Source organism: Bacillus sp. ISL-35, from assembly GCF_018613355.1.
Classification (GTDB): Bacteria; Bacillota; Bacilli; order Bacillales; family Cytobacillaceae; genus Mesobacillus.
The window spans coordinates 57,672-173,014 of record NZ_JAGGQK010000014.1; the positions used below are offsets into that span (position 1 = coordinate 57,672).

Genomic DNA, 115,343 nt, shown 5'->3' on the forward strand with positions numbered 1-115,343 from the left:
CTGTGAAACGATTCTAGCCCAATACAATTATAGCAAAACGAGGCATTTATTTACATTTAAAAAATGTCGGTCTGGTTAAATTATTTTTCAATATATAAAACAAAAAAGCACGCATCACGCGTGCTTTCCAAGTGTCTATTCTATCCCCTGCAATTCATGGGATGAACCATTGTTTTTCAATAATACTTTTAAACCAGATCCGATATCAGATGCTAGAACAAAATTCCTGTCTACAAATACACCCCATACATCTGACCTCTCAGGGACATAATGCCCTGCTTGTTTAGGATTTGCCGGATCCGTGATGTCGACCGCATATACTCCCCCGGCGTAGTGTGACAGGTACAAAGTGTTCCCCTGTACTTTAGGGTCATGGACTGTGTTGGCAAAAGTAACGCCATTTTCGATATTATCTACTAAATCAGTCTTAAACTCACTAAGCAATTTAGGGTTGGTTTTATCTTTGATATCAAAAATCCTTGTATAACCATAAGATTGTTCATAGCCTTCTTTAACTGGACTATAAACTTCCCTTGTCTCAATCAATACATTGCCGCCTTTTGCCAGTGTAGCTGAATGGGCCGATCCTTGCTGGTTCGAAGCGAAATCTGTCCTTCCCAGATATTCCGGATGTTCAGGATTGCTGATGTCAAAAATCACCGTTCCCAAATCCCACATTGATACATATGCATACTTACCGGTTTCATCTATCATTGTGCTGTGGTTGAAAACAGGACGGGTTTTCCCATCAGGAGAATTCCAGTGGTAGCCATTAAAATCCTCATGAATTTCTTCCATTGTCCTAGGGTCGAATTCCCATAGCTTCTCAGGATTCGACGGGTCGCTTACATCGACAATCTGGAAATCCTTCTCCTCCCCATGGCTGTAATAGTCAGCATACGGATTAGCCGCAAGTACAATCGCACGGTTGCCCTGCATTGTCAGATACAGCTCATGCGTTCCGTTTGTTTTTTTGGTCACTTCATAGAATCCTAGCTTCTGAGGGCTTTCTGGATTTGTCACATCATATAGTAAAAATCCACCCTTTGAGTCAGGATTATTTCTATTAAGTTGCTGGACACTTACAACTGCAAGATCCCCTTTAAAAGATGGGGTGTTCACACTCTTGACGATTACCTTTTCCTGCCATGTACCAGGGATGTCATTATTCGCGAATACGGACACTTCTTTTGGGTTGGCGGGATCTTTGAGATCAAATACACGTACGCCGCCATTTCCGCCATTTTTGGTATGGGTGCCGAGATAAGCATATCCTTTGTGAGCAAATACATCTGCAAAACTATTCTGCTTTCCATCTGCCCTGACCGTATTCATTTCAGGAGCAGCGGCTTCATGCAAGAATTTGAGGTTTTTATTTCCCTCCATGACAGGGACCGATACTTCGCTATAGCCTGTCCTTTCTCCTTTTTCAATATTTACATCACCAAGTTCGTCATGGGCAAGGACATTGAATGGAACAGAAGAAACAGTTAAAACTCCAGCAAGAATCAGGCTAGGGAACAATCGTTTTTTCACTATTAAAAACCTCCTCTTATGTATTGAATAACAATATAGCAAAGGTAGAAACTCACCAGCAAACGAAAAACTGTATATTTTGTAAATTCAGTTAATAGTTCCTAATTTTACAAAAAATTCCTAAGACGATGGTAATTGTTACGAATATCGAAGTAGGTAAATTTCCACAACTATTAAATTCTTCGTTTCCATTACTTCCTGCCCACAAAACTCTAGAACAAAAGCAAAGATTTTAGTATGATTAATGAATGTGATTATGAATGAATGAACTGAAAATAGATAAAGCGAGGATTTAAACAATGAGTTTATTGAATGTAGAAAATTTGAGCCATACATTTGGGGATCGCACGCTTTTTAAAGATGTGTCATTCCGTCTGCTAGCTGAGGACCATGTCGGCCTGGTTGGCGCAAACGGTGTCGGGAAGTCCACCCTCATGAACATCATCACCGGACAACTGATCCACGATTCGGGAAAAGTAGAATGGACACCGGGTGTTGAGTACGGTTATTTGGACCAGCATACAGTTTTATCTCCAGGAAAAACAATCCGCGATGTGTTACGTGATGCCTTCCTTCCTCTTTTTAAAAAGGAAGAAGAGCTGAACGAAGTTACCGGCAAAATGGCAGATGCCACTCCAGAGGAACTGGAACAGCTGCTCGAGGAAATGGCGGAAATCCAGGATGCTCTAGATGCTGGAGGTTTTTACTCACTTGATATCGAAGTGGAAGAAGCGGCGAGAGGTCTTGGCCTTGACGCAATAGGCATCGACCGGGATGTATCTGCATTGAGCGGCGGACAGCGCACGAAGGTCTTACTTGCCAAACTATTGCTTGAAAAGCCCAAGGTGCTTCTGCTGGATGAGCCGACGAACTATCTTGACGTTGAGCATATTCAGTGGTTGACCAGGTACCTGAAAGAGTATCCTTACGCTTTCATTTTGATTTCGCATGATACAGAGTTCATGAACCAGGTATCCAACGTCATTTTCCAGCTGGAGTTTTCAAAACTGACACGATACACTGCGACGTATGAAAAATTCCTGGAATTAGCTGAGATTAACAAGAACCAGCATCTAAACGCATATGAAAAACAACAGGAATTCATCAAGAAACAAGAAGATTTCATCGCAAAAAACAAAGCTCGTTATTCGACAACCGGCCGTGCGAAGAGCCGCCAAAAACAACTTGATCGCATGGAAAGGATCGACAGACCAGAGACTGCTTTAAAACCGACTTTTGAGTTCAAAGAATCACGCGCTAGCAGCCGCTATGTATTCGAAGGCACAGATTTCGAAATCGGCTACACGCATCCGCTGCTTCCGAAACTGTCCGTTACAATCGAGCGCGGTGAAAAGATTGCCCTTGTTGGTATGAATGGAGTCGGGAAATCAACTTTACTGAAAACCATGCTTGGAAAGATTCCTCCATTGAGCGGCAAAATCGAGCGAGGCGATTTCCTCTTCCCTTCATACTTTGAACAGGAAGTTAAAGCAGGTAGCATTACTCCAATTGAAGATTTGTGGAGTGAATTCCCTGGTATGGACCAGCATCAGGTAAGGGCTGCACTGGCCAGGAGCGGTCTAAAGAACGAACATATTTCACGCCCCCTCAATCAGCTGAGCGGCGGCGAGCAGGCAAAGGTACGCCTGACCAAGCTGCTTATGAACGAAAGTAACTGGCTGTTATTCGACGAGCCGACAAACCACCTGGATATCACAGCAAAAGAAGAATTAAAACGCGCACTAAAAGCATATAAAGGAACAATCGTCCTGGTCAGCCACGAACCTGATTTCTACGAAGATTGGGTTACAAAAGTTTGGAACGTGGAAGAATGGGCAGCAAATGCTAATAACTAATCAAAGAATAAACCTGCTGGTACATGAACCAGCAGGTTTATTGTGTATTATCAACTCTGTATTTGATCCATCCTTCTACTTCGGCTGAAAAATTCAAACCTAGAAGGAATTCAGACAAAATCTCAACGGAAAGAGGTAGAATTGTCTAAACTATTCCCTACTTCGGACAAAAAACTTTTTGAAAGCTACCGATATGTCCGAACTTGTACCATCTTCAGACAAAAGCTCATCAGATAGCAGCTGAAATGTCTGAACTTGCACCTACTTCAGACAAAACCTCAACAGATAATCCTTGAAATGTCTGAACCTCCACCTACTTCGGACAAAATCCCATCGGAAAGCCACTGAAATGTCCGAACTTGCACCTACTTCAGACAAAACCTCAACAAATAACCCTTGAAATGTCTGAACCTCCACCTACTTCGGACAAAATCCCATAAGAAAGGGACTGAAATGACCGAACTTGCACCTACTTCAGACAAAACCTCAACAAATAACCCTTGAAATGTCTGAACCTCCCCCTACTTCGGACAAAATCTCCTCGGAAAGGGACTGAAATGTCCGAACTTGAACCTACTTCAGACAAAATGCCATTTAAAACCCAATCAAATGTCCGAACCATAGCAGCCTTCTGACAAAAACTATCTAAATAGAAGCAGGATTGTCCATACCCTCACACTCCACAGATAAAAACCAAATAGGAACAAATTACCGACTCAGCTCTGGCCAAGTATATCCCACCTTCCAGGAAAAAAGTTGACGAAATGTATTGAGTTATTGACTGGTTATTGATAAATTTTATAAAGGTTATAAAAAATATTTATATAGGTGATGAGAAAATGAAAAAACTAATGATCGTGGCAGCCCTGCTGCTGATAACTGCTCTTTCTGGCTGTTCAGGAGATAACAGCGACGAAGCGAAGAAGGAAACAATCAAAATCGGCGCGATTCCCGATCAAAACGCCGCGGATTTGAACAGGAGCATGGAAGACTTCGCAAAAGATTTGGGCAAAAAAACCGGAATGAATGTTGAGTACGTCCCTTCGGTGGATTATTCAGCTTTGGTAACTGCTTTTCAACGCGGAGAAATTCAGCTTGCATGGTTTGGCGGATTGACGGGTGTCCAGGCGAGAAATTTAGTTCCAGAGGCTGAAGCATTTGCACAAAGGCCGATTGATGAAAAATTCAAATCAGTTTTTATTGCCCAAAAAGATAGTGCGATTGATAGTCTTGAAGATTTAAAAGGTAAATCTTTTACATTTGGCAGCGAAAGTTCAACTTCGGGACACCTGATGCCGCGTTACTTCATGATGGAAGCAGGCATTGACGCTGATCAAGACCTTGATGGGAAACCTAATTACTCAGGATCCCACGATAAAACTTATAAGCTAGTTGAATCAGGAGCCTATGAGACAGGAGCATTGAATATTTCTGTATGGGAAGCTGCTGTTAAAGAAGGCAAGGTCGATGAATCAAAGGTGAAAGTTTTCTACACAACACCTGAGTACTTTGACTACAACTGGACTATCAACATCGCCGATGAAGAATCAAAAAAGAAAGTTAAAGATGCAATTCTATCAATGACTAAAGAAGACAATGAAATTATGGAATTACTGCAAACCGATCGATTCATTGAAACAAATAATGAAAATTATAAAGCAATCGAAGAGGTCGCCAAGCAACTAAAGATCATCAAGTAGGTGGACTTCATGAGCGAATTCATTGATGTAAAAAATATAGAAAAAGTTTACGAGCGGAAGATAGCCTTATCTTCCCTTTCTTTGTCGGTAAAAAAGGGTGAATTAATCGCTTTGATCGGGCCAAGTGGTGCAGGAAAGACGACTTTGCTGAATCTGCTTGCCGCTACTTTAACACCCGATCAAGGGGAAATTCTGATTGATGGCCAATCGTTGGCAGAAATGAACGACCAGAAGAAACGGGCCAAAAAGATCGGAATCATTCGCCAGCAGTTTGATCTTATAGGGGAATTGCCAGTGATTCATAATGTGCTTGCAGGAAAATTGTCAGAATGGGGCATTATGAAATCTCTCCTATCCATGTTGATTCCTCAGGATAAGGATGATGCAATACGGGCTCTTACACGAGTAGGTCTGAGAGAAAAACTATATGAACGAACTTCCGCGCTTTCAGGTGGGGAGCAGCAGCGTGTTGCCCTTGCCCGGCTGCTTGTCCAGAGTCCTGAAATCGTACTGGCGGATGAACCTGTTGCATCACTTGACCCTGCTCGTGCTGAAGACATCCTGGCACTCCTTGTCAAAATTGCATCTGAGGAAAATCAGACATTGATTGCCAGTCTGCATTCCGTTGATTACGCAAAAAAGTACTTCGATCGATTGATCGCTTTACAAGATGGGCAGATTTTCTTCGACCTGCCTGCCTCATCAGTCACAGACGCCCAAATGGCCAGCTTGTACAAACTGAAGGAGCATGAGTAACATGGAGAGAAGCTGGTGGAATTTCGAACTTCATAAAAGAAAGATTCTAAGCCTTCTCCTCTTGCTGGCCTTTCTTTGGAGTCTGACATCCATACATTGGAGCCAGGACTTATTTCATGGCGGAGGACTGAAAACCGCCAAACAAATTGCAACAGCATTTTTCAGTCCAGATTTATCAAAGGATATCCTGCAGCTAGCCCTGGAGTCCAACTGGACCACGCTAAGCTATGCAGTGGCGGGGATGAGTCTCGCCCTGATTATCGCTTTTTTCTGGGGAATCCTTGCTTCTGGAGTCCTGGTCTCTAATTTAAAAAACAAGCGCCATGTAAAAGCATTCTTTAGAGGTCAGCTTGGTTTCATGAGAGCAATCCACGAGCTTGTGTGGGCATGGCTATTCGTTGCCTCAATCGGACTGTCCCCCTTCGCCGCCATTTTCGCACTGGCCATTCCCTACGGGGGAATTCTTGGCAGGATCTTTGCAGACATGCTTGAAGACGTACCAACTGGACCAATCAAGGCATTGGAAGCTGCTGGCGCAGGAAAATTGCAGACAATAATGTACGGCTACCTTCCAATGGTCAGATCAAGTATTGTCAGCTATGCCATGTACCGCTTTGAATGCGCGGTTCGCTCATCAGCCATCATGAGTTTTGTTGGCATCGGCGGGCTCGGCTACCAAATACAACTAAGCCTCGATGATTTACAGTATAATGAAGTCTGGACCTTTGTGTTTTTCCTGATCCTTCTTGTCATCCTCATCGATGTCTGGAGCAATCTCTTAAGGAAAAACCTGAATTCAGCAAACAGAGTGAAAAATCAGCTGAAGATCTCTTTCTTTTCAATGATACTTCTCACCTTTGGATCCTGGCTATCCATTTTCACGATAGAAAATGCAAGCCTGACGATGTTATTCACAAAAGAAAATCTCCATTACTCCAGTCAGTTCTTTAAAGGGCTAATTGGGATTGGTGAAGATCACCCTGCTTTTCTGAGCATCGATAGCTGGGCCACTGCTTTTTCCCTTACATGGGAGACATTGGTGATGAGTATATTGGCCACCGGATTTGCCACCATTGCCGCCATATTAACAATGATTCCTGCAGCCAGGAATGTGGCAGACGGGTCGCTTACACTGTCAAAAAAATGGCATGGATGGCTGTCATTCGGTATTGTGCGGGCTGGCTATATTTTCACAAGGGCTGTGCCGGAACTTGTTTGGGCCATGATTATCATTTTTATTTTCAAGCCTGGAATTTTGCCTGGCGCGATAGCACTTGCCCTTCATAATTACGGAATTCTAGGCAAGCTTTTGGCTGAGGTCGTAGAGGATTTAGATTCCCGCCCAGTAAGGAATCTGGCGGCCTGCGGGGCAAGCAGGGTTCAAATTTTATTATATGGTGTCCTGCCGGCTGCGCTCCCCCGCTTCCTGACGTATATACTATATCGCTGGGAAGTTATCATGCGGACCACTATCGTTGTTGGCTTCGTTGGAGCAGGCGGACTTGGCCAGCAATTCAAGCTAAGCATGAGCTTCTTCCATTATACTGATATCACACTATTACTGTTCTTCTATCTTGTTCTTGTCTTCGCTGCAGATTATATTTCGGAAAAAGCAAGATTCTTCATCAAATAAACCCGGCCTCTTACAGGCCGGGTTTATTCTTTCAGATCTAGAATCACCTTATAGAAGATCCATCTTGTCCAGTCCATTTTCAAGGAAGTATTTTTCATAACGCGCCTTCAGCTGGAACAGTCGATTGATTTTTTCTTCAATTGTTGCATTGAAATTGACTTCGCGTTTCAAATCGATGGTTGCCAGTTTATGCGTAAGCTGGTCCCAAAAAACATCTTCCTCATATTCATCGATAATCGCTTCGACTGTTTCTTTAAGGCTATCAGAAAGATAGTAATACTCCTCTTCGTTATCAAAGTAAATTTCTTCACCCGCTTCAAAATCCCTGGCCAGGGAAAAAATATACTGTTCAAGATCCTCTGCTTTTTCTGCCAGTTCATGGTTTGCTTCAGTCAGTCCAAGCGGCCAATTCCCAAGCTGCAGCAGCTTGACAAGCGTCAAAAATTGATCTTTTGAAAGGTCAATTCCCATTAAACCCTCCCCTTTCATATGCTTGTTTCATATATATGACGAAAGTGCAGCCGATTTTCCAAAAATCCTTGATAACTTCGACTTTTTCATTACCTACCCATGACTCCCAGACGAATAAAATAAAAACGGCAGGCCCATTATCAATGGCCTGCCAGAATCTATGTTAGTTGCTAATGTTAATCGCTTCTCCTATTAACTGAATGTCTTTATAGATCTCGTTTTTCAGTTCACTGTCTTCACAAATTGCATATTCATCGAACAACCGGCCTAATTCCTTGATAAACAAAAGATGTTCTTCTACTGCAACCATACAGAGACCCCTTTACACACAAGATGACCATTGGCAAATGCTGTAATTCCATTTTCCTTAGACCCAAATATTTACCCGTAAAATAAACGATCAAACTACCAATTTTTAAAAATATATGCAGCAGCTGTCCACAATATGACAACCATTGTTTAACCAATAGACCTTTAAGGGAAGTAAATAGGAGATATACAATCCAGGGGGTAATGAAATGTGGGTTCAACGTCCTTTTTTTAAGTATGCGACAGGTATCATCCTGATTCTGCTTATCATCTTTCTTTTTGGTAAAATTGATTACTTCGTTTCGCCTATGCAAAATTTTATAATCGCTATTTTCTTTCCGGTCCTGATTTCAGGCCTGCTATATTATATACTGCGCAAGCCTGTCCAATGGATCAGCCGCTATCTCCCTAAAATCGTCAGTATTTTAATCGTGTTCGCCCTTGTAGCAGGATTATTTACAGGCTTGTCTTATTTTGCAGGCTCCCTTTTGGGAGAAGAGATTAGCAGCCTGACAGAAAATTTTCCTGAAAAAATCGATGAAGTTACAGAAGAATCCCAAAAAGTCATCAATGACAATCAAATGGGAATAAAGGCAGATGAAATCAAGCAGAAGGCTTTGAATTATTTAAGCAAGCTTTCACAAAATCTTGGGGAAAATATCATGACATTGTTCTCCGTGATTACAAGTATTGCAACTGTTCTGGTCGTAGTTCCTTTTCTGGCTTTCTTCTTCCTGAAGGATGATGAAAAATTAAGACCATATATTCTAAAGCATATACCCAGTGAACATGTACAGGAAGGAAACAAAATTTTAACGGATATTGATAAAACCTTGTTCACCTATGTAACAGGACAATTTATCATAGCACTGGTTGACGGAATTTTAATGTATTTAGGATATTTATTTATCGGCTTGGACTACGCTCTCTTGCTTGCGATTTTGGCAATGTTTTTAACTATCGTTCCATTTTTAGGCCCTCTTCTAGGAATCATTCCGGCACTGTTCATTGCATTGACGAACAGTCCATTTATGGCACTGAAGGTACTCATTGTACTGGTGGTCGTGCAGCAGCTGGAAGGTAATCTTGTCACTCCGCAGGTGATGGGGAAAAAGCTAAGCATCCATCCAATTACCGTCATCCTGATTTTGATTGCAGCCGGCTCATTGTATGGCTTCATTGGAATCCTGATCGCCATACCACTTTATTCTGTGGTTAAAATCGTAATCAAGGATGTTTGGAAGTTTTATAAGCTTCGAGATAAAAAGATTTAATTTGAAAAAGACAGCCAGATTCCTTTGGCTGTCTTTTCTGTTATTGAAATTGTAATCTTTATCTGTTTCGTGTGCCTTGAAGCTAAAATGTTTTCTTAATTATCCTTAATTTGAATTCTGCCCGCCATCCTGGAGTCCATTAAGAATCAGCGGTCGAACGGAAGATGCTGTAAGCAGTCCACTGTGGCTAACACCGCTGATTTCCACATTATTTGCTCCATCAATAATCGAACTCGTATACGGGTTAATGACCGTATCGGCACTGCTGAATATCGATGTATATTGGATAACTGAGGTAGAATCATTTCCATTTGGTGTTTCATCAACACTGTTTAAATCATTCAGGAAAGCACTACCTGGCACCATTTCCCTTGCTCCCTCTGTCCATAAGCCAAAATAAGAAGAATTGGTTCCATGATGAGGTGAACCTAAAGTTATGACATCATCAACTTTCTGGGCACCATCAAGGTACTTCACATAATAGCGAGTGCTTAATCCACCCATACTATGGGCGACTATGTCTACTTTCGATGCTTTTGTCTGCCGAAGGACATTTTTAATAAACGATTGCAATTCATACGCGTTCTTTACATTGCTTCCCGTTGTATCCGAATATTGGATAGCAAACAGATAATTTGCTGGCCATCCCTGGCTGACCAGCCATTGTCTCATGTCATCATAACTCGAAGATGAACCAGTGAAGCCATGGACAAATACAACAGGGTCTTTGTCAGAAGCCACCGGAACTCTCTTGGCTGCACCGGCGGGTGAAACAAGAACAAAAAGAAGGACAATCGAAACAGATAAACTTATAAATCCCCTGATCATTATTAATATCAATCCTCCAAATTATATAATCTATAAATCTTATGGCATTGATTTCGTAAAATTCCATAATAAAAAATATGAATTCACCAAGATTAAATTTGAAACCGTATAAAAAGGGATTTATTTGGGCAGTCTATTCCCAATTTGATATAAGGGAGGATTTGCCAATGAAACGCATCAACTTGTCAATGTTAACACTTTTTGTGCCGGCCATTTTGTTTGCTGGATGCGATACTTATACTGATGAAGGAGCAGGAAATCCTCAGGCTTACGGCGGAAATGGTCCGCGAATTCAAAATGTTAATGAGGAATATCGCTCTGCTTCTTATAATCAGACATACAGGATGAAGGTCGAGGATGACTTAGAGGATCAAGTAGTAAAGCTCCCAGATGTGCAGAGTGCTGCCGTTATTTCTGTCCAGAGACAAGCCTATGTTGCCGTTGTGCTGGAGGATGGCAATACAGATTCTGTTCCAGACGACGTGTACGATGAGATCACCAGCCAAATTAAAGCCGCCGATGGAAGTATTTCGGAAGTGTATGTATCATCAAATGCAGATTTTGTTGTGGAAATGACAGACTATCGGGAGCAGCTGCAGAGCGGAAGACCCATCCCGGGGCTTGCTGAAGATTTTAATGGGACGATAGAAAGAACTTTTCCTGCCAATCGTTAAATTAAGATGGAATGAAAGGGCATCGGGGTATATCCGGTGCCCTTAACAACTCTTAAACAGGCAGACTGGTTTCCCCGCCGTCCGCCCCTTTCGATAATTCTTCATCAATCATTTTATCAAGCCGGATAATACTTTGTTTTGCCCGGTCTTGATCTATTTTTCGGTAATGATGTTTACCGCCTTCTTCTTCGTCTTTTTCATCTGCCCATTTCACGACTTTTTGAAGCGGCGTCCGGACAATGTCATTCGAAGGCAAAAAAGAATCTGTATGGAAAAGGATGGCAAGTGAAGTGGCTTTCGCCTGTACGGGGTTTTCTCCCAGTCTGATCAGGAGCTTGTGTGCTCTTTCTGCTCCCTTTATCGGATGGATATCGTTCTTCCGGTATAACTCGTAGTCCCACTTTCCGTTCCTGTACCAGGTGAAATGGCCGATATCGTGGAGGAACCCAGCTTTGGCAGCCATATCTACATCCACTTTATGCTCTTTGGCAAGCTGGAACGCATGATAGGCAACTGCAATTGCATGCGCCATTCCAGAACGCTTCAAATACTTTTGGGCAATATGGTGTTCATATATATCCAAAAGAGTGACATCTCTCATAGGCTGACCTCCTTCTATAGTGATTTGCTTATTTTTATGAATGTTAACAGAAGTGAAGGAAAAATGCACATTTAAAACCTTCCCTATCTTACTAACGTCAAAAAAGGCCGGCAAAGGGGTCCCTTTGCCGGCAGCTGTCGTTAATTCCAGTCCTTCAACCTCTTTCTTATACTCTCTTTCACCCTTACTAAAAAGGTTTTCTCTCCTTTAGCGCCCTTTTGTTTGTTCCATTCATTAAAACTCGCGACAATGATAAGGATCGAACCAGCAATCAGGAGGTAACCCCACCACGGAAGGTTTCCCCAGAAAGGCCTTGTTTGCAGGAACACGTTTAAGAGCAAAACCCCTGCTCCTACAAAGAAATAGGCTTTGACCCTCAGCCACATACCCGCAAGCATGGAAACAAGCGATAAAGAACCAATGATCAACGCATCATAGACCGTGTTGCTAGCCAGCCCATCCTGAATGAGCAGCAGAGAGACAAGCACGAGAATTGCCCATTGAATATAGCTCGTAATCTTTGCATGCCGCTGTCTGAACATCAAGCGCATGAAGATGGCCAGCACTATGAATGGCAGTACGTACGCTTCCCTTTCTAATAAAGCTGGAATTTCCATTTGCTCAATGGCTGTATAATAAGGAACCAGCAAATAAGCTCCTGCCAAAAAACGGATCCACACAGAATCCACACCGTTGATCCTGTTTCTCTGAAGCCATAAACCTCCTGAAACAAGCAGCCCATGGACAATCAGTGCCCAGTACGTTTCAGTGTGAAGTGGTGCGATGGAGCAGATGAACAGGAAACCAACGATTGAAAAGGCATCAAGACTTTTTAGCCCGTAAGCACCGCCACTCTCCCAAAAATCTTTATACAGCCATGTTCCCAGTAAAACAGTCGAGACGCCGTATGCAGCCAGAATGGCAATCTCGAAAAAGACATGAAGATTTGACAGGAACATTATCTGGATTGTTCCGTAAAAAATCATCAGCAACGGTGCAATGGCAACCAAATCCCACTTAAATCGGTGGAGCAGGAATAGTACCATCACCGCATAACCAACCGTTATACTATATAAAAGCCATGTATATGGATAAGCGACGAGAAAGCTTGAGATTCCCAAAAGCGAAAACGGAATCAGATAAAACTGTGCTCTTTTTTTATAATCCCTGGATGAAAAGAACCAGAAGACTGTGATCAACATACTGACGGCCAGAAAAGCATATTGACTCGATTCTGCTGTCGCAAAATTACTTATGCCAGTCCAGGTTGCCAAAAATAATGTAGTGAACGCGCCATACAGGAAGGATTTGATCATCCATTCTTTTTTTGCGAACATTACGCTGGCGGCATATACAGCTGTTGCGACCAGATAGCTCCAGACTGCATTCTCAGAAAAGAATATAAAGTTAAATGCCATGAGAGGAATTAAATAAATATTCCCAACCCAGGCAAAACCCTCTGCCAACAGCTTTTCCTTAACCCGCAGTAGCGCTGCCATGCCCAGCAGCAGACAGCCTCCTGATGGCATTAAAAGTGACTTTGCTATGTCAGTGAAGAATATGATCTCTTCACTAATTGAATTTACAGTGATCAGATACCAGACAAGGATAATAACTCCCGGCAAAAACGCTAATATTCTTTCCCTGACTGCAAAGTAAAGCAGCAGTGACATGAAGATGCCGCCAAACCAGATGAGTGACTCTCCATATATGCTGTCAATAGGTGAGACGAACGTAAGGAACAGGCTGACAGCATAAAAACCATGAGCAGTGAAGAAGGAACTTTTGGCAAGAACGGAATCTTTTATTTTCTTAAATGCCATGTGGGCAGCTAAAAGCAAGATTCCTGCTATCGCAAAGTTTCCTGCCATGCCAAAAAAATCGTCATACATGCTTGTTTGTGTCCTGATTTCCTCTCCAAATGAGGCAACAGCCAAGCCAAGGGAGACAGGGACAGCCCACTGCGCCAAGATAGGGATAAGCGCTCTAGAATCAATTTTCCGCATGATATAGAATACAAAGCTCGTGAGCATGAACATAAGGCCTAGTTCCCACCATACAAACATCGAAAAAGTAATAAGGACCATAAAAAGCATGATCAACAACCCAACATCCCGCGAGCTTGTTTTAATCACCTGAAGCTGCTTAAGTTGAAGCAGCCAGCCAGAGGTCATAAAAAGGACCAGTCCGATAAAGTATAACGGCAGGGTCAGATTCTCGAACCCTAGCCAGTTTTGCAACTGCAACACCATTTCAAACAATGCGGAAGCTAGAAATAACGGACTTAAATATTCAAAGATTATATTTCTATTTGTATTTGCAAGATAAATGAAATTCGCTGCAATCAGCAGGTAAGCTGTAAATAAAACCAGGGACGGATTTTCCGAGTGCAGCATCAGTCCTTCAGCTGTAATGAAGACGAACGCAAGTCCTGACACAACTGCACTTGTTATTTGGAAAGCCTTTTTCAAAGCGAATTGGTCCCCGAACAATCTCGGCACGAACAGAAAAACAAATCCAAGAAGCGCATAGCCGATCGCACTTACTTCTGTAATATGCCAATTTTCTAAGATTTGATAGACACCATAAACTAACATAGTACTGAACACAAAATGGTATTGCTTTTGGCCAATCACAAAAATCATCGATAGATAAACAATGGAAGTTAAAATCAAACTGAATCCATTGAAAAAATGATTCTCATAGAAAAAGAGCATCAACAATGTCGATAAAACTAAGTTTGCCTGTGAATAAATGGCAAGTTCCTTTGTGAAAAGCGGCAGCCTGCCTTTCTTTTTGAGCTGATGATACCCCGTGATCAACAATGCATTGAAAATCACCAGACCAAGATAAAATCCATCTGATTCAAGGCCTGTTGCCCTCAGCACGTAAGCAGCGGCAATCGAAGATGAAATAAGTGTAAACCAGACAAATAATCTTGATGATAGTCTCCTTGCAAGCATAAAATAAATCGGAATCAAAATTGAACTGCTGATCGTCCCTAAAATGAATCGTCCATCACCATAAAATGATAAATAAGGGCCTAGCAATTCAAACCATCCCAGCGACAAAGTGAAAATTGGCAAAAACAGACTTCCAAGTACCACAAACGCGAATGCGGTTTTTTCAATTTTTAGCACAGTGTAGCTTATATAGGCAAGACCATAAAATAACCCGGAGACAAGGGCGATCGATCCAGCTTTCATCCAGGGGGTCATTGTGTCCCAATTGCTTGTCGCCACGAACAGGCCGCCGATTAACAGCATAATTACCCCTATATTCAATGACCAGGAAATATTCCGTTCCCGAATTTCTTCTGCTGTTTTCTTCGGCTTGATTTTCACCGGAACGGATTTCGGCTTCGTTTCCATTTCAATTTCAGTTGAAAGATGAACATCACTTGGGTGTTTGATCTGCTGTTTTGATTTTACCGTTTTGATACTATGATGATCCGGGTTTCTACCTGTTACCTTCTCTTTCTCTTGTTGTTCCCTGGCAAGCAAATCAAGAAAATATTCATTATGGGCTTCAGCGATAGTGTCATATTCCTGTGCAGAAACATAACCTAGCTCTTTTAAATGGTAGAGCTCATCACGGAAGATTCTCCGCCTTTCCTCTTTAGGAGTAAGTTCCATTTTCATCCCCCTGTTCCTGTATAATCCTATTATTATCATTTAGTGTAATTTTACACAATTTATAAAATAATTCAATATTTAATCAGTGATTTCCATTCATCATTTTTCGACAAACACTGTTCCTTTCATAACGAAATCCCTTTATAATAGCTAAGTGGCATAGGTAATAATATAAAACCACAAAAAATAATAAGAGATATAGAGGTTATAAAATGGCTGATTTTTTATGGGTAATTTATCTGGGGTTCCTCGGGACAACAGCAATCTGGTTTTTAATTAAAGGCAAATACAAGAACAATATCACTAGATTTGATTTTGTTGTTTCGATCATAACCTGGCTTGGTCTATTCGGATATGTGACAGAAACGGAAATGCTGGTACCTTTGGTGTGGAAAATGGTTTTTATCTTCGGACTGCTCTGGGATGCAGTATTTACGATTTTCTTTGCTGAACGTTTTGCCGGTGATTTCGGCTTAGATGAGGATGAGGAACCAATGCCGCTGGCAGCGAAATTAAGTGGCTTAATTACAGTTGCACCATTATATTATGGAATTTTCCAATACGCATTTTAAAACGGTTTAGGCCGTTTTTTTATTGACTTAGAAACGTTATACTGAAATAACAATAGCGTTTTCTAATATAACAATTTCAAATTTTTGTGGTTTTTAAGCGTTCTGCAACAATAAATAAAGATAAAATTATCACCAGGTACTAGTAGTGTTCATTAGTGTATGCCTCACGCGGACACTCACTGTATCTTCCATTTAACGCATTTGGGCAAAAAAAAAGATAAAACCAAATGGTTCCATCCTTTAACGGCTGCACAAAGCAGATATTGCTTCTGCCATACATCAATTCATCCCGCTTGCACATTAAAAAGACCAGCAGTTCCAATCACTGCTGGTCCATGAATTATAAAGGCAGTAAGGCCACTGTTTCTTTACCCTTGAGCTGCTCCACCATCTTAATCCATTTTTCTGGCTTCTTTTCCAGTACAGAATAATAAGTCGTCAAGAAGTCTGTGATTAACGCTGCCGGTAATTCATTGGTTTCCTCGTCACCAGGCATGAAGCATAAATCCAGCCCTTCTACAGCTTCTCCGTCGTTTTCCCATGAAGGATGGACATAATCTATATCCAATCGCTTATATCCCAGGTGTGAAAGAACTTCGCGCCTAACAAATGGATCCATTGTTTTTACGCCGCCAAACTCGTGGTCTGTTTTACGATAAGGATCATAAATTTCAGCAAACATCCCGAATAATTCTACACCCTGCTCAGCTGCAAGGCTTTGCAGATCACTCATTCTTTTATTGGCAAGGAAGCGCCCAATGCTAAGGCCCGGTTTGCCGACAATCGTGAAGTCTGTCATTGCGATGTTCCAGTCTGGGTAATAACGGTATTCAGTCACACCAACGACTTCATCTTCATCGACGGCAACAAAAACACGGATTCCCGGATCTTCAAGCGGTTCTTTCCATAGTTCAAATTCCAAAACTTCCTCAGGAGGGAATACCTCTTTCATTAAGCTATGGAGTTTGGCAAAAAGGGGATCTTCAATGCTGCTAACACGGATATACTCCATCTAATCTGCTCCTTCTCGAGTTAGATTTTTTCTGCTTTTTCCCAGTCTGGATATAAATCTGTTCGACGGTCACGCCAAGTTGTCACAGAACCTCGCTCCCGGACTTCGTACAAAAGTTCGAGGTCCAGGTCAGCAGTAATAATCATATCATCGTTCAGTTCCCCTTCTGCCTGAAGGCCTTTAGGAGGGAACGGGATATCATTTGGTGTGATGACTGCCGCCTGACCAAAGTTCGCACGCATAAAATCAACTGTTGGCAATGCACCGACTGTGCCGGTTAAAACTACATAAACCTGATTTTCGATTGCCCGTGCATGGCTAGTATAACGAACACGATGGAAACCATGGCGGTCATCCGTGCAGGATGGAACAAATATAACATCAGCGCCTTTTGCTTTAGCCATTCTCACAATTTCCGGGAACTCAATATCATAGCAAGTCAAAAGAGCGATTCGTCCCTTTTCTGTATCAAATACCCTGAAATCCTCTCCCGCACTCATATTCCATTCATTTACTTCAGTTGGCGTAATATGGAGCTTAGCCTGTTCAACGATCCTGCCATCGGGATAAAACATATGTGCGACATTATACAATTTTCCTTCTCTTGCGATGACATGTGTCCCGCCGATGATATGCATGCCTGTTTCTAAAGCAAAATTCTGGAACAGGTCTAAATATTGTTCAGTAAAACCAGGGAGTTCATTGATGGTCAGCCTTGTACCCTGCTCACTGCCGATTGATAACAATTGAGTAGTGAAGAACTCAGGAAACAATACAAACTCAGAACCATATTCCTGTGCTGTTTTAACATAATGCTCACATTGCTGAGCGAACTCTTCAAACGACCTGATCGTGTGAAGATGGTATTGGACTGCAGAAACTCTCATTTTCACCCATCATTCCCCCTGTATCATAAAGAAATAGCTTCTTGAATTCAAAACTTCGGAAATACGAAAATCATTATAGTACATTTTATTTTCTTTGGATATATTTTTTGATTAAAAAATCAACCAGATTTAAACCTTTTTACAATATGAAAATCGAACACTAAATAATGGTTCCATCTTTTTACAAATTAGAATATAATCTAATTAGATATACTTCTAATTATAAAGAGGGATAATATGTTTTATACTCTAAAAACAGAAAATTGGTATCGAAAGCTATTCCTTGCCGGGATTATAAATGGTATTGGAGACCGCTTCAGTCAGGTGGCCCTGCTGACATTAATTCTCCAGATGACAGGGTCAGGTCTCGCTGTCGGGATAACGATGGCCCTCAGAATGATTCCTTTTTTGCTTTTCAGTCCAATCAGCAGCAGCCTCTCAAGAAAAATGGGCCGAAAAAACGTGATGGTCATAACAGATATCGCAAGAGCATTTATTGCTTTATCTTTTCTGGCAATCAACAGTGCGGATGATATGTGGATTGTGTATGCCGCATCCTTCTTCCTCGCTTCCGGTGAGGCCATCTATTCACCAATCAGGAAATCTAGTATTCCTGTCCTCGTATCTGCTAAAAACTTAAAGGAAGTGAATGCATGGGAACAGGTGTTAATAGGCTTAGTATTGGTAATCGGGGCCTTTAGTGGCGGGATTGTTTCATATTTCCTCGGGGCAAAAGCTGCTTTTCTTATCAACATTGCATCCTTTCTAGGCGCCGGCTGGATTATATCGACATTGCCTAAAACAGGGCACCAGACAAGGCCCCGGTTTATTAAGACAGAAAAACAGGAAAGTTACCATGACCTGTTACCGGTTATTGCCACTTCTTCTTTCCTGATCATGCTTATGCTGTTTGAAATGATCATACCGCTGATTAACGGCATAAAAAACGTATTGTTAAGCGTATATGCCGTAGAAACATTCGGCATGCAAGATTTAGGAGTCGGCATTTTGTATAGTATTCTTGGATTAGGACTGATTATCAGTCCAATGTTAACCAGATTAATAAAAAACCGTTATCTGCTTGTTTCTTTCCTGTGTATCATTGGTGAAGGATTATTTCTTTCTGCTATAAGCCAGAGCAAACTTTTCTGGATGGCAGCTATCCTTTTTGGAATCACAGCTATATTCAGCGGAATTGGTAACACACTCGTTGATACGGTAGCAATGGAAACCATACCTCCAAAGTGGCACGGAATGTATTTTGGTTTAACGTCAATGATGTCGAACACATTCATAGGGATCTCAATGCTTCTTACTGGAACAGCGTTAGAATGGTACAGCCCTCGATGGGTTGGGTTATTTGGCGGAATGCTGTATATATTAGCCGGAGCGATCTTCATTTTTTGGGCTCTTAAGTACAGCTTGCATGAGGAGAAAGCAAAATTGCTTCAAAAGGTTACTTGATGAAGAACTGCAGACATGAAAAAAGAACGAGAGCGAATCCTCGTTCTTTTTTAACTGTAGAGAATCTTAGGGTTAAAACCAAGCGTGTTATATTATCCTTACAAATCCGCTTGCACTTGATAATTCACGGGCAGTCAAAAACAATAACTATCCCATATCAAACTGCTAGCAACTTATATCATTATAATATCGAAAGCTATCAATCTGTGGTTTTTACTGTCGGAATGCCTGATATATAGCTATTAATCAGCTTCCCAACTTGTCGGATCATCGATTTTCCTGTCTCATTATCCTCCAGGCCATCGATCAAGACAGCGGCGTATGCTCTTCTGTCTCCATAAGTGATAACAGCACAATCGTGCTCAATACCATACAATTCTCCAGTCTTGTTTCCAATGCTTAATAATGATTGATTCATATAAGCAGGCAGTTTTTCCTTAAACTGCTGCTGAAGGAGCAAAGCATTGAATCGATGACTGGATGGTTTTGTTAACCATTGGCCTTCAGCAGCTTCTTTTAGGCAAAGAACGATATCAGCAGAAGTGGTGAGATTATCGTTACCGTCTCGAATAGATTTGAAATCCAGCATTCTCCGCTTCAAAACGGTTTTTTTCATCCCGATTGTTGAGATTGTCGAATTGATTCGTTCCATCCCAAGCAGGTCGATAACCAAATTAGTTGCCGAATTATCAGAAACGATGATCATAAGGGTCAACAGGTCATGAACGGATATTTGCTTCGTATTCATTGCTTGCAGGACCCCTGTGTCACCCACTTTGTCTTCTTCCCTGACACTTATCAGCCTGTCTGGCTGCAGGATTCCAACCTCCAGCTGCCTCAAAGCCTCAAACAAGATAGGCAGTTTAATCAAGCTCGCTGACTGGAAAACTTCGTTGCTGTTAAACTCTATGATTCTGTCTTCAATTTCTAAAAACAAACTCGCCCGGCCTTTCCACCTGGCGAGTTCTTTTGCTAATTGATCCTCTAATTTTTCAATGTGCATCATACCAAAACCCTTATCTGATATTTACTAGCATTTCCTTATTCCCATCGTTAGTTACATCCTCATTATATAGATGACAAGCTACAAAATGGTCCTTATCGATTTCCTGCCATACCGGTTTTTTCTCGGCGCAGACTTCCATTGCGTGTTTGCATCTTGTCCTGAAAACACATCCGCTTGGCGGATCCATTGGACTAGGCAGTTCTCCCTCAAGAATGATGCGTTCTCTTTGGTCTTCTACATCAGGGTCGGGAATTGGGATGGCCGATAATAATGCCTGGGTATATGGGTGAAGCGGTTTATTATACAGCTGGCTGCTCGCGGTCAGCTCGACGATGTGGCCAAGATACATGACACCAATCCTGTTGCTTATTTGCTTAACCATAGAAAGGTCATGGGCGATGAATAAATATGTCAACCCTTTTTCCTCTTGGAGCCGTTTCAGAAGGTTCACTACTTGCGCCTGTACAGATACATCCAGGGCTGAAATCGGCTCATCCGCAATGATGAAATCCGGGTCAAGCGCAAGTGCTCTTGCTATTCCTATCCTTTGACGCTGACCACCGCTGAACTCATGGGGATAACGATTGGCATGATCCCGATTCAGGCCAACATCCTCGAGCAGTTGAAAGATGCGTTCAAGACGTTCCTTCTTATTTGGAAATAATCCATGGACTTCCATTGGTTCAGCTATGATTTCTTTGACTGTGGATCTCGGGTTTAAAGATGCGTACGGATCCTGAAAAATCATTTGCATCTGCTTGTGAAATTGGAATTTCTCTTTTTCAGATAATGTATGGACATTCTTGCCATTGAAAATGACTTCTCCATCTGTACGGTCATAAAGGCCAATCATGGTCCTTCCGGCAGTGGATTTGCCACAACCGGATTCTCCAACAAGCCCGAATGTCTCACCTTTATAAATATCAAAGGATATACCGTCTACAGCTTTCAATACTTCATTTTTACTCATACTGAAATGCTTTTTCAAATCTCTGACACTTAATAGAACTTCATTTTTCATCATTATGCCTCCGTATTCATCCAGTAGCGTCTAGCTGCACAGAGTTCTTTTTCATAGATTGTTCCTTTGAGCGCAATAATTTCGATTTTTTTGCCGGTATTAGGAGAATGCAGAAGCTTTCCATCACCGTAATAAATGCCTACATGATGAATTTGTCCTTTCCCTTCTTCATATGCGAAGAAAAGCAAATCACCTGGCAGGATATCCTGAATTTCGATGTTCAACCCGGCTGCTGCCTGTTCATGCGCATCCCTCGGAATAATGTAGCCATTGGCCCGGCATATACTGTAGGTGAATCCAGAACAATCATACCCATAGCTGCTCATGCCTCCCCACAGATAAGGCAGCCCAAGGAATTGTTCGCCAGCTGCAACGATCGCATCACCATTCCTTTGAGGAATTTCTTTTTCAGATGGATGGATTTCTACATCCTCTGTACGTAAAATTCCAATTCCAGTTGGCGTCTTGACTCGGATGCGGTCGACGACATCCTCAACGACATGCAGCATTGTCTGATAGCTTAATTCCATCAACTTTTCATTTTGCTCTGAGTAAAGCAATGCTTTCTTGGATGTTACCACAGCGACTTGCCCCTTCTTTGTATACCAATCAGACTGTTGAATCAGCTGAGCTTTTGGGATCCAGCCCGGATAACCTCTTTTGTCTTTACCTGACGGCTGGTCCGGGATTAAGACATGAGCCCAATCATCCTTTTCATCAATGATCAGAACCTCCTGGCCGAATAAAACCTGTGATTGAACGAGGTTGTCATCACATAATTGCAGTCTCGGTTCATAGGTTAGCTTTTCCAGCCACTCTTCAATTTTAACAGTTCCTGATACTGCCTCTTCATCGATTTCCCTTGAAGAATCATATGAAGTCCATAGAGTTGCTACCGGGACATTGACGAGCCAAAAATTATTGCTTTCCATTCATCATTCCTCCTTCTAAAAGGACTTGTTCAATCCCGAGACCTGTTCGTTCCGGAAGTGCTATCTTTCTGCCATTATACTTTATGCCGCCAGAAATCGATTCTTTTGCAAGCATTAACGGTGCATCAAAATCAAAACGGGTGATGTTTTTCTTGCTGGCGGCAAAATGGGCAGCAGCCGTGATACCAAGCTTGGTTTCAATCATACTGCCTACCATGCATTCGATGCCGGCCGTTTCAGCCATCTGGTTGATGATTTGAGCCTGATAAATTCCGCCTGATTTCATTAACTTTATGTTAATCAGGTCTGCACTTCTCCTTCTGATCACTTCAAATGCCTGTTTTGGAGAAAATACACTTTCGTCGGCCATGATCAATGTATCAACCGAATCGGTGACCTGTTTCAGGCCGTCGAGGTCCTCCGCTTTTACGGGTTGTTCTACAAGTTCGATGTCCAGACCTGCATCCTCCATGCTTCGAATCGCCCTGACTGCATCCTTTGGTTTCCACCCCTGGTTCGCATCCAGACGGATTTTGATCTCTTTGCCGACCCTGTTGCGGATTTCCTTGATCCTCGCCATGTCTGTAGATATCTCGCCAATACCTACCTTAACCTTAAGGACATTGAATCCATTCCTCACGTATTCTACTGCATCCTCACCCATCTCTGCGGGACTATTCACGCTGACAGTAAAATCCGTTTCAATTTCATTCCTGAAGCCGCCAAGAAATTGATAGAGTGGAAGACCGCTATGTTGAGATATACAATCGTACAATGCCATATCTACAGCTGCCTTCGCGCTCGTGTTATTGACAAGAATCGTTTTTAATCCCTGGAAGATAGCTTCATAGCCAAGAAGATTTTGATTTAATAAGAAAGGGCGGATTACATCATTGATTCCTGCTTCAATGCCAGCAAGACTGTCTCCAGTAATAACCAGAGTCGGAGGTGCCTCACCCCAGCCAACAATCCCATTATCACAGGTGATTTTAACAAAAATCGCTTCAGCTACCGTAACTGTGCGGAGAGCCGTTTTGAAAGGCTTGTTCAGAGGGACCGCTGTCCGGAATGTCTCAATCTTTTCAATAATCATTTCCTTGTCTCCTTCGGTACTAGTTAATGCCACTCTCGACGAATAACCTTTTTTCTACAGTATCCATTCTCGCAATCGTTCCGAATGGAACTCCAATATGCGGAGAACAATGCCCCATTTTAAACCCCTTTAGTGAAGGCCTGCCCGCGAGCTTAACATAGTGTTCGATGACTTCCTCCAGGGATAACGACAGCTCCCTTTCCGGAACACAATTATTGAAGTCACCTAAAACGATTCCGGAGGCCTCCTGCAGTTTCCCTGCCATATACAACTGATTAAGCATGCGATCTACAGCCCGTGGTTCTTCATTAATGTCTTCAATCAACAGAATCTTGCCCTTTGTATCAATTTCAAATGGCGTTCCCATCGAACTTGAAAGGAGTGACAGATTACCGCCGACCAATGGGCCTTCAGCAGAACCTTTTACTAATTCTTCTATTTTCGAAAGATCCTGATCATATTGCAAGTCTGTCGGCTGGAATAGTTGTCGGAATGTCTCTTTGGAAAGTGGATGGGCGCCTTCTTTTCCGATATCGGAGGCAAGCATCGGACCATGGAATGTGACGATGCCGGTCTGCTGCCGTATGGCTGTGTGTAAAAAAGTGATATCACTGTACCCCCAGAATATCTTTGGATTTTTTTCAATTAGTTTATAGTCTATAGATGATGCGATTCGAGCCGTGCCATATCCGCCTCCTGCACAGATAATCGCTTTAACCTCGTCATCAAGGAACATTTCATGCAAATCTTTCAACCTCGCTTGATCATCCCCAGCAAGATAACCATATTCTTCATACAATGATTTACCTAATTTATAGTTCAGACCAAGTTCTTCAAGAAAGTCCAGGCCACGCTTCAAGTTTTCCTTATTAGGCGGGCTTGCTGGCGCAATGACTGCAACAGTATCACCTTTATTTAAGCGATCATGCTTAATTGCCATGTCAATCAACTCCCTTTTATCATCGGATTATTTTGGATTTGTTCATATGATATATGTAAAGCAGTATGGTTCTGGGAGAACAAAGATTCATATGTTATAGAATGTTATAGAATATTATTTAATAAGTATGTACTAGTAAAAAAAGAGGTGTTCCAAGACGAACACCCCTTTCTTAGAATCGTTACTTCTTATCGGCCCACTTCAATTCCAAATATCCTACTGGGTGGCGCACAACACCTGTTACAGCTTCGTTTTGAAGATATACCTGATTGTAGAAGTGAACGGTGAAGAATGGTGCTTCTTCAAAAAGAATCTTTTCAGCTTCGTACATTAATTCAAAACGTTTCGTTTCGTCAGATTCGTTCTTCGCTTTTTGAATCAATTCATCATACTTCGGATTTCCCCAGCCCGTACGGTTCATGGAGTGTCCAGTCTGGAAGTTTTCCAGGAAGTTGATTGGATCTGCATAATCTGCTAGGAAAGAACTGCGTGAAAGCTGGTGCTTCAGTGCTTTTTGTTCTTCTGCGAAAACATTCCATTCCATGTTCGCTAGCTTGACTTCCACTCCCAGATTTTCCTTGAACATTTGCTGCAATGCCTCAGCAATCTTTTTATGAGTATCGTCTGTGCTATAAGTCAGGGTAACGTCTGGAAGTTCAGAATAACCTTCTTCTTCCATTCCCTTTTCTAGCAATGCTTTAGCTTCTTCAACGTTTGTTTTGTTGAAATCTCCGTTTACTTCACGGAAATCCTTGCCTGATGGATCCTGGAATCCCGGAGATACAAATCCATAAGCAGCTTTTTCTTTGTTCTTTGTTACAAAGTCAACGATCTTTTGCTGGTCAACAGCAAGAGCAAACGCTTTACGGATGTTAACGTTTTGGAATGGTTCCTTCGTAACGTTGAAGCGGTAGAAGTAATCTCCTGCCTGGTCTTCAACCTGGACCTTTCCTTCTTTAAAAAGCTTTTCGCTCAGTTCAGCAGGTACGTCTGAAACGTCAAGGTCCCCTGCCTGATACATTTGATATTCTGTATTTGTGTCATCAACAATCGCCCATTCAACGCGGTCAAGTTTAACGTTTTCCGCATCCCAGTACTGGTCGTTCTTTTCCATGACGAATTTTGTATCATGTTCCCAGCTTGCCAGATTGAAAGGACCATTGCCTACAAATGATTCCGCTTCGGCGAACCATTTTGGATTTTCCTTCGCAACTTTTTCATTGACCGGGAAGAAAGCCGGATTAGCAATTACACTAAGAAAGTATGCCTGTGGGCTTGTCAAAGTAACTTCGAACGTCTTATCGTCAACAGCCTTTACTTTGACATTTTCAGCAGAACCCTTGCCACTGTTAAAATCCTCTCCGCCTTCGATAAAATAGCCCAGGAATGCTGCAGATGATCCAGTGGCAGGGTCAAGCAGACGTTTCCAGGCAAACACGAAATCATTTGCTGTTACATCATCACCATTAGACCATTTTGCATCTTTACGGATATGGAATGTGTACGTTTTACCATCTTCAGATACATCCCACTTTTCTGCAGTCGCAGCTTCAGGCTGATGGTCTTTGCCAAGTCTTGTCAGGCCTTCCATCAGGTTGTTCAAAGAATTCCATGATGCAGAGTCAAAACCGATTGGCGGATCAAAAGATGTTGGCTCCTGGCCGTTATTAAGATAAAGTACCTTTTCGATGCCTTTTTCCCCACTGTCTTTTTCATCTGTCTCTTTGCCTGCTTCATCACTGGCGGTACATGCCGCCATCGTGAACACTAGCAATGCTGCCATTAACATCGTTAAAATCTTCTTCACTCTGTTTCCCCCTTAAGTAGATCAGTTTTTTATATCAAAAGGCAATAGCCTGTTTGACCATTATTTGTTTGCGAGCAGCTTTTGTGCCCGCTCATCCTGAAGCCAGCAATCTACTCCGTGGCTATCCGAAAGGCTGGTCTGATCCGGATATACCCTATCACATACCGCCATCGCATATGGGCATCTTGCTGTGAACGGACATCCCACTGGCGGAGAAAACAAATCTGGCGGCGTACCACCAATAGGAATCAATTCCTCTCCTTCTACATCCAAACGCGGCACAGAGTTCAATAATCCTTTTGTATACGGGTGCTGTGGATTATAGAAGATTTCTCTTCTGGTACCTGTTTCGACGATCTTGCCGGCATACATGACGGCAATCCGGTCAGCCACTTGGGCAACTACGCCAAGATCATGCGTAATCAGAATGATCGATACACCTGTCTTCTTCTGAATATCCCTGAACAATTCCAGAATTTGTGCCTGGATGGTCACATCAAGTGCTGTTGTCGGCTCATCTGCAATTAAAACCTCCGGCTGGCATACTAGCGCCATCGCAATAACGATCCTTTGCCTCATGCCTCCACTGAACTGGTGAGGATATTGTTTCATCCGGACATGCGGACTGGGGATCCCGACAAGCGACAGCATATCAACCGCTACTGTTTTCGACTGCTCTTTAGTCAGCTTCATATGCTGCAGGATTCCTTCAGTAAGCTGGTCACCGATCGTCAAAGTTGGATTCAGTGCCGTCATCGGATCCTGAAAAATCATTGAAATATCCGAACCGCGTATTTTTCGCATTTCTGGATCTTTCAATTTTGTCAAGTCTTTCCCTTTATAAAGAATCGACCCACCGTCAAACTTCCCTGGCGGTTCTGGGATCAGTCTCATGATGCTTTGTGAAGTTACACTTTTACCGCATCCAGATTCTCCAACGATCGCCAGGGTTTCCCCCTTATGTAAATCAAAAGTGACACCGCGGACAGCTTTTACCTCGCCGCCATATGTCTTGAATGAAACATGAAGGTCATTTACTTCAAGTACTTTTTCCATGGTGCTTACCTCCTTAGCTTCGGATCAAGTGCATCCTGAAGCCCATCGCCTAACACATTAAATGAGAACATCGTCAAAGAGATGAAGAATGCCGGAAAAAACAGCCTCCACCAATCACCCGATAATATGACCGGCAATGCATCACTGGCCATTGAACCCCAGCTCGCAAGCGGTGCTTGGATTCCGAGACCAAGGAAGCTAAGGAATGCTTCAGCAAAGATTGCTGATGGAACGGAAAGAGTGATTTGGACGATGATCGGTCCCATCGTATTGGGAAGAAGATTTTTGCGGATGATCCGCGCTGCTTTTGTACCGAATGTCTTAGAAGCCAAAACATATTCATAATTCTTGATTTGCAATACCTGTCCGCGGACAATCCTTGCCATTCCTATCCATCCTGTTATCGTCAACGCAAAGATAATCGTTGCAAGGCTTGGTCCCATTACGACGCTGATTAGAATGACAACAAGCAAATACGGCAGTCCATAAAGGACCTCAATGACCCTCATCATGTAATGATCTGTCCTGCCGCCCTTATAGCCAGCGATACCGCCATAGATGACACCAATGAGAAAATCGATCAAGGCCGCTGCAATCCCAACGAACAAGGATATCCGTGCTCCGTACCACGTACGCGTGAATACATCGCGCCCCAGTTCATCGGTCCCAAACCAATGTTCACTCGATGGCGGGAGGTTCTGGTTGATTAAATCCTGATGGTCGACTGTATGTGGTGAAATGAGCGGCCCGAAAATAGCCATGAAGGTCAAACCTGATAAAAAAAACAATCCCATCATTGCCAGTTTGTTTTTCAGGAGGCGTCTCCAGGCATCCTGCCAATACGACAGGCTGGGCCTGACAACGGCTTCTGCTTCTGAGTCACTTTTTTCTATAGGAACAAACCAGTCATCGGGAATCGACGAATTTGACTGATGTTCCTGATGTTTTCGCAGAGCCATCATTTCCCCTCCTTTTTATGAAGTTTGATTCTTGGATCCAGGACTCCGTACGCCAGGTCAACCAGGAACAGCATCACGATCAGCACTGTGCTGTAAAAAATCGTTGTTCCCATAATGACAGGATAGTCACGCTGGTTGATGCTCTCGACAAAGTACTTGCCCATTCCCGGAATCGCAAAGATTTTTTCGATAACGAAGGTTCCTGTCAAAATGCTCGCCGCCAGTGATCCAAGAATCGTCACTACCGGAAGCAAAGCATTTTTTAACGCATGCTTGAAGACAATTTTTACAGGTGAAAGCCCTTTTGCTTTCGCTGTCCTGATATAATCCTGGGTCAAAACCTCCAGCATGCTCGCTCTCGTCAAACGGGCGATGATCGCCATGGGTCCGGTCGCAAGTGCCAATGTAGGCAGAATCATATGCTTCGGGCTGGTCCAGGTGGCGACGGGCAAGATCTGCCAGGTCACGGCAAGCTGCTGGATCAAAAGCGTCGCCATGACAAAGTTAGGAACGGAAATCCCGACCACTGCAATGGTCATTGCAAGATAATCGATAATGCCGTTATGCCGCAGGGCGGCGATGATTCCCAACAGAATACCTGAGAAGATAGCCACAATGAGCGTGACCATTCCCAGTTCAAACGAAACCGGGAACCCTCTGCCCAGCATTTCATTTACGGTTTGAGAAGATTTTTTAATAGATGGTCCAAAATTGAAAGTAACAACCGATTTTAAATACAAGAAATATTGGACATAAAGCGGTTCATCCAAATGATAAAAACTCTCGAGGTTTTTTTGTACTGCCTCGCTTGTCGCCCGCTCCTCGTTAAAAGGCGAACCAGGTATGGAGTGCATTAAGAAAAAGGTCAATGTAATGATGACTAATAAAGTCAACGCCATAGAGCCCAGCCGTTTGATTATGTATTGCAGCATTAACTCACTTCCTTATCATGTCTTCATGTCAGCAAATATCTTTGACGGTTTTAATAAAAGCTCGACCATCAGGCATAGAGAAAATACTGCTTACGAAAAACTTGTTCTCATGGCTAATTCTGTCATCACAAGCATCGCTTGATAGGCTTCTAGAATATCCTTAGCCTGGAAACGGACAATGGTCGTTCCCTCTTCTAATTCTGTTCCCGGCATCAGATTTGCCCACTCTGCCTGCCCAAAGTTAGCGAATTCGATTCGCAAAACCGGATTTTCCGGAGGAGTAAGCGGTTTCACTTTTTCGATGTTTTGAATAGCCTGGGCTGTCTTCTCAGCAAGAAGTTCCCCAGCTTTGACAGGTGTCAATGTTTTTGCCGCAGATCTCGAAATCGATTCCTTTACAACGGCAGTGGTGATATTGGGAATCAATGCTTCTGCTTCCCTTGCTGCTCCATCATCGCCAGCCACCATGATCACTGGAACCCCAAAATAACCTGCTACGTATGCATTGAATCCGAGTTCCCCGATTTGAACATCGTTAATCCACATATGGCGGACACCGAATATCATGGAATGTGACATTACGCCGCTCATTGAAGCTCTAGCGTGATAACCGACAAACACGGCCCCTTTAAAACTTTCATCCAATCCCTGAACCATTGAAAACGGTTTTACATCACCAGTGATCAACTGGGTTTCAGGATGAAGGTCTTCAATCAAAAGGTTATTCATTTTGGAATGACTATCATTGACGATGACTTCCTCGCAACCGCTTTCAAAAGCCTTTGTGATCACATGATTCGCTTCCTGAGTCATGATTTTTCGGCTGCGTTCGTAATTGTGTTTTGATGAATCCACATGGGTATGGTCAACCAATCCGGTGATCCCTTCCATGTCCACTGATAGGTACAATTTCATTTTCAACCAACTTTCTATAAATAAATAATTATCTTAAAATTATAAATAATAAATCTACCAACCGCAACCTTTTCTCCTATAAATTTCTGTATTTACAAAGAAATAGTAGTTTTGTCACTTAGAGTAAATATGCGTAAAAAACTATCTTAATAATAATAATTTCGGGGCTTCCGGTTAGTGAATAGGGATAAAAACTGAATAATGAATTAGTATTTTATAAAGCTTTGGGTTCCGAAACAGTTTTTTCAAAATAATGGTATGAAGAAGTAAGAAAAAGGAGCGCCAGAAATTGGCACTCCTACCCTCTCATATTTTCTTGTTCCATCAGTTCAAGGAAATGAGTCAGCACCCGTGCTGTCAAGCCCCAGATCACCTTGCCATTTGCTCGATAAAAATATTCATCCATTGACCTGGTCTGCCAATTGTAATTCTCTCCCCCGATAATTAAGTCAAACGGAAAGCCATCCTCAGGTTCCACCTGGAAATTGATCTTATAAGTAGCTGGCTGATTCTTTTTGAAAAAAGCCAGTGGAACAGTGAAGACCTCTCCTACCTCCGCTTCATTCGGCTTGATTGCTCCCGGGTTTTTTATCGTTCCAACAAACGGGTAGATGATGGTACCAAAAGCCGACACCATAAAATCCAATGGAATCATATTGGTGATTTCGCTCTCTTTAATGCCCAGTTCCTCTGAAGTTTCCCTTGCAGCAGCCTTTTTAGGGTCCTCACCCTTTTCGATCCTGCCGCCGGGAAAGCAAATCTCACCAGGCTGCCTTCTAAGTGTAAGTGCCCGTACTTCAAAGAGGATATGAACCTCATTATTGACCTCCACTAACGGCAGCAGCACGGCGAATTTCATAAATTGTTCATGTCCCAATATTGAGGGTGTACGCCCCAATAAAGCTTCTGATATTTGTTGAATTTTCATTATTGGACATCCACTCTCCCCCGAATAAGTATGTGTCTTCATTGTATTATGAAAAACCATTGAAAATAAAGGAAACGGCTCTTGTTATTTAACAGAGAAGAAGCCTCTTTAAATTATGTATATGAGATCTGTGGGTTTGAAAACCTCCATTGGTGATCTGAACCTTCATATGTCGGAAAAACAGGTCACTAATAAACACAATTGGAGACACGAATCTCTATATAATGGAAAAACAAGACAGCAATAAGCTCCATTGGTGACCTGAATCCCCATATAATGGATAAATGAGGCTCCAATAAGCTTCATTGGGTACCCATATCTCCACATACTGGAAAAACAAGTCACCAATAAGCTCCATTGGTGACCTAAATCCCCATATAATGGATAAATGAGGCTCCAATAAGCTTCATGGGGTACCCATATCTCCACATACTGGAAAAACAAGACACCGCTATGCTCCATTGGTGACCTGAATCCCCATATAATGGATAAATGAGGCTCCAATAAGCTTCATTGGGTACCCATATCTCCACATACTGGAAAAACAAGTCACCAATAAGCTCCATTGGTGACCTAAATCCCCATATAATGGATAAATGAGGCTCCAATAAGCTTCATTGGGTACCGAAATCTCCATATTCTCAAAAAAGAGGTAATCAATAAGCTCTATTGGTGTTATGAATCTCCTCTTACTTGGAAAAACGAGACTCCAAAACCCCTCATTGGCTGCCTAAATTCCCCCATACTAGAAAAAACGGGCACCAATAATCCAACTCACTCATATACCCATGCAAATTAAAAGACAGCGACAATTTGCCGCTGTCTTTAAGTCGATGATCAACCTGTTGATCGTCCTTTGATTGCTTTGTATGCAATCAATATGATACCAATAACGAGGAGGATGTGTATGATTCCGCCGGCTACCTTGAAAATCAGCCCCAGTACCCAGAGCACTAGCAATATTCCCGCTATTGTCCATAACATTGGCAAACAACTCCTTCCCTGCTGTTGTCTTGGTTAAAGTTTACCCTCCTGATAATTTACTTAAACAAGCTGCTCTCTAACTTGAGACATGACAAATATTTGATAACATAGGTGTCGTTGTGTAAAACTTAAACTATTCATTCAAGACAGGAGAAATTCACATGGGACCATACAAGATTTTATTTTTGGATATAGACGGAACGATCTTAACACCTGATGACACAATTGAGGATTCTACCAGGAGAGCCATTAAGGAAATGAAGAAACAAAATATAGAGGTTGTATTGGCTACAGGACGCCCGCTCCACGAAATATCGGACCTTGCAGAAGAACTCCAAATCACTTCTTTTATCGGATATAACGGTGCGTTGGGGATATATGAAGGTGAGACCACTTTTTCAGAACCAATGAACCCTGAGGATGTAAAGTACATACTGGACGTTGCCATAGCTAATGGCCACGAGGTTGTATTTTATACGAATTCAAAAAATTACTTTACCAGCCTGGAAACGGAGGCGGTACAAGCCTTTCAAAAACAATTTCATTTGCGCCAAAATGATATTTTTACCGAGGATGCCATTGGAAATGTTCTAGGAATGACAATCATCACTACCGGAAACAAAAGTGACTCACTTTACCAGTTCAATAATGGAATCCATTTATCACAAGTGAACATCGAGGGGATGCAGCATTGTTTCGATGTCATTCGAGATCATGTGAACAAGGGGATTGGCGTGGAATTTCTTCTGAAAAAGCTGGGTATAAAACGTGAGGAATCGATTGCTTTTGGAGACGGAATGAATGATAAGGAAATGCTGGCCTATGCAGGAGAAGGATTTGCGATGGGAAATGCACATCGGGATCTGTTTCAGCATGCAAAACATAAAACGACCTCTGTCACTGATTCGGGAATCTATAAAGGTTTGAAGTCACTTGGGTTGATTGAATACTAGCCCCAAAACCAAACCAGCAACATAAAAATGGAACCTCAACTTAAGAGGTTCCATTTTGTGTTTACCTTGCGGCCCTTTTCTTAGCGCTTGCTTTTGAAAATTGATCTTCGGGCTGCTCAGCTTGCTTTTTAATGGCATCTTTATAGCTCATCCAATAAATCAAAGCCACAAACACACCTCCGCCTACTGCGTTGCCCAAGTATACTGGTACAAAGTTTGTGAAGTATTCACTCCAGCTATAATATCCCGCAAAAATTGCTGCCGGAATGACAAACATGTTTGCAACAACGTGTTGGAATCCAATGGCGACGAAGCCCATAATCGGGAACCAGATCGCCAAAATCTTCCCGGTCATGTCGGATGCACCATATGATAGCCATACTGCAAGACCAACAAGCCAGTTACAGCCAATGCCAGAAATAAAAGCTGCCCAAAAGCCAGCATCCAGTTTTGCTCCTGCTACAGCGACCGTCTTGTCAAGATAAACACCTGTCTCGGTCAAACCGACAATATGGCCAAAAAAATAGGCTACAAAAAGAGCACCTACAAAATTGCTTAAAGTAATCCAGAACCAGTTTTTCAATAGCATACTCATCTTCACTTTCTTCGCGAGACTGGCCATCGAAATGGCTGTCATATTCCCCGTAAGCAGTTCTCCTCCGGCAAGAAGGATCAAGATCAGCCCTAAAGGAAAAACCGAGGCACCCAGGAATGTTCCGAATGTCCCCCATTCATGCGGCAGGTTCGCGATCACCCTGATGTCCAAAAGATAGCCAATAGCGATAAAAGCTCCTCCGAGAAATCCTAATGCAAGCATATTCTTCACGGGCATAGCAGCCTTGTATGTGCCAGAGTCAATAGTCACTTGTGCGATTTCCTGGGGTTTACGAAATGCCAATTTCATTCCTCCTGTCCATTAGATGCATTATTTCCTCTTGACAATTGAACATTTCTTTAATGGATTAATTCCCCTTTGTCCAACAAAAAAACAGTGTTTGAATATTTTTTGACATTTTTTATAAATAAACATATCATATTGATATATCAAAACGATATATATAATATATAATCATTAAGGAGCGTTGAACATGTCAATTGAACATTCCATCCTTGCAGTCATCAGTTTCCGTCCAAGTACCGGTTATGATATCAAGTCCGAATTTGAGCATAAAGCAGCGGGTCTATTCTGGGGCATGAGTTATGGCAGTCTTTATCCAAAACTTAAAAAACTTGAAGAAGAGGGATTCATCACCACCATTGAATTAGAGACAGGAGGCCGGAAGAAAAAACTCTATGAGCTGACTGGCAAAGGCTGGACTGAATTGGAAAGCTGGCTTGCCAGAAAGCCTGAACCACCAGCCATAAAGGATGAATTATTCATGAAGATGGCAGCCTGGCATAACGAAATGGATCTGAAAATCCTGGCTGAACATCTTAAAGAAAGAGCAAAGGATTCACAGGAAATCCTTAATTTCGTCAAAGAATGGAAGCAAAACAATACCTCGTATATTAACAGTGTCGGAATGCTTGCTATGAGATTTGCCGAGTTAAAACTTGAGGCTGAGCTTACCTGGATAAAAGAATCGCTCTCCTTCCTTGAAAATGATGAGCTGCCTGAAGGCCAAGATCCAAAGAAGCTTGGAGAAAAACAAATGGAACGAAGAAACACTGCGCTGAAAAAAGGCCATTAGGAGGACCGAATATATGGAGGCTGGTATCTTTAAACCGCTGAAGAACAAAGCATATCGTTCACTTTTTGGGGCACAGGTGTTTTCAGATTTGGGAAATTGGCTGGATTTTATCGCGATACAGGTGATCGTTGCCTACCATTGGGGTCTTGGCGAAGCTGCAATTGCTTCGGTAATCATCATCATGGGAATTCCCTGGGTTATCATCGGCCCGCTAGCCAGTGTTTTTGTTGACAGACTTCCCCAGAAGATATTGATGATCACTTGTTTATTACTTAGAGTCCTGTTTGTTGCTGGTATGTTTTTCGCGCCGAATCTTTATGTAATGTTGTTGTTTGTATTTCTGAAGTCCACTGTCGCAGCTCTCTATGATCCTGCAAGACAGAGCGCAATCAGGCATACCGTCTCTGAGGAAGATTTGCCCGAAGCTGTGACTCTAAGTCAGCTATCAGTCAATACGATGAAAATCGTCGGTCCTGCCCTTGGCGGTGGTTTGATTGCCCTATACGGGGTCAGGAGTCCCTTTATCTTTGAAGCAGCAGGCTTTCTGATCGCAGTTGTAATATTGATGGCCTTGCCAAAAATCGAGTCGGAATCTTCTGCCAAAAAACAAGAAAGTTCTTATCTGGACGATCTCAAAGAAGGCGTCAGGCACATCTTCTCTGCCAGGATATTAAAGGCAGCAATCATCCTTTCCTCCATTGCCTTCTTCATTATTTTTCTCTATGATGGTTTGTTTGTCTTTGTCGCACAAAATCTTGGTTTTGCTGGAGAAGAATTCGGTTTGCTTGTCAGTTCTGTTGGTTTCGGCAGCGTTGTCGGAGCCCTTCTCCTCGGTCGATTTACAAGCTGGAAAAATAAGCCCATCCAGCAGATGGCTTTGGCTTCTGTCATGAGCGGCATTCTCATCCTTCTTATTGGAGTAGGTGTGTACGGTGTTTTCGAACTTCCGAAGATTTTATGGATGGCTGGTGCATTCCTGCTTGGGATCCTTGCTGCTGCTGAAGGTGTTCCATATGGATATGTACTGCAATCAGAAACGCCTAAGAATATCATGGGCAGGGTTTCTTCTGCTGCAGCTTCCTTGCAAACATTCTCGATGCTCGTCGCTCCGGCTGCAGGAGCGATGTTGGCTAAATGGATTGGTGTATCAGGGGTGCTGGCAGGTGCTGGTATAGCAACCTTTTTCCTTGGCACAATTGCTTTAGCAATCAATTTGAGAAAAAACGTTGAAGCAAAGAGTATTGGAGCATAGACAAAACGAGCCGTTGTCAGCATGACAACGGCTCGTTAAAATTCAATCTTTATTCAGCAACTCTTCCCCTGCTATCCCGGGATTCGTCATTTCATATGGGTTCAGGATCAGATCCAGTTCTTCCTCTGTCAGAACATCATATGCCAGACATAGCTCTCTTACCGATTTTCCGGTGAGGATGGCTTCCCTTGCGATTCGTGATACCGCTTCATACCCGAGATGGGGATTAACAGCTGTGATAATGCCAACGCTTCTTTCTACATCCTTTTCCAGCTTTTCCTTATTTGCTTCGATTCCAACAAGACAATGATCTGTAAATACCTTAAAACCATTATTCATGATGCTGATCGATTGGATCAGATTGAAAACGAGAACAGGTTCCATGACATTAAGCTCAAGCTGGCCTGCTTCGGAAGCAAGACAGATTGTATGATCATTCCCAATGACCTGGAATGCGACCTGGTTGATGACTTCAGGCATGACCGGATTCACTTTCCCCGGCATGATCGAAGAACCCGGCTGCCTGGATGGCAAGAAAATTTCATTAAAGCCGACCCTGGGTCCAGAAGCCATCAATCGTAAATCATTGGCGATTTTTGACATATTCATCATACAAACCTTCAATGCCGCTGAAACCGTTGTATATGCGTCTGTGTTCTGAGTGGCATCGACTAGATGATCAGCATTCATCAATGGATATCCGCTGATTTCAGAAAGGTGGCGGACAACATTCTTGATGTACTTTGGATTGGCATTAAGGCCTGTACCAACAGCTGTGGCGCCCATGTTCACCTCGAATAAGTGGCCGCGTGTATGCTTGATTCTTTCAATATCGCGTTCCACTACTCGGGTATAGGCTTCGAATTCCTGGCCGAGGCGAATCGGCACAGCGTCCTGCAGATGAGTCCTGCCCATCTTGATCACACTATCAAATTCTCTTGATTTCTGTGAAAAAACATCGCGCATGATGTTCATGGTGTCTAAAAGCTTGTCCAACAGGGACAAAACGGATAAGTGGATTGCAGTAGGGAAAGCATCATTTGTTGATTGCGCCATATTTACATGAGAGTTCGGACTCAGAGTAAAATAGTCCCCTTTATTCTCCCCCAGCAATTCCAAAGCACGGTTCGCAATGACCTCATTCGTATTCATATTGATAGAAGTCCCGGCACCACCCTGAATCGGATCAACGATGAATTGGTCATGCCACTGACCCTGGATGATTTCATCAGCAGCTTTTACGATTACCTCACCCAGTCCGCCGTACAGCCTGCCCGTTTCCATATTGGCTAATGCCGCTGCTTTTTTTACCATGGCCATTGCCTTAATTAATTCACTATGTATTCTGTATCCGGTAATCGGGAAATTTTCCACTGCTCTTAATGTCTGGATGCCATAATATGCATCTGCCAATACTTCCTTTGTTCCAAGGAAATCTTTTTCTATCCTGACTTTTACTTCAGTCATTTCCTACCCCTCCAAAAAGCTTCAGATTTAGATTAAGTATATAGGGCAACAATTTCCGACAATTTTTTAATACATTTATCCCCCTCAGTCTAAACATTGCGCTTACATGACTATTGTAAATCAAAATCAGGAATTCATCACCACAAAACAAACTTTTTCTTGGATATCCAATGCGAACTCTGTACCTTTTCTGGAAGTTATGCAGAAATCCCACTAGTTTTGATAGCTTTTGTCATCATGCAGGAAAACAGGAATACATTTGCTGAATTGTAATAGGACATCGATTTTTCCATAAAACAATACAGAAAGGAATGTGCATGATGACTGACACTCAATTCATGAAGGCATATACAATTAAAGAGGTGTCCAAGAAAATTAATGTTCCGTCCGGTACCATCAGACAATGGGAAAAGGACCTGTCCGGCCTGCTCGTTGTTCCAAGAACGAAGCAGGGAGCAAGATTCTATACGGATGTTGAAATAGATCAACTGATGAAAGTAAAACAGATGAGGGATAAAAATCTCAGCAAAGACATGATTAGGGACCTTCTGCAGCATCATATGGAGACAAGCCAGGTTCCCGATCAGCAATACAATCCCAATAGCCTTACAGTTCATCAGCCTGAATCGCCTGGCACTTCCCTCTCTGACAGCCAAAGTGAATACGAAGCGTTCATGAAAGCAATGGAACAATATAAAGAATCCTTGATTGAAGAACTCAAAGCAGAGATCAGGAATGGCATTAGAAAGGAAGTACTTGAAGAGGTGAAAAAGGAAATCTCCAAAGGGACTCTCACTACAGTAAAATCCCTGTCTGATTCCATTTATAAAACCGGTGAACGAACAAATGAGCATATAATGGTGCTTTCAGAAACAGTGAACAGGACTTCAGAAGAAAGTTCCGAAGTACTCGGAACCATTTCTTCCGAGCTTACGAATGTTTCGAAAGGCACTTCCGAGATCAATACCAATCTTGTGAAGGTTTCAAAGGGTACGAACGAAATGTTCAGCAAATTATCAGAAAGGGTTTCGAAAGCTTCACAAGGTACTTCCGAAAAAATAACCCAGTTATCTGACAGTATCCAGAAGAGTTCAAAAGGTACAAGTGATAAAATCACCAAACTGACTGAGAGTGTTGCGAAGGTTTCAAAGGGTACTTCTGAAAAAATAAACGCACTTACCGGAAGCATTTCGAATGTTTCAAAAGGCACCTCCGAACGAATCGCGTCACTGACATCCAATATGACTAAAACGTATAAAGGAACGAATGAGAAAATCATAAAATTGGCGAGTACAGTTGATCAGCTATCCTCTGGCACTAACAGGGACCTATCCATTCTGGCAAAACGTCTGAATGAGACAACCGAAACGGTCTCCGAGGAGTTCAAAATTCTTGCCGATTATGTTTCTAACAGCCGGGAAACTACAAATCAGGAGTTGGCAAACCTGAATCAAGTCATCAATCAAGAACGTGAATATCTTGTCCGTACCCTTCAAAACGAACGAGAGGAATTAAGGCGGGAAATCAGAAACCGAGATGAAATGTTCAAAGATATGGTTGACAGTTTCAGGGAAACAGCCGCTTCAAAACAGGCAAAACGAAATTGGTGGAAGGTCTGGAAGTAGCTTCAGCATATAACCAGGCAATTTGTAAATAATAGTTACACTAGAACAGGATTCAAGCAAAAGAAAATCACACATCTAAAGGATATGAATCTGGAGGGGTAACTAGTGGGCCGTATAAATCGATGGCTGGGAATGATAGCTTTGGTCATATACTTACCGTGGGGTCAGTCTCCACAGGCAGCCAGTCCCTCAATTACGGAAATGAAGGATATTAATATCTCACACCGTGGAGCTTCTGGCCATGCCCCTGAGCATACTTTCCCTTCCTACGAATTAGGAATGGCATTGAATGGTGATTACATTGAAATCGATCTGCAAATGACCAGGGACGGTGAATTGATCGCCCTTCATGATGAAACGATTGACCGGACTACTGGCAAGAAGGGACTGGTTAAAGACTTAACATTAGAAGAAATCAAGCGTCTTGACGCAGGCAGCTGGTTCAATGAAGCTTTTCCCGATAAAGCGAAAACTGAATTTAAGGGGCTTCAGATCCCAACGCTACGAGAAGTCCTTGACCAGTTCGGCTCTGATTCAAAGCTTTTTATCGAAACAAAATCTCCGGATGTCTATCCTGGTATGGAAGATAAGCTTCTCGATGTTCTGAATGAGTATCAACTGATTGGTGCTGGAAGTGAAGCTGATAACGTGATCATCCAGTCATTCAGTGCCGAAAGCCTGAGGAAAATCCATGCCATGAATGAATCGATTCCTTTAATCCAATTACTATCCTATTATGCTCCAGCTACTATTACAGATAGTGAAATCAAGAAACTGAAAGAATATGCTGTAGGTGTTGGGTTGCATTTCACAGCGGCCAATCCTGCGTATATAAAAAGGATTTCAGACTCTGGATTACTGATTTTTCCTTATACAGTCAATGAAAAGGAAGATATGGAAATGCTTCTCGATTGGGGTGTGAATGGCATGTTCACTAATTATCCTGACCGGCTGGACGAAGTCATCCGGGGAAGAATCGAAAAAAGGATGATCCATTCATGAAGTGTAGAAAAAGCTGCCAAAGGGCAGCTTTTTCAATCCCTAATATAATCTATTTTTATACCCATCTTCCAATCTATCTTTTATTTCGGCAACTGTCGTGCCAGGCAACTTGGAGTGGGCAGCCAGTATTTCAGCGCCAGAGGGCAATGTAGATGGATCTGCCCAGCTTTCAGGAATCCATAATTCAGATCGTCTTAATGCTTTTCCGCACTGTATGAAACATTCCTCCACCTCTATTACTATTCCTAATAGAGGATTTTTCCCTCCTGCTGCCATCCTTCCTAACAATTCAGGATCAAGAGTAAGGCTTGCCCTACCATTAATTCTTAAAGTTTCTGACATACCAGGGATAAGAAATAGTAGGCCAACTTGAGGATTCGATAGAATATTTTTCAGTGAATCCATTCTTTTGTTACCAGGACGGTCTGGTATCACGATCCTATTTTCATCCAGAATCAGCACAAAACCTGGAGAATCTCCTCTGGGTGAGGCATCACTGAAGCCGTCTTTATCAGATGTGGACAAAATTAAAAACGGTGATTTTGCTATGTAGTTGCGGCTATGCTCGTCAACATAAGAAATGACCTTGCGCTTTGCCAGCTCACTTGGCTCCCCGAATCGTTCCCTTAATTCCTCAAAGCTTTTGATCGTATGATCCAATTCCCTCATCTCCCGTTTTCAGTTTATGTAAATCCATACCACTACATTATAATAAAATTATAACTAATTTTTTTAAGCCATCCTTAGAATCATCGTACTTTGCTTAGGCATTAATTTTTCCTCTGCAACTAATCTTCCGCCCTTTTTCTCCCCAAATTTAAACCAGTATATGGATTCTATTTAAAACACAAGGGTATATTAATTAACATCTAAATATAGAGTTGGAGGTATAAAAATGAACAATGCCGTTAACCATTTTCTTGCAAAAGCAAGAAACACTTTGAACCAAGCGTATAGCCATGCGAAGGAAACCCTCTATTCAATCACCTCTACACCATCAGCTTCTGTACAGCAGATTGCAGATTATGTCATGAATCATCCTGACGTTAAAGTGACCAGTAAACACTATTTGGGGGTTACTTTGTCATTCTATGAGCTTGAGCAAGGACAAATGAAGTACTATCTAGAAACAAATGGCCCTAAGATTCTACAGCTAGATGTTCATTCAAACTTTCACAGTGTCATCGCTTACCGTTCATACAGGGATCATCTATCATTAAATACCCCGGTCAAATTTCCGGATTTGAACCAAACTCAATGATCGTAAAAAAGGATTCCTTGCAAATTTTGTAACTGGTTCTGGTCTTAAGCGCAAATGATAATTAGCAGGCAATTTGGCAAGAAAAATATATAAAAATGCTTGGGGTAGTGAATCTCCAAGCATTTTCTCTCATTAGTTTTTCTAACATTAGTGCCCTTAATAAGCAATACTGTTATTTCTCATTTCCATTTACCTAAAATTCTATATAAAATGGGTGTTTGCTATTATCAAGACAGTATTCAATTCTTTGCTTAAAGTTTCCCACGGTTACCATTTCTAATGCTTTCTCAATTGGATAGAACCCTACTTCTAAACTCTCTGATGAAGTTGTTAAATCACCTCCGATTGGCTTAGCCAAAAACAAAGTATTACATATTGATTTGTTAACATTCTGAAATATTCCACAGAATTTTAGAACTTCAATATCAATACCAGATTCCTCTTTAGTTTCTCTTACTGCTGCATCTTTCAAAGACTCACCTTCTTCAACTATTCCACCCGGCATTTCCCATCCTCTAATAGGTCCCTTAATTAACAAAATTTCCTTTTCATCATTGATTACAATAGTTGCAGCTGAAACAAAATGTTTTGGTGGTGTGTAAATTTGTTGTTTACTTTGTACCATAATAATCCCCCTCTTTTTTGTTATTGTTGTTTAACAAACCTCCCTTAATAAGAAACCGTTTCTTTTAAGTAAGTTGAGATGACTTGACTAAACAACATCTTTTCTTCAAGAAAAGGGTAATGATTGCTTTCATTAAAAATAACTAGTTCTGATTTTGGAATTAACTTATTCATTTCTATGGAGAAAGAAAGCGGGCATTGTACATCATATCGGCCACTTAAAATTAAAGTATTAGTTGAGATTTTTTCTAACTCACGGGTTACATCAAATATTATTTCTTCCCTAATAAAAAAGTTCATTCTTGGAGCAGACATCTTTTTATGTATGCCTAAAGAAAAGTATTCATCATACTTATCTGGATGGAATAGAGACAGCTTAGTTCTCTCTTTTGAGAAACGCTCCCTTTCATTAGGTGATAAATCTGATCGTTTTAACACCTCAATAAGGTGCTGCATTCTGTCAAAGTGTGGGTGGTCTGGATGATAGATACATTCGGCGGATGAATTAGCATATTTCCTAGCAGCTGCCCCCACAATTATTAATGAAGTAAGAGACGTGGAAAAATGAATACCGTAGATGACTCCTATCATACCTCCTGTCGAGTGCCCGGCAAAGGTCCATTTGGCATAACCCAACGTCTCTCGGATTGCTTCAAGGTCATAAACAGCATCAAACATACTCAACTCATGAGCCTCATGAGCCTTACCTGAATTTCCAGCTTCTTTTAAGTTCACGAGGTAGACCATATTATTCTCTGTAAAAGAATTTGCAAAGTAATCACCAGTATGATTGAATTCTGAATAATGATGAGTGACGCAAATTGGATTGCCCTCTCCTTTTACAAAGACCTCAAAGCTTCCGCGTGCGGTATTAATTATTTTCCTTTCCCAGCAGGTCATTACTAATTCTCCTTACCTATCTAGTTATCTTTACATCAATAGTCTTGGAATACATCTTTCTACACTATACTTTGAGTCTTTATTTCTATAAAACAGGCAGTAATCCCTCTTATTATCCAATTAAATAGGAGGGACAGCTATTCTTGAAACGGAACGACAGTCACATAGGATGAGTATTTCTCAGATGAGGTATTACATAAAGAAAATGTCAGCCTGTGCAGCAATAATTTAATGCATTATTCTTGAACCCAAAATACTGTCCCCTTTTTTACTTCTGAGCTTTTTTAAGTTCAAGAGACAATTAAAATCCCTTTGTTCTCCAACTTCTTCTTAAACAAAATGCTCCATTTTGCTCAATAAGGAATTAAAAAAGAAGGCCGCTATTCCTCCCTGAATCATCACACTATAGTTTCCTTACAATTCTATCTCCTCCATACAAAAAAGAAGACATACAGCATCCCCAACAGAAAATAGTTGCTAATAAGAGAAGGGATAAGTACCTTAATTAACCATAGATCAAATCCATTAGTGAGTATTGACAGGAATGTAGAAAAACTAAAATATAACAATGCGTATACAATGATCCCTTTTTTGCCAACTCCAATTTTATTTTTTATGAGTTCGCCTAAATATAGTGGTAAATAAAAAAATTGACTGACTTGTTTATTCATCCTTTTCTCCTATTCCTCTGTTCATTTTGTATTTAATGAGATTAACTTTAAAATTATCGGTTTTTAATACCAAAAAGTCTCCTCGTTGACCCTCTCTATATGAATCTCCTCCAATTATTATCTTATCTTTTAAACCGAACCTGCTTTTTAGGAGTGATAAGAAAAAATTCAACAAAATGGATGTAAATCCTTCAAAAGTCACACCCTCAAGAATAATAAATATCATTTAAGTAATTTACCTCTACTTGGTATAATTAGGAAAAGCGAAATATGTCAGGGGGCAATCCAATGAACAATAGATTTTTAACACTCTTTTTATTGTTAACAGTTATTTTACTAGGAGGCTGCAAAGAGGAAGTTAGTTCAAAGGGCAAAGATGTAAGAATTAACTTTGATACTGAAGAAAGTCTAATTGTCCAGGAACTTTCTAATGAAAATGCGGGAGAATACCAGCAAATTAAAGAAATAACGGACAAAGAAAAGGTAGATACTTTCTTTAATATCTTAAGTAATGCAAGATGGGAAGACAGTCTCGGCAAGAGTAGTTATCCCGATTTTATGATAAACAGTAAGTATTCGATATGGACACTAACTCCTAACAATAATTTAAGGGTACAAATTAATAACCTCGATAAAAATACATTTCTTTCCGAAAGTGATTCAAAGACAATTTATAAACTCCTTTTCAATGAAAATTAATGGCTTGTTTGTCTAAGCTGCACCGGTGGTTGATTGAAAAAGCTCTCCTTAATTTTAAGCTACATATCTTTTCCCATAGAAATTAGCATATAAATTTGTCGCCGTGTCTGAATCGTTTCCTCTATTTGATTACATTCTCTGCAATATCAACAAAAAGAAACAGTCTAATTCAACTGTGAATTGGACTGCTCTTTAACGCGTTAATTTAGTCTTGTATCGAAAATAGAAGCTGTTGCCAATTTTGGAGTATCGTTTTCTAATGGTACCAAATCACTCTTATTTCTGGCCGGATAGCACGTCCCGATCATCTGCCATCGGAGGTTCCTCCAACCAGGAGTTCTTGATCATAATATTCGCCCCGTCTTCTGCATACAAGGCAATTTCAGGGATTAAATTAGCATACTGTAACCCGATATCTTTTCGCGGACTGGCCGCCATTGCAGCACCATAATTGCCGATACCCGCAGCTATCATAGCTGAAACATGAAACATAATCAGCTTATCTGAGAAGATTTGTGTTGTCGTATCTGTAACTGCCGAGTCCCAGAACATCGGAGCTGGTATATCATTATTCTTCAGGATTTCACTGAATAAATCGACATGCTTTTGCGCGATTTTCTTTCCTCGTTGTAAGTATCCCTTTACTTCCTTATCCTGTGCAACCTGGATGAACCCCATAATCAATGCCTTTCCAATTTGATTCGTCTGGATGTTCATGAATAAATGAGTTATTTCTACTGAAGTCAAGGCTCGTCTTCTGTTTTTAAATCCGGAAAGAAATTTTTGTTTTTCTACAAAATCCACTTTATCTGGAACCGATATAAACGGAGGCCTTATGTAAGTACCCTGTTCAAGCATTAACGTCCTGGTCATATCCTGGAGCTGGATTGCCGATTTTAAAACGCTTTTATGATGGTCGATGACATCAGGCCGAGTACCGAGGCCAATTGCCGCTGCGTTTGCAGCCATGCCAAGAATGGACATATGCCTAATGTACATCATCACGAAAGTATCCGAAAAGAGCCTTGGGGAATGGACATTTACGTCTTTTCCAGTAAAACCGATCGGATAGGGAAATCCTTCTTTATCAAAAATTTCCTTTCCAAGAGATATGTTTTTTTGTGAAGCGTTAAGGGCGAAATCGACTATTTCTTTCACCCTGTTGTCTTCGATGTTATTCAAAAAATAGCTTAATACACAGACTGAAACCGTATCGTTTAAATACTGTGTCCAAAGACTGGACATTTCTGCAGCGGTTAAGTCGATTCTCGTCTTATCTTCCATCTTCTCACCCCAAAGCTTCGATGATATAATTATTATTTCTGATTCAGGTAATTTTATTTGCTTTAGCTAAATATAGTTAAAAATCTTTGATGTCCATTTATGAAATAAATAGTAAAATGGACTTATGATGTCCTGTATAGGAGTGAGCACGCTGATTGAACTTCTTATAATAATCCTTGTTTCCGGCGGGTTGGCTGGATTAGCAAGTATCATCCGATTCCATGTAAGCGCTTATCTAAATCGACTGATCCTGGTCATAGCCTCTCTGGTCCTCGTCGAAGTTTCTGGTTTGCTTCTTGGAACAAACCATTTGATATGGATGATTCTCTTTTTTATTGCATTAGCAGGTTCTTCCTTCAAACTGTCGGGCGGATTAACTGCTGCTGTATTCAGTACCTCCCTTGTTTTCTTACAGTCTGAAGTTTTCCCAATACTCATTATCCCGGTTTATTTTGCAATTGGTTCAGCAACTGGTTATGTTTCACTATACATCGATAAAAAGGGAACCAATCATCAGTTGTGGACTAATATGCTTATGAATCAATCGAAGCATTTACAAGTCTTCCGGGAAGTGAGTACGACCATGCAGCGCACTCTTCAGCAGGATATGCTCTTAAAAGTAATCCTGACTTCGGTTACTGCAGGACATGGACTAGGCTTCAACCGTGCGATGATTTTCTTGTCATCAAATGAAACACATTCCTTAAAAGGTGTAGTCGGTATGGGACCGATGGATGTAAAAAAAGGCTATGAAGTTTGGGAGAAGATATCCCAGGATAAATTGAAGCTGCGCGACTTGATCGAACACAATTTTGACAGCAACTTCACCGATCCAGAATTGAATGCAATCCTTAGGTCACTCGATATTCCGCTTGATGGCCATAATGTTTTTAGCCGCTCATTAACCCGGCAACAGCCTGTGATTGTAAAGGAGATCGATGAATCCGATTCCTCCCAGGCACTGATTAATACGCTGTTCCAAACCGAAGAATTTGCCGTCATCCCCTTGATCAATCAAGGGAAAAACATCGGAATCCTGTTGATAGACAATATTGTTAACAAGCGTCCGATTACATTGATAGATACCGAGAATATCCTGCCGCTTGCCAACCAGGCTGCCATCGCGCTTGACCATGCCAGCCTTTATCAACAGATTGAGGAAATGGCCTTGAGGGATGGGCTGACAGGACTCCTCAACCAGCGGGCATTTCAGACAATTCTTGATGATTACTACCCATCTGATGCAAAGGGTGCCGTGCCTTTGTCATTGATTATTTTCGATATTGACTATTTCAAGGTTTTTAATGATAAGAATGGACACCTGCTTGGTAATGAGGTGTTGATGAAACTAGCTCAGGTCATTGAAAACTCATTAAGACCAGGTGATTTCTCATTCAGGTTTGGCGGTGAGGAATTTGTTGTACTTTTACCAGGTGCACGCCTTTCCGTAGCAGAAATCATGGCAGAAACCATCCGGAAAAATGTAGAAGCTGCCAGCTTTCCCGGGGAGGAAACCCAACCTCATGGTATTTTGACTGTAAGCATTGGGACAGCATGTACAGATCACCCTGCCATCAATAGTAAAAATGAACTCATTGAAGCAGCCGATCAAGCCCTATATAAAGCAAAAAGATCCGGAAAAAATACGGTGGTCACATTTAAGGAGTTCGTTTGCATTGATTGAACTGACATTTATTATCGCTGCGTTGGTCTTTGTTCTGACATCTATCCTGATAAGCAGGCCGATGTATACACTTTCGATGAAAAATTACTCTAAGCGTGTCACAGCTCGATATGGCTTCAGAGTCGCTGACCTGCATTATTCTTATGACCAGATGATCTACTTCATCTCACTTCCCACGACTCTTCCTTATATAAAAGCGGCGGTGAAAGAGGACTTGATCATCGAGCAGGATTACTCTTCCTTTTTCTATCCTGAGCTAAAGGGAATAAAAATATCTTTGGACCATGATGGAGAAAAACTATATCTTGCCTATTTGCCAATCGGCAATTTCCGGCTTCCCCATTTAGATAAGCTACAGCAAGAAGGCCGTATTGATGAGAAGGCTTATTTAAAAATCAGTACCACAAAGCTGCTCCACCCCGACACTTTGCAAGAGGTCCGGGATGAGGTGTTCAAGCAGCTGCAGGTAGGCCGTTATTAATGTGGCCAAAAGTCAAATAACCTATAAAATAAAAAGAGCCGGTTGAATTAATTGCCGGCTCTTTCAATTTCATTAAGTGAATCTTTGTCCGGGCCATTCAGATCACGATAAATCCATTTTTTCAATAAAGCAGCCTAATAAATCATCAAAAAATGAATGGAATTATTGATCAATACATGGCGGAAATTCTTCATTGCAATCCCCGTCTTCATTACGGAAAAATCCATGAACTTAGAAAAAGCAAAAGAATAAAGTATACCTTTCATGCCAGAATTCTTTTTGATGATGACTGCCGTCACGAATGATAAGGCAAATGAGTACAGTGGTGCTACCCTGAAATGCTCTTTCCAGCTGTGCCGCCTGCCCCGTCCAAACTTGAACTTCCTGAAAATCGACATAGAATACATCAGGTTCAGCCCACTAACAAGGATGCCCAAAAATAATGATCCGAATTTGAAAATAGGAGATCCTTTCCTAAGCTGGCCATACCAAAAATCATTAATATAAAAAAATAGAGGAATTAACGTCATTGTATAGGTCGTTTTCCACCAATGGTTTTGATGGATGGACCATTTTAAAAATAACCGTTCAATTCCAGCAAAATATAAGGAAAAAAAGACTTTACCCTTCCATCCTATTTTAAAAGCCGTAAGGAACAAAGCTGTGAAAGGGACGAAGACAGCCTGTGAATGAATGGCTCCAAGAAAATTGTCAAGGTCCTTATTGAGAAAAATCCTCGGTTTATATCGATAGGCCCTGAAAAGACTCAATACTACATATTCAAAGATGAAACAAAGTCCCATTCCAGATAAAAGGGTGATGAAAAGTTTCTTTCTGTCCTTTTTTCTATAAAAGGTGAATGCCAGCATCCAAGTATGAACGATTAAGAGTATTAGAAATGGAAGATAGTTTTTATTCCTTTTCATCAAACCTTTCTCACCTACCCTGTCATTGCCATGAAGTACTCATCTTAAGTTCGTCAAAATTAAGCATGAATATTCAGATGGCGAATGATTAAAAGCCCAAGGGAACCTTTGGGCTTTTCGTTGATTATCGGATCAAGATTCTATTTTACCAATAAAATGGAGGTCTTCTGCCTTAAACTCACCTGGTGAGCTCTCAAGAATGTTTTTTACATCATTTAAAGTTTCTTTTAATCCTACTGACACACCTTTTTTTCCTGTAAAAGGTTCAGCAACATAAAAGGGCTGCGTCAAATAGGCTTCCAATTTCTCTCCTTGCTCGTAGACCTGAAGTTCGGAATCTGGAAGGCGACCAACACCGTGAACTGTGACGATCGAACGCAATTCCCGGTATCTGCGGAGTAGTTTCTGTGCTTTTTGCTGTATGCTATGGTGAATGGGGTCTAGATAAGATCCCTCAAGGATGGAAGATGTAGAGTAGATAGGATTTACAGCCGGGTATTTATGTCTTGCAGCTAAATCAGCATCGAATTGCCACAATGTGTCGAGCGGGCCATATGGAAGGTCATCATCAACGGCTTCTCCTTTTAGATCGAGCAAGAATGTTGTTACTTCTGTAATCCCTTTATCATCAAGCATTTCTTGCAGGGTGTACATCTCTCCAGATAAAACATATGCACGATCAGCTGTAAGTACAAATTTCTTGTCGACACCTGCAGAGACCATCATGTTAAAAGTCCCTTCTATACTATTGGCAACTAAGTCAACATCATCAAGGATGTCGTTCATTTCAGGATGATTGCCTTTTGGATTGATAAGAATGGTTGTATATCCTTCCTTTTTCAATCGGTGCAGCATTTCTGCCAATACTACTAATTGACCCATACCCGGCCGGGCGATCAGGCCAACTATCCCGCCTTTTGCAATTGGAGCAAATAAGTCCAAGGTTTTAATACCAGTTTCGATCATTTCCACACTCTCCCCTTTTAAAATGAGTTCATCCAGGCTGCAGCCAGCAAGCTCCGCCAGTGCCACAATTGTCCGTACCTCTGCCCTGCCAACGGGAATTTTACCCGTAGATAGGTTTGAAACAGTAGCTGGTCTTAGCCCTACAGATTTTGCTGCGGTCGTAAGATTAGGTACGCGCTTCCTCAATAAAGCCACATTCAATCTAAGTTTTTCCATTGCTTCCACCTCCTTACTTTTAAGAGTAAAGGTTTTTACTTTTAAAAGCAACAAGAAAATTACTTTATAAAGTAATTTATTTACTCTTTAACCATCAATGTACTTGAAGGCAATTCATCTAAAGAATTAAATGCTTATCGATTCGAGTAAACTTCTCAAAATCAGGCTCCTTTCCACTGCAGTTACTCTCACAGAAGTCTGATGAGTTTGTCCTTCCTTTAAACGGGTATATAAGAATATACACAATTAAAGGAGGCCAAAACCATGAATGACGAACAAACAAAAGGCGCTTTCGATCAAGTGAAAGGTGAAGCCAAGAAGCAATTTGGCAAAATGACCGACAATGAATCAATGGAAGCGGAAGGCCGTCTTGATAAAGGAAAAGGCAAATTAAAAGAAACTGCCGGGGATTTGAAAGAAGACGTATCCCGCGCGTTTAATGATTCTTCAAGAGATTAATATCGATAAGCATGAAAAAGCCTTCGCAATTAGCGAAGGCTTTTTCATATGCTATTCTACATTGTTCTTATTTTTCCCTTTTACAAACCGGTATGCAAGATAAGCTATATATAACGGTGTTGCAATATAAATCAGATATGGAAATTGTCCATACGTCCCTTTCCAGATGACGAATAGCAAGGACCCAAGAAAAACGGTTACAATGGTTCCGTATTTTGGGAGTGGTACTTCTTTAAAGCTTGGAATTCTTACCCTGCTGACCATCAGGAAGCTGAGAGCTGTAAAAACAACCGTCGTAACGATATTCGGAATCAAGTGCCCGAATAATGTAAGGATGGCCATTATTCCTCCTGCAGCAGTGATGGGAACACCAATAAAGTAATTAAGGGATGATTTATCCGTGCTGATGTTGAACCTTGCCAGGCGATAAGCTCCGAAAAGCGGAAATAGTCCTGCAACCATCAGACCCCAAATATCAAATTGGTAGAAATATGTATAATACACAAGGAATGACGGTGCTACACCGAAGGTCACGATGTCCGCAAGTGAATCAAGCTCCTTGCCAAGCTGGCTATCCGCCTTCAACATCCTCGCAAGTCTTCCATCCATGCTATCGAGCATCATGCCGATCAATATTAAAATGGCCGCATTGTTAAATTGACCAGTAGCCGCAAATCCAATCGAAAGAAAACCACAATACAGATTCCCCAGTGTGAACATATTGGGAATCATCTTTGTAAACCGCATCAGTTGTCATCACTCTCCGAACATAGTCTAATTCTGCATATGCCTATTTTTACCCTGGCAGCCTAGCAAACATGTTTAATTTTTCATTTAATCGACGAAAATATAGTTTAACTATATCATTAATTCTCATCCGGAGTAGAATATAATCATAAAAATTCCTAAAAGATTTTTGAAAGAAATGTTAAGATCGCCTTTGTAAAAAATGCTTTAAAAATGTTTCTTCTAATTGTATACTTATCTGGGGTTGGTGAATTATGATCAACAAATATATGCGCAGGATAAAATTCCTTCTTATAAAATTATTAAGAATAAAGGAAAACGCACACAATGTTTCAATAGGATTTACCATGGGTTTTTTAATCCACTTCATACCATCTTTCGGGATGGGGCCCATCCTGTCTACCGTAAGTGCGAAGGTGTTCAAGGGTAATGCTATGGCGGGTTTTATAAGCGGCGTAGCTTTAATCTGGCTGTTTCCATTTTTGTTTTATCTGAATGTGATTGTCGGAGAGACTGTCTTTCCAGGTGGGAACCTTCATTCTCCTGTTGAAATGACATCACATGGAATGGATGCGGGAATGCATTTAGGTGCCGTTTTCTTCATTGGCATGATTATTAATATCATTCTCTTCGGTTTTATAGTCTATTATGTCGTTTATACCATCATGAGAAAGTACCGATTAAGCTTTCTTAATATAGTAAAGAAATGGGATATAAAAAAATAAGGAGCTGGAAAACTTTCAAGATTTTTTCTGCTCCTTATTTTTATTTATATGACTTCCAGGAATTCGATTAATTCTCGATCAAGGCCCGGGTAAAATACAATCCTCCAGTTCCCCACCTGATAAGGACCCTCTACAGGTAAGATATTTCGATCACTAAACTCCCTCATAACAGAATCCAGATGATCCACCTCAAAACAAAAATGACTAGATCCTTCACTTCCTGATCCGGACATATTGCCACACAGTTCAATTATGAAGCCATCCTTTTCCATGAAGAAAATATCCTCTTCTCCAAATTGACACCGTCCATTTTCTTTAAACCCGAAAAACTTCTAATAAAAAAGTTTTTGCGGTCTGTAAATCACTCACTTCAATCCCTAAATGATGAAACATCATTTTTCCCCGCTCTCCTTTCAGGTGATTCATGATCCAAATCCGACAGTGTTATTTTAAACTGTTAAATAATCAGATTGATATCACCGAATTCATGCCAGAAATACTGTTTCTCAATCGCGGCAGTATAAGCCTCAAATAGAGCTTCTTCATTCACGAATGCTGTCAGCATATCCAAATGGCTGGCCTTCGGTTCATGGAATCCGGTAATGATCCCGTCAATGAGCTGCAATTGGTATCCAGATGTAACGTATAGATTGGTCCAGCCATTCAGAGTTGATTCAGAAGCCGCAGTTTCAAGCGCCCGGACGACTGTCGTTCCACCAGCGATAATCTTCCTTCCTCCAGCTTTCGCTTTGAGTATTTCATCCATTGCTTCATGACTTATTGAATATTCTTCATAAAGATCTTCCGGCGAATGAGGATTCAGGTCATCAAGCAAATAACCAAGCCCGGTATGAAGTTGAAGATAGACCACCTTTACCCCGTTTTCCTGCAGCTTCATTAACATTTCCCAAGTGAACGCCCTGCCTGCAGATGGCATTTCTATAGACCCTGGCTGGCTTGCGAAAACAGTCTGGTAATAATCAAGCTGCCACGGAACTTCGATATACTCATACCTCACCGGGTAGCCAACTGAATAGATTGCATCATAAAACGCTTCCCCTTGAAGAGTGAATTGCATGATTCTCAGTGGGGAGTTAAAAACTTCTCCAATTACCTTCGCTTCTAATGTTTCGGATATTTTAAAACAATCCCCCACCTTTACATACGGTTGTGTAGACAGGACTTCCCAAACGGCTCCATCCCTTTTTCTGGCTAGTCGTAATTCAACGCCAGTGCCAATTACCGTTCCGTCACGCAACCAATCTGCCTTCAGGGCAGCCGGGATGGTTCTGCTGTTATTCAAAACAAGTACATCCCCTGGGTTTAAGTAATTTTCGAGATGAATAAAATGATCATGACTTACATGGCCAGTTTCCCTGTTTAAAACCATCATCCTGACCTGATCGCGGCGAAGCCCCCGCCTTTCCGGAGGATGGGAAGCATTAAGATAATCTGGCAGATAAAAATCATACGGATCGGCAGTTGTTTTTATCTGCATGATAATCCCTCCTTCTTAAATGCCTGAGCCTCTAATCGCTGGCCATGGACCCCTTTTGAGGCGTCTGAAGCAAGGTAAAGAAAGACGTCAACGACATCATCTGGATGGGCTAACTCATAATCGCAATCTGGGACCGCAAGTGCATGCATCTCGGTGTCCATTTCTCCCGGGTCGACCATATTGATCCTTATATTCGTCGATTTTAGTTCATCTGCCCATGTCTCGGTCATCCCTTCGACGGCAAATTTTGAGATTCCGTATGCTCCCCAGCCGGCATATCCAACATGACCTGCTTCTGATGTCACATTGATAACAGACCCTTCATTATTCACCAGCATGGAAGGCAGGACCCTTCGTGTGACCAAAAAGGGGCTTATGCTGTTAACCTTGAGCACCTCGGTGAAATCCTCTTCGGGAAAATCTAGTAAAAGTGGCATGGGGCTAGGTCCCAGAATGGAAGCGTTATTGATTAACACATCGATTCGTCCAAATGCTTCAAGTGTGAGAGCGACGAATTTCTCTGCGTCCCTGGGAACCGAAACGTCAGCCGTAACGGCAAGCACTTCTACTCCATAACGTTCCGCCTCCTCCCTGACCCTGTTCAGCTCCTCTGTCCTTCGGGCACACACTGCCAGTTTCGCACCCTCCTTCGCAAACCTTAACGTCAATGCTCTTCCGAGTCCCTTCGTGACACCCGTAATCATCACCACTTTGTTTTTTACCATTGTCAAATTCCTCCTTGTGTTTTCCTTCTTGTCTTTATCATAAGATTTACAAGAAAAGGAATCCTCGTAGAGAAGCTTGAATTGTACTACGACTTTAGTCTGAACTTTCAAAAGTTAACTGTTTGTTGTTCTGTTAAAATCAGAAAAGGCTGCACAAAGGCAGCCTCTAATAGATTACATATTTAAATATCCAGAAGGTATACAATCGCTTCATATGGCTTCAATGGGATTGTAGACAAGCATTCTGGTGCTGGCTCATAATTCGAGACCAGAACATCGCTTTTCTTATCCTGAAGGTCCGCTGGTAATGTGAAGCTACGCTCCTCTCCAGTAAAATTCAATATAACAAGGAGCTTTTGCGAATTCAATGTTCTCGTATAGACATATATGTTTTCATCTTCAGGGACCAGAATGTCATAGCCGCCATGGACAATGATCGGCTGCTCTTTCCTCAACTGGATTAGCTTCCGATAATAGTGGTAGATGGAATTTTCATCACCGACTGCCTGCCTGGCATTGATCTCTGAATAATTTGGATTTACCTGAATCCAAGGCGTGCCTGTGGTAAAACCTCCATGCTCGCTATCATCCCACTGGAAAGGTGTACGCGCATTGTCACGCCCCTTTACATAAATCGATTCCATGACCTTTTCAGGATCTTCCCCATTCTGATTGACCTTCTCATCGTACATATTCAGGGTCTCAATATCTTTATAATCATCGATCGAGTCGAAACGGACATTGGTCATCCCGATTTCTTCACCCTGATAAATATATGGCGTTCCTTTCAGCATATGCAGGAAGGTAGCCAGCATCTTCGCTGATTCCACTCGGTATTGTTTGTCATTTCCAAATCTCGAAACCATCCGCGGCTGGTCATGATTATTCAGATACAGGCTGTTCCATCCAATATCCTCAAGACCTGTTTGCCATTTAGTAAAGTTTTTCTTCAAATCAGTAAGCTGAAGGGGTTTAAGATCCCACTTTCCACCTGGACCGGAATCCAGATCAACATGCTCAAACTGAAAAACCATATTGACTTCGTTCCTGGATTCATCAGTGTAAAGCTTGGCTTGCTCCACATTGACACCAGGCATCTCGCCAACCGTCATTACATCATATTCAGCAAGTACTTCTCTATGCATTTCCTGAAGATAATCATGGATTCTCGGTCCATTCATGAAATATCTGCTTCCGGAAACATATTTTTTCCCGTCAGGATTTGGAGCATCAGGAAGTCCATCTACTTTTGAAACGAAATTGATGACATCCATCCTGAATCCATCAATTCCTTTATCCAGCCAGAATTTCATCATGTCATACACTTCCTGGCGAAGTTTTGGGTTTTCCCAATTTAAATCAGGCTGTTTCTTACTGAAAATATGTAAGTAATACTCTTCAGTATTTTCATCGTACTCCCAGGCAGAGCCGCTGAAAGTGGATTTCCAGTTATTTGGTTCCTTGCCATCTTTCCCTGGTCTCCAAATATAATAATCACGATAAGGATTATCCTTCGATTTTTTCGACTCCATGAACCATTGATGTTCATCAGAGCTATGATTTACAACCAGGTCCATGATCAGCTTAAGTCCTCTATCATGCATCTCCTTCAAGAGAAGCTCCCAGTCGTCCATTGTCCCAAAGTCATCCATGATATTGCGGTAATCGCTAATATCATATCCGTTATCATCATTAGGAGATTTGTAGACAGGAGATAGCCAGACTACATCGATCCCCAATTCTTTTAAATAATCAAGCTTAGAAATAATGCCAGGGATGTCGCCAATACCATCACCGTTGGAATCCTTGAAACTCCGGGGATATATTTGGTATATCACAGATTCTTTCCACCAATGTTTTTTCATACTAGTCACTCCTTAATAGAATCCTTAGTAAACGTTTACGTTCCTTTTATTTCGAGGTGCATATTAAAGCCTACATCACCTCTCCGAAATCCTTTTCACACTTTCCCGTTCAACAACTGAATGTGGCATGATTCTGCTTTCGACAATTGCGCCATCGGCCATCATCGTAAAAAGCATTTCTGCAGCGACTCGCCCCATTTGTTCCAATGGCTGGGCTACAGTCGTCAATGGCGGTATTGCCATTTCTGCAATCGGAAGATTATCGTAACCAATGATTGAAAGTTCTTCTGGTATGCTGATTCCAGCTTTATGCGCTGAAGATATTGCACCTAGGGCAAGCTCATCGCTTGCAGCGAATATCGCGGTTAAATCTGGTGACTGTTCCATGAGTTTTGGAAAGTGATTATAACCATCCTCAAACGAAAATCCATGTGAATGGATGATATTCTCTTCTTTTATGGTGAGCCCATTATAAGACATAGCCTGCTTATATCCATCCACTCTTGGCTGGCCGGCTATCGGATCCTGAATGTTTCCGCCAATCATCCCAATTTTACTGTGCCCCATTTTTATCAAATAATCAGTTGCAGTGAATGCTGCATGCTTATCATCTACTTTTACAAAGGGCAAAGGGAATTGATAGGATTCGGTCGAAACAAGTACAACAGGTATATTCAGCGACTTTAGCTTCTTATAATATTCCTCAGTCATCTTTTCACTGACGAACAGGATACCATCTACCCTTTTCTCTGATAGGAGTTGTAAATACTTCATGGTTCGCTTTCCTTGTGAGGCTGTATTGCAGACAATCACACTCGATCCCAGATCATGAACCGCTTCTTCGACCCCACGGAGGATTTTTGATGAGAATTGACTGGAAACCTCAGGAAAAAGGATTCCTACTGTATTGGACTTATTGCTGACCAATCCACGGGCGATTGCATTCGGCTGGTATCCAAGGTCTTTGCAGTACTTTTTCTTCGGTTTCTTTTGAAAAACCACTCAGTCCGTTAAGAACCCTTGAAACAGTAGCGGTAGAGACTCTCGCTTGTTTTGCGACATCTTTTATTGTATAACTCATAAACCCATCAAACCCTTTGCGTAAACGTTTACGTACTTGTGATAATCATAATATGGTTTAAATCTTATATCAACCATTTATTATAAAAGAGAAACCTGAAGGCCCTGGCCCTCAGGTTTCTTTCACCAATTATTTCCGTTTTTTTCGGTAACTTTTTCAGGTTTGGCTCCATCATTTTCACTTATACCGGTAAGGACTTCCCGATTATAATTACTGCGATCGTCACCCATACCCGGCAATAAATTAGCCATTGGCAGCTGTTCAAGCTCTTTTCCTCCTGGCATTTTTAGACACCCCCTGCCCTTAATGTTCCTTATCTTATTGCAACTAACACAAATAATTTAAGCAGGTATTCCGAGTGATTTGTTGAATTAATTATCATGATGAAATTTATAGGTGGTAATTTATGAAGATTGGGTTATTAAGACATTTTAAAGTGACATTAGGCTATCCAGCAAAGTTTGTGACTTCTCAGGAGCTTCTGACATGGCAGGAGGAATATAATGAATCAAGTATCGAGGAAGTAGTTATTGATCATCAAGGTCAAAAATGGAGTAAGTGTTATTCCAGTGATCTACCAAGAGCAAAGACTACCGCATACAAGGCATATGATGGAGATATTATTTTTTTGGAGGAACTAAGAGAAATCTCGTTATATCCAGTCATTCCAACTGATTTGCGCCTCCCTCTTTGGCTTCATGTATCCTTAATACGAATTGCGTGGTTTTTTGGACACAAATCTCAGAAGGAAAGTAAACCTGAAGTCATTGCAAGGATTAACAAGGTCTTGGACCAGGCTATCGCACATGGGGAAGATGTTTTGATTGTTGGGCATGGCGGAATCATGATGTTTTTGAGGAAGGAAATGCTAAAAAGAGGATTTAAAGGCCCGAAATTCAACAGGCCTGAAAACTCCCTAATCTATATATATGAAAACCAGACGCATAAATAGGCGTCTTTTTTTATGGTAGCACATGAATGAACCGGCGCTGTAATGGAAAAATTAACGACGAGCCAGTTATATGAGGAGGTACAGAAATGGAGAACACACACGAATTTGTCCAGAAACTGCATGATAAGCAGCAGAAAGATGAACAAAATAGAAAGCGCCAGGGAAAAGAAAACCCGAGTGACAAGCTTCCCAACAAACAACATTAAAAATACATGTATTACATTTAAAATAGACCGCTTAAAAGCGGTCTATTTTAATGTTATCTTTTTCGGCGGTTTCTTGAACTGCTCCTGAGTCCCACCCGGTATGTCGATGAACTGGAGCTGGTTCTGTTCCTGCTATCCCTTTTAGGCTTTTCTCCTATATTGCTCCTTGTCCGCTCATTTCTTGAAGAATTTTCAGCCTTTCCTCTTCTTCCTTCGTCGGAACGGCTTGCTCTTGATCCCTGGCTTTCTGGATTCCTTCTTTGTTCCCGCCTTGAGGATGGCTGCTCCCTTTCTGTGCGTCGCTGTCCATCTAAGCGTGAGAGACGACTGCCATTTCGAGAGGACGATTTTCCATCAGCTATTTTTTCGCCGCGGTGGTCTCTTTCAGGTTTCCTGTCACTCCTTCGTCTCGAGCCTGTATTCTTCCCCTTATAGTCGCCAGCTTTATGTGCTCTCGAAACTCTCTTATCTTCAAATTGAACTTCATCTCTTTTGGCGTTTCCGATATTTTTCTTTTCGATCCTTATATTTAGTTCCGATTCAATCTGTTCTAATAATGATCGATCTTTGGCTGTATAAAAGGTTAGCGCGAGTCCTTCATTGCCTGCTCTTCCTGTTCGTCCGATCCTGTGGATATAACTTTCGGTATCAAGGGGGATGTCATAATTGAAAACATGGGTGACTCCTTCCACATCAAGTCCCCTTGCAGCTACATCGGTGGCAATAAGGTACTGAATCTTTGCTTCACGGAACTTCTTCATTACCTGCTCCCTTTTTGCCTGGGACAGATCGCCGTGCAGCTCATCACAATTGAAATGATTCGCTTTTAACACATCGTTCAACTTGCTGACCCTTCTTTTCGTCCTGCAAAAAATCACCGCCAGAAATGGCTGATAGGATCTGAGGGATTCAATCAAATCACCTTGCTTGGACCGGTCAGTTGAACTGATGGCCAATTGTTTGATGTTTTCTAGGGGTGCCTGGGTTTTCTCTACCTGGATGTATTCAGGTTTGAACATATGTTGTTTAGCCAGCCTTTTGATTTCATCAGGCATTGTTGCTGAAAATAGCAATGTTTGCCTTGTTTTAGGTGTCTGCTTGATGATTTCTTCAACCTCGTTCAGAAAACCGATATGAAGCATTTGATCTGCTTCATCAAGTACAAGAAACGCGGCTTTGGAAAAATCGACGGTCTCCCTGCGGATATGGTCAAGCAATCTCCCTGGAGTACCAATGACAATATGGATGTTTTTCTTGAGTTTTTTTAGCTGCGCTTCGACATCCTGTCCGCCATATACCGCAAGAACATTCATCCCTTCTATATCTTCCGTCAGCTTTTTGATTTCATGTGTAATCTGTAAAGCTAGCTCCCTCGTAGGTGTAACAATCAAAGCCTGTATATTAGGATTATGGATATCGATTTTTTCAATGATGGGCAGCACAAAAGCAAAAGTCTTACCGGTGCCTGTCTGTGACTGGGCAATCACATCCTTGCCATCGAGCAATAATGGTATTGCTTTTTCCTGAATTGAAGTTGGCTCAAATATTCCATTCCGGTTTAAAGTGTCGGCAATATATTCTGATATACCTAATGATCTAAAATGATTCAATATTAATCCCTGCTTTCTTTATTCGGCTGGATGAACCCAACCACCCTTCTCATTATTGCTGTTTCTGTTTGAAAATATCAAGGTTATGTTGCAAATGATTTTTCAGATTCATCTGAGTGGTCAAGCTTCAACTATTGGGTAAAATAATAATATGTGGATTTTAGATATTGCCTGTGGTACGATTTACTAATTGAAGAATAGGAAGTGATTATAAGTGATTAAAATTGAATTGCCAGCACCAGACGTAGTCATCACAAGGAGCAAACAATTAGGAGAAAAAGTTGAAGCTGTCATCAGCAGTGAATATGGTTTTACTGATTACCACCGGATTCCAAGGGATAAAGGCGGAATCATCATGTTCTTCAACGCTGACGATGAATTGATGTTCGTCGGAAAAGCACGTAAGCTTAGACCACGTGTAAAAAAACATTTCGAGGATAATGTTTCCCCAATTAAAAACCATCGTCATGAAGTGAACAAAATTGCTGTCATTACTGTGGTAGATCCGATCGACAGAGAGATTTATGAAACGTATGCTATTAACGTACTTAAAGCCAAGTATAATATCGATAAAGTATTTTATAAATAAGAAGAGCCTGCATGCAGGCTCTTCTTATTACTTAAACCAGCCTTTTTCTTTTGACTGGGTAATGGCTTCTATCCTGTTTGTAACCTGGAGTTTACCCAGGATCGTGGAAATATAATTTCTGACCGTGCCTGTCGTAATGCTGAGCTGTCCGGCAATTTCTTTCGTGTTTTTGCCATCGGCAACAAGTTCGAGGACCTCCATCTCACGTTCGGTCAGCGGATTTTCCTCGCTGTATACATCATCCATGAGTTCAGGGGCAAACACTCGTCTTCCTCCCATCACACTTCGGATTGTGCTCGCCAGTTCCTCTGAGGGACTATCCTTCAATAAATATCCGCTCACACCTGCTTTCAACGCTCGCTGAAAATATCCGGATCGGGCAAATGTCGTTAAAATGATGATCTTGCAGCCCAGCCCTTTCAATTCTTCCGCCGCTTCAAGTCCGGTTTTTCCTGGCATTTCAATGTCCATTACACATACATCCGGCTTTATCTCTTTAGCCAGTGCGACTGCTTCTTCCCCGTTGCTCGCTTTGCCAACGACTTCCATATCATCTTCAAGACTCAGCAGGGACCCCAATGCCCCCAAGAGCATACGCTGGTCCTCGGCAATGACAATACGTATCATAGCTGGTCCTCCCTATCGCTTTGCTTTAATACTTTAGGTATTTTAATCTTAAGAGTAGTGCCGTTATTTGAAAAAATATCAAGTGTGCCATTTACAAATTCCAGTCGTTCCCTCATGCCCTGAAGCCCGCTGCCTTTGTAGAGATCCTCTTCCGTAATATTGCCGACACCATTATCGCTCACTTCAGCGGCAAGTTCATTTTCTGTTTGCTGGATGGAAACGCTGCATTCTGTTGCTGAACTGTGTTTAACAACATTCGTAACCGCTTCTTTAAGGCACATGCTGAGGATGTTTTCGGAAAGCAAGGATACGTTATTGAGGTTAAATTCTTCTTCATTCCCGACAAACTTGATTTCCGCTGCTTTTAAAATCTGTTTAATGTGGACCAGCTCGTCACGGACGCGGATTCCTCTCATTTCTGCGACCATTTTTCTTACTTCATTCAATGCAGTCCTTGCTGTCTGCTGTACATCCTTTAATTCTTCTTTTGCCAATTCGGCATCTTTAGTGATCAATTTGCGGGCCAAGTCACTTTTTAAACCGATTAGTGACAATTTTTGGCCAAGAGTATCATGCAAATCCCTGGCGATCCTTTGACGCTCTTCCAGCTTAACAAGTTCAGAAATTCGCTTATTTGCATCCTCAAGCTTTTCTTCGAGCTCTCCTCTTTCATTTTTGTTATGAATGCTGAACGGAAGCAGAATCACACTGATCCACACAATCACGATGATAGGAAGCTGTTTTATGAAAAACTCTTCCTGGAGGACGATTTCAAAATTGATGATAATCGAAGTCCCTACCAGGTGGATGAAATATAAAACTAGGAAAGGAATACGGTCTTTTATATTCCCAATAAAATAAACAATGAAAAAAGCGAAGTAAACATAGCTGAAAAGACTTGCAGATGCAATGGAAATACCGATCAGGATAGAAGTCCATAGGTATACTGTCCATCCTCTTGAGACAAAAGCGAGCCAGTAAACGAGAAAAAACAGCAGTGTCAGGATGATTCCTGCGGCTTTCCCCGCCATAGTTGGCATCTGCCAAATGAAGTAAAACGGAAGGATACCGAGTATAGTCCATATGTATGGGGAAATTCCTGTACTTCTAAGTGAATTGAATAACCTTTTAAACATATAAAAACCCCTGCTTTATGATTGGTGATTCTATTCTATCATAATGGAAATGGATATAATTACAAAAAATTACTCCCCTTATTCCAGATGCCATCATACATCCAGAATTAGGGGAGCAACTTTTATAGTTCCGGTTTAGTCTGAGCCGACAATTTCTTGTTTTGCTGCAATGCTTTCATTTCCCTAAAGCTTATGAATTGCTTCTTACGTTCGTCCCAGAGACGGAAGCGCAATGAAGTCAGGCTGGTTGAAAGAGTGATGGTCGGTACATTTTGCAAAGGCTTTGTATTATTATGGACCTCTTCCAGCTTATAGTTCGGCACTCTTGGGCTTAAGTGGTGAACGTGGTGGTAGCCGATATTTCCTGTGATCCACTGCAATAGTTTTGGCAGCTTGTAGTATGAGCTTCCTTCCACCGCAGCTTTTACATACTCCCAGTCTTTATCCGCTTCAAAATAAGAATCTTCGAAGGTATGCTGGACATAGAACAGCCAGATGCCAAACATCCCTGCGATGAAGAAAATCGGTCCTTCTACCATTATGAACGCTTTCCATCCAATGGCCCAAATCAGGAGCCCAGAGATTCCAAAAATTAAAACATTTGTTAAATAAGTATTAAGGCGCTCCTTCGTTCTGGCACCTTTGCGGTTAAAACGGTTCTTGAGTAAAACGACGTAAATTGGCCCCAATACAAACATCACAAACGGATTGCGGTACAGTCTGTAGGCAAGCTTCTGCCACATAGGAGCAGCCATATATTCATCAACTGTCAGGACCCAGATGTCGCCAGTTCCGCGTTTATCCAGATTGCTGCTTGTTGCGTGGTGGACAGAATGGTCATGACCCCACTGGCTATAAGGGAACAATGTCAGGACTCCGGTGAGAGTTCCTACCACTTTGTTTGCGGTACGGTTTTTGAAGAAAGAATGATGTGTGCAGTCATGGAAGATGATGAAGATTCTGACCATGAAACCAGCTGCTAAAGCAGCAAACACAAGTGTCAATCCATATGAAATGGAAAGACTTTGAAAGGCAAAATACCATAACGCCAAAAATGGAATAACCGTGTTGACTATTTGAATGATACTCATTTTTGTGTTCGAATTTTCATAAGGGGCGACCTGTTTTCTAAGTTCTTTTGCGTTGTGAGTTGTCATCTTGTTCAATAATTCCCCTTTCGGATTTCTTTATTACTCAAATTATAAATAAGGGAAATGGTTTTGTGCAGTAGCAGGTGTCATGTATGACACATGATAAATGTCATGTGTCGATCTGTTTTTTCAATAAAAAGATTGATACTTCAAGGATTGAAGGTTATTACCTGGTACTAGCAATAACTAATATTTTTTTTAGTTAATATTTCCCGCTATTGATCTTTTATCGAATATTCCTTCAACCAGTCAAAACTTAATCGATTCTTTCCAGTGCCATCAATGAGTTCTGTCAACGTTGGGGGATAAGGATTTCCCCTTATATGTTTAACCAAATTTTCAAAAGTGAAACTATATTTTAAAGAAACACAAATAGACATCCAAATTAAAATTGACTCGCTTTTTACTGTTACAACTGGATATATGTATTCGATTAAAGCCATTAGTTTTAATGCCTCTTCCTTCGTCACCGTTTCCTCCACCATCCTTTCATTCAACAGTAATACATTTTTTCCATGCTGGCCGTAAAGATACATAGCAACTTGACCTTTATCAATGTAAAATGAGAGAAAAAGCTGTCTTGGCGGGTGAACATATGAAGCATGCAATTATTACGGGTTCCTCGAGCGGATTTGGAAAATTGATCGCAATTGAACTGGCCAAATCAGGCTATCAGGTGATTGCCACAATGAGGAATCTTAACAAGAAAGATGGTTTGATGGAGCTTGCAGCGGCTGAAAAAGTGACTGATCAGATTCATTTATTTCCATTAGATGTAACAATTAATGAATCAATCGAAGAGTTTAAGAAGTTCTTGCAATCACTGGATTCAGTCGATCTGCTAGTCAACAATGCCGGCTATGCACAAGGTGGCTTTTCGGAAGAACTTGAAGTGGATGCGTACCGAAAGCAATTTGAGACGAATTTTTTTGGAGTGATTGCCGTCACTCAGGCGGTCCTCCCTATCATGCGTCAGCAAAGATATGGAAAAATCATAAATATGAGCAGCATCAGCGGAAGGTTTGGATTCCCGGGCCTGTCTGCCTATGCAGCATCGAAACATGCGCTGGAAGGATACAGTGAAAGCCTAAGGCTGGAATTAAAGCCTTTCGGAATCAATGTTGTCTTAATCGAACCTGGTTCCTATAAAACGGATATATGGAAAAGCATTGAAGAAGTTTCAATACGGAACCAATCCCCGTATGAATCTTCTTTGGAAGCGATCATGTACGAACTAAAAAACGCTGAAGCCAGTTATGGGAATCCTCACGATGTTGCCAGGCTTGTTGCAGGGATAGCATCTGCAAACTCCCCGCAGTTGAGATATCCAATTGGTAAAGGCATTAAGAACACCTTGCTCATTAAAAATCTCCTTCCGTGGAAAACGATCGAGAAATTCGTGATGAAAAAATTGAATATTTAATCCTCACAGCAGACTCTTTTCACTGGAAAAGGGTTTTTTTATGCAAAAAAAAGGTTTTTTTTACCACTCAGTAGAATTGTTATTAGGCTGAAAGGAGAATTTACATGGTCAATGGATTTAAAATTTTAAAAAGAACTATAGTCAAAGCTGTCTATCTCACGGCTTTAACAGTAACATTCCTATTCGGAATCGCAAGCTTTATTGCTTTTACAGCCTTCTTTGACTTCAATAAAAAGAAAGGTGAACATCTAGGCTTATCAGTTAAACCATTTTATGAAAGGCTGGAAACGGTATTTTCCCAATTAAAGGAGTTTACTCTAAAAAGCTTTCTTGATTATATAGGAAATACACAGGTAATAAATGCTTTTTCAAACTCCTATAAGATTCTTGGAATATCGTTGGTTACCATTATTGTCTTTGGAAGCTTAATAGCATTTCTGGTCGTCCTGTCACCGCTCAGGCTAAGGAGCATGCTCCATCGCTTTCTTGATTATTTCGAAGGTCTTCCAGATCTCTTGTTCATTTTCGCCATCAATATGCTAAATATTTATCTTTTAAAGGAATTTAACTATAAAATTTTTCCGATGTATGGCTTCGGTTCAGCCCGTCCGGTCGCATTTCCTGTTATCGTGGTTTCATTTCTTCCTGCTGTCCTATTTGGCTTATACCTACTGAAAAATATGGAGGATGAAGAGGAAGAACATTATATCCATTTTGGAATGGCAAAAGGTCTGACAAAGATTTATCTATATTCAATTTACATGATTCGCAATATATTGCCTGTTTTTACGATAAAATTCCGTATGATCATATACATGCTGCTTTCGAATCTCATCCTTGTAGAGCATATGTATCATTACGAGACGACTCTCACTAACCTGATTATGTTCGAGATGTTCAGAGGAGAACACGTATTAACACTGATCTATAGTATTGTGATTTTTATCTCACCGGCAATCATTCTTGAGTACCTCATTAAGTTAAGTGTGAAAATGTTGGTCATCAGGAAAAGAGGTGCGTTACAGATATGAAAAAACATAAATACAGAAAAACAAAAATCAGCATCGGCATCCTTCTTGCTTTGCTTGCTGCCAGCATTTTATATGATTTTGTTGGTCCAGAAGACTATCGGTCGATGCTGGACGTGCTTTATGATGAAAAAGGCAATGTATTGGAAAACCCTCCTTACCCGCCCAGTAAAGATTATCTTCTTGGAACAGACCGTGATGCGCGTGACAATCTGCTTCTAATCATTGATGGGTTAAAATATACAATCGCATCTGTTTTGATTGTTTCACTGTTAAGGGTGGCAGCCGGTGCCTTTTTGGGTATAGTCGTAGAGACCTGGGCCCCAGCCCTGAAAGCATTTTTCAAAGCATTTTTTCTGCCCTTCCATTACATTCCATTACTCCTGATCGGAGTTTTATTAATGGATTCGGTCGTATTTATGTACAATGAGATCCCTGTGATTGTGAAGATTGAATATCAGATGATCGTTTTGTTCCTTCTCGGATTTCCCACAGTCTTTTTCTTTACAACAGACTTGGTCAAGGAAATAAATACGAAGTCTTATGTGACCAGCTCCTATCTTCTCGGAGGAAGCAGGCTTCATATACTTCTCAAACAGATCCTGCCACATCTAAAGCCGCAATTCGCCTTATTATTTGTACAGCAAATATTGCAGACACTCCAGGTGATGATGGGTCTGGCGATGTTCGGCCTCTTCCTGGGCGGTCCTCATCAGGAAAAGATTTATAATACACCTTATAAGAAATCAATCACAAACGAACTTGCCGGTTTGACCGGGCAAAACTTCTGGACTTTGAAATATTCTCCCTGGGTGGCTTTCAGTTCCCTTGGCCTGCTTTTGGTTATCTTTATCCTGGTTATTATTATTAAAAATGAGATGGTCGCAAATATGGAAGGACAAAGTCAGAAATATGGCAGATTCTTTTCGAAAACGAAGAAACGAAAGGAAACGGAAACTATTAGTAATAAAAGTCCTGAAAGATTCACTCCTCTTCAAAAAAAGGTGCTCGATCAATAGATCGGGCACCTTTTTTGTCTAGTTAGACATCGCTTTATTGTTGAAAATATGATTAATCGGGTTAAGCAGCATGGCACCTATTCCCTGGATGATGGTTTTAACGATTACCTGGCCTAAAATCGCAGCAGGGACGGCTTCCCATGGCAGGAAGTTTGCTCCCAACGGACTCAATCCCAGCACAACAAATATGATCGAATCCAACAGTCCGCCGACCAATCCACTGTAGAAAATTCTCCAGCTCATTGGCAGTTTTAGTCTTGTATAAATTTCAGTATCAGTCGTTTCAGCAACAGCAAAGCTCAATGCCGATGCAAACACAATCCATAGAGTGTCACCAAGAATGGAAGAAACAATTGCGGATAATACAAGAGCCAAACCAATGAACATGTACGTTTTCGCCCGGCCATACTTATTTTGGACAAGGTCACGAAAAATGAAAGTGGCTCCTATCAATAAAGTCCCCATCGGAACAATGAACATGCCAAACTGAAGTGGTGCAAGTGCCGCTGTAATCACGTTGGCCGTTACAATTGAAATCAAGTATAAAAAGATTCTCATAGTCTTACCTCCTGTTTATTTAAACCCCTCTTTTATTTCCCCAAATATACACATGAAGCTGTGGCAGAACTCTTACATTCTTCATTTCGTTATCAATCATCACTTTTTCAACCAGCCATTCATACTTATCAACCAAGGAAACCATGAGCTTCTGACGGTTTTCGGTAACAATATCGTCATTCCCAACCTGTAGAAAAAAAGTCAGGGCAGGATATCGTTTATGAACCATTTTGGCGTATTCATAATCAATATCATCAAAAATAACGATCTTCAGGCTTCCATTCTGAATTGCGCCTTCTTCAGCCAATCGATCGACAATTTTATCCAGGACTTGAAAATCAGTTTCCATCCCTGAACTAGGCGGTTTTGGCGACAGAGTCAACGCATGAATATCCAGGAACCAATCCTGCCATTTGCTACCCTGGGTTTCCAGGCATATCTTGATATTTTTTTCCTTAAGCAAATGAACAAGACTTGACATGTTTTTCAGCAACGCTGGATTACCTCCTGATATCGTTACATATGAAAATCCTTCTCCACCTAGTGATGTAAGCTCATTCCAAATTTCCGCTGCATCCATTTGCCTGATTAAATCTTTTCCGGACCCATCCCATGTAAACGCTGAATCACACCAGGCACATGAATAGTCACATCCTGCGGTCCGTACAAACATTGTTTTTTGGCCAACAACCATTCCCTCACCCTGGATGGTCGGTCCAAAAATTTCCATAACGGGAATCTTACTCAATCTCCATCCACTCCCGTCTCGCTTCTGCATAACTTGTAGGAGTTTCATAGAGTCTCACGAATTCAACTCTTGCTCCGTCATATAAGTATTTCCTGTTTGCAAGGCCTTCTGCCATATGTTCATAAATCCAGACAACCATATTTTCAGCCGTCGTATTCATCGGTGGCAACGTTTCATTCAAATATCTGTGGTCAAGGTATATTTCTATTTCTGACTTCCAAATATCCTTTATGTCTCCGAAATCAATCATAAGGCCGCGGGCATCAACAAAACCACTCAGACCGAAAATGACTCTATACGTATGTCCGTGTAGATTTTTGCATTTCCCTTCATATTCATGAAGATGATGGGCGGCATCAAAGGTGAATTCCTTGCTGACAAGGACACGTTTTGAGTGATATTTTAACTGCTCTCTCTTTATATCTTCATCTATTTTTTGAAGCTGGTCGACAATACGGAAATCATACATCATGACTCAGCTCCTTCCAGGAACTCATCCAGTCCTTTTTTCCTCAGCCTGCAGGCAGGGCATACCCCGCACCCATCAGCGATGATCCCGTTATAGCAAGTCAATGTCTTTGTCCTGACAAATTCCAATTGCCCCAGGTCATCGGCCAGCTTCCAGGTTTCTGCTTTGTTCAGCCACATTAGAGGTGTATGGATGACAAAGTTTTCGTCCATTGAAAGATTAAGGGTAACATTCAAGGATTTTATGAAAACATCCCGGCAATCAGGGTAGCCGCTGAAGTCCGTTTCACAAACACCGGTTACGATGTGTTTTGCGTTGACCTGACTCGCCAGAACTCCAGCAAATGATAAAAACAATAAGTTCCTTCCTGGAACAAACGTGGATGGCAGCTCCCCGTCCTCTCCATCTTTCACTTCAATTTCGTTCCGGGTCAATGCGTTTGGTGCTAATTGGTTCAGCAGGCCCATATCGAGGATATGATGCTTGATTCCAAGCTCAGCTGCAATGTCCTTTGCACATTCGATTTCTGTCCGGTGACGCTGGTTGTAATCAAATGTGACTGCTTCTACTTCTTTAAATTCCTTTAGAGCCCAAAACAGGCATGTTGTACTATCCTGCCCGCCACTGAAAACGACTACGGCTTTCTCGTTTTTCATGAAAAATTCTCCTTTACAACGAAAAAACAGCACCACTAAGTCAGCAGTACTGTTTTCCCTTAGTTTTTTTGAGAGGGTAGCTAGAACCTCTTCCGCATAGACGGAATATGTAATTTTGACTTATTCATTTTATCACACATTTTATAAAAAGAAAGCTTAATTTATTCCATCATTTTTTCGTTTTCACCAGGTGCTCTTGCCTGAATCGGAGAGCTGACCACTTTTGGTCAATGGAAACATTGCTGACTGCTCTATAGTCTGATCGTTCACTTACGATCGCAAAAAGTGAGTCACGTTTGATATCCGTTTGAACCTTTGAACTCTTCTTTGGGAAGGCAATCCAGAAAACCGCGTCTTGCTTCAATGCTTCCAATGCTTTTGGCAACCATGTCATGATTTCGTCCCTATTGCTCACAAACAAAAGTAAGAAATCATTTTTATCACTCTGCTGTTCGCCTTCCACCCCTAAACGGAATCCATCCGGTGCATTCAATACCAATGCATTGCCTTCTTTAAATCGCAGCTTTTTAACTATTTCATCCATAAAGTTCATCCTTTCAGTGTCAACTCATCATGGCATTAATTATAAATTTTTATAGGGTTAAGAACAATCGACTTGGCACCATTTTAATTGTTAGCACCTCTACTCCCTACATGAATAAAGTGAATGTAGAGGTGATGAATCTTGCCGGAGTGGATAGTGATTTTTTACCCAATAAATTTTTTATCTGCCTACGTTCTTTATATTTATTTGTACAATCGAAGAACGCATATTGATTTTCACCTGGCCAGAAATATAACAATGGTGGCCGCCGCCGGATTAGCGCTGGGAACAGGGCTAATTTTTATCAACTTATATCCGTTACACTTCCTGGAGGCCGCTTTGCTTTCGGTGATTATTGGAGGTTTATCAGGAATCCTGTTCGGCAATCTATTTAACTACAAAACATTATTGACTGGATATCTAATTGGTGTGATCATGGGAATCATGGCACCAATGGCAGGAGCTGCTGCTTCTGAAGGGATTATGTTCCTTCTCACGATTGAGATTGTCATCATCAGCTGTTTTTGCCTGGCTGCCTTTAGAATTTACAAAGCTTAAATTCCAGGTTTTTAAAAGCTTGTTTAAAATGACGACTGGTTCTTGACAACTTTTCGCTCTACTCCTTCAAATCTGTCAAAATAACGTCGGGTTCTTGACAGCTTTTCGCTCTATTCCTTCAAACCTGTCAAAATAACATCGGATTCTTGACAGCTTTTCGTTCTACTCCTTTAAACCTGTCAAAATAACATTCGGATTCTTGACAGCTTTTCGCTCTACTCCTTTAAACCTGTCAAAATAACGTCGGGTTCTTGACAGCTTTTAACTATCCTACTTCAAACCTGTCAAAATAACAGCGGGTTCTTGACAGCTTTTCGCTCTACACCTTTAAACCTGTCAAAATAACGCCGGATTCATGACAGCTTTTCACTCACTATCATCTAACCTGTCAAAATAACATCGGGTTCTTGACAAGTCTCGCTCTCCACCTTCAAACCTGTCAATATTCTATAAGACTGAGAATAAGCAATCAACAGCAGCCAATTTTTTGGCTGCTTTTTCATCTAATTGAAAAACCATCAAACAATCTGCCACCGTATTCTTCTAATATTTCCTCCGCCAATTTTATGACGATTTGCTTGTTTCCGGTTTTGTAATAGGCATCAAACGCTCCAATAAATCTACCAGTAAATTCAGGATCATACCTCGTTAATTCCCTCACTACCCATTTTGACTTGCCGATCCACCGTTTGTTGGTCCTTAAAACAAATTCATGAAGTTGGTTAGCTAATTCATTGGCAATGAAAATTTCTTCAGCCTTATTATTTGATCCAATGAAATCATCCAGGGTATCGGTGATGAAATATCTTTTAAACTCGATCTCTTTTTGCGTCCATTCTGCAGGTCCTTCTTCAATGATACTTTTTGCCTCATCCATTATTTCGGCCAGTAATTCACCATTCCTGATGATCACTCCCTCAGCAACCATTCTCGGCAAACTGGGCCTGGCTCTGCTAATATCGTTTTGAAAAAACTCTCTGCAGGTGTGCAGATTATGTACAAATACTTCAATCGGCCACCCACAAAACTCCAATGACTCTCTGTATGCGGAGCGGATATCACTTATAAAGACCACGACATCTAAATCTGAGGTTTCGGTTGCTTCCCCCCTGGTTACACTACCGGCCAGAAGCGCTGCGTCACAACCAGGAAAGCGGTCTTCAATGAATTTATTAGCTGCCGCAATTGGAGATGACACCCTTTTCTCTTCCATGCAAATCCCCCCCGAAAATTAATGTATATCGGTATTATATCTAATATTCGGAATTCGTCGATGTTTTAATGAAGGTTTTAACTGGTTGACCCAGTGGTATCCTACAATATATTAATAGTGGAATCAGGAGGATTATACTTATGGCCGTTTTATTAAAAAAATGGATGATTCCTGCTGGCTTGGCAGTTATACTTTCGTCAGGATGCAATAGTGACGAAGCTGAACAGGGCGCAAAACAATTAGAAGAAGAAACAAAAAATGCCGCGGAAGCAACCGAGGAAAAGTCAAAAAAAGTCGTTGATAAAGTAAAAGAAGAAACACCTGGAATCATCCAGAACATGAAGGATACGTACAAGGAAAGTGAACAGGAAGTAAAAGATAACACCCTGCAGCCCGAAGATACGGCCACAGTCCAAAAAGATGCCTATCTTGCACTTTCAGCAGAAGCTTATGATGAACTTTATAAATTGATTGAATTGAATGACGTAGAAGGAGTGGACAAGATCGTAAAAGATCAAGATGTCAAGGAAACCAAGCAGGGCAGTGAAGCGGAAATCATCGAAAGAGACCTCCGGCGCACAAAGGTGAAAATGAAAGATTCCGGCGAAGAAGGCTTTCTGCCGACGAATTTGCTTGAACCTGTAAAATAATCAAGTTTTAAGACCCTGAGGGTTATCAGGGTCTTTTTTCACGCATTATTTTTCAAAAAAGTATCAGGCATGACAACAGCCACTACTTCCCCTTTTGCGCATAAGGTCTCTCCAGCATATACTTCTGTTTCTACGCGATATTTCTTGGGATGAATCTCGTGGACGGTGCCAATCGCTTTCAATTCGATACCATTAGGTGTTGGCTTCTGGAAATCGACATGCAGCGATGCTGTTACAAACCTTGGAGGCTCTGCCCCATCACCTGGTTCGTTTCCATTTTTGCGATGCAGGTAAAGGGCAGCTGAACCAGTGCCATGGCAATCCACCAGTGAACCGATCAATCCGCCATATACGAAACCCGGCAGAGCCATATGTTCTTTTTTTGGTTTATATATTGTGATTGTCTTTTCACCGTCCCAGCCTGTTCGGAAATGATGGCCGTGTTCATTCATCCTTCCGCACCCATAACACCAGGCAAAATCCTCAGGGTATTCATCCTGTATTGCATTCATCACCTTGTCTTCCAATTTGTTTCCTCCCTTATCAATCCATAGTCAGTAATAATTTCTCTATATACTGTTAAATCCCTTTAAAAAGTGAGGATTTTGCTAATAGCATTCTTTTCTTCAATACTTGCTTTAAGCCTTCAATCTGTATACTAAAAACCTTTCATTCAGGTTAGGGTCCGGCAATTTGTATTCAAAAACCAGTTCAAATGGTGTTTGTGACTCCAAATAAAAAATATAATCCTCCGAAGGAAAATAAAGAATCAAGTCGATTTCCCTCGGTTCCCTTTCAAATGATAACAAAATATTATTAACAACCTTCATCATAATCTGCACAGTAAAAGGATTAAAAAAGTAAAATTTATTTTCATCCTGGCGAATTTCATAATCCTCTGCCAAAATGCATTGAAAATGGAGGGCATCGGCTCTGTTACGATGGTTCTTCAAATAGTTAAGTTTATTTTCAAGCGCTTCCGAATAGAAAATTTCATTCATTTCAATACCAGTGACAGTTGTATTGAATTGATGATTAAGATAAAAATTCAAACGCCCTTTGCCACACCCAAAGTCAACTATTTTATCATGACGACTCAGTTCATACTCCCGAAAAAATAACTCAAGTGCGCTGTATGGAGTAGGTTCATAGCGATGATAATGCAAGGATGGCATAAAGCCTTTCTGTTGGCCTGTGGTTCTAACATTCAGCATTCTATCAAACAGCTGCTCATTCATTAGCATGTTCTCCAATCATCAGGGATGCAGATTTCTTAAACAAGGCGCAGGGTAATGTAGTTTGTCCATGAGCCTGGATTGACATATAACAACTCTTTCTTTTCCCTGTCTCTTTAGGTAAAATGACCGTATTGTACAATGTTATTCAGATACATACATTTTAACTTATAGACCTTGAAGAAACATAATTTTCTACATATATACCAGGGGGCAACGGATGTATTCTAAAAAGGAAGCAGCAAATCGAGCCGTGGTGGTTGGGAACGGTATGGCGGGCAAGCTGGCTGCCAGAGTGCTATCGGAGTTTTTTGACGAAGTCATTGTAATAGAAAAGGATAAGAACCAGAAGGATGCCTTTGCCAGGAAGGGCGCTCCGCAGGGGAAACAGGGCCATGTTCTGCTAAAAAGTGGAGAAGAAATATTAGAAGAGCTTTTCCCTGGACTTCTAAAGGAATTATCTCAAAAAGGTGCAACACTTTCAGATTTTGCCGGAGATCTTACATGGTCCCATCACGGAAGTCATAAGGTCAGGTTTGAGTCAAAAGTATCCATCAGCCAGCAAAGCCGCCCTTTGCTGGAGTGGAGCATACAAAAAAGACTCGAAACCCTGCCAAATATCGTTTTCCGCTACTCATGTAAGGTTCAAAATCTTTTATACCGAAACAATGAGGTTGATAGAGTTGTAATCGAAGAACAAAACGGAAATGTAACTGAGATTTCTGCAGATCTTATTATCGACGCGTCTGGTGCAGCAGCACTACATACTAAATGGCTAAAAGATTCTGGCTTTCGCATGCCGGCTAAAACTGAAATCAAAGTGGATTTATTTTATGCCAGCATGGTCTACCGAAAGCTTTCTTCTAAAACAAGGGATTGGCATAGTCTCCTCTCCTATCCAGCTCCCCCGTTGCTTAACCGTGGAGGCACAATTTCACCTTTAGAAGAAAACCATATGCTTGTAACGCTGATTGGCTATGGAGAGAAAAATGTTCCAACTGACAGAGACTCTTTTCTGCAATATTCAAAGACGCTTGATGAGCCAGATTTTTTTGAAGCGATAAAAGCTGGTCTTCTGCGATCTGAAACTGTTCAAGTCTATCGATTTCCCTCTATGAGGAGGTTTCATTTCGAAAGACAAAATAACGCACCTTCGGGATTATTGGTTATTGGGGATGCCTTTTGTCGTGTAGACCCTGTTTTCGCACAGGGAATGAGTCTCGCTGCAATGGAAGCTAAAGCATTGAGAACACTTTTATCAAAAGGGCTGTCAAAAAAAGACCTAACTAAGAAGTTTCATAGAAAGGTTAGCAGGATTGTCGATATGCCCTGGCTAATTGCCTTAACAGAGGATTTCCGTTTTAGCACTACAAGGGGCTATAAACCTGCTGGTCTTCCTTTCTTACAGTGGTTTGTCAAAAAGGTCTCACTGGCTTGTTCCCATGATGAAAAAGTTTACGCTCAGTTCATCAGGGTGCTGCACCTAAAATCGCACCCTGTCAGCCTGGCCAAACCAAGCCTGCTCGCAAGAATATTTCGGCCAACAATAGTGAAACCCCGACGATAAAGCTGTTCGGGGTTTTGATTATTTTAAAGAACTTCCGGTTTTTTAGCATGACTTCAAAAAAACCTAATAAAATAAATAAAAACACAGATTTTTAAAAATAGAAGGATTTCCCAATCTAAAAATCCCCTTCTTTGTTGCGATATGTGTTAGGCTTTAGATTAAGAAAGATTTTGGGACATCCGACTTTTCTTAGTCACCCCTCTTTAAGGAAGGAGTGCTAGAAATGGAGAAAATAAGTGTATTTATGGATGACTATCGCCGAGCACCTGACGGTTATATTTTGGCCGAAACGATTGATGAATGTCTGTACCTTCTCAATAATTACGATATTGACCATCTTTCCCTGGACCATGACCTAACCAGTCATGTAAGGAATGGGTTAATGCTTGTGAAAATAATGATTAGTAAACAACTTTTTGCGAATAGAATAACCATCCATTCCGCTAACTATTCAGGCGGAAAGGCTATGTACAACAGTTTTAAACAAGCTCAGGAAGACAGCTTGATGCCCAACACCATTAATATTTATTTACGTCCCATGCCCCTCCACTACTAATGCCTATCACATGACTCTACAATTCCTTTCCCTAAGTGCAGATGACTTAACAACCCAAGCCTACAACTAATCAGCCACTTTTGTTATAATGCAGGCTCTTTTTCATTGATTGTTGATTCTTTTATCCGAATTCATACAGATTTCTAGGTTTCGGTGTAAAAGCAATACATTATACAAAAGAGCCTTTTTGTATAAGCGTGATTTTTTGTCCCTTAAAATCATCAGGTTCTTTATTTTTGAACGTTACTATATTGGTTGAACTTACTATTCATAATCAATAAAATATTAAAAGAGCAATGGAATCACATTGCTCTTTCTAGCGTTATCAAACTTTTGGTATATCCGCTCTGGGGCATCTGCCTTACTTAGTGATGATTACAGGAATTGAATTCAATTTAAGTCAAAAAGCCATTTGGTTAAAGCCTAATGCCCTTCTTGAATGGCATTCTTTAGAGTGTATCGAATGAAAGAATATAGGCACTTACCGTTACAGCTATGATAATCAGAACAGCTGCAAGCCAAAAATGGAAATCGACTATTAATAGTGTTGCAGTTATTGATATCCACATAAGACTGATGCTTAAAATCTTATTCTTCAGCGTGATTCCGTTTTTCTCACGGAAATCCCTTATATAACCGCCCAGCCATTTATTTCGGATCAATTTTTGGTACAGTTCATCTGACGCTTTGACATAACAAGCTGCACCTAACAAGATTAGCGGAGTGGTAGGCAAAAGAGGAACCACGATCCCAATCACTCCCAAAATGATTGAGAGCGACCCAATGATGATCAATATACCTTTTACTGCGATGTTCATCGTTTATCCTCCTTGCGGTACTTCTCTAATGAAACTGGCTGACAGGGATGCCTGCCTCTATGTAACTCCTGATTAACTTCCAGCCGAAGTCATAGGTGAATGTTTGAAAGAAAAGATTACAAGTCTTCATCCTTTTTCCGTCAATAACCAATTTCGCAATGATTACAGCCATGATTTCATGCTCTCTCAGCTGGATTCTCTTTATCTCTGTTAAATCCCATTCTGCACTGTTGCTTTTGACAAAATTGAAACCATGCTCCCATCCTTGGATGGATTCATCAAATCCAAAATCATGAATTTTCCCCTCTGTTACTTCTCGTGCCTGGTACTCCCCTGAAATCATCGATTTAAATTGAGTTAAAGAAGAATTCTTCCATTGTTTCAGATATTCTTCAAAAAAGCGATTAAATGACTCTTCCATTTTCCAACCCCCTAAAACCGCATTGACAAAATTATCCTATATCATCATGTTGAATTCAATAACAAAATATAAAAAGCTGCTCCATAGGAACAGCTTGATTATTTAAGAGTAATAGAATGTCTGGTGTAAAAATGGCTGTATCGATAGAAGAATTCCACTAGCGCCACTTGTCCCTGGACTGTAAAGGAATAAATGGTTCTCGTCGGCTCTTCCTTTTTTTCAAAATCAATGCCCTGCTCGGCAGCAAATTCTTCTAAATAAGATTCCAGCTCTTTTTTCTTGATTGTATTCGGTGTGTCCGAAAGAGTGTCTTCTTTTCTGAAATAAAGTTCTCGATACATGAAATTAAATCTCTATTGCTGATATTCATTATGTTTTAAAATCATCCCTTTTCAGCAGTTATTTTATCCAATATATGACAATAAAAAAAGCCAGAAAAGGAGTAATCACATTAATCCTTTTCTGACTTATGTTCTGGTTCTATGCCCATTCATTACAATCAGAAGACCCTCTATTTGATTCTTTTTTAAAATAGAACAAAATGTTTTTAAGTAAGATTAAGAGTTTTAATCTTTACCCTAATAAGTATAGTACCATCATATCTGTCTTAATACAAGGTTTAATTAAGGCTTCAAAATGAATAAAGTATAGCTTTTATCCTGTTCGAAATTCCAGTCCACAAAATAATCGGTGATCCTTGCGTTGAGATATTTTTCATAGGCATTCCGATGATCATTGATGACCTTCTTCTCAAGATTTCGCTTAGCGATTTTCAAGGTTTCCGAAAAGCCTAGTTGAATGAATTCCTTTTCCAGACTGATGAGGATACCGTGCCGGACTATGATCAAGGTCCGTTCATTTAACAACTTGCAATGTGTTTCTTCTGGCGCCTTTTGTATTTCCATGCTGAGTTCGACAGTCTCGCTTTCGATTAAGTCTTTATTATCAAAGCATCCGAAGTGATAAGGGCGGTCATTTTTAAAAATAAACAGAAACATTCCTGATTTCGCTTCAAGGTTCCAGTCATAATAAAACTCTTTTATCTCGTCTTTTGTATTCATCTCGATGTATGTTTTATTTGTTCTTCGAGTGTTTCCATCATTAAGTCTCTTGTTTTTTGTACATAGACACTCTGTTGATTTGAAATAAGTGTGTTTTCCATTGGGGATAAAAAATTTGTGATATAAATTGAAACAAACGGGCTTGAAATCGTGCAAAAAACATTGCCAGGACCCCGCCCAAAGTTTTCTCTTAACAAACGTCCAATATATCCACTGATTTCTTTTTCTAATTCTGCAAAATCCATAATCTACCTCACAATGCAATTTACTCCTATTTGTTTTTTCCCTTTAAAAGGATCAATAAAACCATTTATGAATCGTATTTAAATTTAGGATTAATCTCTTGAATTATGTGTCATTTAATTATGGTTCATCGTAATATTTATGATTTGTAATGGGAATAGTATTTCTTGAATGGAAGGGGGCGGAATCTTGGAAAGCAATCATAATACAACTAAAATGACAGCAGCAGAATTATCTTTCCTATGGGCCACTTACATAAACGACAGCATGTCAATATGTGTCCTGCATTATTTTTTGCAGAACATTGAAGATCCTGAAATCAAAGTACTTGTGGAGCATGCACTTGAACTTTCGCAACAGCATGTAGCTAAAATCAAAGAGATGTTCATCAATGAAAACATTTCTGTTCCACAGGGGTTTACAGAACAGGATGTCAATCTAAAAGCCGAAAGACTGTTCTCTGATATCTTTTATCTAAAATACATAAAAAATATGGCCGGCGGTGGCCTTGGCGGATATAGCAGGATGCTTCCAAACATTTATCGTGAAGATGTTAAAACTTTTTATTCTAAAGCACTGACCTCCTCTTTGGAACTTGAGAGAAAGGCCACCGTGCTTGCCCTTGAAAAAGGCGTGGCAACACGGCCGTCATATATTCCTTACCCACAGAAGGTGGAATTTGTCCATAAACAATCCTTCTTTCTTGAAGGCCTCGGACGAAGAGGGTCACTGTCTGGAACAGAAATTTCCCACCTTCACTTCAATATTGAAACGAACCAATTAGGCGCAAGTATATCAACTGGATTCAGCCAGGCTGCGAAGACGAAAAAAGTTAAGAACTATTTCCTAAGGGGAAAAGAAATTGCTATAAAGCACCAGAAGGTATTCAAGGATTATTTAGAAAAAAACTCGCTCCCTGTCCCGCCTGGATTTGAACAAGAGGTCACATCGTCAATTGAATCTCCATTTTCAGAAAAGCTGATGATGTTCCATTTCAGCCTCATGATTTATGCCGGCATCGGAAACTATGGAATCGCCATATCGGAGAGCCAAAGGAGTGACCTTGTCGTGGATTATTCCCGCTTGAATGCAGAGGTACTCAAATATTCAGAAGATGGAATTAATATCATGATTGCGAACGAATGGCTTGAGCAGCCACCCTTATCAGTCGACCGTAAGGATCTTACTAAAAGTTAATTTTTTTAAAAACACCCTCTTGGGTGTTTTTTCTTTTAGGTGGGCTTAAATGTTAATATAGCGGCTTTTCTTTGCGGCGAAAGCTTTTTTAAGTCTTCTCCGCCGCGCCTCCTTCATTACCCTGATGTCCCATCATTTCAACAAAATAGTCTTGATTTCCCGCCTCTGTCAATGGATAGGGCTATCTATAGATTTTTAAACGCACCACAAATGTTATTCACCAAACTCCCAATCTATATCCCATATATAAACCATAAGGGAAATCACTCGATCGGACTTGAATTCAACGCCTTCTGAAATTAGCAAAGTTTTCTGGGTTTGAAACATCTCCTCATCCCGGAAACCAATTTCCCCTTTGGAATTAATAACTCTATGCCATGGCAGATCATATTTCTCTGACATGGAATGCAGGATCCGGACAACCTGCCTTGCTGCTCGTGGACTTCCAGCAGCTTTTGCTATTTGGCCATATGTCATTACTTTACCATATGGGATATTTTTAATGATTTCAATTACATTTTTCGTAAACTGCGTCATTGTACCACATCCTTCTCACAACAATATATCATGAAACCCCTGGCTCTAGAGCCAGGGGTTTCAATTATATGGAATAAGATTTAAATTTTTTAATGATTGCCCAGCACATCAATCCCAACGACCAGTAAATCGGGAAGGAATAAATGTGTTTCCACGTAAATTCTTTGTAAATCCCTAGATGGACCATGAAAGGTTCTGCCATAAAAGCCAGGAAAAGAGATAATAGTCCTGTTGCGATGAAAAACTTCTTAAACGAACTGCTGAACCGTTGATATACGAGCATGAAAGGGATGATAACAACTCCAACATCATAGGGATACAACTGCGGATTTAAATACGGAGTCAGCCTTACTGGATATGTCCACACCATGGCATTGCTTCCTATTGAATCCAGGAAGATGGCTGTGACTCCATAAAACAGACCAAATGAAGTATTTTCGATCAGTCTTGTTTTATCGACCTTAATCCACCAGATAATAGCCGGCACAATGGAAAGAACAACAAGAAACCACCATTCATATGTCAAAAAATTATTCTCGTGCCAATATGCCCTTAATATCTTATGATATTTTGCTTCGGCATCCAATAATTGCTGCAGCGAGATGGTGCCTAAAACAATAAGATATCTATTCAAAGGTTCTCCTGCTGCATTAATAATGGAAGAAAGCATAAAATCACACCCTTTGTAGATAGAGTGTGATTTTATGCTGCTTTATATGTAGTAAGCAGTTAACTTTGATGTTTTATTTCTTTATAAACCTTGATCAGCCGGTCCGGCTTGGCATTGGTATAAAAGGAATACACTCCTCTTGTGGTATGGAGATAAAGGAATCCTTTCATTCCTGACATATTTTTAAAAGTAATATCAAGGATATCATGAAGATAAAAAATATCAGAAGCTGTTGTTATTCGATCATGATACATTGTGATGAACTGTTCATTTTCTTCATAAATTTGCTCATTATCCTCTATTCTTCGACTCACTTTCAAATAACCATGTGAACAAAGCATAAACAGCTTCCTCCTTTCACGTTTCCTTTTTCCCTGCCCTTTTTATTTTACGCATGTTGATTAGGATCGACTAATATATTTAACAATATTAACAGGCTTTATAGAAAAGGGAGGATTTTTTTGAAGTGCATTGGCGAATTTTTGGAACATGAGAAGTACAATGCCTATGGAAGAATCGCAATCATTGAAAATAAGGAGGCCATCTTGAAGGTATTTGGTTTTAAAAATCGAAAGTGGCTTGATTTATGGGATATTGACCCCCGGGTACTGACTCTCTTTTATCGATCCTATGAAGATGAGTGTGATTGGTTCATCGTTGTATACGACTATCCCTCTTTCTGTATGGACAATGACATAAAAGAAGCGATCATCTGGCATGAAATAGGGCATATTGAACATCCGGTCCCCGAACAGCAGGTCAGCATTGATAGTGAAATTCATTGCGATCACCTTGCAATCAAAAACGGCCACAAAGAAGGCATCCGTAAGATCCTTAATCTTACACTGAAGATGGCTAAGACTCTTAATCATGAAATTTTAACGCAAATGACTCTGGAAAGGCAAATGAAACTCCCAGGTTGAAACTTCAATAAACCATTCATTTGTCTTTATAACTGAAGAGACCCGCCAATCGGCGGGTCTTCCTGTCAACCAGTATTCCTTAAACCAGCGGCAACTCCACTGATTGTCAATAAAACCTGGGTCAATAATTCATCATCTGGATTTTCATCCTTGCGAAGTTCTTTGATCAATTCCACTTGAATGAAGTTTAGTGGATCGACATATGGATTTCGCCTATGGACAGAATCTTTGATGTTCGGTGTATGGTCAAGCAGCTCTTCATCCTCTGAGATTTGGAGAAGAATATTCCTTGTCCGTTCATATTCCTCTAGGATATTACTGAAGATACGGTCGGCAATGGATTTGTCCTCTACAAGGGACGTATACTCCTGGGCAGTAGTAATATCCGCTTTCATCAAAGCCATCTGCAGATTATCAACCGTGCTGCGGAAGAATGGCCATTCAGCGTACATTTCCTGCAAAAGCTTAAGATTCTCCGGACTTTCCTCTGCAAAGCTCTGCAGCCCAGATCCAGCTGCATACCAAGCCGGGAATAGTTGTCTGCTCTGTGTCCAGGCGAATACCCATGGAATAGCACGCAAATTTTCGAATTTGCTGCTGTTTTTACGGCTCATTGGCCGTGAACCGATATTAAGCTCCGCAAGCTCTTTAAGCGGGGTTGCCTGATTGAAATATACAAGGAAATCGGGATCCTCGAATACCAGGGATTGATATTTTTTTAACGAAACAGCAGAAATTTGTTCAATCGCATCTACCCATCTTTTATCGCGGAGGTGCCCCTGTTCCGATTCTTTCAACACATTGGCTGCCGCCTTCATCATCGTCGAAGTAGCTTGCTCAAGACTTCTATAAGCGATGTCTTTCAACAGGTATCGGGATGAGAGAACCTCCCCTTGTTCGGTGATTTTCACGCCCTGGCCGAGTGTCTCAACCGGCTGTGAAAGAAGGCTTCTGTGTAATGGTCCGCCACCCCGTCCCAGTGATCCTCCTCGGCCATGGAAGAACTTGAGTGCGATTTGATATCTCTTTGCCATTTCATTAATCTCAAGCTGGGCCTTGTAAAGCTTCCAGTTTGCTGTCAAAGTTCCGCCATCCTTGCTTCCATCTGAGTATCCCAGCATGATTTCCTGCTGTTCGCCCATTTTCTTTAAGTGGTTGCGGTATAAAGGCAGATTGAATAATGTTTCCATTATCACTGGGCCAGCTGTCAAATCATCGATTGTTTCAAGAAGCGGAGCGACATTAAGATCCGATTCCAACGTTCCATCAGCATGGAGCCTGTAAATACCTGCTTCTTTGGCCAGTAACAGTACTTCAAGCAAATCACTTGCAGATTGCGTCATACTAACAAGATAAACGGAGATCGAACGTTTGCCGAATTCCTTATGCGCCCGCTTGATCATCTGGAATACCTCAATCATTTGCTGTGTCTCTTTTGAGTAATCCTCATGAAGAAGCAGCACTGGCCTTGGATTTTCCAGAAGCTTCACAAGCAGTTCCTGCTTTTCACCTTCAGATAAAGCCGGATAATCCGAGGTGATCCCTACTTTTTTTAATATCTCGGCGATCGCTGCTTCATGTTCCCCGCTGTGGTTTCTGATATCAAGCGTGGCTAGGTGGAATCCGAATAGTTGTACTTGCCTGATCAATTTTTGTAGTGTTTTCAGTTCATGATGGACAGGATGGTGCTGATAAATGCTTCGTTTTATGATAAGAAGGTCATCGAGCAATTCTTCAGAAGCTTTGTAGCCAATATCCGATTTTCCTGCTTCTTTAAGCCTTTGAATAATGACCGCGAATTTTCGGCGGTACACCTCGCCTTCAACATTCCACTTTTGATCCTCAGCCAGGTATTTTTCTTCATCCCGCTTGACGGATTCCAGTAATTCTTCACTTACAGCTGCTCTTGTAGTTGAATGGCTGAATCGTTTCATCAAATCAACCAATACAGCTTTATATTTTTTCAACACAAGACGTCTTTGTCTTTGCAATGTTTCCCATGTAACCTCCGGTGTGACATTTGGATTCCCATCCCTGTCACCGCCAATCCATGATCCAAAGCGCAGGAAATGAGGAACTTTCCATTCATGATCCGGATAATGGTCTTTCAAACTAGTTTCCACCTCTTGATGGATTTCAGGCAGGACATCGAACAATGTCTTGTCAAAATAATACAGTCCATTCCTGACTTCATCAATGACTGTCGGTTTGCGGTCTCTGAGTTCGTCTGTCTGCCACAGGACAGAAACCTCATTGAATAAGCTTTTCTCTACCTTTTCACGCTCTTTCTTGGATAACAGCGGATTATCAAGGCTTTTAAGGATATCTGCAATCCTCTTCTGTATTTCAAGGATTGAGCGCTTGGTAGCTTCTGTAGGGTGGGCTGTGATGATCAATTCCAGCGAAATGGCATTGATGACATTTTGAATAATATCAGAGGATATATAATTGTCTTTTAGTGAAAGGATAGCGGCTTCAATTGAACCTGGTTGTGTGCTTATTTCTGACTCAAGCAGATAGTCGCGGCGTCTGCGGATCCTGTGGTTTTGTTCTGCTGCATTGATTAAATGGAAATACACAGAAAACGCGCGAATGATATTTTTTCTCATCGGAACAGACATTCCTGCTATTTCCGTTTTTAAAGCGGAGTATGTATCAGGGTCATTTTGATTTCTGAGCGTCTTGCACATTGCCCTGATCTTCTCTACTTTTTCAAACAATTCCACTCCGCCATGATAGACAAGTATGTCCCCAAGGATGTTTCCAAGCATTTTCACATCCCGGCGCAATGGCAAACTGCTGTCATTTACTTCAATTCCTGATGTCATTTTGTCACCTTCCTAAAACTTGTGAGAATATTTTAAATATTAATATATCACAAAAGCACCTGCTTTGTGAAATGATAAGCATATTGAGAAAAAACAGCCAAAAATATTTGTTACTAAATAATCCCTAATTTTAGTTTAAGTACTACTATATCATAGTACCCGTAAATGTTCTTTTCACAAACAAAAGGCTTCCCAAAAGGGGAAGCCTTTATGAATTGGTCGTTAGATGATAGGGTTTGGTGTCAGCTTGCTTTGTCTTTTTTCTCAGGTTTCCCGGTCACAATCAATTTCATTGTTTTTATTGCCTTTGTTTTACCTGCGAAGTTCTCGCTCTCTGCAATCAAAGTATGTGTACCATTATCCAGTTTCAGTTCGGCCTGGAAGGTACCGTCACGTCCTGTTTTAACAGTTTCAATCAGGATAATTTCATTTCCGTGTTTTTCGTAAATATTCACAGAGGTGCCCTTGGCGGCTGTCCCCTTTACCAAGGCAGGTTCTCCTTTCACCATCATTTCTTCTTGCTCCCATAATGGTTCTTCAGGGGTTTCCTGCTCTGCATCCTTCGACCAGCGCAGCGCATTTACGAATAAATTTCGCCCATTCTTCGTCCATCCATAATCAGGTCCGATCATATTGGTGACCGCAAATGAAGACATCAGCAAATGCATATGCTCCTTGCTTCTGAATTCGAACTCAATCGAATCACCTTTTCTCTCACTATCGATATATAAGCTCGAAAGCGGTACACCTGAGTAATTTTTGAAAGTAGAGTAAGGACTTTTAGCGGTATGGATTTTGACCAGACCGTTCTCATCAAAACGAATGCCATCAAATATTGGGTGTCCATCGACACCATCGATATAAACAGCGCCTTCATTATAGCCCTGCTTATCGATTTCCGGACTGCCCACTAACTCATTCAACATTGGGATGGAACCTTCCTCGACACCCCATGTTCCTGTGAACACCAAGCTGGTTTTATTTTCATCGCTTTCCTCTATCAATTGTTGGAACTGTTCACTTGTTCCTTTGTTCGTATTGACCAGGATGACCTCATATTTCCCGACATTTCCGAGGATGTCCCAGCCTATTTCTTCTGCATACAGTTTTTGTTCATTCAGCAGATTTGAAATTGCTCCGTTTACGTCACCAAGCACAGCTGCTTCAAATGGATTCAATTCCAGGTTGAATTCCAAATTATCGGAGCCTATAGTGAACTCGAAACTTTCCTGGAGATAACCTTCGGCAATTACCTGCAGTGTATAGTCACCAGGCAATAAGTCTTTAATTTGATAGGTTCCATCACCATTGGCGGAGCTTTCGGTCTTAAAGTCAGGCTCATCCTTTGGAATCAAAATCAATTCCGCTCCAGCTACCGGTTCCTTGCTTTTCTTTGATGTGATGGCACCCTTCAAATCTGTTCCATCAATTGCTTCAAGGGTAAAGTGCAGATCAACACTGCTTCCCACATCTTCGACTTTCGCTTCCTTGGTCTGTTCTTTAAAGCCTCTTGCCTGGACTTTTAAGTTATACTCACCAACACCAATGCCAAATTTATACTGGCCAGCTTTATTAGTTGTCGTTTTGAGGCTGGTTCCCTCAATGGAGACAAGAGCTCCTGCAATCGGCTTCCCTTGACTGTCCTTTACTTCCCCAGTAATCTCTCCCTGGCTTGCTGTCAAGGCATAATCAATCGCATTCAAGTATACCTTTTTAGCATTTTCCGTCCAGCGATCGTTCGGGTGGCCATATGCACTAATTTGAAGTGCAGAAAGAAGGATGTGGACACTATTGGATGAACTGAACTTATAGCCAATCGTGCTCCCCAGTTCCCCCTTCTCAGGATTCGTCAGAGATGCAAGCGTCGTTCCGCTATAATTTGAATACACGGAGTACTGAACAACACCTTTAGGATTGACAAGGAGCTGGACCTCATCTCCTTTATTGAAACCTTTCAGGATAGGATGATTTTCTGCCACTTTCAAATTGAGCTCTTTGTCAACATAACTTCTTTCAAGGGATTCCGGATCACCGTATGCGTCACTAAGATCACCAATTGTCCCTCCATAATTCGCAGTGAAAATCATGCTGACTTCATTCTCGTTCGCCTTTTCAACCATGGCCTTGAATCGATCTTCCTTCATGGTATAGGAAGTGTCATTGACAATGACTGCTTTATAATTTTGCAGGTTCTCTATCAACCTTTCGTATTCCGTATATGGATAGAGTTCAAGATCATAACCATTTTCCTCTAGGAATGGCATGATTCTATCCTTCTGAGCAGGATTGGCAAGAATCGCAATCTTCTCGGATTCAATAAGAGATGCATTAAAATCAGTTTGTTGCCCTTCTGTAATTTCGACTGACTGGTAAATCGGGCTATAGCCTGTCGCAATCACTCTAACTTCGTAAGTATCTGCAGGCAGTGTCGTCTGATAATTTCCTTCCTCATTTGTCTTGACTGTCACCGGTGTGCCAATCACCTCTATTTTAGCTCCGGGAATCTCATCTTTTGTAGAGGCATCAACCATTTTACCTGCCAGGATCCCGGAATTGACAGGTTTGATGACAAAAGCTTCAGACACAGCTTTCCCATTGGTAATCGTTACAGTAAAATCTTTTGGCTCATGACCAAAAGCTTCCACAGTCAGCGAATAGGTTCCTTCCTCAAATGCAGCGAAGAAATTCCCTTTATCATCTGTATGATAGGTTTTGCCCGTTTCCTTAACTTTGATCGAAGCCATGACTGGTCCAGTTTCATTCTGGACAGTACCATGGAGTTCACCGACAAGGGCGACTTTCTCGTCGAGTGCCCAGTTCAGTGCATTATTCAAGAGACGCTCTCTTGCGGGGTCAAAGGAATCATTCGGCTTGAATACATGGCTGATTGTCATATTGGCGAGCAGGATTTCGACTGAATCGATTGTTCTGCCCTTGTATGCGACCATGCTTCCCTTTTCCCCGGTTGCGGTATGCGAGAAGTCGACGACAGTTTTACCTGAATAACCGTCAAACCCATAATAGTAACCCGACTTTCCTGGAATCTTGACGGTATCCCCTATGTTGAATTCTTTTGTCAATGGGTGGTCTTCAAGTACAGCCCCTTGTGCTCCGGCTTTGTTATTATGTTCAAAAATAGTTTTTGGATCCTGGTTAAATTCCTGCAAATAGCGAATGGAACCTCTTCCACCCGCCTGGCCAGTCCAAATGACCGATTTGCGTTTTTCATCCAGGGCTTTTTGGAATGCGAGGAAATCCTCCTTTGACGGGACAAGGCTCGGTGCATAATCCGAGTTGGCGAAAACAACATCCACCTCGTCCAATTTGTCTATATCCTGATAATTGAGGTACATCACCTTGTAACCTCTTTCCTCAAGATACTGCTTATACGATGTTCCCGAAGCAGTCAGGTCCACAATCACTCCAATTGTTGGAGAAGGACGTAATTTCACCTTCAGGGAAACTTTTTGTTGATCTGTCACCTTCAGGCTAACATCCTGGCGTACATATCCATCTTTTTCAATCCTTGCTGTGTAATCTCCCGGCTCAACCTTGGAGATCACATATTGTCCCTGTAAATTTGTCACTGCTTCTCTTGGTTTTCCCAGGATGGTGATCTTCGCACCCTCTAGAGCATTTCCATCCTTAGAATCTTCTACTGTTCCGGAAATCATTCCGACATTCTCAGCCGGAGAAAGCCTAATCTCCTTCGGTTCACTATCCACTTCTGCTTTAGCCTTCAAGGTTTGAGCACTATACCCATAGGCACTGATTTCAATATCGTATTCTCCTGGAAGGATGGCGATCGTAAAGCCTCCATCCTCGCTGCTTGACTGAGTCTGGAACGGCTGTCCCTTTACCTTGATATCCGCCTTCAAAGGAATGCCCTGTTCATCGACAACCTTCCCGCTGATTACGGGATATTCGACATTGGCAGCCCATAATACCGAGTTGATCAGTAGCTGTTTTCCTTCCTCTGTGTAGTCTTTCGCTCCATGATAATAACCAAAACCGTGGCCGCTCATCAGCAATTCTGCACTTCTGGCCGTCCGTGGTTTATAAGCGATTCCTAGACCATGGGAGGCATCAGAACCTTCATGTTTGATTTCAGCCAGAGGATAACCGCTGTAGTCCTTGAAATATCCGATATAGCTGGCAGCCGGAGACAGGATTTCAAGCAATTCTCCATCTTTTGCTCCATTGAAGATAGGATGCTCTTCGAGAACTTTATATTGAGCAGCTTCTGTCGTTTTCCTTATTGTTTTCAGCTCTTTTGGATCATTCCTGTAACTCACAAGCTGCTTGATTCCGCCGCCCCAAACCGCATCACCGAAGATCAGGCTGGTCTGTGCTTTGTCGGCAGCAGCAAACATTTCATCGTTTATAGCTGATGAACTAGGATCATTGAAGAAAATAACATCAAACTCATTCATTTTTTCACTTAAGTCTGCAGGCTGTACATCCCTGACTTCAACTCCGATTTCTTTAAATAATGCCTTGAAGCTTTTCTCTGTTGAATAGTAGTCACCTACAACTCCAACAGATGGCATTGGATTGATTTTGATATCCAGATCCCCTGTATGACGTGCCACATCAATGCTTTGCTTATTGGTGATGTACCCATCCTTGCTGAAAGTAATTTCGAATACCTCTTCCGCTAATCCTGAGATTGTATATCGTCCATTCGCTGTGGTCTTTACTTGTTCTACTGTTTCTCCCGTCTGGTTCTTCACAGAAACAAGGACGTCGGAAAGCTCCATGCCAGATACTGAATCCTTGACAATGCCTTCCAGGACACCTTTTTCGGATTCACCAAGTGCGATTTGAACAGATGCTGGAGATCCATTGGCTACTGTGATCGTCTCTGACTTAGAGCCCAGCCCCTTCGAACGTACTTCCAGCTTAAAGGTTCCTTCATCATGGAAAAGGGCAAAGCTTCCGTTTTCGTCTGTTTTCGCTTTTACGCCAGTTTCCACTACTTCGATAGATGCTTCAATAGGTTGTCCTGTTGAATTGGTTATTGTACCAGTGACCATTCCATATTTCGTGTTGTACAGGTAGTCAATGCTATTGAACAGGATTTGCTGCTGTCCGCGCAGCCAGGCTTTCGATGATTCCCATGGAACTGTAGCATGACTTGACAACAATAAATGGGCACTGTTTTCAGAGACAGCATTATAAGCGACACCCGACCCGACAAAACCAAGATCGGTGCTTCCGATTTTTCCGATTGTCCTTCCTGAATACTGGTTGAACCAGGCAAAATCAGCGTTCTTTTCTAACACATTGATTCTGTCTCCTGCTTTGTATCCTTTGAAGATAGGATGTTCTGCTTCAACCTGGATTCTGATATCTCCAACATCATAATCATGGCCCAGCTCTTTAGGATTATTATAGAAGTCTTTTAAATGGTGAATGGATCCATAATTCCCCCCCCACTGGTCAGTGAAGATGATGCTGACATGATTCGCTTCTGCTTTTTCAACCAATTCTTTAAACTGTGCCTCTGTTGGCTTGATTCCATCTGAACCATAGCCTCCATTTAAGTAAACCACTTTATAACGGCCGATTTCCCCAGCCACGTCCCATTCCCGCTCTTCAGCTGTATACCCATTTACGTTCAGCAGAGTCGTGATTTCACCCTTGTAATCATTCAAAACCGCAATGTCAATTGGCTGCAATTCGAATGTCATATCCGTATTTTCACCGGCTTTAACCACTATTTCCTTGCTGCCTGACTTAAATCCATTCATAGAGATCGAAGCAATGAAGGTTCCTTCAAACACTTCTTCTTGTGAAAACACCCCTTTGCTGTCTGTTTTACCCTTTACTGGTGATTCTTTTAATTCAACCCCTGCTCCCTCGACAGGCCTGCCAGTCCGCTGGTCTTTTACCTGGATGGAGAATGAGCCTTTAGCAGCATCTTTAAGTTCATAGTCTTTTGTTAAAACATACCCGGAAGATAACTCAACTTGTTCAGTAATTTGTTTTTTGCCGTAAGATGAGATCCGGATCGTATAATCTCCTGGAGTCTGTTCTAATAGAAAAGCCCCATTTTTATCTGTTTCAATTGAATTTCCTGTTTCCGCAACAGTGACAGTACCCTGAATGGCATTTCCACTGGTATCTTTCAATGCACCTTTTACAGACGCTGGTGAATTGTAACTTTGAACACCGTTCTGGTAAGGCACGAATACTTGCCCTGGAAGAATCGGAATACCAGAAGTACTGTAAACCGGAAGGCTGAAATCCTTCAATCTTTCACCGGTATATACATCAAGGACAGAAAGGTTTCCGCTTGTGCCTGCAAAGAATAGAAGCCCATTAGCGGATACAGAACCATTGTTCAGCGTCGTTCCGACGGCACGGTTGTTCCAGAGTTCCTCACCAGTTTTCGCATCAAAAGCGCGCAATGCAAGCTGTACAGCTGAACCGATCACAACGATATCTTCATAGACAATTGGAGACCCTGCCTGAGTATCTCCGATTCCGCCTGCTTTCCACTTTTCTTCGCCCGTTTTCGCATCCAGGGCATACAGTGTGCCGCCTTCTGTATTGAAATTGGTACCTGCAACAAAAAGTGTTCCTTTATCGTATACCGGCTTCGATGCAACTCCTTCATTGACAAGCGTTTTGCTCCATACTTCACTTCCGTCTTCTACACTAAGACCTCTTAGTTTTTGATTATCATAGCTGCCGATAAATAACATCCCGTCGCCTGCGCTTGGACCGAAATAAGCAGGTGCGCCAAGTTCAACGCTCCATTTCTTTTCTCCTGTTTCAGCATTCAACGCGATCAGTTTTGCCTGTTCTCCAAGGTCCGATGCAACAAACAGTGTTCCGTCAATATATAAAGGAGATTCATAGACACCTATTGCACCTGTGTTTGCTGTCCAAATAATGCTGCCTGATTTTAAATCGAGGGCATAAATCTTTCCATCCTGTCCGCCTGAAAGGTAGACTTTGTCCCCTTCTATCGTTGGTGAAGACCTATTTGAACTTCCAATCTTCACTGTCCATAGCTCTTTTCCGGTTATAGTATCCACGGCAATAACTGATCCGCTGTCAGTGACCAGAATCAATTTGCCTTTGGCTGTTGCAGGAGTGGAAAATAAAATCTGTCCTTTCCCTGTTGTATCATAGTTCCATCCTTCAACAAGGGCATCCAGGTCTATGGCGTTTCCGGAGACAGCATTCCGGTGCATATTGCCGTTAGCCATACTCCATTCTTTATTTGTCTGTGAGGCGTTCGCTTTGACCTTCAGTTCAAGAGAGAGATTCTTGCTGACTTCGATTTCCTTTGCCTGGCCAGTTATTCCTTCGCCGGAAATCTGGAGAGCATATTTCCCAGCTGGCAGATTCTTGATTTCAAACTTGCCGCCTGCATCCGTTCGATAAGTGGATAGAGGAGTTCCTTTTACCCTTACAAAGGCATAAGGAATTGTTTCTCCTTCTTCATTTGATACACTTCCTTTTACACTAAAAGTATCAGCATTCTCCAATACCCAGTTCACAGATTCTGTTTCGCCCTTCTTCAGCTGTATGGTGGATTCCAAATCCTTATAGCCAAAGGAAGTGACCTTGACATGATGGCTGCCTTCCCTGATTTTGAACTTGAAACTCCCCTCTTTTCCAATGTCATAGGACAAACCTTCTTCCGCTATTTCAAGTTTTCCAGGTAATGGCTTTCCATCCTTGTCAGTAAGCTTTCCGGCAAGTTCCCCGGCAAAGGCTGTTTCGGTGACAGCCTGGTAAATATTGATGATTCCGCTCCCATAAGAATCATTGGGCAGAGTACCCATATGAGGTTCAACTCTGGCAGTCTGTTTAAGTGTTTCTTTTATCTGGTCCACTGTCAGGCCTGGATTCGCCTGCAATAAAAGCGCGATTGCCCCTGTGACATGCGGAGTGGCCATCGAGGTACCGCTGATCGTATTGTATTTTCCTTCATTTCGCTGTGATGGCCAGGCTGAATAGATCTTGTGGCCAGGAGCAGAGATATCCGGTTTGATAAGTCTCTGCTCATTTCCATTCTCATCCTTCCAAAAAACGGGACCCCGACTTGAAAAATAAGCTGTTTGATCATAAATATCTGTTGCACCTACAGCGAATGTTTCCGGAAAACTTCCCGGTGAACCAATTGTTTGTGAGCCAGGTCCATCGTTGCCAGCTGCAAAAGCTGGGAAAATCCCTGCTGAGACCCATGCTTTAACATCTTCATAAAATTCGAGATTATAAGTATTGGCATTTCCCCATGAATTGTTGACCACATCCGGAGCCTTTGAAGGGTCCCCGCCTGGAGCCATGAACCATTGGAATGCCTGATGGATGGCAGATAGGGTTGTCGAACCGCCGTCATTAAAGATTTTAGCGGCAATCCATTCAGCCTCAGGAGCTACACCAATCGGCTCTCCGGCCCCTCCTCCAACTGCAGTGCCCGCTACGTGGGTTCCATGGCCAAATCCATCATTCGGCGTTTTATACCCCTGACCCGACAAGTCAATCCAGGAGTATTGATGGCTGCCGTCCCGACCGCGATAATTTTGCTTAAGGGCTTCATGGTTTCCATCAACTCCCGAGTCCATGATCCCAACGACAATCCCTTCACCTTTCAACCCGTATTTTCCCCACACATTTGTGGCATGAATTTTTTCAAGTCCCCATTCAGGCAGTCGCGGAGGAGATTCTTCTACTGTCACCTCCGGAAGGCTTAAGGTTTCGTCAAGGGAAATTTCCGCAATATCCTCACGTTTCTTCAATTCATCCAAAGCTTCCTTTGTGACCGAAGCAGTGATTCCATTGATGATCCAGAGTGTCTCTTTCTTTTTGGCTTTTCCCTTTGTCTCCATTGCTGAAAGTGCCTGCTGTAATCCCTTTTGGGAATTGTCCGCTTTTTCTTTGAGATGGTCTTGAATTGATTTTATTTTTTCTGCACGACTTTTCTTTTCTTTTACCTGGGGATAAATCTTGTTAAGATCAGGTTGTTCCTTCATCCTGATGATGACATCAATTTCTTGCTTCTTCTCCAAGGCTTTAAGGAGAACTGCTTCCTTATCCTTTTCCTTTTCAGCCGCTGTTTGTTTATCACCTTTCAATGGTGGCGGTTCAATCCCCAGTCCATCTAACAGGTTCGTCAGCTCTTTATCATCGGCTGACGCAGTTTTGTTCTCTGTTGTTTTACTTGATTCATGTTCTTTTTCCCGTTCTTTTTCGAGTACGAGTTCTTCTTTTGAAAAACTAGCTGGTTTCTGTGTGGTTGCAATGGCTAGCTGTGATGAAAAGGTCGAAAATACCATGATGAAGGCCAGTATTACCGCTGAAAGCTTCCTTGCAGTCTTCTTCTTCGATAATCTTCCCAAGTTTCTTGCACCCCCTGAAAATTTGATTACCGAAGGAATACTGCAAAATATTGTAAAAACCTTTAATTATTTTGAATATTTATACTTTTCAGATTAAAATGATTAAAAAGCATTACTTCCCCGATGGAAAATATAGTAAATAAGTAATAGCCTGGGCAAAAATAAAAGACCATCTAATGGTCTCAATTGCGGTCAAAAGTCATTGGCGGGAATGACTTTAGCGTTGCAGGTCTTTTCATAAAATTCAATAGGCCCCGCTTGATCAATGATAATTTCTTTGTACCCCATCTTGCTCATTTCTTCCAGGCAAAAATGCAACAAGGACTCTCCAATACCCTCTGCTCTTTTGTTTTTTCCCACACCCATCGGTCCAAAAAATCCTGGCTTTTGAATATCAAAAGCTGCAAACCCTACGATCTCCTCCCCATCCTGGTCAAAGGCAACATATATGGATGATTTCTGCAGTGCTATGGCTTCCTGGATAGATTCCATCCATCTGGACCCAAATTCTTCATGGATGAATCGTATCAATTTTTCCCCATCCTGATTACTTAACATCTTGATATATTTGTATTTTCCTCCGGTAGAAGCGTACCCTTCCAAAGATAATATCATGTCCCTTGAACTGGTAGCTATATTCAAAAGAGAACTTGCCTGATCCCTGGTTAATAATCCTTCTATTTGCCCTGTCTTGATCAGTGCTTTCAGGACATGTCCCTCATTGAGAAAAATTTGGTTGTAGTTTTTCATATAGTTGACCGCTTGCCGGAGTACTAGTTTAGTTGATGGACAAACTGGCAGATTAAATGATTGGCAGAACTCATATGGCATGGTTTCTTCATGGGGAATTAAAGATTTCCTCACAAATGAAGGGTCAATTCCACTTTTCTGCTTTGCCTCCCATACCGGGAACGAACCATCATTCAGACAGCCAAGCAATAGATGACCCGGCAAAATGCATGGACTAAAAGAATCCTCTCGCTCTTTTTCCGCAATTTCCAAGACTTTATTCATTTGTTCAGTAAGTTTCAACTGCATTCTGCCTCCCCCTTCACCATTTTTATCGAGTGCTTAATTAATAAGAGAAGGTTATTAGATTTACGCACTTATTTTCAGGTTTTCATCTTTTCTTCTAAGCGTAGAGTAACTGTGTAATGCCATTCCTAGCATGACAAGCACTATACCTGCCCGGGATAAAGGAGATGGCAGCGGCATCGAAAGGATTAAATATTCACCAGCTAACGCAAAGAGCACCTCCATTGACTGGGTCGCTTCGACACCGGCAAGCTTGGACATATTCCCCCGCACTAAATCTGTTGCCCTGAAAAACAACACGGTAGCGATTACTCCTGAGGCAATGGCTACAAGGAGGGATTGCAGGCTTTGGCTCATGGACGGAGGTCCCTCCGTAACATAACCGAAAACAGCAAGACAGAGCCAGAATGGCAGGCTGGCCAGGGTCATGCCAAGCACTCGCTGATAGGCATCAAGACTTCCATTGGTAACATCCATCATTTTTCGATTGCCAAGTGGATAAGCAAAAGATGCAATCAATACTGGAATCACTCCAAGCAATACCATATGGAGAGGAATCTGCCGTGCATGCTCGATCTGCATCAACAGGATGCCCATTAAGATGACAACGGACATCCCAAGTCCTTTAAAAGGAATTTTCCCTCTGACAGCTACTAAACCATCGTTAGTCTGCTTTCTTTCATAAAACAGGGGACTGAGAAAAGCACCAGATATAATCGTGATTTGCCAAGTACCTGCAATCAGCCATCCAGGTGAATAGGCAGCCGCATATGTCAGTGGTGCATAAAACAGGACAAATCCAATAAAGCTCCATAAAAACCATGGAAATGGATTTTGTTTTATATGCTGGAGTAATGGTTTTAAGTTCTTCCTTGCGGCTACTATTGCCAGCAGGAACGGGACCATGAATATGTATCTTAATGAAGCACTCCAAATCCAGCTTCCACCTGATAATTCCATTGACTGATTAAGGACGAAGGTAAAAGCAAAAAAGAAGGCAGCTAGAACACCTAACAAAATTGGACCCATTTGTTCACTTCCCATTCTTGATTCGGAATCTTTTTCAATCTATCATACTATCTCAACCCAAGTTTTTCCACACGAAAAAACAGACACCTGGTATCCCAGGTGCCTCAAGTGCAAAGGTCTTAATGTTCATAGTTTATTTCATCCGGTTTTTCATAGGTTACATATGTTCCCGCAATAAAATCATGAATCGCTCTTTTATCCTGGCGCAATCCTACCATGAAGGCACTGACAATGACCCCAATCCCCAATGTCAAAAGATAAACAAGCCCCGCGACAACTGTACGCATCAGCATCGTACCAAAACCAAGCTTTTCGCCATTCACCTTCGCAATTCTTACTCCTACAATCTTCTTTCCAACGGTATACCCTGACCATATTACTGGCACTAGAACAGTGTATAGCAGGTTGATTGTGGAAGTAAATGCGTTATCTTCCGCGTTGCCTGTTATCAGGTAACTAATGAGTGAAAGTGGTACACCGATGATCAAACCATCCAAGATTGCTGCTCCTAGCCTCACCCAAAAACCTGCTGGTCTGCCCATAACATTCCCTCCTAGAAGTAAATGAATCCACTGTTTTTTACACATGAGAATGCATTGAGCGGATTCTTGTGGTCATACATATTAATACTTAATGCAAATATGGATTATTTATTCTTATTTGTTTGGCTCTGCCGGTCTAATTGCTTATTACCATCAGTCCATTCATGTTTTTCTTTTTTGGTACTGATCGATCAAATCATCAAGCCTTTTGAGCTGAAAGGTGTAGTCATAAATAGCTGAACCGATAATCGTAAGACGCAGTCTGTCATTTCGCTCCATTTCCTTATCCTCCATGATCGATTCAAGGAAATATCCGCTTTCCTGGACAATAGGATCTACATTAACTTCCTTGATCTTGCCAGAGTATTTCAGGAGAATCAGTTCATGGTATTGGATCAGTTCTTCAAGATGATCATCAAACTCGCTGGTCTCCTCCGACTGTGGCCGGATTTGAAAGAAATGGTCCTCCACGATATCAAGAAGTCTCAATCCGTGGTGAAGACAAGCAAGCATTTGCTTGAAAACTACCAGTTCCCTCACATCCAGAGATTTGACCTTTGATATTTTCTCTCTCTCTTCGTCGAGTATTTTATATAGTTCTTCCAATTTGGCAATATCTTTTCGCACTTGAACCCACTGTGTCTTAAATGTCTTTTCAGTAAGTTCATTGGATATTGCTGTCCTGATCAGCAATGACAATGTTTTAAAGCTGCTATCCATTTTTTCGGTGAAATTTTTATTGAAATTAGGCGGATAAACGGTGAGGTTCACGAGAAATGCCGATCCCATTCCTACAAGGACTATCAAAAACTTATTGGCGGCTGTAATGATACCTTCAAACTCCTGGGAACTCATCATGATCAAGACCGTAATAACTGTTAAGGATATTGAACTTTCCATTTTAAGCTTCAGACTAATGATGATGACAATCATTGTTACCAGGCCGATGACAACAGGGTTGTTTCCGAATAAGTATATGGAGGCCACTGCGATGATTGCACCGACTAAATTAGCCTGGAATTGCTCTAACACTTGTTTCCAGGAGCGATAAATCGACGGCTGGATCGTAAATGTCGCTGCAATGGCCGCAAAAACCGGCGGCTCTAATCCAATCCATTTTGTTATGTATAAGGCCAGGGCTACTGCGATTCCTGTTTTCAGCACTCTTGGACCTAAAGTAATCATGGAAAACCCACTTTCTTTTAAAAGAAAATTTATCTATTCTATCATTACCTTGATAGGCAGGATAGAAACTCATTGGGGCTAAACACTCTCTTAAATATCATGTTTTTAACAGACAAAGAGGTTATCCTTCCCTTTATCGGGAATAATATTCTAGCAGCTTTTTTAAAAGGTGGGAACAAGATGCTGAAATTAGAACGAAATCATGACCCCAGGAAAAATGCTGAATTGATCTCACGCATAACCGGGAAAAACTTATCGACGGATCAATTGATCAGTGAAACAAACCAATTATTCAGGGAAGCCAGCGAGGATTACAAACCTCTATTAATGGATTCGAATAAAAATCTATCATCCTTTTTCACTAATTTCCGGAATAGCGTGAGGAGAGTATTCCAGACTAAATCAGCCTTCGATGGTTCTGTTCATTATGACACGATCGTTGACGTAAATGGCAATGTCTTTCCGGAATGGATGGAAAAATTGAATGAAGAGTATAAACATCTGGTTAAAGAAATTAATCGGGAGGTTCATATTGAAGACTTCGGAGCGGTCGGAGATGGTATGACAGATAATACCGAAGCTTTCAGGATGGCCCTTGGACATGGGCATGTGAAAGTATATGTACCAGAAGGTATATTCATGGTGAAAGAAATAAAACTGCCATCCTATACAAGCCTTGTCGGCGCCGGAAAAGGAAAAACAGTCATCAAGCTTCACGACTCTGCCCCAAAAGGAAAGAGACTTGTAACGAATAAACATCACCGAACGGGAAACCGCAACATTTATGTAAGCGGAATGACACTGGATTGGAATGTTGAACGGCTCGGACATGTTGAAAAAACAAGCACGTGGGGAAATCATTCCAGCTGCCTGTTGTATGCAAATGTAAAATACGGCTGGGTAAAAGATGTCGAAGGTATCAACCCCGGGCTTCATTGCTTCGACATTTCGTCACCTCTATACAATTACTATGGAGATGGCTATCGGGCAAGGGGCGGAAGTGAATTTATCTGGTTGGACAATCTGACAGGCTTCGGTTTTGGCGATGATGGCATTACGACTCATCATAGCGATAACATTTTCATCTCAAATTGCCATATGAGTGATCCAAGCGGTAAAGCACATAAAAAAGGATTTTCGAACTCCAACGGAATAGAAATAGACGATGGTTCGAGAAATGTATGGCTATTGAACAACTCAACCACAAGATGCTTTGGCGGAGTTGAAATTAAGGCCCACCATACCTCTTCTGCCGCAAATAATGTTGTCATCATAGGCCATTTATCGGTGAACGATAATCGCTCCTATAATTTTCGGCATATCGGCCATCACAAGGAGAATGATCCTGAATCAAAAACTGCCATTAACATAACAGCAGCCAATATCATCTCCATCCATCCGGTTTACACCGAACTATATGCCTATTCAGCACCCAGGGCTATGGTTGTTTCTGCGTACAAAAACGTGGCCGTCAACCATTTCACTGCAATCGGTGATCCATCGTATGAATATAATGGCGAGCCTGTCTTAGCCGTCCAGTACAGAGCCCGAAATGTCATGTTGAAAAATATAGAACTACGGGGTTTTTCAACCGCTGGAGCCGACATTAAGGTTTTCGGAGGCAATAATCATGCTGACAATGTGAAAATCAGAAATGTGGTCACAACACATTCTGCACCAAAAGCAATAGAAATCGGGAAGGGCGTAACAAAATCTTCAGTTGAGAAGGTTTTTGCTGAGGCTGTTAATGGCAGGACAGTTGTACAAATAGCTGAAAATGAGGCCGTGATAAAGGATATTCAATCAAAAGGCTTCAGGCAAAATATCTCGGGCCACTCCGGTAATGAAATCACAGTTTGATGATGTGAAACAGAAAGAGGAAGCAGCACAACTGCTTCCTCCATTCAAGCGAGTACCCATTTATGAATTGCCTGAGCAACCCCGCTTTCTCGATTCGTACCTGTAACACCATCCGCAGCTTCCTTGACAACATCCTGGGCATTTCCCATCGCGATTCCCAATCCAGCCTCAGTGATCATCGCAATGTCATTCAGGCTGTCTCCAACTGCCATCACGTTTTCCATTGAAATCCCCAATAATTCGCAGACCTTCTGCAAGCCCTTGGCCTTATTGATTCCTAATGCGTTGACTTCAATATTTTTCAGACTGGAATTGCTTATTTCAAATAAACCTTTTTCTTTTAATTCTTTTAATACACTTTCCCTGATTTCATCCTCTTCAATATGGAAACCAAACTTGAGCCACTTTTGTGAAAACAGGTCCTCTGGCATGTTATTCCTCCAAACGTCTTCACTGCTTGTAGCCCAAAAACCAGTTTTATGCTTCCTGGATAGCTCATACATCCATTGGATATATTCTGTATCGACCGGATTAACTTCAACAAGCTCACCATTTGGTCCCCATATTTCTCCACCGTTAACAGTCACAAGATAGGAAGATAATTCGAGGGAGATTACATAATCCCGCGCTGTTTTGAGACTGCGTCCGGTACTGAGTACCACATTCAACCCTCGTTGTTCAGCTTCCTTGATCGCCTGTCTATTTTCATCTGTAACCTCATGGTTTTCATTGAGGAGAGTACCGTCCATATCTAGTGCAATTAATTTGATAGTTGATTCTTTTCTATTCAAATCGATCCTCCTAAAAAACATTAATTTTCGTTATTGATCCTATCAATTGCCTGTTTTACGGTCGCGAATGTATTGATTCTGGAGAAATCAACTCCGCCTTCCACAGCAGCCTGTGCAAGTTCAGGCCGCATCCCAGTGGCGAACGAGTCCACTCCCAACAAACGCAAGACATTATGAATATCAAAAATATGCTTGGCAATCGCTGCATCGATCGTGACGATTCCAGAAAAGTCAATGATTAACGATTGGACCTTTTGCTGTGCAACCTGTGGGATCGCCCTTTCCATGATCAATCTGGCACGGTCATGGTCCATTTTTCCGACTAAAGGCAAGACTGCTATATTTTCCTGGACCGGTACCACAGGGGCCGACAAGATATCCACCTCATCCTGGACTTCCTGCATCAGTTTCGCAGCTTTCCGTTCGAAGGCAAACACAGTTTCATTAATGCTGATATCAAGCATATTGTTTACTTTTTTATTGATCCATATTAAATCTTCAGTATCTACACCATGTTTGAGACTTATGCCTGCCATCTTATCAATAAACACCATTCTTGTTGGCGGATATCTGAGAAGGATGTCAGAAATTTGTCCCCCTCTAGCAGCTTCCCGCTCTCCATTGTCCTTGCTCCATTCAATCAATCCCTGTGGAGTGGTATCATCTGCATTCCTGATAGAGTCACCAAGAAACCCAAGGTATTCAGTGTAAACAATAATTGCCTGATCAATTTCCTTCTTTGGGATTTCGACACCAACCATTCCAATTATTGAATCTACCAATTCCTTTGCGATAGTTTCGGCATTCTGTTGTAATTCATTTGCCACCGCAGCTGTTGGATTCACAAAGGTCACTTCCCTTTTCTAATAATAATAAAAGTCTATCACTTACTATCAATAGGATACACTTTAAGCGAAAAATAATCTCTTTTTAAATTGCTAATTCATACATGTAATAGAAAATAATCGGGTCGGCCTAGTTAAATAGTAACAAATAAAATTCCGTTGTTTTCTAGTCCCGCATTTAATATTCTTTTGAAATTCGAGTCAATTCAAAAAACTCTTTCTCTGGTTTCATCCATTTTGTTCCCTTATCAGAAACAAAATAAATCCCTTCATCAAGGTCATAATAGACAGTAATAGTCAATCCACCAAACTCAATAGTGCTTTTCTCTCTATATAAATGTTGTTGACTTCCTGCATCTGGTGCTTCATTGATCATCTCTCCAATTTGGCTGATTATTTTCCTGTCAGTCATCTTGAAGCAATCCTCACTTCGGTCCGGCTGCTCATTTATACAGACCTCAGATACCTCAGATTCAACCCATTTCATGGCTTTTATTGGTACCCTTTTATCGTATGTGACTTCCGTTTGGTCCATATTCTTGAAATATGATCCGCTGATTGACAATACCCAATCAGTCCCTTTCTTTTCCCAGTTTGAGATAAAGCCGGCTCCATCTTCATTTGAATCCGGTGAGGCCTGCTGCATAATTAAACTCCACCCATTTTGCGGAAGCTCCTTCTCGTAAAACTCCATGACCTGCCGCCAATGATCACCATTTATTTTATAGACTGGGCTATCTGCTTCCAGCCCGCTATAGAGGGGAATATCCTCTGTGCGTTCAGGTATCAGCTCAAGCCCTTCGTATTTTTCTTTTTGGATTTGTTGAAAATAAAATAGTAAGGCAGCTAACAAAAGAACAAAAAAAATCAACCATGGCTTTCTTCCAACCTTCAAGGCAATCCCTCTTTGCTTTTTTCCTTTATAATAATGCAAAAGATGGTAGAATAGAATACTCAAAATTCATTGAAAAGAAAGTGAGGTGGAAGAGTGATGACAAAGAGTAGAGAAGGCAAGAATCGGATTGATATCAAACCTGGTTCAAAAGTAAATATAGTCCTTAAAGCAGACCAGAAAACAGGAAAACTCACTCAGGGCATCGTTAAAGATATCCTGACCAATTCGAACACACATCCACACGGAATCAAGGTTAGGCTGGAAGACGGTCAGGTTGGACGTGTAAAAGAAATCCTGGAATAAAGGATATTCCCTCCCCGTTACCGACCGCATAAAAAAAAGCATTAAAGGATGGCACCTTTAATGCTTAACTTCTTTTTTCTCTTACTTTATCAACGATCAAGTTATTCAATCGCGGTGCGAGCTGGAACAAGATTGTTCCGATAAAAGCAATCACCAGAATGTAGATACTTGCGAAAACCTTTAATTCACCTGTCGCCAGCGCAGCGATGATTACGGAAAACTCCCCTCGCTGAGTCAGGGATAACCCTGCTTTTAACGAATCACTTCTGGACAGCCCATACCATTGTCCTCCTATGAATCCAACAATTAATTTATGGAGCAATGACCACACTACGAGAACGACCAGCAGTCCTAAATAAGGAATATCGCTCGTCAATTGAATGTGAAGACCAAAATTCAGGAAAAAGAATGGAAGGAATATATTCCTTACTGGCAATGCTGCTTTTTCAACCTTGTCCTTTATTGTTAACTCAGAAAGCATCATACCAGCGAGGAAGGCACCGATTACCTCAGATAGCCCCAGCATTATGGCAACTCCTCCGTAGGTGAGGGCAATTCCGGCAATCAAAACGATGAATATGTCATCCTGGTTAATTTCTTTTAGAATTGATTCTGCCTTTTTAAAGACAACTTTTGCAAAAAACACGGCAATCCCGGCGAGAATGCCTATCTTCAATAAAATCATTAAAAAATCAGTAACCGTCAATCCTTTACCAGAGAGACCAATAAGTACTGTTACAAGGACGGGAGCTATCAAATCCTCAAAAACCAGAATCAAAAGCATAAACTCGGATTCTTTATTCTCAGTCCTGTTCTTGTCCTCCAGCAGTTTTGCCGTAATCGACGAACTGGTAGCATAGACAATACCCCCAACGATCAAGGATGATACCCAGTCCAGTCCAAACAGCACGCTGATCCCAGCAGTTACAAAAACCCCTAGCACCACATCCAGCAAGCCGCCCTTCCAAACCCTGGCACTGTTGGATATCAACCTGTTAACTGGGAATTTCATTCCTAGAATAAAAAACAACAGGACTAATCCAATCTCCCCTGCCACTTCAATTACTTTGGATTCTTTAATAACTAAGGATAAAACCAGTCCAAGTAAAATATATAATAATATATCTGGAATTTTGATCAACTTGATGCCAACCATGCCGATCAGAAAAAGCACCAATAAAAATATTCCAATGACTAAGGTCAAATTCAATACCAAACATCACCTTTTCGTTTTTTAAAAAGCATTTACCTTCCTATTTTCTACCCAAATCATTACATTTCAACACTGGAAAATTGAACTACTCACTGACACGATGAGAACTATTGAAGATTCACACATTAAATGTAACCATACTTTCAAACAGTACATTTATTTTTTTTATGATAAAATAAACTATATATTCTATTCGGTAGAAAGACTAAGGGGGAAGAAATGAACAGCAGTCAAGAAGCAGCTCTTGCACGGCAGCAGCACAAGGGTATTACTAAAACAAAACTAGCTAAAAGAATCTTTTTCATCATTTTGGGAGCCGTCCTGATGGGAGTAGGAATTGAGGAATTCCTCGTCCCCAACAGAATTTTGGACGGCGGAATTGTTGGCATTTCGATCATCCTCTCACATTTAACAGGCTGGCGCCTCGGCCTCTTTATCTTTGTATTGAACATTCCTTTCTTTTTCATTGGGTATAAACAAATTGGAAAAACATTCGCACTTTCTACCCTTCTGGGAATCACTATTTTGTCATTAACAACAAGCTTTCTTCATGAAGTGCCTGTTTTCACTGAAGATTTGCTACTGGCCACCGTATTCGGAGGAATCGTTCTCGGTGCTGGTGTAGGCATAGTCATCCGCTACGGCGGATCTCTGGATGGCACTGAGATTCTTGCAATACTGGCGAATCGCAGACTCCCATTTTCAGTCGGTGAAGTCATCATGTTTTTTAATATCTTCATTTTTGGAACCGCAGGATTTGTGTTTGGCTGGGATCGTGCGATGTATTCGATTCTTGCTTACTTCATCGCTTTTAAAACAATTGATATCGTGATTGCCGGGCTGGATGAATCAAAAGCAGCTTGGATCATCAGTGACCAGCATAAGGAAATCGGTGAAGCCATCCTTGCCCGGCTTGGCCGGGGTGTAACCTATTTAACTGGTGAAGGAGCATACACCGGGGATGACAAGAAAGTCATTTTCTGTGTCATTACCCGTCTGGAAGAAGCGAAACTAAAATCAATTGTCGAAGAGCTTGATGAAACTGCATTCCTTGCTGTAGGAAACATTGCTGAAGTACGCGGGGGAAGATTCAAGAAACGAAATATCCATTAGTGATTCTTTACACCGCATCAAAAAGCGAAGCCCAGAGCATATCTGGGCTTTTGGTTTATCCATCAATAAATTTGACAGCCTCATCATTCTTCCGCTGGTGCTGCATCAACAGCAATTTGATAGGCATCAAGTAAATTGGACTTTTCACCCTCACTTTCAAGGCCAACGAGAAATTGGTCTTCACCATGGTCCTCAACTTTCATTACCACAGTGTCATCTCCATCTCTCAACATCGCATAAGATTTTCCATTCATTTCAAATAATGCTTCTACTTCGAACTGTCTCTCATTTCCCCTATCATCCCTTACGGTTACCAGATCCCTGACTGAATCGTGATCCATAGCTGCACACCTCCAACATTTAATGATTTTATTTTCCCCTTCTCTCACAATTGATATAAATTTTCATTTTATTCGATTGTTTGGCAGAAAATAAAACATCTAAATCAAAATTATGAATGAATTTAAAATAAACTTTTAAATCCCATTCTTCATTTTCATCTATATAATATTTCTCACACACGTTATTTGGAGGTGCCCTTCTTGAAGACAGCTGGTATCATTCTTGGCTCAATCATCGTTTCATTCGCATTCAACCTATTCCTGATTCCCCATGGAGTCATGAGCAGCGGAATCAGTGGTCTTTCCATCATTTTATCGATGCTAACTTCCGTCAACACAGGTATTTACAATTTCCTGTTGAACTTTCCCCTGCTGGTTATTGGTTATTTGAAATTAGGAAGAAAATTTATTTTATACACAATCCTTTCCGTCATTACAATCTCCATTGCACTTTATGTTATACCCGTATTCAAACTAGCGGAAGATCCGATTCTTTCTTCCATTTTCGGAGGGGCAATCGTCGGTTTGGGAATTGGTATAATCTTTCGCTCGTCAGGTTCATCTGGCGGATTTGATATCATCGGCATGCTTCTTACCAGACGTAAAGACTTCCCGATGGGAACACTTTTGTTTGCAATGAATTCTATCGTCATTTTGCTATCAGGCTTCTTATTCAGCTGGGATGCGGCATTGAATACTCTTGTTTCCATTTTCGTACTGGGAAAAGTGATAGATAAAGTGCATACCTATCACGTGAAGCTTACTTTGATGATCATTACCAGAAAAGGCGAGGAAGTGAAGCAGCATTTGCTTAAAAATGTCTATCGCGGTGTGACGGTTGTCGACTCTGTTGGCGGATACTCCAATGAGAAAAGCAATGTCATCATTACGGTCATTTCCCGGTATGAACTTACCGAAGTCAAAACACTAATAGAAGAAATTGATCCAGAGGCGTTTGTGAATATAACAGAAACCCTGGAAGTAATGGGCCTTTTTCACCGAAAACAACACTAAACCCCAATCAAGAAGCCGGAAAATCCGCTTCTTGGTTGCCCTCTGAAAATTTACAGGAAAAATCATCTTGAAATTTTTCTGGATTCGTCATATAATAATTAAGTCGCTGAAATGCACAAACCAATATATCATGTCCCAGTAGCTCAGCAGGATAGAGCAACAGTTTCCTAAACTGTAGGTCGGGAGTTCGAATCTCTTCTGGGACGCTTAAAAACCTTGATCATGAATCAAGGTTTTTTTATTTGGTCAGATAATATTAATTTTTCAACTTTTCCGGTTTGCCTAGTCGCTTACACTCTATTTTCACTTTCTTTGATTTTATTTATTTTTTGTTATAAATAATGCTTAATCTTCCATATATTTTTTATCTTTTTAATCAAAGTTCGTTCTTTTGATAATGAGAACACATCAAATTTTTGACGAAGACCTTCCCCCAGAATATTAAAGGTTAAAATCGTATAAGTAATCGCTAAAGCCGGGAAAATGGGAATCCAGGGAGCTTTTATAATATCGCTCCTCGATTTTTCCAAAAGTGCCTGCCAATCATAGGTCGCTGAGGAAATTTCCAATACCCCTCCCTCAAGCATCAAAGTCTTTGAAGCTATGAAATATCCAAAGAGCGCAAGCTGGCCGATTAACAAAGTTACTCTGCTTAGGTCATTGCAGAAGTTAACGATCATGATTTGTGAAATATTTGGCAGATAATAGTTCAAAAATAATTTAAACGGACTGTTTCCTATAACAATTCCAGCTTTGACATATTCCTTTTCAGACAAATCATGCAAATCGTTTGAGAGAAGGGTACTCACTCTGCCAACTTCTATCAGTGCTAGTAGAAGAATGGACCAGTACATAGGCAGCATGGAGTCTGTTTCATTCTGCCAAATAGGTTTTGACAGCACCAAAATAATGATTGCTGAAAAAACGGCTGGCACGCTGCTGAATAATGAATTCCAGCCATTCGAAATGATATTTGCTAAGCCACGTTTTGGTGAAGAAAGGATCGCTAACGGAAGGGCAATCAAATACCTAAGAAAAGTAATTAAAAATATGTAACGCAATGTGTCTTTAGTCCCGATGATAAGCAGGCTTAACATATCCCTGCCGTCACTGTCAGTACCAAGTGGATCTTCAAATGATGGAGGGAATGGTGCCCTTGCCATCGCTCCACCCTCGTAAAACCTCATGCGGCTGTCAGCAGGACTTGGATTCACAAATGAAAACTCTTCACCAAACAACGCTAGAAACACAAGCAATCCCAGCATCAACAATCCCAGCAAAAAAGACCAATTCTTTTTCATCACTAACCCCCTGCTTTCTCTCTATAACTAAGGCTCAATAAAAACAATTTTTATATTTTGGGTGTGATATTTATGAGCACAAACAGAAGACAGATAAAGATTAATATAAAAAGATACCTGATTCCCGTCATCATGATTTTAGCGATTGGACTAAACTTTTCAGCAATGTATTTATGCTGCAGCAGGATACTTAGCAATTGGGATAAGAACAAAACCAGCATAAAGCATATGGAAAACTCGACAGCCAGGCCCATCTCATTATGTTTGGGATCGTTACTGCGCTGAATTGCATATAATAATCTCCATGCCGCTCCTTTATAATCCAGCAGCCACTCGACCATCAATAAGTTCGACAGGATATATGTCATGACCGAGGGAATATGCTGGGTAATTGTTAACATACATTTTTTCAAGATGTGTTTCTTAATCACAGCCTTTTCCGGAAACCCCATTGCCCTTGCCGTTCGAATATACATGGCGCCATCCTCATTTGATAATGCTGCAGAAGTTACTCTCGCAAGATACATTAGCGGGTACAATGCGACCAATACTGAAGGAAGAAGAAAATTGTACCATTCCTCACCCCCGAACCAGTCGATGAACCTAAAATGGTACAGGACGATCCATTGCAGGGATAAGATGAGAAAGAAATCCGGCAATGAAGTTACAAACGACGTTAGACCATGGCCGAGGCCAGTCAGTACATTTTTTTTGCGATAATCAAAGATTCCTTTTGCAATCCCAAAGGGTACCGCTAATACAAACGCTGTGATAATGATGGGCATACTCTTGAACAAATATGTATCAACTGCAGCTTCAAATTGTTCACCAGTCCTTGTTGTGCCTAAAGATCCCTCCGAAACAGCCAAGAGGAACAAGTCATGCATCTTTTTGACTATTTCTTCAATTGGAAACAGGGACTGCATCTTCCCAAAGAAATAGGTGATACTCCCTGCTCCAAAGTAAAAGCCGATCCCGAGAAAGATTACGGTCAAATAAAGAATCGTAAGTAAATCTCTTCCAATATATTCCTTTTTATACATCTTACGTTCCCTCCCAACCTTCCATAATTCAGGTTATGAAAAAGAGATAAGGAGAATGTATCTATTTCTTGCAAAAATTTATTTTTGTGCTTATCATTTAAACTTTCTTTCTAAAATTTTGTTTCAAAGAAATACTAGTTTTTGATAAGTATATGGAACTAAAGCCTATTAAAATCGTCTATATAAGTGGTTAGATAAAAGCTAACGATTGAATGGGGATTAAAATGAACTGTTTGTGGTATTTATACACCATGAGCAATTCAGCAAGGGGGATACGACATGAAAAATAAAAAGAAAGATTTGCCTTATCTATTACTTTTACTGGTCATGCCAGTATTGGGCATGATTTACAAATTAATAAATAACAATCCCAGGGAGGCAGTAATCCTTTCAACTGACTTGGACAAAATGATTCCCTTCCTTCCGATTTTTATCATACCCTATATCATATGGTACGGTTTTATTTTAGGCTATTTGGTTTATTTTTGGTTTAAGGATACACGTGTTTATATAAAGACATTGACTTTGATTGTCGTGGGAGAATTAATCTGTTTCCTGATCTATTTCTTCTTTCAAACAACCGTCCCCAGACCAGGATTGGCAGGAGATGGAATCCTTATCGACCTCGTCGGAATGATCTATAGCCATGACCAACCCTTCAATGCTTTCCCTAGTATCCATGTGTTGACTACATTCACGATCATTCTTGGCAGTCTACACATTCAAAACAAGCATATCATCCACAGGATTTTCATACCTTTAATGGGATCATTGATCATCATCTCGACGCTTTTCGTAAAACAGCACTATATCCTTGATATGTTTGGCTCCATGTTCTTGACTTCTTTCATCTACGGCATTGTTTTTGATGTATTGGAGTTCAAAGTGGCTAAAGGATCGGAAACAGTTTACGTAAAAGAGTAAAAAAACAGCAAGGCCACAAAAGAGCTGGAAAACACAGCCCTTTGTGGCCTTCTTTATTAATCTGAATCTTCGTCACTTCTAACGTCGGGTCTGACAGGGTATAATTCTTCGGATGCCTCTGTTTGGAATCGGTAATTTGCAGCGTTATATTGTTCTCCCTCTTCAAAAACACTCCTTGATACGTATTTATGAAAAAAGTACTCAGTTACAGCAATTCCGGCGGCAGCAAATAGCGATGGAAGCAGTAAGCTCTCTCCATAGGTCAAGCTTTCTCCTACAATCCAAATGATCATAAAGGCAAGTCCAAAATCTGCTAAAGTTGAAATCGTATTATTTGTCTTTGGCAAAAGGAATAGATCCCCTATTACATATGAAGCTATACTAAGGACCAGGGAAATCAATAGTACATTAGTAAATGACATATCATACATCATACCAAGGATGACATACAGCAGCGCCAGGCTGACGAAGAACTTTATCCCTATAGCTCTAAGGTGTTCCAAATCCATCTCCTCCTGTGTTTAAGATTAATCTTATTTTGCTCGATTTGCTTTATTCCATACTTTTTTCTGCAAAACAACGGAGATCAAACCAATTAAGAAAACAACAATAATGCTGATAAAGAAACCCATTCGTATGGTCTTCTCAGCCAGAGTACCTGTAACTGCAGCCAGAATAAGGACTATGCCGAATATGGAGAGTGTTTTCCCCCATACCTTTAATTCAACTAATTTAAGTCCTGACAGAATAATGAAAGCCCAGTTGAATAAAATCAGGATACCTGCGGCAGTAGTAATATACTCATAAATTTTTCCAGGAAGCAGCAACGCGGTAATAATGGAAGCAATCAGTCCTACTACTGCGAGTCCCAGGGAAGGAAGCGGCAATTGTTTCCACTTTTCGATTTTCCTGGAGAAAATCTTCGGAGCATCGCCATCATCAGCCAGTGTAACGAGCAAGGTTGTCACTCCAAATAAAGAAGCTGTCATGGTCGAAAAACCTGCAAGAATGATTGCCGCATTGAACACATGCGGAAAGAATTGAAGCTTGTATTGACCGAAGGCAGTTACAAATGGACTTTCCTTATCGTTAAAAGCTCCGTGTGCAGCCAGAATGACTGCAAGGCCCAATGAAAGCACATACACAATGACCAGTAAAATGAGCATGATCACACCCGCTTTTGGGGCATCTTCTTTCTTCTTCAATCTTGTCGCCATCAATCCGATTACCTCAATTCCTCCATATGCGTAAAAAGCGTAAATCAGTGATGACCAAAAGCCTTTAAGTCCACCAGGAAAGAGTTCTTGTACTGAGTTTGGTGTATGCACTTTATGCGTTTGAAGATTGAACAATCCGAATAGAGCCGCAACGGCAATAAGTATAAACATAATGATGGCTGCCGTTTTAATAATTGCCAGCAAATCCTCGACCTTATCAAAGCCTTTATTTCCAGTTAAGACAACGCCGATTGAGAGAACTGCATAACCAGTTGCAAAAATCCATAGAGGGATATCAGGAAACCAGAATTGGGACAAAATCGAAAGAGCAGTTAGCTGGCTTCCCATGATCAGGATATTGGAACTCCAATAATTCCAGCCGCAGCTGAAACCAGCCCATTTTCCGTAAGCCTTATTGGCATAATAGCAAAAAGAACCATCCTGTGGGTCTTCCGCAGTCATTTTTGCCAATAAATTATAGACCAGGTAAGTACCAATTGCCGCAAGGATAAATGAGAAAACGATGGAAGGCCCGGTGATTTTTATTCCAATGGCCGACCCCAGGAAAAAACCTGTACCGATTGTACATCCCACACCGATAAGGGACAATTGCCACCACTTCAGATCTCCTTCATTTGATTGATCCCCGCCTTTCGATTTAACAGACGGCAGAAAAAAGTCCATTCCCTTCTCCCCTTTCTCGATAAGTATTATCTTTCGAGAATCGACCCGATATTATGTATTAAGTGTTAAGTCAAAAAAAAAGCCGATTCCTTAAGGAACGACTTTTTTTGTGTTAATTTTTGCTTTTATCATTTTCCGAGTCCTTGCTCAATCCAGTCATCGTGCGATACAACTGTGTATACATGCTGCCTTGCACAATATTTTCCAGAAAGAATTCACCAACTAGCTCTTTATACTCCTCATCTTCAAACATTTTCTTATTTTGAAGCTCCATTTCTGCCAACCCTTCATAGGTGGAAACCAACACATAGGTATGGTCTTCTCCTGATATAGGGGACAAGAGCTCAACCCTATGGTCATACTGTTCGTTTCGGAAATTTTGAATCAAGCGCAGATTCTTGATCCCCTCCGGGAACTTATCTTGTTTCAATTCAAATGTTTGAATAACAATGACTGACATATCCTATCCCCCTGTAAAATGGTCGATAGGTTTAGATTTTTCCAAAGCAAGAAAATCTATTCATACCTAGTCAGGAGGTTTAATGATTAAGAGCACCCTGTTATACTTCCCTTCTCAAAGCCTTAAGCACATCTACTTTTGTAGCTCTCTGTGCCGGACGCAAACCAGACAGGATTGTGACCAGGTAGCAAATAATGAAGCTAATTATTGGCAAAGTATAGGGAATATGGCTAAATATTAAGCCCTCAGGCGGTTCTTCGCCAAATGCCTGTCTGATAATGATTGGAAGCCCAAAATTAACCATTAAACTGATAGCGTAGGCGACAAGCGTTCCAATCGCTGCTCCAATCAAGCCGATATAGCTGCTTTCCAGGAGAAAGATTTTTTTGATGGTCTTTGGATTGGCACCAATCGCTTTCATGATCCCAATATCCGGGGCCCTTTCAGTAACGGCCATGGTCATTGTATTATAAATTCCTATCGAGGCAATGATGATGGCGATCGTTCCGATGAAAATAAGGCCAGCCTTCACGATCGTGAACATTACATTCACATCCTTCAATTCATTAATGACTGAATAGGATGGATAATTGTTTTCTTCTAGCTTAACGGTAATATCTTTAACTGCTTCCATATCTTTAGCGTATATTTTAACCTCGTCATATTGGTCAGCCGGTATGTCTGGCTGCTCCATGTCCGGGTTGTTCGGGTCCTTCATCATTCCACGTGGCGTTCCTGTAAACTCCTCAACCTGCTTCAATACTCCATTGGAAACAAACACAACATTATCATAGACCCATTCCTTCGTGGGCTTTTTACGGATTCCTGCAATGGTAACTTCCAGTTTCTCCTTTATTTCTTTGCCATTTTCAAACTTAATGACATTCATGCTGATTTTCTTGCCGACCAGTTCGCCTTTGTATTTGTATTCTTCTTTAATCTGTCCTTTTTCATTATATACGTCTTCTGTTGCATCTCCATTAGGTCGCAAATCTTCAACAAAATGGTAGCCAACAAGCACTTCATGATCCGATTTTGGCAGACGCCCTTCTGACAATTCTAGCCCTGAATTCATTTCAGAAGGCATATCGGCAACCACAGCCCGCGCATAGGTCTGGTGTTCACCAACTTCAAATTGATAATCCTGGAGATTTTTCCGTCTGGTAACAGCTTTAACATCCTTAATTTTCTCGAAAAAAGCGACATCTTTTTCGCCCAGCTGTTTAAACCCATTTTGAGGGTCCTCTTTCCCGGGAACTTCAATCTCTGTCACAATCCTTCTTTCCAGAGTTTCTTTCACGATCGATTTATGAAGCCCGAACCCTACAGAAGCAAGTACAATCAGGAAAGCAACACTCATCGCAGTGGCAAGAATGGTCATGAACAGCCTTGTCCTGTTCTTTTTCATGTTTTGCCTGACAAAACGGAATTGGTCTTTAAGCCTCATTTGCCATTACCTCCTCAACAACTCTTCCATCCTTTAATTCAATCGTTCGGTGTCCAATTTTTGCAACCTTGTCATCATGAGTAATTATCAAAAAAGTGATGCCAAGTTCCTTATTCAACTTTTTGATAAACCTAAGCAAATCCTCTTCGGTTTCCGAATCCAGACTGCCAGTCGGTTCATCCGCTAGAATAATCGGCGGATTGACTATCAGGGCGCGGGCAATACTCACTCTTTGCTGTTGACCACCTGATAGTTCTCCGGGGTAATGATCCTGATAGTCTGCCAATCCAACCATATCCAGAATTTCACTTGTCCGAAGTTTTCTTTCTTGCTCTTTCACACCTTTTAAAATCAATGGCAGCTCAATATTTTGATATGCAGTCATACTTGTAATCAACTGAAAGCTTTGGAAGATGAAACCGAGATGCTGGATCCGGAAATCTGCAAACTTCGCCTCAGACAATGTCGATGTCTTGATTCCATTAATGGCTATTTCCCCATGTTTCGGTCGGATGAAGCCACTGACTAGATTAAGCAGTGTTGATTTTCCCGAACCGCTTCTGCCAACAATGGTGACGATTTCCCCTTTCCTAACTTGCAATGAAACATCCTTTAAAACAGGGATGACTGTCTTCCTCCCTTTTTTACCAATTTCGAATTCATGACTCAAACGGTTTATTAAAATCATACTCATACTCCTCATACATTTTTTTGAATATTAAGCATTATCTACCAGTATGAAAGGTGAAAAAAAATAGGCGATTACTTTCATCGCCTAAATCCTTTATCAGGCTGGATATTTCTCTAACATGACTTTTTTCAATTGTTTCCTGGCTCTATGCAGCCTTGTTTTGACCGTTCCTGATTTAATGTTCAACTTACTGGCAATCTCATTTTCCTTTAAGCCATACTGAATTTTGAGTACAAGCACCTGCTGATATTCTTGTGTCAAAAGATATAGAAGATGCTGAATTTGCTCCTTGAACAGAAGTATTTCCACTTCCTTCTCTAGAGATTGTTCAACGTCGTGGTCGCTAAAAATCTGCTCCATGATGCTTTGGTCTGAAGGAAGCCATCTTCTCCGCTTTTCTGCTCGTAAATAATCAATTGCTGTCCTGGCAGCTATTGCCGCAAGCCATGAACCGATCTTATACTCGTCAACAATGGTATCGGCTTTTTTATATGCTTTTATAAAAGTTTCCTGGACCACGTCTTCAGCTAAATGTCGATCTTTAGTAATCCTGAAAGCGATTTGCTGAAGCTTTTTGCCATGTATCCTATAGAGTTCGTCAAAATCAATATAAGCCATATCGATCCCCCCTTGCCCAGAAGCTGAATCTCATTTCAACTTCAACCTTTCCTGTCTCTATTTGTTTATTTTTTAGGCCCTGTTAAACAAGGCTGTTCTTTTTGATTTCAGGCGCATCACTTTCCGCTGCAATATCTCCATTGCCGTTTTTAAAGCGCCCTATTTAAAGTACTGCTCAATAAACGGTGGAACATTTTTACTGCTGAATGTCCGGATTTCTTTGTGGTTTCCTGTCTTGTAGACAAAAACAGCGGTATAAGGTTCCTCATTAAACCAGCCATACCCTGCTTTTTCGATTGCAGTACGCAAATGGTCCTCATCCGTTAATTTCAGCGTATTTCCATCCTTCAATATTTGATTCAATAATTCTTCTTCTGGATATTCTTTGAATTGATCTGCTTTTATGGATTCATTTGTCACGACAATATAGTCCAAATCCTTTGGAGTCACCATGGCTTCCTCAAGCATGCCGTTTGCCTCCAGCCAGGTGATGAAGCTTGAATAAGACTGTTTTAGTTCTAAATTTTCATAGTTATTGATGCCGGACATGATTTCAATCAATGACATATTCCCGACTGGATAGGAGTCCAGAGCATATGGTTCCCGCTCAATTTCTTTCCTAAGGATTGATATGGCCTGTTTAATTTTCTCTTTGTCGGTAATTGTCAACGGAACGTCGGTAATTTTCTTGTTAATCCTGATGGAAGTAATGTCTTCAATTTTTATTTTGAAAACTGGATTATGAGCATGCTTATACTCGATTGATTCATAAATCTTTTTTAATTGTGGTACATAATCGTTCGGATCGATTGTGTACTGGCGGACCAATTTGTCTCCGTTTTCTAATTCATAGATAAAAAGAGAATATTCCTGTGATTTCATTCCCTGTTCATTTGTTTGTTCATTTTGAATGATACTTTTATGAAACTCCCTTACAGCCTCTATGTTTTCTCGCTGAAACATTGGTTTTGGAGCATAAGGGTCATTCGGATCGGAATAAACATTGTTCGCATAGATGACACTTTTGATGTCATCAAGTGCAGGCACCTTTTTCTCATAAGGAGCAAATGCTTGCGTGATCATGATCAAGATTGCCAATACAACGGCATAGGACACCAGACCCCTTCCCCTGCCAAATACCCTCCATGTTTTCTGCAGAACCATCTCGGCAGTGAAATAACCGATTGTCCCCCCGGCAGCATAACCGAAGATCAGCCAGGCGAATTCATTTTGCATGGCATCGAAATACATACCGCCCAGGAGCGTCATGCAAAACGCAACTCCAAACTTAAAGACCTTTTTTAGGCCATTAAAAGCAATGGCTTCTGACGCTGATTCTATATTTCTCTTTTTATAGATTAATAGAGACAATATGTAGGCTGCTATCACTATGACTATATAAAGGAGTACTGCCTGAGCAGATATCGATTTACTCTCAAGCAAGGCTAGGTGAGAAATCGGTGAAAGATATTCAATATTCCTGATTTGAAAATAATCACTAGGAAAACCATATAACAACAGACCAAGATTATAGATTGCCAGCAAAGTAAAGCCTGCCGGGAACAGCAGCATGATATAGGTTAAAACTCCCTGGACCACCGATATCCCAGTAACCATTGCCATCAATACTCCGGATAGGAAAAATACAGCATTATAT

Annotated in this window: 111 protein-coding genes, 1 tRNA gene, 1 pseudogene and 1 riboswitch (1 of these 114 only partly in view); of the genes and pseudogenes, 37 read left to right on the forward strand and 76 right to left on the reverse strand. The window is 41.2% G+C overall.

Going from position 1 to position 115,343, the window contains the following annotated elements; translation table 11 throughout:
* Positions 1-135: 135 nt before the first annotated feature.
* Positions 136-1,536, reverse strand: coding sequence for an LVIVD repeat-containing protein (locus J7E38_RS17940; RefSeq protein ID WP_214708451.1), 1,401 nt, complete (start codon positions 1,534-1,536; stop codon positions 136-138).
* Positions 1,537-1,835: 299 nt separating this feature from the next.
* Between J7E38_RS17940 and J7E38_RS17945 the strand changes: the two genes are divergently transcribed.
* The 4 genes from J7E38_RS17945 to J7E38_RS17960 all read left to right on the forward strand — a co-directional run bounded on the left by J7E38_RS17945 (position 1,836) and on the right by J7E38_RS17960 (position 7,481).
* Positions 1,836-3,392, forward strand: coding sequence for an ABC-F family ATP-binding cassette domain-containing protein (locus J7E38_RS17945; RefSeq protein WP_214708453.1), 1,557 nt, complete (start codon positions 1,836-1,838; stop codon positions 3,390-3,392).
* Positions 3,393-4,231: 839 nt separating this feature from the next.
* The gene (locus J7E38_RS17950; RefSeq protein WP_214708455.1) at positions 4,232-5,092 is read left to right on the forward strand and encodes a putative selenate ABC transporter substrate-binding protein; all 861 of its coding nucleotides are present in this window, start codon (positions 4,232-4,234) and stop codon (positions 5,090-5,092) included.
* A 9-nt stretch (positions 5,093-5,101) separates the two neighbouring features.
* Complete coding sequence (locus tag J7E38_RS17955) at positions 5,102-5,848, forward strand: phosphonate ABC transporter ATP-binding protein (RefSeq protein ID WP_214708457.1); 747 nt, start codon at positions 5,102-5,104, stop codon at positions 5,846-5,848.
* Position 5,849: 1 nt separating this feature from the next.
* A complete protein-coding gene (locus J7E38_RS17960) occupies positions 5,850-7,481 on the forward strand; it encodes a PhnE/PtxC family ABC transporter permease (RefSeq protein ID WP_214708459.1) in 1,632 nt (543 codons plus the stop codon).
* A gap of 48 nt (positions 7,482-7,529) precedes the next feature.
* On the opposite strand, the gene J7E38_RS17965 is transcribed toward J7E38_RS17960, so the two are convergent.
* Positions 7,530-7,952: a hypothetical protein gene (locus tag J7E38_RS17965; RefSeq protein ID WP_214708461.1), complete on the reverse strand. Its 423-nt coding sequence runs from the start codon at positions 7,950-7,952 to the stop codon at positions 7,530-7,532.
* Positions 7,953-8,115: 163 nt separating this feature from the next.
* Complete coding sequence (locus J7E38_RS17970) at positions 8,116-8,262, reverse strand: hypothetical protein (RefSeq protein ID WP_214708463.1); 147 nt, start codon at positions 8,260-8,262, stop codon at positions 8,116-8,118.
* A 208-nt stretch (positions 8,263-8,470) separates the two neighbouring features.
* Between J7E38_RS17970 and J7E38_RS17975 the strand changes: the two genes are divergently transcribed.
* On the forward strand, positions 8,471-9,535 hold the full coding sequence (locus J7E38_RS17975; protein WP_214708465.1) for an AI-2E family transporter: 1,065 nt from the start codon (positions 8,471-8,473) through the stop codon (positions 9,533-9,535).
* A 105-nt stretch (positions 9,536-9,640) separates the two neighbouring features.
* On the opposite strand, the gene J7E38_RS17980 is transcribed toward J7E38_RS17975, so the two are convergent.
* Positions 9,641-10,363, reverse strand: coding sequence for an esterase/lipase family protein (locus tag J7E38_RS17980; RefSeq protein WP_214708467.1), 723 nt, complete (start codon positions 10,361-10,363; stop codon positions 9,641-9,643).
* Positions 10,364-10,530: 167 nt separating this feature from the next.
* Here J7E38_RS17980 and J7E38_RS17985 point away from each other — a divergent pair, with 167 nt between their 5' ends.
* The gene (locus J7E38_RS17985; protein ID WP_214708469.1) at positions 10,531-11,037 is read left to right on the forward strand and encodes a YhcN/YlaJ family sporulation lipoprotein; all 507 of its coding nucleotides are present in this window, start codon (positions 10,531-10,533) and stop codon (positions 11,035-11,037) included.
* 52 nt (positions 11,038-11,089) lie between these two features.
* Here J7E38_RS17985 and J7E38_RS17990 read toward each other — a convergent pair whose 3' ends face one another.
* Both J7E38_RS17990 and J7E38_RS17995 read right to left on the reverse strand, forming a co-directional pair.
* Positions 11,090-11,638 carry an HD domain-containing protein gene (locus tag J7E38_RS17990; RefSeq protein WP_214708471.1) on the reverse strand — a complete coding sequence of 183 codons (549 nt, stop codon included), beginning with the start codon at positions 11,636-11,638 and terminating at the stop codon, positions 11,090-11,092.
* A gap of 140 nt (positions 11,639-11,778) precedes the next feature.
* The gene (locus J7E38_RS17995; RefSeq protein WP_214708472.1) at positions 11,779-15,273 is read right to left on the reverse strand and encodes a hypothetical protein; all 3,495 of its coding nucleotides are present in this window, start codon (positions 15,271-15,273) and stop codon (positions 11,779-11,781) included.
* Between the two features lie 212 nt (positions 15,274-15,485).
* On the opposite strand from J7E38_RS17995, the gene J7E38_RS18000 reads away from it, so the two are divergent.
* On the forward strand, positions 15,486-15,845 hold the full coding sequence (locus J7E38_RS18000; protein ID WP_214708475.1) for a hypothetical protein: 360 nt from the start codon (positions 15,486-15,488) through the stop codon (positions 15,843-15,845).
* A gap of 340 nt (positions 15,846-16,185) precedes the next feature.
* On the opposite strand, the gene J7E38_RS18005 is transcribed toward J7E38_RS18000, so the two are convergent.
* Positions 16,186-16,857 carry a GNAT family N-acetyltransferase gene (locus tag J7E38_RS18005; RefSeq protein WP_214708477.1) on the reverse strand — a complete coding sequence of 224 codons (672 nt, stop codon included), beginning with the start codon at positions 16,855-16,857 and terminating at the stop codon, positions 16,186-16,188.
* 20 nt (positions 16,858-16,877) lie between these two features.
* On the reverse strand, positions 16,878-17,750 hold the full coding sequence (locus tag J7E38_RS18010) for a carbon-nitrogen hydrolase family protein (protein WP_214708479.1): 873 nt from the start codon (positions 17,748-17,750) through the stop codon (positions 16,878-16,880).
* 231 nt (positions 17,751-17,981) lie between these two features.
* On the opposite strand from J7E38_RS18010, the gene J7E38_RS18015 reads away from it, so the two are divergent.
* Positions 17,982-19,208 (forward strand): MFS transporter, encoded by a 1,227-nt coding sequence (locus tag J7E38_RS18015; RefSeq protein WP_214708481.1) that lies wholly within the window; start codon positions 17,982-17,984, stop codon positions 19,206-19,208.
* A gap of 199 nt (positions 19,209-19,407) precedes the next feature.
* Here the strand turns inward: J7E38_RS18015 and J7E38_RS18020 are convergent, their stop codons facing one another.
* The 12 genes from J7E38_RS18020 to J7E38_RS18075 form a co-directional block, all read right to left on the reverse strand.
* Positions 19,408-20,214: a serine hydrolase gene (locus tag J7E38_RS18020; protein WP_214708483.1), complete on the reverse strand. Its 807-nt coding sequence runs from the start codon at positions 20,212-20,214 to the stop codon at positions 19,408-19,410.
* Between the two features lie 10 nt (positions 20,215-20,224).
* On the reverse strand, positions 20,225-21,235 hold the full coding sequence (locus tag J7E38_RS18025; protein WP_214709032.1) for an ABC transporter ATP-binding protein: 1,011 nt from the start codon (positions 21,233-21,235) through the stop codon (positions 20,225-20,227).
* A gap of 2 nt (positions 21,236-21,237) precedes the next feature.
* Complete coding sequence (locus tag J7E38_RS18030; protein ID WP_214708486.1) at positions 21,238-22,167, reverse strand: C40 family peptidase; 930 nt, start codon at positions 22,165-22,167, stop codon at positions 21,238-21,240.
* On the reverse strand, positions 22,154-23,260 hold the full coding sequence (locus J7E38_RS18035) for a mandelate racemase/muconate lactonizing enzyme family protein (RefSeq protein WP_214708487.1): 1,107 nt from the start codon (positions 23,258-23,260) through the stop codon (positions 22,154-22,156). The genes J7E38_RS18030 and J7E38_RS18035 overlap by 14 nt, the downstream gene beginning before the upstream one ends.
* Positions 23,261-23,279: 19 nt before the next feature.
* Positions 23,280-24,200, reverse strand: coding sequence for a S66 peptidase family protein (locus J7E38_RS18040; protein WP_214708489.1), 921 nt, complete (start codon positions 24,198-24,200; stop codon positions 23,280-23,282).
* A 181-nt stretch (positions 24,201-24,381) separates the two neighbouring features.
* A complete protein-coding gene (locus tag J7E38_RS18045; protein ID WP_214709034.1) occupies positions 24,382-25,989 on the reverse strand; it encodes a peptide ABC transporter substrate-binding protein in 1,608 nt (535 codons plus the stop codon).
* A gap of 78 nt (positions 25,990-26,067) precedes the next feature.
* Positions 26,068-27,063 (reverse strand): ABC transporter ATP-binding protein, encoded by a 996-nt coding sequence (locus J7E38_RS18050; RefSeq protein WP_214708491.1) that lies wholly within the window; start codon positions 27,061-27,063, stop codon positions 26,068-26,070.
* A gap of 5 nt (positions 27,064-27,068) precedes the next feature.
* Positions 27,069-28,022: an ABC transporter permease gene (locus J7E38_RS18055; RefSeq protein ID WP_215038784.1), complete on the reverse strand. Its 954-nt coding sequence runs from the start codon at positions 28,020-28,022 to the stop codon at positions 27,069-27,071.
* Positions 28,022-28,954, reverse strand: coding sequence for an ABC transporter permease (locus tag J7E38_RS18060; protein ID WP_214708495.1), 933 nt, complete (start codon positions 28,952-28,954; stop codon positions 28,022-28,024). The genes J7E38_RS18055 and J7E38_RS18060 overlap by 1 nt, the downstream gene beginning before the upstream one ends.
* Positions 28,955-29,044: 90 nt before the next feature.
* Positions 29,045-29,869 (reverse strand): M55 family metallopeptidase, encoded by an 825-nt coding sequence (locus J7E38_RS18065; RefSeq protein WP_214708497.1) that lies wholly within the window; start codon positions 29,867-29,869, stop codon positions 29,045-29,047.
* Between the two features lie 298 nt (positions 29,870-30,167).
* Positions 30,168-30,797 carry an NUDIX hydrolase gene (locus tag J7E38_RS18070; protein ID WP_214708499.1) on the reverse strand — a complete coding sequence of 210 codons (630 nt, stop codon included), beginning with the start codon at positions 30,795-30,797 and terminating at the stop codon, positions 30,168-30,170.
* Positions 30,798-31,634: 837 nt separating this feature from the next.
* Complete coding sequence (locus J7E38_RS18075; protein WP_128721568.1) at positions 31,635-31,781, reverse strand: lmo0937 family membrane protein; 147 nt, start codon at positions 31,779-31,781, stop codon at positions 31,635-31,637.
* A gap of 161 nt (positions 31,782-31,942) precedes the next feature.
* Between J7E38_RS18075 and J7E38_RS18080 the strand changes: the two genes are divergently transcribed.
* Positions 31,943-32,734, forward strand: coding sequence for an HAD family hydrolase (locus J7E38_RS18080; protein WP_214708501.1), 792 nt, complete (start codon positions 31,943-31,945; stop codon positions 32,732-32,734).
* Positions 32,735-32,795: 61 nt separating this feature from the next.
* Here J7E38_RS18080 and J7E38_RS18085 read toward each other — a convergent pair whose 3' ends face one another.
* Positions 32,796-33,632: a formate/nitrite transporter family protein gene (locus J7E38_RS18085; RefSeq protein WP_214708503.1), complete on the reverse strand. Its 837-nt coding sequence runs from the start codon at positions 33,630-33,632 to the stop codon at positions 32,796-32,798.
* Positions 33,633-33,822: 190 nt separating this feature from the next.
* Here J7E38_RS18085 and J7E38_RS18090 point away from each other — a divergent pair, with 190 nt between their 5' ends.
* Both J7E38_RS18090 and J7E38_RS18095 read left to right on the forward strand, forming a co-directional pair.
* The gene (locus J7E38_RS18090) at positions 33,823-34,425 is read left to right on the forward strand and encodes a PadR family transcriptional regulator (RefSeq protein ID WP_214708505.1); all 603 of its coding nucleotides are present in this window, start codon (positions 33,823-33,825) and stop codon (positions 34,423-34,425) included.
* Between the two features lie 13 nt (positions 34,426-34,438).
* Positions 34,439-35,677, forward strand: a complete 1,239-nt coding sequence (locus J7E38_RS18095; protein WP_214708507.1) for an MFS transporter — start codon at positions 34,439-34,441, stop codon at positions 35,675-35,677.
* A 42-nt stretch (positions 35,678-35,719) separates the two neighbouring features.
* Here the strand turns inward: J7E38_RS18095 and aspA are convergent, their stop codons facing one another.
* The gene (gene aspA, locus J7E38_RS18100) at positions 35,720-37,144 is read right to left on the reverse strand and encodes an aspartate ammonia-lyase (protein WP_214708509.1); all 1,425 of its coding nucleotides are present in this window, start codon (positions 37,142-37,144) and stop codon (positions 35,720-35,722) included.
* Between the two features lie 320 nt (positions 37,145-37,464).
* Between aspA and J7E38_RS18105 the strand changes: the two genes are divergently transcribed.
* Together J7E38_RS18105 and J7E38_RS18110 are read left to right on the forward strand one after the other, a co-directional pair.
* Entirely contained in the window at positions 37,465-38,769 is a 1,305-nt protein-coding gene (locus J7E38_RS18105) for a MerR family transcriptional regulator (protein ID WP_215038786.1), read from the forward strand.
* A gap of 132 nt (positions 38,770-38,901) precedes the next feature.
* A complete protein-coding gene (locus tag J7E38_RS18110) occupies positions 38,902-39,771 on the forward strand; it encodes a glycerophosphodiester phosphodiesterase (RefSeq protein ID WP_215038805.1) in 870 nt (289 codons plus the stop codon).
* 39 nt (positions 39,772-39,810) lie between these two features.
* Here the strand turns inward: J7E38_RS18110 and J7E38_RS18115 are convergent, their stop codons facing one another.
* Positions 39,811-40,440, reverse strand: coding sequence for a pyridoxamine 5'-phosphate oxidase family protein (locus tag J7E38_RS18115; protein ID WP_215038788.1), 630 nt, complete (start codon positions 40,438-40,440; stop codon positions 39,811-39,813).
* A gap of 226 nt (positions 40,441-40,666) precedes the next feature.
* Here J7E38_RS18115 and J7E38_RS18120 point away from each other — a divergent pair, with 226 nt between their 5' ends.
* The gene (locus J7E38_RS18120; RefSeq protein WP_214708513.1) at positions 40,667-41,032 is read left to right on the forward strand and encodes a hypothetical protein; all 366 of its coding nucleotides are present in this window, start codon (positions 40,667-40,669) and stop codon (positions 41,030-41,032) included.
* 193 nt (positions 41,033-41,225) lie between these two features.
* On the opposite strand, the gene J7E38_RS18125 is transcribed toward J7E38_RS18120, so the two are convergent.
* A complete protein-coding gene (locus tag J7E38_RS18125; protein WP_214708514.1) occupies positions 41,226-41,657 on the reverse strand; it encodes an NUDIX hydrolase in 432 nt (143 codons plus the stop codon).
* A gap of 44 nt (positions 41,658-41,701) precedes the next feature.
* Positions 41,702-42,556: an alpha/beta fold hydrolase gene (locus tag J7E38_RS18130; RefSeq protein WP_214708516.1), complete on the reverse strand. Its 855-nt coding sequence runs from the start codon at positions 42,554-42,556 to the stop codon at positions 41,702-41,704.
* Between the two features lie 959 nt (positions 42,557-43,515).
* Between J7E38_RS18130 and J7E38_RS18135 the strand changes: the two genes are divergently transcribed.
* On the forward strand, positions 43,516-43,926 hold the full coding sequence (locus J7E38_RS18135; protein WP_214708518.1) for a hypothetical protein: 411 nt from the start codon (positions 43,516-43,518) through the stop codon (positions 43,924-43,926).
* A gap of 276 nt (positions 43,927-44,202) precedes the next feature.
* Here the strand turns inward: J7E38_RS18135 and J7E38_RS18140 are convergent, their stop codons facing one another.
* Positions 44,203-45,210 carry a DUF3231 family protein gene (locus tag J7E38_RS18140; protein ID WP_214708520.1) on the reverse strand — a complete coding sequence of 336 codons (1,008 nt, stop codon included), beginning with the start codon at positions 45,208-45,210 and terminating at the stop codon, positions 44,203-44,205.
* Positions 45,211-45,337: 127 nt separating this feature from the next.
* Here J7E38_RS18140 and J7E38_RS18145 point away from each other — a divergent pair, with 127 nt between their 5' ends.
* Together J7E38_RS18145 and J7E38_RS18150 are read left to right on the forward strand one after the other, a co-directional pair.
* Positions 45,338-46,894: a sensor domain-containing diguanylate cyclase gene (locus tag J7E38_RS18145; RefSeq protein ID WP_214708522.1), complete on the forward strand. Its 1,557-nt coding sequence runs from the start codon at positions 45,338-45,340 to the stop codon at positions 46,892-46,894.
* Positions 46,887-47,375, forward strand: coding sequence for a hypothetical protein (locus J7E38_RS18150; RefSeq protein WP_214708524.1), 489 nt, complete (start codon positions 46,887-46,889; stop codon positions 47,373-47,375). The genes J7E38_RS18145 and J7E38_RS18150 overlap by 8 nt, the downstream gene beginning before the upstream one ends.
* Positions 47,376-47,509: 134 nt before the next feature.
* On the opposite strand, the gene J7E38_RS18155 is transcribed toward J7E38_RS18150, so the two are convergent.
* Positions 47,510-48,301 (reverse strand): hypothetical protein, encoded by a 792-nt coding sequence (locus tag J7E38_RS18155; RefSeq protein ID WP_214708526.1) that lies wholly within the window; start codon positions 48,299-48,301, stop codon positions 47,510-47,512.
* A 132-nt stretch (positions 48,302-48,433) separates the two neighbouring features.
* Positions 48,434-49,483, reverse strand: a complete 1,050-nt coding sequence (locus J7E38_RS18160; RefSeq protein WP_214708528.1) for an ATP synthase beta subunit C-terminal domain-containing protein — start codon at positions 49,481-49,483, stop codon at positions 48,434-48,436.
* Between the two features lie 264 nt (positions 49,484-49,747).
* On the opposite strand from J7E38_RS18160, the gene J7E38_RS18165 reads away from it, so the two are divergent.
* Positions 49,748-49,942 carry a CsbD family protein gene (locus tag J7E38_RS18165; RefSeq protein WP_214708530.1) on the forward strand — a complete coding sequence of 65 codons (195 nt, stop codon included), beginning with the start codon at positions 49,748-49,750 and terminating at the stop codon, positions 49,940-49,942.
* A gap of 51 nt (positions 49,943-49,993) precedes the next feature.
* Here the strand turns inward: J7E38_RS18165 and pssA are convergent, their stop codons facing one another.
* Positions 49,994-50,689 (reverse strand): CDP-diacylglycerol--serine O-phosphatidyltransferase, encoded by a 696-nt coding sequence (gene pssA, locus J7E38_RS18170; protein WP_214708532.1) that lies wholly within the window; start codon positions 50,687-50,689, stop codon positions 49,994-49,996.
* 269 nt (positions 50,690-50,958) lie between these two features.
* Between pssA and J7E38_RS18175 the strand changes: the two genes are divergently transcribed.
* Positions 50,959-51,414, forward strand: a complete 456-nt coding sequence (locus J7E38_RS18175; RefSeq protein ID WP_251030393.1) for a DUF2062 domain-containing protein — start codon at positions 50,959-50,961, stop codon at positions 51,412-51,414.
* A 457-nt stretch (positions 51,415-51,871) separates the two neighbouring features.
* Here the strand turns inward: J7E38_RS18175 and J7E38_RS18180 are convergent, their stop codons facing one another.
* The 6 genes and pseudogenes from J7E38_RS18180 to J7E38_RS18200 all read right to left on the reverse strand — a co-directional run bounded on the left by J7E38_RS18180 (position 51,872) and on the right by J7E38_RS18200 (position 56,867).
* On the reverse strand, positions 51,872-52,912 hold the full coding sequence (locus J7E38_RS18180) for an S-adenosylmethionine:tRNA ribosyltransferase-isomerase (RefSeq protein WP_214708536.1): 1,041 nt from the start codon (positions 52,910-52,912) through the stop codon (positions 51,872-51,874).
* Positions 52,903-53,637: an SDR family NAD(P)-dependent oxidoreductase gene (locus J7E38_RS18185; RefSeq protein WP_214708538.1), complete on the reverse strand. Its 735-nt coding sequence runs from the start codon at positions 53,635-53,637 to the stop codon at positions 52,903-52,905. The genes J7E38_RS18180 and J7E38_RS18185 overlap by 10 nt, the downstream gene beginning before the upstream one ends.
* 182 nt (positions 53,638-53,819) lie before the next feature.
* Complete coding sequence (locus J7E38_RS18190) at positions 53,820-55,502, reverse strand: glycoside hydrolase family 13 protein (RefSeq protein ID WP_214708540.1); 1,683 nt, start codon at positions 55,500-55,502, stop codon at positions 53,820-53,822.
* 75 nt (positions 55,503-55,577) lie between these two features.
* Positions 55,578-56,504: a substrate-binding domain-containing protein gene (locus J7E38_RS18195; protein WP_214708542.1), complete on the reverse strand. Its 927-nt coding sequence runs from the start codon at positions 56,502-56,504 to the stop codon at positions 55,578-55,580.
* Between the two features lie 13 nt (positions 56,505-56,517).
* A pseudogene (locus tag J7E38_RS24370) lies at positions 56,518-56,583 on the reverse strand (LacI family DNA-binding transcriptional regulator); the annotation flags it as partial.
* A gap of 122 nt (positions 56,584-56,705) precedes the next feature.
* Positions 56,706-56,867, reverse strand: coding sequence for a hypothetical protein (locus tag J7E38_RS18200; RefSeq protein WP_214708544.1), 162 nt, complete (start codon positions 56,865-56,867; stop codon positions 56,706-56,708).
* Positions 56,868-56,989: 122 nt separating this feature from the next.
* On the opposite strand from J7E38_RS18200, the gene J7E38_RS18205 reads away from it, so the two are divergent.
* Positions 56,990-57,535: a histidine phosphatase family protein gene (locus J7E38_RS18205; RefSeq protein WP_214708546.1), complete on the forward strand. Its 546-nt coding sequence runs from the start codon at positions 56,990-56,992 to the stop codon at positions 57,533-57,535.
* An 86-nt stretch (positions 57,536-57,621) separates the two neighbouring features.
* Positions 57,622-57,741: a DUF4023 domain-containing protein gene (locus J7E38_RS18210; protein ID WP_214708548.1), complete on the forward strand. Its 120-nt coding sequence runs from the start codon at positions 57,622-57,624 to the stop codon at positions 57,739-57,741.
* 53 nt (positions 57,742-57,794) lie between these two features.
* On the opposite strand, the gene J7E38_RS18215 is transcribed toward J7E38_RS18210, so the two are convergent.
* A complete protein-coding gene (locus J7E38_RS18215; RefSeq protein ID WP_214708550.1) occupies positions 57,795-59,351 on the reverse strand; it encodes a DEAD/DEAH box helicase in 1,557 nt (518 codons plus the stop codon).
* 214 nt (positions 59,352-59,565) lie between these two features.
* Between J7E38_RS18215 and J7E38_RS18220 the strand changes: the two genes are divergently transcribed.
* On the forward strand, positions 59,566-59,940 hold the full coding sequence (locus tag J7E38_RS18220; protein WP_214708552.1) for a nucleotide excision repair endonuclease: 375 nt from the start codon (positions 59,566-59,568) through the stop codon (positions 59,938-59,940).
* A gap of 27 nt (positions 59,941-59,967) precedes the next feature.
* Here J7E38_RS18220 and J7E38_RS18225 read toward each other — a convergent pair whose 3' ends face one another.
* From J7E38_RS18225 to J7E38_RS18240, 4 genes are all read right to left on the reverse strand, one after another.
* Positions 59,968-60,567, reverse strand: a complete 600-nt coding sequence (locus J7E38_RS18225) for a response regulator transcription factor (protein ID WP_214708554.1) — start codon at positions 60,565-60,567, stop codon at positions 59,968-59,970.
* Complete coding sequence (locus J7E38_RS18230; RefSeq protein WP_214708556.1) at positions 60,564-61,703, reverse strand: sensor histidine kinase; 1,140 nt, start codon at positions 61,701-61,703, stop codon at positions 60,564-60,566. Before J7E38_RS18230 ends, J7E38_RS18225 begins: the two co-directional genes overlap by 4 nt.
* Before the next feature lie 122 nt (positions 61,704-61,825).
* Complete coding sequence (gene desA, locus J7E38_RS18235) at positions 61,826-62,860, reverse strand: Delta(5) desaturase DesA (protein WP_214709036.1); 1,035 nt, start codon at positions 62,858-62,860, stop codon at positions 61,826-61,828.
* Positions 62,861-63,069: 209 nt separating this feature from the next.
* A complete protein-coding gene (locus J7E38_RS18240) occupies positions 63,070-63,324 on the reverse strand; it encodes a replicative helicase loader/inhibitor (protein WP_214708558.1) in 255 nt (84 codons plus the stop codon).
* 125 nt (positions 63,325-63,449) lie between these two features.
* On the opposite strand from J7E38_RS18240, the gene J7E38_RS18245 reads away from it, so the two are divergent.
* The 3 genes from J7E38_RS18245 (at position 63,450) to J7E38_RS18255 (ending at position 66,324) form a co-directional block, all read left to right on the forward strand.
* Positions 63,450-64,277, forward strand: coding sequence for an SDR family oxidoreductase (locus J7E38_RS18245; RefSeq protein ID WP_214708560.1), 828 nt, complete (start codon positions 63,450-63,452; stop codon positions 64,275-64,277).
* 104 nt (positions 64,278-64,381) lie between these two features.
* Positions 64,382-65,308 (forward strand): hypothetical protein, encoded by a 927-nt coding sequence (locus tag J7E38_RS18250; protein WP_214708562.1) that lies wholly within the window; start codon positions 64,382-64,384, stop codon positions 65,306-65,308.
* Positions 65,305-66,324, forward strand: a complete 1,020-nt coding sequence (locus tag J7E38_RS18255; protein WP_214708564.1) for a hypothetical protein — start codon at positions 65,305-65,307, stop codon at positions 66,322-66,324. Before J7E38_RS18250 ends, J7E38_RS18255 begins: the two co-directional genes overlap by 4 nt.
* An 18-nt stretch (positions 66,325-66,342) precedes the next feature.
* Here J7E38_RS18255 and J7E38_RS18260 read toward each other — a convergent pair whose 3' ends face one another.
* From J7E38_RS18260 to J7E38_RS18280, 5 genes are all read right to left on the reverse strand, one after another.
* On the reverse strand, positions 66,343-66,882 hold the full coding sequence (locus J7E38_RS18260) for a VUT family protein (protein ID WP_214708566.1): 540 nt from the start codon (positions 66,880-66,882) through the stop codon (positions 66,343-66,345).
* A gap of 19 nt (positions 66,883-66,901) precedes the next feature.
* A complete protein-coding gene (gene queE / locus J7E38_RS18265) occupies positions 66,902-67,630 on the reverse strand; it encodes a 7-carboxy-7-deazaguanine synthase QueE (RefSeq protein WP_214708568.1) in 729 nt (242 codons plus the stop codon).
* On the reverse strand, positions 67,623-68,099 hold the full coding sequence (gene queD / locus J7E38_RS18270) for a 6-carboxytetrahydropterin synthase QueD (protein WP_215038807.1): 477 nt from the start codon (positions 68,097-68,099) through the stop codon (positions 67,623-67,625). The genes queE and queD overlap by 8 nt, the downstream gene beginning before the upstream one ends.
* Positions 68,099-68,755 (reverse strand): 7-cyano-7-deazaguanine synthase QueC, encoded by a 657-nt coding sequence (gene queC, locus J7E38_RS18275; protein WP_214708572.1) that lies wholly within the window; start codon positions 68,753-68,755, stop codon positions 68,099-68,101. The genes queD and queC overlap by 1 nt, the downstream gene beginning before the upstream one ends.
* A gap of 53 nt (positions 68,756-68,808) precedes the next feature.
* Positions 68,809-68,851, reverse strand: a riboswitch (PreQ1 riboswitch).
* A 73-nt stretch (positions 68,852-68,924) separates the two neighbouring features.
* A complete protein-coding gene (locus tag J7E38_RS18280) occupies positions 68,925-69,299 on the reverse strand; it encodes a hypothetical protein (RefSeq protein WP_214708574.1) in 375 nt (124 codons plus the stop codon).
* Between the two features lie 339 nt (positions 69,300-69,638).
* On the opposite strand from J7E38_RS18280, the gene J7E38_RS18285 reads away from it, so the two are divergent.
* Positions 69,639-69,857, forward strand: a complete 219-nt coding sequence (locus J7E38_RS18285) for a hypothetical protein (protein ID WP_214708576.1) — start codon at positions 69,639-69,641, stop codon at positions 69,855-69,857.
* A gap of 499 nt (positions 69,858-70,356) precedes the next feature.
* Here J7E38_RS18285 and J7E38_RS18290 read toward each other — a convergent pair whose 3' ends face one another.
* The gene (locus J7E38_RS18290) at positions 70,357-71,070 is read right to left on the reverse strand and encodes a nucleotidyltransferase domain-containing protein (RefSeq protein WP_214708578.1); all 714 of its coding nucleotides are present in this window, start codon (positions 71,068-71,070) and stop codon (positions 70,357-70,359) included.
* A gap of 140 nt (positions 71,071-71,210) precedes the next feature.
* On the opposite strand from J7E38_RS18290, the gene J7E38_RS18295 reads away from it, so the two are divergent.
* Positions 71,211-71,720 carry a hypothetical protein gene (locus tag J7E38_RS18295; RefSeq protein WP_214708580.1) on the forward strand — a complete coding sequence of 170 codons (510 nt, stop codon included), beginning with the start codon at positions 71,211-71,213 and terminating at the stop codon, positions 71,718-71,720.
* 38 nt (positions 71,721-71,758) lie between these two features.
* Here J7E38_RS18295 and J7E38_RS18300 read toward each other — a convergent pair whose 3' ends face one another.
* Together J7E38_RS18300 and J7E38_RS18305 are read right to left on the reverse strand one after the other, a co-directional pair.
* Positions 71,759-72,232 (reverse strand): PaaI family thioesterase, encoded by a 474-nt coding sequence (locus J7E38_RS18300; protein WP_483297186.1) that lies wholly within the window; start codon positions 72,230-72,232, stop codon positions 71,759-71,761.
* 126 nt (positions 72,233-72,358) lie between these two features.
* Complete coding sequence (locus J7E38_RS18305) at positions 72,359-72,958, reverse strand: methyltransferase (protein WP_214708584.1); 600 nt, start codon at positions 72,956-72,958, stop codon at positions 72,359-72,361.
* Positions 72,959-73,175: 217 nt separating this feature from the next.
* Here J7E38_RS18305 and J7E38_RS18310 point away from each other — a divergent pair, with 217 nt between their 5' ends.
* Both J7E38_RS18310 and J7E38_RS18315 read left to right on the forward strand, forming a co-directional pair.
* Positions 73,176-74,522 carry an FAD-dependent oxidoreductase gene (locus J7E38_RS18310; protein ID WP_214708586.1) on the forward strand — a complete coding sequence of 449 codons (1,347 nt, stop codon included), beginning with the start codon at positions 73,176-73,178 and terminating at the stop codon, positions 74,520-74,522.
* A 223-nt stretch (positions 74,523-74,745) separates the two neighbouring features.
* A complete protein-coding gene (locus tag J7E38_RS18315) occupies positions 74,746-75,078 on the forward strand; it encodes a cyclic-phosphate processing receiver domain-containing protein (protein ID WP_214708588.1) in 333 nt (110 codons plus the stop codon).
* A 449-nt stretch (positions 75,079-75,527) separates the two neighbouring features.
* Here J7E38_RS18315 and J7E38_RS18320 read toward each other — a convergent pair whose 3' ends face one another.
* The 5 genes from J7E38_RS18320 to J7E38_RS23985 form a co-directional block, all read right to left on the reverse strand.
* Positions 75,528-75,896 carry a YbaN family protein gene (locus J7E38_RS18320; RefSeq protein WP_214708590.1) on the reverse strand — a complete coding sequence of 123 codons (369 nt, stop codon included), beginning with the start codon at positions 75,894-75,896 and terminating at the stop codon, positions 75,528-75,530.
* Positions 75,897-75,921: 25 nt separating this feature from the next.
* The gene (locus J7E38_RS18325; protein WP_214708592.1) at positions 75,922-76,317 is read right to left on the reverse strand and encodes a hypothetical protein; all 396 of its coding nucleotides are present in this window, start codon (positions 76,315-76,317) and stop codon (positions 75,922-75,924) included.
* Positions 76,318-76,415: 98 nt separating this feature from the next.
* Positions 76,416-76,658, reverse strand: a complete 243-nt coding sequence (locus J7E38_RS18330) for a hypothetical protein (protein WP_214708594.1) — start codon at positions 76,656-76,658, stop codon at positions 76,416-76,418.
* A 282-nt stretch (positions 76,659-76,940) separates the two neighbouring features.
* The gene (locus tag J7E38_RS23980; protein ID WP_214708596.1) at positions 76,941-77,378 is read right to left on the reverse strand and encodes a Na-translocating system protein MpsC family protein; all 438 of its coding nucleotides are present in this window, start codon (positions 77,376-77,378) and stop codon (positions 76,941-76,943) included.
* A complete protein-coding gene (locus J7E38_RS23985) occupies positions 77,375-77,623 on the reverse strand; it encodes a Na-translocating system protein MpsC family protein (protein ID WP_214708598.1) in 249 nt (82 codons plus the stop codon). Before J7E38_RS23985 ends, J7E38_RS23980 begins: the two co-directional genes overlap by 4 nt.
* A 187-nt stretch (positions 77,624-77,810) precedes the next feature.
* Here J7E38_RS23985 and J7E38_RS18340 point away from each other — a divergent pair, with 187 nt between their 5' ends.
* Positions 77,811-78,818, forward strand: coding sequence for a DUF3231 family protein (locus J7E38_RS18340; RefSeq protein ID WP_214708601.1), 1,008 nt, complete (start codon positions 77,811-77,813; stop codon positions 78,816-78,818).
* A 213-nt stretch (positions 78,819-79,031) separates the two neighbouring features.
* Here J7E38_RS18340 and J7E38_RS18345 read toward each other — a convergent pair whose 3' ends face one another.
* The 3 genes from J7E38_RS18345 to J7E38_RS18355 form a co-directional block, all read right to left on the reverse strand.
* Positions 79,032-79,355 (reverse strand): MGMT family protein, encoded by a 324-nt coding sequence (locus J7E38_RS18345; RefSeq protein ID WP_214708603.1) that lies wholly within the window; start codon positions 79,353-79,355, stop codon positions 79,032-79,034.
* 64 nt (positions 79,356-79,419) lie between these two features.
* Positions 79,420-79,989 (reverse strand): CBO0543 family protein, encoded by a 570-nt coding sequence (locus J7E38_RS18350; RefSeq protein WP_214708605.1) that lies wholly within the window; start codon positions 79,987-79,989, stop codon positions 79,420-79,422.
* A gap of 95 nt (positions 79,990-80,084) precedes the next feature.
* Positions 80,085-80,366, reverse strand: coding sequence for a hypothetical protein (locus J7E38_RS18355; RefSeq protein WP_214708607.1), 282 nt, complete (start codon positions 80,364-80,366; stop codon positions 80,085-80,087).
* A 120-nt stretch (positions 80,367-80,486) separates the two neighbouring features.
* Between J7E38_RS18355 and J7E38_RS18360 the strand changes: the two genes are divergently transcribed.
* Complete coding sequence (locus J7E38_RS18360; protein ID WP_214708609.1) at positions 80,487-80,948, forward strand: hypothetical protein; 462 nt, start codon at positions 80,487-80,489, stop codon at positions 80,946-80,948.
* A gap of 65 nt (positions 80,949-81,013) precedes the next feature.
* On the opposite strand, the gene ppc is transcribed toward J7E38_RS18360, so the two are convergent.
* The 6 genes from ppc to J7E38_RS18390 all read right to left on the reverse strand — a co-directional run bounded on the left by ppc (position 81,014) and on the right by J7E38_RS18390 (position 96,926).
* A complete protein-coding gene (gene ppc, locus J7E38_RS18365) occupies positions 81,014-83,776 on the reverse strand; it encodes a phosphoenolpyruvate carboxylase (protein WP_214708611.1) in 2,763 nt (920 codons plus the stop codon).
* A gap of 242 nt (positions 83,777-84,018) precedes the next feature.
* Positions 84,019-93,135 (reverse strand): carboxypeptidase regulatory-like domain-containing protein, encoded by a 9,117-nt coding sequence (locus J7E38_RS18370; protein ID WP_214708613.1) that lies wholly within the window; start codon positions 93,133-93,135, stop codon positions 84,019-84,021.
* A gap of 192 nt (positions 93,136-93,327) precedes the next feature.
* The gene (locus J7E38_RS18375; RefSeq protein WP_214708615.1) at positions 93,328-94,173 is read right to left on the reverse strand and encodes a GNAT family N-acetyltransferase; all 846 of its coding nucleotides are present in this window, start codon (positions 94,171-94,173) and stop codon (positions 93,328-93,330) included.
* A 60-nt stretch (positions 94,174-94,233) separates the two neighbouring features.
* Entirely contained in the window at positions 94,234-95,199 is a 966-nt protein-coding gene (locus J7E38_RS18380; protein ID WP_214708617.1) for a DMT family transporter, read from the reverse strand.
* 119 nt (positions 95,200-95,318) lie between these two features.
* Positions 95,319-95,741 (reverse strand): RDD family protein, encoded by a 423-nt coding sequence (locus J7E38_RS18385; protein WP_214708619.1) that lies wholly within the window; start codon positions 95,739-95,741, stop codon positions 95,319-95,321.
* A 162-nt stretch (positions 95,742-95,903) separates the two neighbouring features.
* On the reverse strand, positions 95,904-96,926 hold the full coding sequence (locus J7E38_RS18390; RefSeq protein WP_214708621.1) for an FUSC family protein: 1,023 nt from the start codon (positions 96,924-96,926) through the stop codon (positions 95,904-95,906).
* 180 nt (positions 96,927-97,106) lie between these two features.
* On the opposite strand from J7E38_RS18390, the gene J7E38_RS18395 reads away from it, so the two are divergent.
* Positions 97,107-98,786, forward strand: a complete 1,680-nt coding sequence (locus J7E38_RS18395; RefSeq protein ID WP_214708623.1) for a glycosyl hydrolase family 28-related protein — start codon at positions 97,107-97,109, stop codon at positions 98,784-98,786.
* Positions 98,787-98,830: 44 nt separating this feature from the next.
* Here J7E38_RS18395 and J7E38_RS18400 read toward each other — a convergent pair whose 3' ends face one another.
* From J7E38_RS18400 to J7E38_RS18410, 3 genes are all read right to left on the reverse strand, one after another.
* On the reverse strand, positions 98,831-99,583 hold the full coding sequence (locus tag J7E38_RS18400) for a Cof-type HAD-IIB family hydrolase (protein WP_215038811.1): 753 nt from the start codon (positions 99,581-99,583) through the stop codon (positions 98,831-98,833).
* A gap of 14 nt (positions 99,584-99,597) precedes the next feature.
* Complete coding sequence (locus J7E38_RS24375; RefSeq protein WP_214708627.1) at positions 99,598-100,422, reverse strand: STAS domain-containing protein; 825 nt, start codon at positions 100,420-100,422, stop codon at positions 99,598-99,600.
* Positions 100,423-100,600: 178 nt separating this feature from the next.
* A complete protein-coding gene (locus J7E38_RS18410) occupies positions 100,601-101,317 on the reverse strand; it encodes a hypothetical protein (protein ID WP_214708629.1) in 717 nt (238 codons plus the stop codon).
* 96 nt (positions 101,318-101,413) lie between these two features.
* On the opposite strand from J7E38_RS18410, the gene J7E38_RS18415 reads away from it, so the two are divergent.
* A complete protein-coding gene (locus tag J7E38_RS18415) occupies positions 101,414-101,620 on the forward strand; it encodes a YwbE family protein (RefSeq protein ID WP_214708631.1) in 207 nt (68 codons plus the stop codon).
* Between the two features lie 64 nt (positions 101,621-101,684).
* On the opposite strand, the gene J7E38_RS18420 is transcribed toward J7E38_RS18415, so the two are convergent.
* A complete protein-coding gene (locus tag J7E38_RS18420; protein ID WP_214708632.1) occupies positions 101,685-102,830 on the reverse strand; it encodes a cation:proton antiporter in 1,146 nt (381 codons plus the stop codon).
* A 222-nt stretch (positions 102,831-103,052) separates the two neighbouring features.
* Between J7E38_RS18420 and J7E38_RS18425 the strand changes: the two genes are divergently transcribed.
* Positions 103,053-103,946: a YitT family protein gene (locus J7E38_RS18425; RefSeq protein ID WP_214708634.1), complete on the forward strand. Its 894-nt coding sequence runs from the start codon at positions 103,053-103,055 to the stop codon at positions 103,944-103,946.
* 83 nt (positions 103,947-104,029) lie between these two features.
* On the opposite strand, the gene J7E38_RS18430 is transcribed toward J7E38_RS18425, so the two are convergent.
* Entirely contained in the window at positions 104,030-104,287 is a 258-nt protein-coding gene (locus tag J7E38_RS18430) for a DUF1292 domain-containing protein (protein ID WP_214708636.1), read from the reverse strand.
* Positions 104,288-104,488: 201 nt separating this feature from the next.
* Between J7E38_RS18430 and J7E38_RS18435 the strand changes: the two genes are divergently transcribed.
* The gene (locus J7E38_RS18435; protein WP_214708638.1) at positions 104,489-105,301 is read left to right on the forward strand and encodes a YitT family protein; all 813 of its coding nucleotides are present in this window, start codon (positions 104,489-104,491) and stop codon (positions 105,299-105,301) included.
* A gap of 132 nt (positions 105,302-105,433) precedes the next feature.
* Positions 105,434-105,507 (forward strand) — tRNA-Arg (locus J7E38_RS18440).
* A gap of 126 nt (positions 105,508-105,633) precedes the next feature.
* On the opposite strand, the gene J7E38_RS18445 is transcribed toward J7E38_RS18440, so the two are convergent.
* Together J7E38_RS18445 and J7E38_RS18450 are read right to left on the reverse strand one after the other, a co-directional pair.
* Positions 105,634-106,602: an ABC transporter permease gene (locus tag J7E38_RS18445; protein WP_214708641.1), complete on the reverse strand. Its 969-nt coding sequence runs from the start codon at positions 106,600-106,602 to the stop codon at positions 105,634-105,636.
* A 50-nt stretch (positions 106,603-106,652) separates the two neighbouring features.
* Entirely contained in the window at positions 106,653-107,645 is a 993-nt protein-coding gene (locus J7E38_RS18450) for an ABC transporter permease subunit (RefSeq protein WP_214708643.1), read from the reverse strand.
* Between the two features lie 279 nt (positions 107,646-107,924).
* Here J7E38_RS18450 and J7E38_RS18455 point away from each other — a divergent pair, with 279 nt between their 5' ends.
* On the forward strand, positions 107,925-108,569 hold the full coding sequence (locus J7E38_RS18455) for a phosphatase PAP2 family protein (protein ID WP_214708645.1): 645 nt from the start codon (positions 107,925-107,927) through the stop codon (positions 108,567-108,569).
* Between the two features lie 56 nt (positions 108,570-108,625).
* Here J7E38_RS18455 and J7E38_RS18460 read toward each other — a convergent pair whose 3' ends face one another.
* The 7 genes from J7E38_RS18460 to J7E38_RS18490 all read right to left on the reverse strand — a co-directional run.
* On the reverse strand, positions 108,626-109,072 hold the full coding sequence (locus J7E38_RS18460) for a YndM family protein (protein ID WP_214708647.1): 447 nt from the start codon (positions 109,070-109,072) through the stop codon (positions 108,626-108,628).
* A gap of 30 nt (positions 109,073-109,102) precedes the next feature.
* Positions 109,103-110,470 (reverse strand): amino acid permease, encoded by a 1,368-nt coding sequence (locus J7E38_RS18465; RefSeq protein WP_214708649.1) that lies wholly within the window; start codon positions 110,468-110,470, stop codon positions 109,103-109,105.
* Positions 110,471-110,582: 112 nt separating this feature from the next.
* Positions 110,583-110,930, reverse strand: coding sequence for a hypothetical protein (locus J7E38_RS18470; protein WP_214708651.1), 348 nt, complete (start codon positions 110,928-110,930; stop codon positions 110,583-110,585).
* Between the two features lie 100 nt (positions 110,931-111,030).
* Positions 111,031-112,377 carry an ABC transporter permease gene (locus J7E38_RS18475; RefSeq protein ID WP_214708653.1) on the reverse strand — a complete coding sequence of 449 codons (1,347 nt, stop codon included), beginning with the start codon at positions 112,375-112,377 and terminating at the stop codon, positions 111,031-111,033.
* Positions 112,367-113,065, reverse strand: a complete 699-nt coding sequence (locus J7E38_RS18480) for an ABC transporter ATP-binding protein (protein ID WP_214708655.1) — start codon at positions 113,063-113,065, stop codon at positions 112,367-112,369. The genes J7E38_RS18475 and J7E38_RS18480 overlap by 11 nt, the downstream gene beginning before the upstream one ends.
* Before the next feature lie 99 nt (positions 113,066-113,164).
* On the reverse strand, positions 113,165-113,686 hold the full coding sequence (locus J7E38_RS18485) for an RNA polymerase sigma factor (protein ID WP_214708659.1): 522 nt from the start codon (positions 113,684-113,686) through the stop codon (positions 113,165-113,167).
* A 159-nt stretch (positions 113,687-113,845) separates the two neighbouring features.
* On the reverse strand, positions 113,846-115,343 hold the 3' portion of the coding sequence (locus tag J7E38_RS18490; RefSeq protein ID WP_214708661.1) for a DUF6449 domain-containing protein. It continues 458 nt past the right edge of the window; the window shows 1,498 of its 1,956 coding nt (coding positions 459-1,956); its start codon lies beyond the right edge, outside the window — the gene reads right to left on this strand; its stop codon occupies positions 113,846-113,848.

Bases quoted from the DNA above. Each gene is read 5' to 3' on its own strand.
- J7E38_RS17945 (WP_214708453.1), top strand. From the start codon at position 1,836: ATGAGTTTATTGAATGTAGAAAATTTGAGCCATACATTTGGGGATCGC.
- J7E38_RS17950 (WP_214708455.1), top strand. From the start codon at position 4,232: ATGAAAAAACTAATGATCGTGGCAGCCCTGCTGCTGATAACTGCTCTT.
- J7E38_RS17955 (WP_214708457.1), top strand. From the start codon at position 5,102: ATGAGCGAATTCATTGATGTAAAAAATATAGAAAAAGTTTACGAGCGG.
- J7E38_RS17960 (WP_214708459.1), top strand. From the start codon at position 5,850: ATGGAGAGAAGCTGGTGGAATTTCGAACTTCATAAAAGAAAGATTCTA.
- J7E38_RS17965 (WP_214708461.1), bottom strand. From the start codon at position 7,952: ATGGGAATTGACCTTTCAAAAGATCAATTTTTGACGCTTGTCAAGCTG.
- J7E38_RS17970 (WP_214708463.1), bottom strand. From the start codon at position 8,262: ATGGTTGCAGTAGAAGAACATCTTTTGTTTATCAAGGAATTAGGCCGG.
- J7E38_RS17975 (WP_214708465.1), top strand. From the start codon at position 8,471: ATGTGGGTTCAACGTCCTTTTTTTAAGTATGCGACAGGTATCATCCTG.
- J7E38_RS17980 (WP_214708467.1), bottom strand. From the start codon at position 10,363: ATGATCAGGGGATTTATAAGTTTATCTGTTTCGATTGTCCTTCTTTTT.
- J7E38_RS17985 (WP_214708469.1), top strand. From the start codon at position 10,531: ATGAAACGCATCAACTTGTCAATGTTAACACTTTTTGTGCCGGCCATT.
- J7E38_RS17990 (WP_214708471.1), bottom strand. From the start codon at position 11,638: ATGAGAGATGTCACTCTTTTGGATATATATGAACACCATATTGCCCAA.
- J7E38_RS17995 (WP_214708472.1), bottom strand. From the start codon at position 15,273: ATGGAACTTACTCCTAAAGAGGAAAGGCGGAGAATCTTCCGTGATGAG.
- J7E38_RS18000 (WP_214708475.1), top strand. From the start codon at position 15,486: ATGGCTGATTTTTTATGGGTAATTTATCTGGGGTTCCTCGGGACAACA.
- J7E38_RS18005 (WP_214708477.1), bottom strand. From the start codon at position 16,857: ATGGAGTATATCCGTGTTAGCAGCATTGAAGATCCCCTTTTTGCCAAA.
- J7E38_RS18015 (WP_214708481.1), top strand. From the start codon at position 17,982: ATGTTTTATACTCTAAAAACAGAAAATTGGTATCGAAAGCTATTCCTT.
- J7E38_RS18020 (WP_214708483.1), bottom strand. From the start codon at position 20,214: ATGATGCACATTGAAAAATTAGAGGATCAATTAGCAAAAGAACTCGCC.
- J7E38_RS18025 (WP_214709032.1), bottom strand. From the start codon at position 21,235: ATGAAAAATGAAGTTCTATTAAGTGTCAGAGATTTGAAAAAGCATTTC.
- J7E38_RS18030 (WP_214708486.1), bottom strand. From the start codon at position 22,167: ATGGAAAGCAATAATTTTTGGCTCGTCAATGTCCCGGTAGCAACTCTA.
- J7E38_RS18035 (WP_214708487.1), bottom strand. From the start codon at position 23,260: ATGATTATTGAAAAGATTGAGACATTCCGGACAGCGGTCCCTCTGAAC.
- J7E38_RS18040 (WP_214708489.1), bottom strand. From the start codon at position 24,200: ATGGCAATTAAGCATGATCGCTTAAATAAAGGTGATACTGTTGCAGTC.
- J7E38_RS18045 (WP_214709034.1), bottom strand. From the start codon at position 25,989: ATGTTAATGGCAGCATTGCTAGTGTTCACGATGGCGGCATGTACCGCC.
- J7E38_RS18050 (WP_214708491.1), bottom strand. From the start codon at position 27,063: ATGGAAAAAGTACTTGAAGTAAATGACCTTCATGTTTCATTCAAGACA.
- J7E38_RS18055 (WP_215038784.1), bottom strand. From the start codon at position 28,022: ATGGCTCTGCGAAAACATCAGGAACATCAGTCAAATTCGTCGATTCCC.
- J7E38_RS18060 (WP_214708495.1), bottom strand. From the start codon at position 28,954: ATGCTGCAATACATAATCAAACGGCTGGGCTCTATGGCGTTGACTTTA.
- J7E38_RS18065 (WP_214708497.1), bottom strand. From the start codon at position 29,869: ATGAAATTGTACCTATCAGTGGACATGGAAGGGATCACCGGATTGGTT.
- J7E38_RS18070 (WP_214708499.1), bottom strand. From the start codon at position 30,797: ATGAAAATTCAACAAATATCAGAAGCTTTATTGGGGCGTACACCCTCA.
- J7E38_RS18075 (WP_128721568.1), bottom strand. From the start codon at position 31,781: ATGTTATGGACAATAGCGGGAATATTGCTAGTGCTCTGGGTACTGGGG.
- J7E38_RS18080 (WP_214708501.1), top strand. From the start codon at position 31,943: ATGGGACCATACAAGATTTTATTTTTGGATATAGACGGAACGATCTTA.
- J7E38_RS18090 (WP_214708505.1), top strand. From the start codon at position 33,823: ATGTCAATTGAACATTCCATCCTTGCAGTCATCAGTTTCCGTCCAAGT.
- J7E38_RS18095 (WP_214708507.1), top strand. From the start codon at position 34,439: ATGGAGGCTGGTATCTTTAAACCGCTGAAGAACAAAGCATATCGTTCA.
- aspA (WP_214708509.1), bottom strand. From the start codon at position 37,144: ATGACTGAAGTAAAAGTCAGGATAGAAAAAGATTTCCTTGGAACAAAG.
- J7E38_RS18105 (WP_215038786.1), top strand. From the start codon at position 37,465: ATGACTGACACTCAATTCATGAAGGCATATACAATTAAAGAGGTGTCC.
- J7E38_RS18110 (WP_215038805.1), top strand. From the start codon at position 38,902: ATGATAGCTTTGGTCATATACTTACCGTGGGGTCAGTCTCCACAGGCA.
- J7E38_RS18115 (WP_215038788.1), bottom strand. From the start codon at position 40,440: ATGAGGGAATTGGATCATACGATCAAAAGCTTTGAGGAATTAAGGGAA.
- J7E38_RS18120 (WP_214708513.1), top strand. From the start codon at position 40,667: ATGAACAATGCCGTTAACCATTTTCTTGCAAAAGCAAGAAACACTTTG.
- J7E38_RS18125 (WP_214708514.1), bottom strand. From the start codon at position 41,657: ATGGTACAAAGTAAACAACAAATTTACACACCACCAAAACATTTTGTT.
- J7E38_RS18130 (WP_214708516.1), bottom strand. From the start codon at position 42,556: ATGACCTGCTGGGAAAGGAAAATAATTAATACCGCACGCGGAAGCTTT.
- J7E38_RS18135 (WP_214708518.1), top strand. From the start codon at position 43,516: ATGAACAATAGATTTTTAACACTCTTTTTATTGTTAACAGTTATTTTA.
- J7E38_RS18140 (WP_214708520.1), bottom strand. From the start codon at position 45,210: ATGGAAGATAAGACGAGAATCGACTTAACCGCTGCAGAAATGTCCAGT.
- J7E38_RS18145 (WP_214708522.1), top strand. From the start codon at position 45,338: ATGTCCTGTATAGGAGTGAGCACGCTGATTGAACTTCTTATAATAATC.
- J7E38_RS18155 (WP_214708526.1), bottom strand. From the start codon at position 48,301: ATGAAAAGGAATAAAAACTATCTTCCATTTCTAATACTCTTAATCGTT.
- J7E38_RS18160 (WP_214708528.1), bottom strand. From the start codon at position 49,483: ATGGAAAAACTTAGATTGAATGTGGCTTTATTGAGGAAGCGCGTACCT.
- J7E38_RS18165 (WP_214708530.1), top strand. From the start codon at position 49,748: ATGAATGACGAACAAACAAAAGGCGCTTTCGATCAAGTGAAAGGTGAA.
- pssA (WP_214708532.1), bottom strand. From the start codon at position 50,689: ATGCGGTTTACAAAGATGATTCCCAATATGTTCACACTGGGGAATCTG.
- J7E38_RS18175 (WP_251030393.1), top strand. From the start codon at position 50,959: ATGCGCAGGATAAAATTCCTTCTTATAAAATTATTAAGAATAAAGGAA.
- J7E38_RS18180 (WP_214708536.1), bottom strand. From the start codon at position 52,912: ATGCAGATAAAAACAACTGCCGATCCGTATGATTTTTATCTGCCAGAT.
- J7E38_RS18185 (WP_214708538.1), bottom strand. From the start codon at position 53,637: ATGGTAAAAAACAAAGTGGTGATGATTACGGGTGTCACGAAGGGACTC.
- J7E38_RS18190 (WP_214708540.1), bottom strand. From the start codon at position 55,502: ATGAAAAAACATTGGTGGAAAGAATCTGTGATATACCAAATATATCCC.
- J7E38_RS18200 (WP_214708544.1), bottom strand. From the start codon at position 56,867: ATGCCAGGAGGAAAAGAGCTTGAACAGCTGCCAATGGCTAATTTATTG.
- J7E38_RS18205 (WP_214708546.1), top strand. From the start codon at position 56,990: ATGAAGATTGGGTTATTAAGACATTTTAAAGTGACATTAGGCTATCCA.
- J7E38_RS18210 (WP_214708548.1), top strand. From the start codon at position 57,622: ATGGAGAACACACACGAATTTGTCCAGAAACTGCATGATAAGCAGCAG.
- J7E38_RS18225 (WP_214708554.1), bottom strand. From the start codon at position 60,567: ATGATACGTATTGTCATTGCCGAGGACCAGCGTATGCTCTTGGGGGCA.
- J7E38_RS18230 (WP_214708556.1), bottom strand. From the start codon at position 61,703: ATGTTTAAAAGGTTATTCAATTCACTTAGAAGTACAGGAATTTCCCCA.
- desA (WP_214709036.1), bottom strand. From the start codon at position 62,860: ATGACAACTCACAACGCAAAAGAACTTAGAAAACAGGTCGCCCCTTAT.
- J7E38_RS18245 (WP_214708560.1), top strand. From the start codon at position 63,450: ATGAAGCATGCAATTATTACGGGTTCCTCGAGCGGATTTGGAAAATTG.
- J7E38_RS18250 (WP_214708562.1), top strand. From the start codon at position 64,382: ATGGTCAATGGATTTAAAATTTTAAAAAGAACTATAGTCAAAGCTGTC.
- J7E38_RS18255 (WP_214708564.1), top strand. From the start codon at position 65,305: ATGAAAAAACATAAATACAGAAAAACAAAAATCAGCATCGGCATCCTT.
- J7E38_RS18260 (WP_214708566.1), bottom strand. From the start codon at position 66,882: ATGAGAATCTTTTTATACTTGATTTCAATTGTAACGGCCAACGTGATT.
- queD (WP_215038807.1), bottom strand. From the start codon at position 68,099: ATGTATGATTTCCGTATTGTCGACCAGCTTCAAAAAATAGATGAAGAT.
- queC (WP_214708572.1), bottom strand. From the start codon at position 68,755: ATGAAAAACGAGAAAGCCGTAGTCGTTTTCAGTGGCGGGCAGGATAGT.
- J7E38_RS18280 (WP_214708574.1), bottom strand. From the start codon at position 69,299: ATGGATGAAATAGTTAAAAAGCTGCGATTTAAAGAAGGCAATGCATTG.
- J7E38_RS18290 (WP_214708578.1), bottom strand. From the start codon at position 71,070: ATGGAAGAGAAAAGGGTGTCATCTCCAATTGCGGCAGCTAATAAATTC.
- J7E38_RS18295 (WP_214708580.1), top strand. From the start codon at position 71,211: ATGGCCGTTTTATTAAAAAAATGGATGATTCCTGCTGGCTTGGCAGTT.
- J7E38_RS18300 (WP_483297186.1), bottom strand. From the start codon at position 72,232: ATGAATGCAATACAGGATGAATACCCTGAGGATTTTGCCTGGTGTTAT.
- J7E38_RS18305 (WP_214708584.1), bottom strand. From the start codon at position 72,958: ATGAATGAGCAGCTGTTTGATAGAATGCTGAATGTTAGAACCACAGGC.
- J7E38_RS18310 (WP_214708586.1), top strand. From the start codon at position 73,176: ATGTATTCTAAAAAGGAAGCAGCAAATCGAGCCGTGGTGGTTGGGAAC.
- J7E38_RS18315 (WP_214708588.1), top strand. From the start codon at position 74,746: ATGGAGAAAATAAGTGTATTTATGGATGACTATCGCCGAGCACCTGAC.
- J7E38_RS18320 (WP_214708590.1), bottom strand. From the start codon at position 75,896: ATGAACATCGCAGTAAAAGGTATATTGATCATCATTGGGTCGCTCTCA.
- J7E38_RS18325 (WP_214708592.1), bottom strand. From the start codon at position 76,317: ATGGAAGAGTCATTTAATCGCTTTTTTGAAGAATATCTGAAACAATGG.
- J7E38_RS18330 (WP_214708594.1), bottom strand. From the start codon at position 76,658: ATGTATCGAGAACTTTATTTCAGAAAAGAAGACACTCTTTCGGACACA.
- J7E38_RS23980 (WP_214708596.1), bottom strand. From the start codon at position 77,378: ATGAATACAAAAGACGAGATAAAAGAGTTTTATTATGACTGGAACCTT.
- J7E38_RS23985 (WP_214708598.1), bottom strand. From the start codon at position 77,623: ATGGATTTTGCAGAATTAGAAAAAGAAATCAGTGGATATATTGGACGT.
- J7E38_RS18345 (WP_214708603.1), bottom strand. From the start codon at position 79,355: ATGACGCAGTTTACGAAAAATGTAATTGAAATCATTAAAAATATCCCA.
- J7E38_RS18355 (WP_214708607.1), bottom strand. From the start codon at position 80,366: ATGCTTTGTTCACATGGTTATTTGAAAGTGAGTCGAAGAATAGAGGAT.
- ppc (WP_214708611.1), bottom strand. From the start codon at position 83,776: ATGACATCAGGAATTGAAGTAAATGACAGCAGTTTGCCATTGCGCCGG.
- J7E38_RS18375 (WP_214708615.1), bottom strand. From the start codon at position 94,173: ATGCAGTTGAAACTTACTGAACAAATGAATAAAGTCTTGGAAATTGCG.
- J7E38_RS18380 (WP_214708617.1), bottom strand. From the start codon at position 95,199: ATGGGTCCAATTTTGTTAGGTGTTCTAGCTGCCTTCTTTTTTGCTTTT.
- J7E38_RS18385 (WP_214708619.1), bottom strand. From the start codon at position 95,741: ATGGGCAGACCAGCAGGTTTTTGGGTGAGGCTAGGAGCAGCAATCTTG.
- J7E38_RS18390 (WP_214708621.1), bottom strand. From the start codon at position 96,926: ATGATTACTTTAGGTCCAAGAGTGCTGAAAACAGGAATCGCAGTAGCC.
- J7E38_RS18395 (WP_214708623.1), top strand. From the start codon at position 97,107: ATGCTGAAATTAGAACGAAATCATGACCCCAGGAAAAATGCTGAATTG.
- J7E38_RS18415 (WP_214708631.1), top strand. From the start codon at position 101,414: ATGACAAAGAGTAGAGAAGGCAAGAATCGGATTGATATCAAACCTGGT.
- J7E38_RS18425 (WP_214708634.1), top strand. From the start codon at position 103,053: ATGAACAGCAGTCAAGAAGCAGCTCTTGCACGGCAGCAGCACAAGGGT.
- J7E38_RS18430 (WP_214708636.1), bottom strand. From the start codon at position 104,287: ATGGATCACGATTCAGTCAGGGATCTGGTAACCGTAAGGGATGATAGG.
- J7E38_RS18445 (WP_214708641.1), bottom strand. From the start codon at position 106,602: ATGAAAAAGAATTGGTCTTTTTTGCTGGGATTGTTGATGCTGGGATTG.
- J7E38_RS18450 (WP_214708643.1), bottom strand. From the start codon at position 107,645: ATGTATAAAAAGGAATATATTGGAAGAGATTTACTTACGATTCTTTAT.
- J7E38_RS18455 (WP_214708645.1), top strand. From the start codon at position 107,925: ATGAAAAATAAAAAGAAAGATTTGCCTTATCTATTACTTTTACTGGTC.
- J7E38_RS18465 (WP_214708649.1), bottom strand. From the start codon at position 110,470: ATGGACTTTTTTCTGCCGTCTGTTAAATCGAAAGGCGGGGATCAATCA.
- J7E38_RS18470 (WP_214708651.1), bottom strand. From the start codon at position 110,930: ATGTCAGTCATTGTTATTCAAACATTTGAATTGAAACAAGATAAGTTC.
- J7E38_RS18475 (WP_214708653.1), bottom strand. From the start codon at position 112,377: ATGAGGCTTAAAGACCAATTCCGTTTTGTCAGGCAAAACATGAAAAAG.
- J7E38_RS18480 (WP_214708655.1), bottom strand. From the start codon at position 113,065: ATGATTTTAATAAACCGTTTGAGTCATGAATTCGAAATTGGTAAAAAA.
- J7E38_RS18485 (WP_214708659.1), bottom strand. From the start codon at position 113,686: ATGGCTTATATTGATTTTGACGAACTCTATAGGATACATGGCAAAAAG.